Genomic DNA, 108198 nt, shown 5'->3' on the forward strand with positions numbered 1-108198 from the left:
CGCCTCCGGCGAGACCGTCTCCGCGATCGCGCAGCGCTACGGCACCACGGTCGCCGCGGTCACCTCCGCGAACGGCCTGGACGCCCGGGCGTTCATCCGCGTCGGGCAGGTCCTGACGATCCCCGGCGCGTCCGGCGCGACCGCGGCCCCGGCCCCGGCCGCCGCGGCCGGCGGCACGCACACGGTCGCCTCCGGCGAGACCGTGTCCGCGATCGCGCAGCGCCACGGCACCACCGTCGCGGCGATCGTGTCCGCCAACGGCCTCGACGCCCGCGCGTTCATCCGCGTCGGCCAGAGCCTGACGATCCCCGGCGCCTCCGTCGCCCCGGCCGCGACCGGCGCGCCGACGGCCGGCGGCACGCACACCGTCGCCTCCGGCGAGACCGTCTCCGCGATCGCGCAGCGCTACGGCACCACCGTCGCGGCCGTCGTCTCCGCCAACGGCCTGGACGCCCGCGCGTTCGTCCGCGTCGGCCAGACGCTGACGATCCCCGGCGCCTCCGCGACCCCGGCCGTCGCGACGACCGCGGCACCCGCCGGCGGCGCCCAGCTGGTCGGCAACACGTTCCTCGGCCGCACCTACGCGCCGAGCGTCGTCGCCTCCGCCAACGCGAACAAGGCGACGCTGCTCGCCATGGGCGTGCCGTCGCGCGCCGAGATGCAGGCCAAGGTCGCCGCCACCGCCCGCGCGATGGGCGTCGACCCCGCCCTGGCCCAGGCCATCGCCTTCCAGGAGTCCGGCTTCAACCACACCTCGGTGTCCCCGGCCAACGCCATCGGCACGATGCAGGTGATCCCCTCCTCGGGCGACTGGGCCTCGGACCTGGTCGGCCGGGACCTCAACCTGATCGACCCCGACGACAACGTCGTGGCCGGCGTCGCCATCCTGCGGCAGCTGGTGAAGTCGTCCCCCGACCTGTCGACGGCCATCGCCTCGTACTACCAGGGCTCCGGCTCGGTGAAGCGGAACGGCATGTTCAGCGACACGCGGCGGTACGTCGCGAACATCCAGACGCACATGGCGCGCTACTGAGCGCCTCCGGGGCCGGGACGGTCGGCGCCCGTAGACTGCGGCCCGTGGGAGCCACCGTCACCGATCCGCTCGTCGGCCGCCTGGTCGACGGGCGCTACGAGGTCGTCCAGCGCATCGCGCGCGGCGGCATGGCGACGGTGTACCTCGCGGTCGACCGCCGCCTGGACCGCGACGTCGCCCTCAAGGTGATGCACGCCCACCTGGCCGAGGGCCGGGCCGGCGCCGACTTCGTCGCCCGGTTCCGCCGCGAGGCGCGGGCCGCCGCACGGCTGACCCACCCGGGGCTCGTCGGCGTGTACGACCAGGGCGTCGACGGCGAGACGTCGTACCTGACGATGGAGTACGTCGACGGCGTCAACCTGCGCCGGCACCTGTCCGAGCGGGGCTCGCTCACCGTCGGCGAGGCGCTCGGCGTCGCGGAGCAGGTGCTCGACGCGCTCGCCGCCGCGCACCGCGCCGGCCTCGTGCACCGGGACGTCAAGCCCGAGAACGTGCTGATGGCGACGGACGGCCGCATCAAGGTCGCCGACTTCGGCCTCGCGCGCGCCGTCACCGAGGTCACCTCGACCACGACGGGCACGGTGTTCGGCACGGTCGCGTACCTGTCCCCCGAGCTCGTCGTCCGCGGCGAGAGCGACGCGCGCACCGACGTGTACGCCACCGGCGTGCTGCTCTACGAGATGCTCACCGGCGCGCAGCCGTTCACCGGCGAGACGCCGATCCAGATCGCGTTCCAGCACGTCAACAACGACGTCCCGGCGCCGTCCGACGCGCCGGACGCGTCCTGGCTTCCCGCCGAGGTCGACGAGCTGGTGGCCGCGCTGGCCGCGCGGGAGCCCGACGACCGCCCCGGCGACGCGGGCGCCGCGCTCGCCCTGCTGCGCCGCACCCGGACCTCCCTCGACCCCGCCACGCTGGCCCGCCGGGTCGACCGCGACCCGGTCGTCGCGCTCCCCCAGGCCACCGACCCCGAGCAGGACGGCACCGGGTCGCTCGACCGCGTGCCCGTGCAGGACGACCAGCCGGCGGAGCCCGGCGACGCGACCACCCGGCTCGAGACCCCCGGCCGCACGGTCGCGCTGCCGATCGGCGCCGTCGCGGTGTCCGGGGCCGGCGCCACGGCCGACGCCCCCGCCCGCCGACGGCCGTGGCGCTGGGTCGCCGCGGTCCTGCTGCTGCTGGCTGTCGCCGGCGGCGGCACCTGGTGGTACCTGCAGGTCGGCCCGGGCGCCTACACGACGGTCCCGACCGTGTCGGCGCTGGCCGAGGACGAGGCGGTCGACGTGCTCACCGACGCCGGGCTCGGGTCCGACGTGGTCGAGGCGTTCGACGACGAGGTGCCCGCGGGCGACGTCGTGTCCGCCGACCCGGGCGACGGCGAGCGGGTCCGCAAGGACGGCACCGTGACCCTGACCGTGTCGAAGGGCGTCGACGTCGTGACGCTGCCCGAGCAGCCCCTGACCGGGATGATGCAGGCGGACGCCGCGGCGGCGCTCGCCGGGATCGACCTCGTCGCCGCGTACCCCGAGGGCGACCACTGGCACGACGAGGCTCCGGCCGGGTCGGTGCTGGCGGCGACCGCCGAGGACGGCACCCCGCTCGAGCCGAGCCAGGCCCTCAAGCGCGGGTCGACCGTGCTGCTGACGATCTCCGACGGCCCCGAGCCGGTGCGGGTCGTGTCGGTCGTCGGCGCCTCGCTGGACGAGGCCACGGCCCAGCTCGAGGGACAGGGCCTCGTGGTCGCCGCCGAGGAGGCGTTCAGCGACACCGTCGCCGCGGGGCGGGTCATCTCGCAGAGCCCCGAGGGCGGCGCCGCAGGCAACCGCACCGACACGGTGACCCTGCAGGTGTCGAAGGGCCCGGAGACGGTCGCGATGCCGAACCTGGTCGGCCAGCAGTACGACCAGGCCGCAGCGGCGCTCGAGGCGCTCGGCCTGAAGGCGGAGAGGCAGAACGTGCTCGGCGGCCTGTTCGGCACCGTGCGTGACCAGAGCGTCGCCCGGGACCAGCAGGTCCCCAAGGGCTCGACGATCACGCTGACGGTCGTCTAGGCCGACGCGGCCGCGGGGTCGCGGCCGACCACCCCGAGGAGGCGCGCCGTGCCCACGCTGGACGACCTGGTCCGCCTGCGCCGCGCGCGCGACCGGATGGACCGCGACTACGCGCAGCCGCTCGACGTGCCGACGCTCGCCCGCGAGGCGCTCATGTCCGCGGGGCACTTCTCGCGGTCCTTCCGCGCGGCGTACGGCGAGACGCCCTACGGCTACCTGATGACCCGGCGGATCGAGCGGGCCAAGGCCCTCCTCCGCCGCGGCGACCTCAGCGTCACCGAGGTGTGCGTCGAGGTCGGCTGCACCTCCCTCGGGTCGTTCAGCTCCCGGTTCACCGAGCTCGTCGGCGTCAGCCCGTCGGCCTACCGCGCCCAGGACCACGGCGCCGGGGCGGTCGTCCCGGCGTGCGTCGCCAAGGTCCGCACGCGACCCGTCAGGAACGGAGAAGCCCCGGCACGACCGCCGGCCCTAGCGTGACGGTCATGGACATCACGCTCTCGCAGTGCTTCATCGCCGTGCACGACCACGACCAGGCGCTCGCGTTCTACCGCGACGTGCTCGGGCTCGAGGTCCGGAACGACGTCGGGTTCGAGGGGATGCGGTGGGTGACCGTCGGGTCCCCTGCGCAGCCCGACGTCCACATCGTGCTCGAGCCGCCGCTGGCGGACCCGGGCGCGTCGGCCGCCGACCAGCAGGCCATGGCGGAGCTGCTCGCCAAGGGGCTGCTGCGGGGGGTCATCTTCGCGGTCGACGACTGCGACGCGACGTTCGAGCGCATCCGCGCGGCGGGCGGCGACGTGCTGCAGGAGCCCATCGACCAGCCGTACGGGGTGCGGGACTGCGCGTTCCGGGACCCGTCGGGCAACCAGCTGCGGTTCAGCCAGCGCAAGCGGGCCTGACGACCCCGCCACCCGCACGCACGACGACGCCCGCCGACCCCGAGGGTCGGCGGGCGTCGTCGTGCGCGGGTCGTCAGGAGCGGCGGAGCAGCTCCACCACCTGGAAGGCCAGCTCCAGCGACTGCTGGTGGTTCAGGCGCGGGTCGACGAGCGTCTCGTACCGGCGCGCCAGGCCGGCGTCGTCGATCTCCTCGGCGCCGCCGAGCACCTCGGTGACGTCGTCGCCGGTGAGCTCCATGTGCAGGCCGCCGGGCACGGTCCCCAGGGCGCGGTGCACCTCGAAGAACCCGGCGACCTCGTCCATGACGTCGGAGAACCGGCGGGTCTTGTACCCCGACGCGGACGTGATGCCGTTGCCGTGCATCGGGTCGCACACCCAGGTGACCGGGCGGCCGTCGGCCGTGACCTTCTCCACCAGGCTCGGCAGCAGGTCGCGGATCTTGCCGGCGCCCATCCGGGTGATGAACGTGATCCGGCCCGGCTCCGCGCTCGGGTTGAGCTTGTCGATCAGGCGCAGCGCGTCGTCCGCGGTGGACGTCGGGCCGAGCTTGATGCCGAGCGGGTTGTGCACGCGGCTGAAGTAGTCGACGTGCGCGCCGTCGAGCTGCCGGGTGCGCTCCCCGATCCACAGGAAGTGCGCCGAGCAGTCGTACGGCAGGCCGGTCCGCGAGTCGATCCGGGTGAGCGGCCGCTCGTAGTCGAGCAGCAGGCCCTCGTGGCTCGAGTAGAAGTCCACGGTGCGCAGGGCGTCGAAGTCGGCGCCGCACGCGGCCATGAACCGGATGGCGCGGTCGATCTCGGCCGCGATCTCCTCGTACCGCGCGTACGCGGGGTTGGCGGTGAACCCGCGGTTCCACTCGTGCACCCGCAGCAGGGACGCGAAGCCCCCGGTGGTGAACGCGCGGATGAGGTTCAACGTCGACGCGGACGTGTGGTACGCGTCGAGCAGCCGCTCCGGGTCGGGCGTGCGAGCCTCGGGCGTGAACTCGAAGCCGTTGATGATGTCGCCCCGGAACGCGGGCAGCGTGACGCCGTCACGGGTCTCGGTGTCCGAGGACCGCGGCTTGGCGTACTGCCCGGCCATCCGCCCCATCTTGATGACGGGCAGGCTCGCGCCGTAGGTGAGCACGACCGCCATCTGCAGGACGGTCATGATCTTGCCGCGGATGTTGTCGGCCGTGGCCTCCGCGAACGTCTCGGCGCAGTCACCGCCCTGCAGCAGGAACGCCTCCCCGCGCCCGGCGGCTGCGAGCTGGCCGCGCAGCGCGTCGGCCTCCCCCGCGAACACCAGCGGCGGCAGACCGGCGAGCCGGTCCGTCACGCGCTGGAGCGCGGCGGCGTCCGGCCACGCCGGCTGCTGCGTGACCGGCAGGTCCCGCCAGGCCTCGAGCCCGGCGAGCACCTGCGGGTCCGCCTCGACGCTCATCAGTGGGCCGCTGCGGGCACCAGCTGCTGGCCGATGCCCTCCAGGAGCGCGCCGAACCACGGCTGCGAGACGTCGAACGCCTTGCCGCCGGCGATCCGCGGGAACGCGATGGCCTTGAGGCGGTCGCCGTCCTCCTCGTCGTGGCCGATGACGCCCGACTCGCCGCGCAGCGCGCACTCGACGGCCAGGTCGGTCATCGACTTGATGAGGCGGAGGTCCTCGGCGTTCGCGGCAGCGGCGCGCGAGTAGTAGCCCGACTTCTGGACCATGACCTTCTCGGCGCCGAGCTTCTCCGCGAACTGCTTCGCGAACCACTGGCCCGGGTTGATCGTGTCGAGCTTGACGTGGCCGAACGGGTCGCGCGGCACCTCGGCGCCGGACGCCTCGAGCTGCTCGACGATCTCGTGCATGCCCGCACCCTCGGACAGGAAGATGTTGACATTGCCCTGGGAGTCCATGATCGCCTTGAGGCGCGCGGCCTCGGCGTCGATGTCGAGCGCCAGCTCCGGCAGGAACACGGCGTGGATGTCCCAGCGCTCGCGCGTCAGGCCGAGGGCCGGGGCCCACTCCTGGGTGTCGAGCCACTTGCGGTACTCGGCGGCCGCGGCGGCGGTCAGCCACCCGCAGTGCCGGCCCATGACCTCGTGCACGATCAGCATGCGCGGGCCGGAGCGGTGCTCGCCGATGATGTTCGCGGCGAAGCCGGCGGCCTCCTCGGCGGCGGTCCACGCGCCGAGCGACTGCTTGATCGGCACCACGTCGTTGTCGATGGTCTTCGGCAGGCCGACGACGGTCAGGCCGTAGTCGTTGTCCGCCAGGTACGCGGCGAGGTCGGCCGCGGTGGTGTTGGTGTCGTCGCCGCCGATCGTGTGCAGCACGTCGACGCCGTCGGCCTTGAGCTGCTCGGCCGCCACCTGCAGCGGGTCCTGGCCCTCCTGGACGAGCCCCCGCTTCACGCAGTCCGCCGCGTTGGTGAGCTTCACGCGCGAGTTGCCGATCGGCGAGCCGCCGAACTTGTGGAGCAGGTGCGCCTGCGCGCGACCCTCGGCGTCGATCACGATCTTGTCGCCGCGCAGGAGGCCGTGGTAGCCGTGCTGGTAGGCGATGATCTCGACCTCGGGGGCGATCTCGGTGTAGCGCTCGATGAGACCACCGACGGCCGAGGACAGGCACGGAGCGAAGCCACCCGCGGTCAGGAGCGCGACGCGACGAACCGACATGAGACACACCTCTCGATAGAACAGCACAGCTGGGTCTGCCCAGCCCCCGGGCCACTGAAGGGCACCCCGCGGGTCCGGACCCGGGACCGAGGTCCTCGGGTGGCGCCGCGCGGAGCGCGACGGACGCGGCTCATCCTACTGAGCCGCGGCGCCCTCCTCCGGGGGGACCGGAGGCTGGACATCGGGCACGGCGCGGCCGCCGGGTGCCGACGGCTCGGGGGCCGCCGGGCCGGTCGCCGCGGGGTGCCCGGTGGCGATGCGCGCCTTCTGCGTGGCGGCGTAGATGTCCACGTACTCCTGGCCCGACAGGGACATGAGCGCGTACATGATCTCGTCGGTCACCGAGCGCAGGATGAACCGGTCGTTCTCCATGCCCTTGTACCGGGAGAAGTCGAGCGGCTCGCCGATGACGACGCCGATCCGGCGCGGGCGCGGCAGGCGCTGGCCGAGCGGCTGCGCCTTGTCCGTGTCGATCATCGCGACCGGGATGACCGGGGCGCCCGACTCCAGGGCCATGCGCGCCACGCCGGTCTTGCCGCGGTAGAGGCGGCCGTCGGGGCTGCGGGTGCCCTCGGGGTAGATGCCGAACAGCTTGCCCTCGGCCAGCCGGTTCAGGCCGGTGCGCAGGGCCGCCTCGGACGCCTTGCCGCCGGAGCGGTCGACCGGGATGGTGCCGACGCCGCGCATGAAGCCCGCGGTGAGCCGGCCCTTGAGCCCGCGGCCGGTGAAGTACTCGTTCTTCCCGATGAACACGATCTCGCGGTCCAGCACGAGCGGCAGGAAGAACGAGTCGACGACGGCCAGGTGGTTGCTCGCGAGGATCGCGGCGCCGCTGCTCGGCACGTGCTCCGCGCCCCGCACCCACGGGCGGAACAGCAGGTGCAGCAGCGGGCCCACGAGGACCCGCTTCATGAACCAGTAGAACAACCTGCCACCTCTCGCCCTCGCCACCCGGGCCGCTTCCGCGCACCGGCGAGTGCCGTGCGCTCGTCCGACTCTAGAGTGCTGCCATGGCTCCGCGTCCCGATCCCAGCCCGTCGCCCGACGGCGACGAGCCCGACGGCCCGCGCGCCGACCGCCCGCGCGACCCGTCCGGCGACCGCGTCACCGACGAGCAGTGGGCCGCGATCGTCGCGGACCTGCGCGGCGACGCGGACCCGACCGGGCCGACGGATCCGCCGGCGGCCGCCGCCGCAGGCCAGGACGACCCGCGGACGTCGTCCGGTCCCGCCGTAACCTACCCCGTCGCGCCGTGGGTGGCCGACCGCCGCGTCGTGCGCCCCGCGCGCGGGGACGGCGCCGGCGGCCCGGGCGCGGACGACGCCGGGGCACCCCGGGCACCGGGTCCACCCGCCGCGCCGGGCGCGCCGTCGTCCGGCCGGGACTGGGACGCGACGGCGCAGATGGACGAGGCCGAGCGCCGCGTCGACGCCGACGAGCACTTCCGCCCGCCGGACCCGGGCCCGGTGCTGGGCGGCGACCCGCTGCTGACCATGGCCTGGCTGGCGGTCGCGCTGATGCCGGTCGTGTGGCTGGTCGTGCTCATCTTCTGGCGGGACGCGCCGCCGGTCGTCATGCAGGCGTCCGTGGTGACGTTCGTGCTGGGCCTGGTCGTCCTGCTGTGGCGGATGCCGCACCGGCGCGACCCCGACCGCGACGACTCGGACGGAGCGGTCGTCTGACGCCCGGGCGACGCGCGGCGGGCGCGCCGCGCGTCCGGCGACCACGCACGACGGGCGCGCCGCGGGCCGCCGGGATGCTCCCCCGGTCCGGCCCGCGACGCGCCCGTCGTGGCGTGTCGAGCGGGTGGGCTCAGCGGCGCGCGAGATCCGCGGCGCCGACGATGCCCGCGTCGTTGCCCATCGAGGCGAGCGCGAACGTCGCCTCGGGGCGGTGGCCGCGCGCGGACAGCTGGTCCAGGAACGCACGGCGGGCCGGGGCCAGCAGCAGGTCGCCCGCGGCGCTGACGCCGCCGCCGATCACGACGATCGACGGGTCGAGCAGCGCCGCGACGGACGCGGAGCCCTCGCCGATCCACCGGCCGAGCTCGGCGAGCAGCTCGACGGCCAGCGGGTCGCCCTCCTGGGCGGCCTGGGTGACGTGCGGGCCGGTCAGCGCGTCGGCGTCGCCGCCGGCGAGCTCCAGCAGGCGGGAGCCGCGGGCCGGCTCGGTGATGAGCGCCGACTGCGCGTCGCGCACCAGGGCGCTGCCCGAGGCGTACTGCTCCCAGCAGCCCTCGTGGCCGCAGCCGCAGTAGTGGCCGCCGGGCACGACGCGCATGTGGCCGACCTCGGCCGCGACGCCCCAGGCGCCGAGCACGAGCTCGCCGTTGACGACGATCGCGCCGCCCAGCCCGGTGCCGATCGTGAGCAGCAGCATGTCCTGCTCGTCGCGCGCGGCGCCGAACCGGAACTCGGCCCAGCCGGCGGCGTTGGCGTCGTTCGCCACGACGATCCGCACGTCGTCGCCGAGCTCCTTGGCGACGATGTCGCGCAGCGGGTGCTCGCGCCACGGCAGGTTCGGGGTGAACAGCACGGTCGCCTGGTCGGTGCCGATGAACCCGGGGGCGGCGAGGCCGATGGCGCCGATCTCGTGGGCCGCGGCGAGCTCCTGGCACGCCTCGATGACGCCCCGGTCGACGCTCGCGGAGTCGCGGGGGTCGGTGTCGCGACGGGTCTTCGCGATGATCCGGCCGTCCTCGTCGACCACACCGGCGGCGATCTTCGTCCCGCCGATGTCCACACCGATGGCGTGCATGCTTCCCTGCTTCCGCGTGAGATCTCTGCGTGTCGCACCCGCGAGGGCCGCCGGGAGCCGGGACGCTGCACCGGTGCCGCGGCGGCGACACTGCGCGCGTGCGCCCCCACGCTAGCGTGCTGGGCGCGGTTCTCTGCACACGCTCCCAGCGCGCGGGCCCTACGCCGGGGCGCCGCGTCCCGCGCCACCCGGTCGGGCGACGTGTCGGGTGCCCGTCACCGGGACGAAAGTCCCTTATGCTGCGGACACCCTTCCGACGCCTGACAACGGAGCCAGCCATGGAGGAGTTCAGCACGCCCCTGCTCGTCGAGGCAGGACCGCGGGAGAACCTGCTCGACCTGCTCGCCGCGCGGGTGGCCGAGACGGGCGACGGCCCGCTGATGGAGTACAAGACCCCCGGGACGACGACGTGGCGCACCGTGAGCGCCGCGCAGTTCGACCGGCGGGTCCGCGACGTCGCCCGCGGGTTCGTCGCGCGCGGCGTCCGCCCGGGCGACCGGGTCGGGATCATGTCCCGCACCCGGTACGAGTGGACGGTGCTCGACTGGGCGCTGTGGAGCGCGGGTGCCGTGCCGGTGCCGGTCTACGAGACCTCGTCGGCCGAGCAGGTGCACTGGATCCTCACCGACGCGGCGGTGACGCTGCTGGTGGTCGAGACCGCCGGGCACGCCGCGACCGTCGCCGAGGTGCGGCCGGAGGCGCCGCTGCTGCAGGACGTGCTCGTGCTCGACGGCGGCGCGCTCGACGCGCTGGCCGCCGAGGGCGCGACGGTCCCGGACGCGGAGGTCGACCGGCTGCGCCGGCACGCCGGCCGGGACGACGTCGCGACGATCATCTACACATCGGGCACGACCGGGCGGCCCAAGGGCGTCGAGCTCACGCACGGCAACTTCGCGGTGCTCGCCCGCAACGCCGTCGAGGGGCTGCACGAGGTCGTGTCGACCCCCGGCGCCCGGACGCTGCTGTTCATGCCGCTGGCGCACGTGTTCGCCCGGTTCGTCGAGGTGCTGTGCATGCCCGCCGGCGCCGTCCTGGGCCACACCCCGGACACCAAGCAGCTGCTGCAGGACCTCGGCGAGTTCCGGCCGACGTTCATCCTGTCCGTGCCGCGCGTGTTCGAGAAGGTCTACAACTCGGCGGAGCAGAAGGCCGCGGCGGGCGGGAAGCTGAAGATCTTCCAGTGGGCGGCGCGGACCGCGATCGCCTACTCCCGGTCGCTGGACGCCGGCGGGCCGCCGCTCGGCCTGCGGCTGCAGCGGGCGGTCGCCGACCGGCTGGTGTTCCACAAGCTCCGGGACGCCATGGGCGGGCAGATCGAGTGGGCGATCTCCGGCGGCGCGCCCCTCGGTGAGCGGCTCGGGCACTTCTTCCGCGGGATCGGCGTGCGGGTGCTCGAGGGCTACGGCCTCACCGAGACCACCGCGCCGGCCACCGTGAACATGCCCGGCAAGACGCGGATCGGCACCGTCGGCCCGCCGCTGCCGGGCACGTCGGTCCGGATCGCCGCCGACGGCGAGGTCGAGGTGCGCGGGCACCAGGTGTTCGACCGGTACCACGGCAACCCCGTCGCGACCGCCGAGGCGTTCGACGACGGCTGGTTCCGCACCGGCGACCTCGGGTCCCTCGACGAGGACGGCTACCTGCGGATCACCGGCCGCAAGAAGGAGATCATCGTCACCGCCGGCGGCAAGAACGTCGCCCCCGCGGTGCTCGAGGACCGGCTGCGCGCGCACCCGCTGATCAGCCAGGTGATCGTCGTCGGCGACGGGCGGCCGTACATCGGCGCGCTGGTCACCCTCGACGCCGAGGGGCTCCCGGGCTGGTGCACGGCGCACGGGCTGCCCGAGCTGTCCGTCGCCGAGGCGGCGGTGCACCCGGACGTGCTGGCCTCGATCGACGAGGGCGTGGAGCGGGCCAACAAGGCCGTCTCCCGCGCGGAGTCGATCCGGCGGTACCGGATCCTCGACCGGGACCTGACGATCGCGGGCGGGTACCTGACGCCGAAGCTCAGCGTGCGGCGGACGCACGTGCTGAAGGACTTCGCGACGGACGTCGAGGCCATCTACGCCGGGGAGCACGCGGGCTGACCCGGGCGGCCGGCGAGCTCGCCGCCCGCGCGCGGGCTCGCCGGTTCCGCAGCCGGCCGGGCCGCGCGACCGGCGGGCTCGTCCGCGGGCGTGCCCCGTCAGACCCGGCCGAGGCGGGCCAGCAGCGTGGCCGACGGCAGCACGCGCGCGCCCGCGGCCTCGAGGTCCGCGCCGAGCGCGCGGTCGCTGGTCACCGCCACGACCACGCGGCCGGGCGGCTCGGCCCGCACCAGACGGCGGATCAGGTCGTCGGCGATCTCCCCCTGGGAGAACAGCACGCGCACGCCGCGGGGCCCGTTCGGGGCGCGGGTGCCCAGGTCGGCGTCGCGGCCGTCGAAGCAGCACGTCACCTCGGCGCCCGTCCGACCGGCGACGGTGGCCAGCCGCTCGGTCAGCCGGCGGCGCTGCTCGGCGAGCGACTGGTCCGGCCACGCGAGCTTCGAGACGTTGTACCCGTCGACGACCAGGTGCGCGCGCGGCATCGCCAGCAGGTCGTCGAGCAGCGCGGGGTCGTCGGCGAACCGGCCGCGGGAGGTGGGCCGGGCAGCGGGCCCCGCCGGGCCGGGGGTCGGCGGCGCGACGAGGTCGGCGGGCATCCGGGTGGCCGGCGGCAGCGCGAGCTCCTCGCGGAGCGCCGAGCCGGCCTCGACGAGCGTGTCGAGCAGCAGCCTGACCCGCACCTGGGCGAGCTCGCGGAGCGCGGCGGCGTCCTCGCGGGCGACCCGGGCGAGGTCCTCCGCGCGGCGGCGGTCGTCGTCGGCGGACGCGCGCACCTTCGCCGTCTCGGCGTGCACGCGCTCGGCGGCCGCGGCGACCTCGGCGGCGTGCTCGGCCGCGCGGCGGGCCTCCGACCGCGAGCGGTCGGCGTCGGAGCGCAGGCGGCGCAGCTCCCGACGCAGGGCCACCAGCTCGGCCTCGGCCGCGTCGGCGCGCTCGGTCTCGGCGGTCAGGCGGGCGGCGAGGCGGCGGAGCTCGGCCTCGGCGCGGTGCGCCCGGTGGGCGGGGTCGGCGTCAGGCCGCGCGGGGGCCTCGGCGCCGGCCGGGGGCGTCGTGACGGCGGACACGCGCGCCTGCCAGCCGTCCGGGCGCAGCAGCACGGCACCGACGGCCAGGTCCAGCCGGTCGGCGTCCTCCCCGGCCGCGGGCGGGTCGGCGAGCAGGTCCGCCGCCAGCCCCGGGTGGGCGTGCGACCACGCGCGCGCCACGCGGGCCCGGAACGCGTCGTCGCGCTCGACGGCGAGCCACAGCGGGCCCGCGCCGGCCGAGACCCGGCGGCGCGGGGCGAACCGGCGCACCGCGGCCAGGGAGGCCGGCACCGCGCCCGGGTCGAGCGCGCCGAGCACCTCCGCCGCGAGCGGCAGGACGGCGGCGCGCACGGCGTCGGGCACGGGCTCGGGCATGCGCGTCACCCTACGGGGCCGCAGGTGGCGGGGGCGACGGGGTCCGGGGCGCGGGGCCAAGCGCCGGGGGTGGGCGGCCGTGTCGGGGCCGCGTCGGGCGGCACGAGAGGGTGGGCGTGTCGGAGGGCGCCGTTAGCGTGCGGCGCATGGTCCACCGGTCCCCCGTCCCGCCCCGCGTCGACCTCGCGGCGCCGCAGACCGGCCGGCCGGTGCAGGTCACGCTCGACGAGATCGGCACCCCGCTGCACGAGGTCACGTTCGTCGTCGTCGACCTCGAGACCACCGGCGCGGCGCCGGGGTCGTCCGCGATCACCGAGGTCGGCGCCGTGAAGGTCCGCGGCGGCGAGGTGCTGGGCGAGTTCCAGACCCTGGTCGACCCGGGCGGCCCGGTGCCCGCGCAGATCCAGGTGCTCACCGGGATCACCACGGCGATGGTCATCGGCGCGCCGAGGATCGCCGAGGTGCTGCCGTCGTTCCTCGAGTTCGCACGCGGGTCCGTCCTCGTCGCGCACAACGCACCGTTCGACGTCGGGTTCCTCAAGGCCGCCGCCGCGGAGACGGGGCACGCCTGGCCCGGGTTCGCGGTCGTCGACACCGTGCGGCTCGCGCGCCGGGTCGTCACGCGCGACGAGGCGCCGAACCACAAGCTCAGCACCCTCGCCGGCCTGTTCCACGCCTCGACGACCCCCGAGCACCGGGCGCTGGCCGACGCCCGCGCCACCGTCGACGTGCTGCACGCGCTGCTGAGCCGGCTGGCCCCGCTCGGCATCACCCACCTCGAGGACCTCGCCACGGCCGCCGACCCCGTGCCGGCCGACGTGCGGCGCAAGCGCACCCTCGCCGACGGGCTGCCGGACCTGCCGGGCGTCTACCTGTTCCGCGGCCCGAAGGACGAGGTGCTGTACGTCGGCACGTCGACCTCGCTCCGCAAGCGCGTGCGCTCGTACTTCACGGCGGCCGAGAAGCGGTCCCGGATGCGCGAGATGGTGCGCGTCGCGCAGGCCGTCACCCCGGTCGTCTGCGCGACGCCGCTCGAGGCGCAGGTGCGCGAACTCCGGCTGATCGCCGAGCACAACCCGCGCTACAACCGGCGGTCCCGCTCCCCCGAGCGCATGCCGTGGGTGCGCCTCACGGCCGAGGCGTACCCCCGGCTGTCGATCGTGCGCGACGTCCGGGGCGACGCCACGCACATCGGGCCGTTCGCGTCGCAGTCGGCGGCGCAGTCCGCCGTCGAGGCGCTGCACGACGCGTTCGCGATCCGGCGGTGCACCGCGCGGCTCCCGCTCGTGCCCGCACCGGGGGCCAGCGCCTGCCACCTCGCCGAGATCGGCCGCTGCCCCGCGCCCTGCGTCCGCCCGGAGGCCGCCGAGGAGTACGCCCGCACCGTCAACGGCGTGCGCGGCGCGATGCTCGCCGACCCGGCCGCGGTCGTCGGGGCGCACACCGCCCGGATCGACGCGCTCGTCGGGCAGGAGCGGTTCGAGGAGGCCGTCACCGTGCGCGACCGGCTCGCGGCGTTCCTGCGCGGCTCCGCGCGGTCGCAGCGGCTCGCCCCGCTCGCCACCTGCGCCGAGCTCGTCGCGGCGCGGCGCACCGACACCGGCGGCTGGGAGGTCGTGCTCGTCCGGCACGGGCGGCTCGCCGGGACCGCGCTCGTGCCGCGCGGCAGCGACCCGATGGCGGCCGTCGAGTCGCTGCGCGTCACCGGCGAGCACGTCCCGCCGCCCGTCGCGCCCGCGCCCGCCGGGCACCCGGAGGAGGCGGACCTCGTGCTCGCGTGGCTCGGCCGGCCCGGCGTGCGGATCGTCGGCGTCAGCGAGCCGTGGGCGTACCCGGTGCGCTCCGCGCAGGCGCGGACCGACCCGGCGGACGCCGTCGCCGCCGGCCGCGCCGCGGCGGAGGCGCTCGGCGAGGCCGTGGACGCCGTCGACGGCGCGGGGGCCGGCGTGGCGGGCGACGAGGCGCGGGCGGAGCGCGACGCGCGGTTCGCGGCGGAGGCGGCGCGCGCGGGGGCCGGGTTCGGGCTCGGCGGGGCGTCGGGCCTGGGCGGGACGCCGGGGCTCGGCGGGGCGGCGTCGGGGCCGGGCAGGACGCCGGAGCGGGACGGGATGCCGTCAGGGCTGGGCAGGACGCCGGAGCTGGACGGGATGCCGGGGCAGGCCGCCGCGCCCGGTGCGGGCGCCACGCACCGGACCGGCGACCTCGGCGGCGCCGGGGTCGGGCTCGCCGGGCTGCCCGGCCTGCGCCGCGCGTCCGAGCTGGCCGGGCCGACCTCCCGCGCCGACGACGCCGCCGGGCCCGAGGACCCCGCCGCGGGGGCCGCCGGCGCGGCATGATGGCGTCATGCTGACCGCCATCGTGCACATCGACACCGAGGCCGACCGGATCCCCGAGGCCGCCGCCGCGATCGCCAACATCCCGGGCGTGAGCGAGGTCTACTCCGTCACCGGAGGCGTCGACCTCATCGCCATGGTGCGCGTGCGCGAGCACGAGGAGCTCGCCGACATCATCGCCGACAAGGTCAGCAAGGTGGACGGCGTCGTCCGCACGCAGACGTTCATCGCGTTCCGCACGTACTCGCAGCACGACCTCGAGCAGGCCTTCGCCCTCGGCATCGAGGACTGACCCGCCGCCGGCGCGGTGCCGCGCGCGGCGCGGCGCGGCGCGTTCGCGCACCGAGGGGGCACTGGACGCGTCGAGTGGGCATCCCGTGGTTGCCCACTCGACGCGTCCGATGCCCAGTGGGCGCTGCACGTCGCACGCGCGCCGGTCGCCGCGCCGGGCGTGGGGCCTCGCGCGGGCGCCCGCCGCGCCGAACGAGCACCCGACACGTCGAGCGAGCATCCACGGGGTACTCGCTCGACGTGTCGCGTACTCGTTGGCGGTCGGGAGCGCTCGCCCGCGGTCGGGCGCGTCGCGGCGCGCGACCGCGGGGGCCACGCTGCTCGCGGCGCCGAGACCCACTGATTCGATCGAGACGCGCGCACCCGGACGTGCGTCTCGACCGAATCAGTGGGTCTCGGCGACCTCGTGCCGGGCGACCACGCGCGCGTCGCGAGCGGGCGACCGCCACGTCGATCGAGGGTCCAGCGGATGCTCTCTCGACGTGTCGGTTGCCCAGCCGGCGCGGTGCCCAGGCGCCGCGACGCCACGGGACCGCCCCCGCGCGTCAGGCCGAGGCCGCCGCCCAACGCTCCAGCACGCCCGCGGCCGCGCCCGAGTCCACCGCCGTCGCCGCGTGCGACAGCCCGGCCCGCAGCCGCGCCACGAGGTCGCCCCCGGACGCCCCGGTCCCGGGCAGGCTGCCGTCGGCCACCAGCGCCGCCGCGGCGTTCAGCAGCACGGTCTCCCGCGACGCCACCGCCTCGCCCGCCAGCACGTCCCGCGCCACGCCCGCGTTGAACGCCGCGTCCGCGCCGCGCAGGTCCGCGACCGTCACCGGCGCGAGCCCGAGGTCCGCGACCGGGTCGAGCACGTGCTCGGTCACCGACCCGCCCTCGACGTGCCACACGTGCGAGGTCCCGGTCGGCGCGAGCTCGTCCAGCCCGTCGTCGCCCCGGAACACCAGCGCGTCGGTCCCGCGCCGGCCCAGCACCCCCGCCACGAGACCCGCCATCCGCGCGTCCGCCACGCCGATCGCGGCCGCGGCCGGCTGCGCCGGGTTGGTCAGCGGGCCGAGGAAGTTGAACACCGTCTTGATGCCGAGCTCGCGGCGCGCGACCGCCACGTGCCGCATCGCCGGGTGGAAGGTCAGGGCGAAGCAGAACGTGATGCCGACCTCGGACGCGAGCTGCGCGACGCGCTCGGGGGTCTGGTCGAGCCGGATGCCGAGCGCCTCGAGCACGTCCGCCGACCCCGAGGACGACGACGCGGCCCGGTTGCCGTGCTTGACGACCCGCACGCCCGTGCCGGCCACGACGACCGACGCCATCGTCGACACGTTGACGGTGTGCGCGCGGTCGCCGCCGGTGCCCACGATGTCGACGGCCCGCCCGGGCACCTCGAACCGCAGGGCGTGCGCCAGCATCGTGTCGGCCAGCGCGGTCAGCTCCGCGACCGTCTCCCCCTTGGCGCGCAGCGCGGTGAGGAAGCCGGCGACCCGGGCCGGCGACGCCGACCCGGACATGATCTCGTCCATCGCCCAGGCGGTCTGGGCCTCGCTCAGGTCCTGCCGCTCGACCAGCGTGGTGAGCAGGTCGGACCAGGTGACGCCCTCGGTCATGCCGCGGGGGTCCGCGCGAGCAGGCCGGCGACGGCGTCGTGCAGCTCGACCGGGTCGAGGGGCTGCGACACCACGGCGTCGGCGTCGGACCAGGCGGCGAGCCACGCGTCCTGCGGGCGGCCGGTCAGCACGAGCACGGGCGGGCAGCGGAACACCTCGTCCTTGACCTGGCGCGCGAGCGCCATGCCGCCGACCTTGGCCGCCTCGCCGTCGAGCACCAGCAGGTCGTACGTCCCGGTCCCGGCCTGCTCCAGCGCGGCCGCCGGCGTGGCGACCTCGGCCCACCGGATGTCCGGCTCGCCGCGGCCGAGCCGCCGGCCCACGCCGAGCCGCACCTGCGCGCGCGTGTCGACGTCGTCGCTGTAGAGCAGGATCCGCGGGCCCTCGGCGGGGGCGGCGGCGGGCGTGGCGTCAGCGGCCATGATGGTCCTTCGCTCGGGCGGGGGGACGTGTCGCGCGCGTCCCTGCCCTGCATCTTGGCACGACGCCCGACACGCCGGTCGCGACGCCCCGACCAGCCCGCGAACCCGCGGAACGAGGTGACGATGTGACAGAAACCTCGGCGACGCCCGGGGACCTAGGACCCACGCGCGGTCGTCATAAGCCATACTGACAGGCGTGACGACCGCAACGGCTGCCCCCGCCTCCGCTCCCCACGTGAGCGTCAACCGACCGAACCCCGTGTCGGTCGGGACGATCGTGTGGCTGGCCTCGGAGCTCATGTTCTTCGCGGGCCTCTTCGCCATGTACTTCACCCTCCGCGCGACGGTGCCGGAGGAGTGGGCGGTCCAGACGGAGAAGCTGAACATCACGTTCGCCGCGGTGAACACGACGATCCTGCTGCTGTCGTCCGTCACGTGCCAGATGGGCGTGTGGGCCGCCGAGCGGTTCCAGCCCGTGCGCTCCGGCTCGCTGCTCAACGTCCGCGGCTGGGGCATGAACGAGTGGATGACGCTCACCTACGTGATGGGCGCGATCTTCATCGGCGGTCAGGTCTTCGAGTACGCCGAGCTCGTGCACGAGGGCCTCACCATCTCCTCCAGCCCGTACGGCTCGGTGTTCTACCTGACCACCGGCTTCCACGGCCTGCACGTGGTCGGCGGCCTCATCGCCTTCCTGTTCCTGCTGGGCCGCTCGTTCACCGCGAAGCGGTTCGGCCACCACGAGGCGACCACCGCCATCGTGACGTCCTACTACTGGCACTTCGTCGACGTGGTGTGGATCGCGCTGTTCGCGACCATCTACCTCATCAAGTGACCAGCCGACCAGAAGCCCCCGAGCTCCCCCGTCACATCCCCCGAACGCCCGAGACGAGGATCCATCCGTGAAGGCACTCGCCGCCCGCAGGCACCACCGGTCAGCGCCGGTCGTGCTGCTCCTGCTGGCGCTGCTGCTGACCGGTGCGGTGTACGCGATCGCCCAGCCCGCCAGCGCCGACGCGGCGCAGGCAGCGGCCAGCGAGAGCGACATCGCCGCCGGCCAGAAGCTGTTCCAGGCCAACTGCGCCACCTGCCACGGCCCTGACGCCGAGGGCCGCGAGGCCGTCGACGGCGGCGCCGGCGGCCCCTCCCTCATCGGCGTGGGCGCCGCCGCGGTCGACTTCCAGGTCGGCACCGGCCGCATGCCCGCGCAGATGAACGGCGCGCAGATCCAGGCCAAGCCGGTCCAGTTCGACGACGAGCAGATCGCGCAGCTCGCGGCCTACGTCGCCTCCCTCGGCGCCGGCCCGGCGATCCCGACGGAGGACCAGGTCGACCCGGAGCAGGGCGACGCGGCGAACGGCATGGCCCTGTTCCGCACGAACTGCGCCATGTGCCACAACGCGGTCGGCGCCGGTGGCGCGCTGTCCCAGGGCAAGTGGGCGCCCGCGCTGGACGACACCACCCCCACGCACATCTACGAGGCGATGCTGACCGGCCCGCAGTCCATGCCGGTGTTCAACGACGCCAACATCACCCCGGACGAGAAGCGCGACATCATCGCCTACCTCGACGACCAGCGGGAGGGTTCGCCCGGCGGCCTCTCGCTCGGTTCGCTCGGCCCCGTCAGCGAGGGCCTGTGGGCCTGGGTGGTCGGCATCGGCCTGCTGATCGGCGCCTCGGTCTGGATCGGAGCCAAGTCCTCGTGAGCACGCACCACGACCCCTCGACGGACCTGACGACCCGCGACGGCGCCCCGCTGCCGGAGCGGTTCGAGGACCCGGGCCTGCACGAGCACCGCGCCCGCGTCGGCGACAGCGACCCGAAGGCGCAGAAGCGCGCCGAGCGGCAGGTCGTCGTCCTGTTCGCCATCTCGATCCTCGGCTCCATCGGCGCCGTCGTCGCGTACGCCCTGGTCCCCCCGGGCGAGACGGTCGGCAGCATGCGGATGTCGAACCTCCTGCTCGGCCTGGCCCTGTTCCTCGGCCTCGCCGGCATCGGCCTCGCCGCCGTGCACTGGGCCAAGGCGCTCATGAACGACCACGAGCGCGCGGAGGACCGCCACCCCACGGCGACGTCCGAGCCCGTCCGCGTCAAGGCCGTCGAGGCCCTGCGCGAGGGCGTCAAGGACTCGTCCATCGGCCGCCGCGGCGTGCTGAAGGGCGCGATGGTCACCTCGCTCGCGCTGTTCCCGCTGGGCATCGCGGTGCCGCTGGTCGGCAACCTCGGCGGCGACTGGGACGTCTCGGCGTCCAAGCGCACGCTGTGGCGCCGCGGCGTCCGCCTGACGATCGACCCGTCCGGCCGCCCGATCAAGGCGTCCGACGTCACCATCGGCTCCGCGTTCCACGTCATCCCCGAGAACCTCGAGGAGGCCGAGCACCCGCTGGACGAGAAGGCCAAGGCCGTCGTCCTCATGGTGCGCATGGACCCGCGGGACCTGAAGTCCGAGCAGGGCGAGGGCTGGAGCTACGACGGCATCGTCGCGTTCTCCAAGATCTGCACCCACGTCGGGTGCCCCGTCGCCCTCTACGAGCAGCAGACGCACCACATCCTGTGCCCGTGCCACCAGTCGACCTTCGACGCGTCCGACAGCGCCAAGGTGGTCTTCGGCCCCGCGCACCGCCCGCTGCCCCAGCTGCCGATCACCGTCGACGACGAGGGCTACCTCGTCGCCCAGGACGGCTTCGACACCCCCATCGGCCCGTCCTTCTGGGAGCGCCTCACGTGAGCACCGTCGACTCTCCCCCGGCCCCGGCCTCGCGCACCACGCGCGCGGCCGCGGCGACCGCGGACTACCTGGACCAGCGCACCGGTGTCGGCAACGCCGTCAAGGAGTTCGCGCGCAAGATCTTCCCCGACCACTGGTCGTTCCTGCTCGGTGAGATCGCGCTCTACTCGTTCGTGGTGCTGCTGATCTCCGGCACGTTCCTCACGATGTTCTTCGTGCCCTCGATGACCGAGGTGCACTACCACGGCCCCTGGGCCGCCATGGACGGCGTGCAGATGTCCGAGGCGTTCGCCTCGACCCTGCGCCTGTCGTTCGAGGTCCGCGGCGGCCTGCTCATGCGGCAGATCCACCACTGGGCCGCGCTCATCTTCATGGCGTCGATCGTCACGCACATGATGCGCGTGTTCTTCACCGGCGCGTTCCGCAAGCCCCGCGAGCTCAACTGGCTCGTCGGCTTCACGCTGATGATCCTCGGCCTGCTGGCCGGCTTCTCCGGCTACTCGCTCCCCGACGACGTGCTGTCCGGCAACGGCCTGCGCATCGCCGACGGCGTGGCCCGCGCGATCCCGATCGCCGGCTCGTACATCTCGTTCGGCCTGTTCGGCGGCGAGTTCCCCGGCATGGAGCTGATCCCCCGCCTGTTCACGGTGCACATCCTGCTGATCCCGGCGCTCATCCTGGCGCTGATCGGCCTGCACCTGCTCATGGTCGTGCTGCACAAGCACACGCAGTACCCGGGCTCGGGCCGCACCGACAAGAACGTCGTCGGCTACCCGCTGTTCCCCGTGTACGTCGCGAAGGCCGGCGGCTTCTTCTTCGTGGTGTTCGCGGTCATCGCCCTCATGGCGGCGACCATGACCATCAACCCGGTGTGGAACTACGGCCCGTTCGACCCGGGCGTGGTCGGCGCCGGCGCGCAGCCCGACTGGTACATGCTGTTCCTCGAGGGCGGCCTGCGGCTCATGCCGGGCTGGGAGTTCGTGATCGGGCAGTACACGATCTCGATGAACATCCTGATCCCCGGCGTGATCATCCCGGGCCTGCTGTTCACCGTGCTCGCGCTGTGGCCGTTCATCGAGGCCGCCGCGACCGGCGACAAGCGCGAGCACCACGTGCTCGACCGCCCGCGCAACGCGCCGTTCCGGACCGCGTTCGGCGTCGCCTACCTGACGTCGTTCTCGATCCTCGTCCTGGCCGGGTCGAACGACCTCATCGCCACGCACTTCCACCTGTCGATCAACGACATCACGTGGACGTTCCGGGTGCTGTTCTTCGTGGCCCCGCCGCTGGCGTTCTGGATCACCAAGCGCATCTGCCTCTCGCTGCAGCGCAAGGACCGCGAGCTGGTCCTGCACGGCCACGAGACGGGCCGGATCGTGCGGTTCGCGTCGGGCGAGTACATCGAGGTGCACAAGCCCCTCGACGCCCACGAGCGCTGGCTGCGCGTGCAGCACGAGCCGCGGCGCCCGATCGAGATCGAGCCGGCCGAGGACTCGCGCGGCGTGCGCCGCAAGGGCTACCGGCTCGACGCGGCCAAGCGCCGGCTGTCGAAGCTCTTCTACGAGGACCGGGTCGAGCCCGTCACCCCGGCCGAGCTGGTCGCCGCGCAGTCGCACGGCAGCCACGACGCCCTCCCTCTCGCGCCCGAGGAGCACCGCGAGGAGCTGACCGCCGGCGCGTCCGGCAGCCGGCACCTCGCCCCCGAGCCCGAGGACACCGAGGGCACCCAGCGCCACTGAAACCAGGCGCTGACCTGGGGAATCATCCCGTCGACCCGGTCGTTGCACCGGGTGGGCGAGGCGAAACCCTCCTGGACGACCCCGCCCGGGTCGCACCGGCACCACGCCGGAGCGGCCCGGGCGTCGTCGTCCCCGGGGGCCCGCCCCGCCGGTCGTCCCCTCCCCCGCCGCCCGCGGCCCGGGAGGCCGGGACCCGTCCCGGCGTGGTACGACAGAGGAGGTGCGTCCGTCCCCGGGGCGGGGCGCGCCTGCTGCGAAGAGGCCGTCGCGGCGACCCCGCCGCGACCTGAGCTCAGAGAGGCACTGATGGCTGACTACACCCTTCCGGACCTGCCCTACGACTACGCGGCGCTCGAGCCGCACATCTCCGGCCGCATCATGGAGCTGCACCACGACAAGCACCACGCGACGTACGTGGCCGGCGCCAACACGACGCTGGAGAAGCTGGCGGCGGCCCGGGAGTCCGGCGACTTCGACGCCGTGGCGGGTCTGGAGAAGACCCTCGCCTTCAACCTCGGCGGCCACGTGAACCACTCGGTGTTCTGGGCCAACCTCTCCCCGGACGGCGGCGACAAGCCGGTCGGCGAGCTGGCCGCGGCGATCGACGAGTTCTTCGGCTCGTTCGACAAGTTCCAGGCGCACTTCACCGCCAACGCGACGACGATCATGGGCTCCGGCTGGTCGATCCTGGCCTGGGACTCGATCGGCCAGAAGCTCGTCATCGTGCAGCTGTACGACCAGCAGGGCAACATCCCCGTCGGCATCGTGCCGATCGTCATGCTCGACATGTGGGAGCACGCGTTCTACCTCGACTACGTCAACGTCAAGGCGGACTACGTCAAGGCGTGGTGGAACATCGTCAACTGGGCGGACGCCGGCGAGCGCTTCACCCGCGCGCGCACGCAGACCGCGGGTCTGATCGTCCCGTCGCTCTGAGCGCCGTCTGACGGCTGCGAGAGGCCGGCCCGCCCTTCGGGGGCGGGCCGGCCTCTTCCATCCCCTCAGCGGGCCGTGCACGGCCGCGTGGCGGCGCGCGTCCGTGCCCGGGACGGTCGGGCACCGGCACGCCGAGGTAGGGCCTCCACGCCGAGGTAGGGCCGCAGGGGGACCTACCTCGGCGAGACGGCCCTATCTCGGCGAGACGGCCCTATCTCGGCGAGACGGGCGGGTCACGTGCGTCCCGCTCCTCCGGGGAACGGCGACGGGCCGGGCACCCCGTGGGGTACCCGGCCCGTCGTGCCGTGCGGTGCGGTGCGTCAGTGCGCGTGCTGGCCGCGGGAGAACTCGAAGATCCAGCCGACCAGGCCGATGATGCCGAGCGCGACGCCGACGTACAGCAGCCACCAGCCGATGGCCATGCCGAGGAACGCCAGCGCGCCGGCGAAGGCGATCGTGATGGGCCACCAGCTCCAGGGGCTGAACACGCCCTGGTCGCCGGCACCCTCCGCGATGAGCGCCTCCGGGTCGTCCTCCGGGCGGGCGTCGATGCGGCGGGAGAGCAGCAGCAGGTAGCCGCCGATCATGCCGACCAGGCCTCCGACCAGGGGGATGCCCACGGTGCCGACGGGCTCGCCGTCGCTCCACCAGGCGTACACCAGGCCGATCGGGACGAAGAACAGCACCCCGCCCAGGAAGAGCCAGGGCTCGACCTTCATGGCGTGCTTGGGACGGACGCCGCTGCCGGTCTCCGACGGGCGCGCGCCGGGCTCGTTGAGGCTGGTCACTTGTCGCGGCCCTCCTGGTCGTCGGTGTCACGCGGGCGGTCGTCCACGATGGTGGCCGAGGACTGCTCCTCCTGGCCGCCGCCGTTCTCGACCCGGTCGCGGGCCACGCCCTGCTCGCCGGTCCGCTCGGACTCCCAGTCGAAGAAGCCGGGCTCGGGCTCGACGTGGTCCATGGCCGCGACCTCGGGGTGGTGCAGGTCGAACGCGGGGCGCTCCGACCGGATGCGCGGCAGCGACGTGAAGTTGTGCCGCGGCGGCGGGCAGGAGGTCGCCCACTCCAGCGACTGGCCGTAGCCCCACGGGTCGTCGACCGTGACCTTGGGCGCGTTGCGCCAGGTGATGTAGACGTTCCACAGGAAGGGCAGGGTCGAGATCGCGAGGATCATCGAGCCGATCGTGGAGAGCTGGTTCATCCAGGTGAACCCGTCCTCCGGCGAGTAGTCCGCGTACCGGCGCGGCATGCCGACCACGCCCAGCCAGTGCTGGATGAGGAACGTCATGTGGAAGCCGACGAACAGCAGCCAGAAGTGCAGCTTGCCGAGGCGCTCGTTGAGCATGCGGCCGGTGAACTTCGGCCACCAGTAGTACATGCCGCCGAACATCATGAACACGACCGTGCCGAACACCACGTAGTGGAAGTGCGCGACCACGAAGTACGTGTCGGAGACGTGGAAGTCGAGGGCCGGGCTGGACAGGATGATGCCCGTCAGGCCGCCGAACAGGAACGTCGTCAGGAAGCCGATCGTCCAGAGCATCGGCGTCTCGAACGTGAGCTTGCCGCGCCACATCGTGCCGATCCAGTTGAAGAACTTCACGCCGGTCGGGACCGCGATGAGCATCGTCATCAGCGCGAAGAACGGCAGCAGGACGGCGCCGGTGACGTACATGTGGTGCGCCCACACGGTGACGGACAGGGCCGCGATCGCGATCGTCGCGTAGACGAGGCCCTTGTAGCCGAACACCGGCTTGCGGCTGAACACCGGGAGGATCTCGGTCGCGATGCCGAAGAACGGCAGGGCGATGATGTAGACCTCGGGGTGGCCGAAGAACCAGAACAGGTGCTGCCAGAGGATGGCGCCGCCGTTCTCCGGGTTGAACACCTGCGCGCCGAGCCGGCGGTCGGCGCCGAGCGCGAACAGCGCGGCGGCCAGCGGCGGGAACGCCATCAGCACCAGCAGGCTGGTGACGAGCGTGTTCCAGGTGAAGATCGGCATCCGGAACATCGTCATGCCGGGCGCCCGCATCGTGACGATCGTCGTGATGAAGTTGACCGCACCGAGGATCGTGCCGAAACCGGTCAGCGCGAGGCCGAAGACCCAGAGGTCGCCGCCCGCTCCCGGCGAGTACACGGAGTTCGACAGCGGGGCGTACGCGAACCAGCCGAACGACGCCGCGCCCTGCGGGGTCAGGAACCCGCCCGCGGCGATGAGGCCGCCGAACAGGTACAGCCAGTACGAGAAGGCGTTGAGCCGCGGGAACGCGACGTCGGGGGCGCCGATCTGCAGCGGCATGATGATGTTCGCGAAGGCCGCGAACAGCGGCGTCGCGAACAGCAGCAGCATGATCGTGCCGTGCATCGTGAAGAGCTGGTTGTACTGCTCCTTGCTCTGCACGATCTGGATGCCGGGCTCGAACAGCTCGGCACGGATCAGCAGCGCCATGATGCCGCCGATCGCGAACCACACGAACGCGGTGATCAGGTACATGTAGCCGATCGTCTTGTGGTCGGTCGACGTGACCCACTTGACGATCGTGCGGCCCAGGGTCTGGCGGCGGGGGGCGAGCCCCGGCACGGCCTCGACGGTGGCGGCCATCAGTTCGCTCCCTCTTCGCCCTCGGCGTCCTCGGCACCGTCACCGGTGACGCGGACGTCCTGCAGGCGGCTGTAGTCGAGACCCAGCTGACCGTCCTGGCCGGCGTCCCGCAGGTCCTCGATGTGCGCGTCGTACTCGTCGCGCGACACGACCTTCACGTTGAACAGCATCGACGAGTGCTCCTCGCCGCAGAGCTCGGCGCACTTGCCGACGTACTCGCCCTCGACCTCCGGGACGACCTGGAACGTGTTGGTGCGCCCCGGGATCATGTCCTGCTTGTAGAGGAAGGCCGGCACCCAGAACGAGTGGATGACGTCGCGGGAGTCGAGCACGAACTCGACGCGCTCGCCCACGGGCAGGTACAGCGTCGGCTGGTCCGCGAGGACGCCGGTCGCGCCGACCTCCTGCGCGTGCTGGCCGGTGTCGTACACGTCGTCGTCGACGTAGTTGAAGTCCCAGCTCCACTGCTTGCCGATGACCTGGACGGTCATGTCGGGCTCGGCGGAGGTGTCCTGGATCTCGGTCATGTCGCGCGCCGTGTAGTAGAACAGCACGCCGACCATGATGATCGGCAGGATCACGTACATGATCTCCAGCGGCACGTGGTAGCGGAGCTGCACGGGGAGCTGGTCGTCGTCCTTGCGCTTCCGGTACACCGTGACGCACCAGAGGATCAGGCCCCAGGTCAGGATGCCGACCAGCAGGGCGGCCACCCAGGAGCCGACCCACAGGTCGGTGATCCGTCCGGTCTGGTTCGTGATCTCGTTGTCGGAGTCGCCGGGCATCCAGCCGCGCTGGGCCTCGGGCGAGCATCCGGCGAGCGCCAGGGCGACGGTCGTCGCGGCTCCCGCGACGGCCAGTCGGGTCCGCCAGGGGCGGCGGGGGGTCTGCGAGCGCACCGGGGGCCTTCCACGTCGGTCCCCGGCGTCCATGACACCGCAACGTGCGCCGTCCGACGGGGAAAGTCACTAGGACCTATGTCCTCGATCCCGTGCAGCGTAGCGCGCTGGTCGCCGTGCCGTGGTCTCAGAATCGCCCGCGGACGCCCGTTTGTGACGCAGTGTCAGATGGATCACGTCCCGGAGCGGGCTGTGCGCGTGCCGCGGGTCCGCGCGCCGGCGCCGCTACCGTGCCGGGGTGACCGACTCCCCCGCCGGCCCGCGCCGGGCCGCACCCGCCGCGCGCCGCGTCGTGCTCGACGCGGGCGGCCGCGCGCCCGTGCTGCCCGCCGCCCGCGAGGCGTTCCTCGCCGCCCTCGACGAGGGCTGGTCGGACCCGCGGCGGCTGCACACCGAGGGCCGCCGGGCCCGCGCGCTGCTCGACGGCGCGCGGGAGGCGGTGGCGGCGCTCGTCGGTGCCCGGACGGAGGAGGTCGACCTGGCGCCGTCGCGCACGGCGGCCCTGCACGGCGCGGTGCTGACCGTGGCCCGGGGGCGGCGGCGGGTCGGGTCGGTGCTGGTGGCGTCGGCCGTGGAGCGGCGTGCCGTGCTGGACGCGGGGGCGGCGCTCGGTGCCGGGGCCGCGGGTGCCGGGGCCGCGGCCGCGGGTGCCGGGACTCCGGGTCCCGGGGTCCCGGGCGCCGGACTCGTCGAGGTCGCCGTGGACCGCGACGGCCGGATCGACGTCGACGCGTTCGCGGAGGCCGTCGCGCGCCCGGGCGTGGCGCTGGCCGCGGTGCAGCACGCGAACGGCGAGGTCGGCACGCTGCAGCCCGTCGCCGCCGCGCTCGAGGCCGCCCGCGCCGCACAGGTCCCGCTGCTGGTCGACGCGGGGTCGTCGTTCGGGCACGCACCGGTCGGGCCGGAGTGGGACGTGCTCGCCCTCGACCCCGGCGACGTCGGCGCCCTCCCGGGGGTCGCCGTGCTCGTGACCCGGGCGGGGGTGCGCCGCTCCCCCGCCCCGCCGGCCGGCTCGGGGGACGACGACCGCTGGTTCCCCGGCGGCGTCTCCGTGCCGGCGGCGCTGGCCGCCGCCGTCGCGCTGCAGGCCGCCGCCGCGCGCGTCGCCACCGGGCCGGACCCGCGGCACGCGCTGGTCGACCGGCTGCGCGCGCGGGTCGCGGCGGAGGTGCCGGAGGTCGACGTCGCCGGGCCGGCCACCGGCCGGCTGCCGCACGTGCTGACGTTCTCCTGCCTCTACGTCGACGGGGAGGCCGTGGTCACGGCGCTCGACCGGGCGGGGTTCGCCGTGGCGTCGGGCTCCGCGTGCACGTCGGCCACCGAGGAGCCGAGCCACGTGCTCGCCGCCATGGGCGCGCTGACGCAGGGCAACGTCCGGCTGTCGCTCCCGCTCGGCACCACGCCGGCGGACGTCGACCGGTTCGCCGACGCGCTCCCGGACGTGGTGGCGGCGATCCGGCGCGACGCGGGGCTGACGGAGTACTGACCGACTGCTGCCCGGCTGCTGCCCGGCTCCTGCCCGGCTGCTGTCGGGCGTCGGGTGGATCCACCGGGCGCGACCCGCCGGGCGTGTCGGGCCGGGTGGATCCACCCGGCCCTCCCGGGACCCGGCACGCACGAGGGCCCCGGACCGTGCGGTCCGGGGCCCTCGGGGCGTCAGGCGGGGCGGGTCAGCTGAACGAGCCGCCGCACGCGCAGGACGAGCCCGCGTTCGGGTTGTCGATCGTGAAGCCCTGCTTCTCGATGGTGTCCGCGAAGTCGATGGTCGCGCCCTCGAGGTAGGGGACGCTCATCCGGTCCACGACGACCTCGACGCCGTCGAAGTCGACCAGCGCGTCGCCGTCGAGCACGCGCTCGTCGAAGTAGAGCTGGTAGATGAGGCCCGAGCAGCCGCCCGGCTGCACCGCGATGCGCAGGCGCAGGTCGTCGCGCCCCTCCTGCTCGAGCAGGCTGCGCACCTTGCCGGCCGCGATGTCGGTGAGCTGGACGCCGTGCGTCGCGGTCTCGGTGGTCTCGCTCATGGTGTCTCCTGACGGTGTCTCGGATCGGTCGCGGGCGCGCACCCGTGCGTGCGCCGCGGGACGGTCACGTCGAGCACAACCGCGCTCCCGCGTGATCTGTTCCCAATGTACGCCCGCCCGCGCCCCCCGCAGCGGGACGCGCACAGGACCTGCACGGGCCGGCGGGTCAGCGGGACCAGGTGCGCGCGATCCGCGGGAGGCGGGCGCGCAGCGCGGCGGCCGGGTCGCGGCGCCAGGCGCCCTCGTCCTCGGGGCGCTCGACGACGCCGAACCCGGCCGCCAGCCCCGCCGCTCCCCAGTCCCGGCGCCCGGTGCGCAGGTGCGCGGCGACCGCCACGGCCGGCACCCCGAGCGGCAGCGCGGCCCGGGCCACCGCGCCCACGACGCCGTGCTCCAGCGCGGTGCCGTCGAGCACGGCGGTGCCCGTCAGCACGAGGTCGGCGTCCGCCGCCCGACCCGCGAGGTCGACCGCGTCCGCGACCCACGCCGCGCCGTCGACCAGCCGCGCGCCCAGCAGCCCGAGCGCGAACGCCGCGCCGCCGCCCGCGCCCGACCCCGGGGCGAGCGCCGCGCGCGACCCGGGCGCCCGCGCGCCGATGCCCGCGCCCGCCGACGCCGCGGGCCTCCCGGCCCTGCCGAGCGCACCCGACCCGGCCAGCAGGTCCCGGCGCCCGCCGTCGCCCGCCGAGGCCGCCGCCTCCCCCGCCGCCCGCACGAAGGCGGCGACGGCGCGCTCCGCCTCCTGCGCCGCCGCCGCGTCGACGCGCCCTGCCTCCGCGAGGTCCGCGGACACCCCGCCGAGCCCGAGCAGCGGCAGCTCGTGCGCGTGCAGCGCCACCAGGTCGCGCCCGCGCAGCGCCGCCCGCAGCTCCCCGACCGCCGCGAGGTCCGCCGCGGGCAGCCCGGCGGCCGACGCCACGCCGCGCCCCGCGGCCCCCGGCGCCGCCCCGAGCGCCGCGAGCAGCCCGGCCCCGGCGTCGTGCGCCACGGTGCGCCGGCCGCCCAGCCCGACGACGACCCGCCCCGCGCCGGTGTCCAGCGCCGCGGCGAGCAGCGTCCCGAGCCCGGCGGACGTCGTGGCGGTCACCGGCACCGACCCGGGGTCGCCCGCGCCGAGCGCCAGCGCGCCGTCGACGTACGCGGTCCGCCCGCCGCCCGGCTCCGCCACGACCAGCACCGCCCCGGGCACGACGGCCCCGTGGGCGTCGGTCGTCGTCACGGACAGCAGCTCGCCGCCGCGCGCCGCCCGGACCGCGTCGACCAGGCCCGCCCCGCCGTCGGACAGCGGCAGCGGCGTCAGCTCGTCGCCCGGCGCGGCGTCGCGCCAGCCCGCCGTGAGCGCGGCGACGGCCTCGGCCGCGGTCAGCACCGGCCACGGGTCGGCTCCGGGAGCGACGGACGGGCCTGCCACCCCGCGCACGGCCGAGGCCGCCGCACCGGGTCCGTCCCCGGGGCGTGCGTCGAACCGGCCGGGGGCCACGAGCACGTGCACGGCGCGATCCTCGCACGCCCTCCCCGCCCCGACCGGGTGCCGGTCCTGGTCAGCGCCCCGGACCGCTGTGGGATGATCCTGCGCGTGACTCTCCTCGCCCCCGGGACCACGTTCGCCGAGCCCGCGTCGTCCGCGCTGCTGCTGCTCGGCCAGGGCCGCGACCTCGCGTCCGAGCGCGGCGTCGAGTGCGTCGGCGGCCTGCCCGCCGCGTCCGACCCCGACCTGGTGGAGCGCGCCCGCGCGGCCCGGGCCGCGCTCGGCGACCGCGCCTTCGTGCTCGGCCACCACTACCAGCGCGACGAGGTCATCGACTTCGCCGACGTCACCGGCGACTCGTTCAAGCTCGCGCGCGAGGCGGCGGCCCGCCCCGACGCCGAGTTCATCCTGTTCTGCGGCGTGCACTTCATGGCGGAGTCGGCCGACATCCTCACGTCGGACGCCCAGCAGGTCGTGCTGCCCGACATGGCGGCCGGCTGCTCGATGGCCGACATGGCGGCGATCGACCAGGTCGAGGACGCCTGGGACGTGCTGGTGGAGGCCGGGATCGCCGCGGACACCGTCCCGGTGACCTACATGAACTCGACGGCCGCCATCAAGGCGTTCACCGGCCGGCACGGCGGCACCGTCTGCACGTCGTCGAACGCCCACGTCGCGCTCCGCTGGGCGTTCGACCAGGTCGGCGGCGTCGACGGCACCGGCAAGGTGCTGTTCATGCCCGACCAGCACCTCGGCCGGAACACCGCGGTGCTCGCGCTCGGCATCCCGCTCGAGCAGTGCGTCGTGTTCGACCCCCGGAAGCCGAACGGCGGACTCACCGTCGCCGAGCTGCGCGACGCCCGGATGATCCTGTGGCGCGGGCACTGCTCGGTGCACGGCCGGTTCAGCGCGCAGAACCTCGTCGACGTCCGCGCGGCCGTCCCGGACGTCACGGTGCTGGTGCACCCGGAGTGCAAGCACGAGGTCGTCACCGGAGCCGACATGGTCGGGTCGACGGAGTACATCATCCAGGCCCTCGACGCGGCGCCCGCGGGCTCGGCGTGGGCCATCGGCACCGAGCTGAACCTGGTCCGCCGGCTCGCGGCCGCGCACCCGGACAAGCGGATCTCGTACCTCGACTCGACGGTCTGCTTCTGCTCGACCATGAACCGGATCGACCTGCCGCACCTGGTGTGGGCGATGGAGTCGCTCGTCGCCGGCCGGGTGCCGAACCGCATCGTCGTGGACGCCGACGACGCGCACTGGGCGCGGGTCGCGCTCGACCAGATGCTGGCGCTGCCGGGGTACTGACACCCTGGGGGTCGGGCCTGCCGTGTCGGGCGGGCCACCGCCGTCGGGAGGGGACGCTCGTGGGGACCGGGCTGCTGCGGGTGGGCATCGTCGTGTTCGACGACGCCGAGGAGCTCGACGTGGTCGGGCCGTACGACGTCCTCGCGTCCTGGGCGGCGCACTCCGCGCTGCGCCCCGAGGTGGTGACGTTCTCCGCCGACGGCTCGGGCGTGCGGTGCGCCAAGGGTCTGCGGCTGGTGCCGGACGCGTCCCGGGACGACGTCGGGCCGCTGCACGTGATCGTGCACCCCGGCGGCCGCGGCACCCGCGCGCTCGCGCGGGACCCCGAGCACCTGGCGTGGGTGCGCGAGGCGCGCCGGGAGACCGCGCTGATGACGTCGGTGTGCACCGGCGCCCTGGTCTACGCCGCCGCGGGGCTGCTCGCCGGGCGGCCGGCGACCACGCACTGGGCCGCCGTCGACGAGCTGGCGGAGCTCGACCCGAGCGTGCTGGTCGACACCGAGGCGCGGTTCGTCGACGACGGCGACGTCGTCACGAGCGCCGGGGTGTCCGCGGGGATCGACATGGCGCTGCACCTGGTCGCGCGGCTGGAGTCGCCGGACGCGGCCCGCGCCGTGCGCCGGGGCATCCAGTACGACCCGGCCCCGCCGGTCTGACGGGCGCCCGCGCCCCGGACGCCCGCTCGGGTGGGGTCGGGTGGAGCGTCCTGCCCGACACGCGCCGGCGTGTCGGGCTGAACGCTCCACCCGAGGTGGGATCCCGTGGTCAGCCCGCCAGGCGCGCGAGCAGCAGGGCCTCGGCCAGCACCACGCGCTCCAGCTCGCCCAGGTGCACGGACTCGTTCGCCCCGTGCGCGCGGGAGTCCGGGTCCTCGACGCCGGTCACGAGGATCGCGGCGTCCGGGTAGACCTCGAGCAGGTCGGCGATGAACGGGATCGACCCGCCGATGCCGATGTCGACCGGCTCGGTCCCCCACGCGTCGGCGAAGGCGGCGCGCGCGGCCTGCATCGCGGCGGAGTCGGCGGGCGCCTGGAACGGCTTGCCGAGCTCGCCGTCGCGGACGGTCACGCGGGCGCCGAACGGCGCGTGCCCCTCGAGGTGCGCGCGCAGCGCGGCCAGCGCGGCCGCCGGGTCCTGCCCGGGGGCGATCCGCATCGACAGCTTGGCGGTGGCCTTCGGCGCGATCGTGTTCGACGCGGTGGCGACGCGCGGGGCGTCCAGACCGATCACGGCGATCGTGGGCCTGGCCCACAGCCGCGCGGTGAGCGGGCCGGTGCCGGCCAGGGTCACGCCGTCGAGCACGCTCGCGTCCGCGCGGAACGCGGCCTCGTCGTAGTCGACGGTCGGGTCGGCGGCGGACACCAGGCCCTCGACGGCCACGTCGCCCGCGTCGTCGTGCAGCGTGGCGATCAGCCGGGACAGCAGGGTCACGGCGTCGAGCACCGGGCCGCCGAACATGCCGGAGTGCACCGCGTGGTCGAGCACGGCGACCTCGACCTCGAGGTCCACCAGCCCGCGCAGCGACGTCGTGAGGCCGGGGACGCCGATCTTCCAGTTCGACGAGTCGGCGACCACGATGACGTCGGCGCGCAGCAGGTCGGCGTACGTGTGCAGGAACCGGGTGAAGGACGGCGAGCCGACCTCCTCCTCCCCCTCGACGAACACGGTGACGCCGACGCCGAGCTCGTCCCCGAGCACGCGCAGGGCGCCGAGGTGCGCGACGACCCCGGCCTTGTCGTCCGCGGAGCCGCGCCCGTAGAGGCGGCCGTCGCGCTCGGTCGGCTCGAACGGCTCGGTGTCCCAGTCCTCGCGGGCGCCCGGGGGCTGCACGTCGTGGTGCGCGTACAGGAGCACCGTCGGCGCGCCGGCCGGCGCGGGGCGGCGGGCGACGACCGCGGGGGCGCCGGGCGTGCCGTCGGGGCGCTCGACCGACAGGATCTGCACCTCGGGCAGGCCGGCCGCGCCGAGCAGCCGGGCGACGTGCTCGGCGCTGGCGGCGACGTGCGCCTGGTCGAAGTCCGCGTTCGACACGGACGGCACCCGGACGAGCGCCTCGAGGTCGGCGCGGACGCCCGGGAAGGCGGCGGCGACGCGGGCGCGCAGGTCGGCGACGGCCGCGGCGTCGGCGGGCGTGGGGACGGCGGGGGTGGCGGTGGGCTCTGTCACGGATCGCCACGCTACTCGACTACCCTGGAGGGGTGTTCGGACGCAGCAAGGACAGCACCGCCCCCGCCGACCAGGCCCCGGCCCTGACCGAGGAGCCGCTCGGCACCGTCGAGCTGCCCGGTGGCAAGGGCCGTCCGACGCCCAAGCGGAAGACGGCCGAGGCCGCCAACCGCCGGCCGCTGGTGCCCCAGGACCGCAAGGCCGCGGCCAAGGAGGCGCGCGCCGCGCAGCGCGCCGAGCGCGACCGGCAGTACGCCGCCATGCAGACCGGCGACGAGAAGTACATGCCGGCCAAGGACAAGGGCCCCGTGCGCCGGTACATCCGGCAGTACGTCGACGCCCGGTGGAGCCTCGGCGAGCTGTTCCTGCCCGTCGCGATCGTCATGCTGCTGCTCAACATGCTGCTGACGTCGGTCAGCCCGGAGCTCGCGTTCCTGGGCCTGGTCGTGCTCTACCTGTTCATCATCGCGATGGTCGTCGACGTGGTGATCATGTGGCGGCGGCTGCGCAAGAAGCTCGCCGCGAAGTTCGGCGACGCCGGCCAGCAGCGCGGCCTGATGATGTACGCGGTCACCCGGGTGTTCCAGATCCGCCGCGCGCGCCTGCCGAAGCCGCAGGTCAAGCACGGCGACTACCCCGAGTGAGCCGGTCCTCCTAGACCGTCCTAGGGTGGTGGCATGGTCAACTACCGCCACCTGGGCCGCTCCGGCCTCAAGATCTCCGAGATCACCTACGGCAACTGGCTGACGCACGGCTCGCAGGTCGAGAACGACGCCGCGACCGCCTGCGTCCGCGCCGCGCTCGACGCCGGCATCAGCTCCTTCGACACCGCGGACGTCTACGCGAACACGGTCGCCGAGGAGGTGCTCGGCGAGGCCCTCAAGGGCGAGCGCCGGCAGTCACTGGAGATCTTCACGAAGGTCTACTGGCCGACCGGCCCCAAGGGCCCGAACGACACCGGCCTGTCCCGCAAGCACATCATGGAGTCGATCGACGGCTCCCTGCAGCGCCTCCAGACCGACTACGTCGACCTGTACCAGGCGCACCGCTACGACCACGCGACGCCGCTCGAGGAGACGATGCAGGCGTTCGCCGACGTCGTGCGCTCGGGCAAGGCGCTCTACATCGGCGTCTCCGAGTGGACCGCCGACCAGATCCGCGCCGGGCACGCGCTGGCGCAGGACCTGGGCTTCCAGCTGATCTCGAACCAGCCGCAGTACTCCGCGCTGTGGCGGGTCATCGAGGGCGAGGTCGTCCCCGCCTCCGAGGAGCTCGGCGTCTCGCAGATCGTCTGGTCCCCCGTCGCGCAGGGCGTGCTCACCGGCAAGTACAAGCCGGGCGCCCCGCTGCCCGAGGGCTCGCGCGCGACGGACGAGAAGGGCGGCGCGACGATGATCAAGCGCTTCCTGGACCAGCCGGACGTGCTCCAGCGGGTGCAGGACCTCACGCCGGTCGCGCAGGAGCTCGGGCTGTCGCTCGCGCAGCTCGCGGTCGCGTGGGTGCTGCAGAACCAGAACGTCGCCGCGGCGATCATCGGCGCCTCGCGCCCCGAGCAGGTCACCGAGAACGTCAAGGCCTCGGGGGTCGAGATCCCGGCCGAGCTCATGACGCGGATCGACGAGATCCTGGGCGACTCGGTCATCACCGACCCGGCGGAGACGGCGAAGAACTCGCCCGCCTCGCGCTGACGCCTCCCGCACGGCCGCAGGGCCGGCACCCCCGCCGCGGGGTGCCGGCCCTGCGTCGTCGTCGGGCCTATCGGCCCTCCCCCGGCTCGGCGGGCTCCGCCGCGGCGACGGCCGGCGGCACGGGCACCGTCAGCCGTGGCAGCAGCCAGTGGATCAGCGGGCCGATGCCCAGCGCGTAGGCCAGCGTGGCGAACCCGACCGTGCCGCCGAGCAGCCAGCCGACCGCGACGACGGTCACCTCGATCGCGATCCGCACCGGCCCGACCGGCCAGCCGGTGCGCGCGACCAGCCCGGTCATCAGGCCGTCGCGCGGGCCCGGGCCGAGCCGGGCGCCGATGTAGAGCGCGCTGGCGACGCCGTTGACGACGATGCCGAGCACCACCATCGCGATCCGCGCGGCCAGCGGCAGCTCCTCGGGCAGCAGGTCGAGCAGCGCCAGGAACGGGTCGATCAGCACGCCGATCACGACGACGTTCGCGACCGTGCCGATGCCGGGCCGCTGCCGCAGCGGCCACCACGCCAGCAGGATCAGCACGCTGTACGCCACGGTGACGGTGCCCAGCGACCAGCCGATCTGCCGGGCGGTGCCCTGGTTGAGCACGTCCCAGGGCATGTTGCCGAGCCCGGAGTGCACGAGCAGGGCGATCGACACGGCGTACAGGACCAGGCCGACGACGAGCTGCGCGGCGCGTCGGCCGGCGTGCGTGGCGGTGGCGGGCGTGGACACCGGCGCGGCGGTGGCATCGGGATGTGCGGTCACCACGTCATCGTGGCCTGCGACCGGCCTTCCGTTCGATAGCCACTTGCGCAAGAGTGGCCTCATGTCCACGCTCCTCGTCTCCGACCGCCGGATCGGCGGCACCGGGCTGGCCACCGTGCTCGGCAGCTGGCGCCGCCCGGGCCCCGCGTACGCCGCGCTCGCCGACGCCGTGCGTCGCGCCGTCCTGGCCGGCGACCTGCCGCTCGCCACCCGCGTGCCCGGCGAGCGGGAGCTGGCGACCGCGCTCGGGGTGTCCCGCACGACGACCTCGGGAGCGTACGGGCTGCTGCGGGACGAGGGGTACCTGGTGAGCCGCCAGGGCTCCGGCACGGTCACCGCGCTGCCCGAGGACCGCGCCCGGGCCGGCGACGCGCTGCCGCTGCACCGGCCGCTCGCCGCCGACGGGGTCGTCGACCTGACGATCGCCGCCTGCCCCGCGCCGCGGGAGCTGCACGACGCCGCCCGCCGGGCCGTCGACGCCCTGCCCCGGCACGCCGGCCACGGGTACGCCCCGCTGGGCCTCGACGTGCTCCGCGCGGCGATCGCCGACCGGTACACCGCCCGCGGCACCCCGACGACGCCGGACCAGGTCCTCGTGACGACCGGCGCCCAGCACGCGATCGCGCTGCTCGTGCGGACGCACGCGGGACCGGGCGACCGCGTCGTCGTCGAGCAGCCGACCTACCCGCACGCCATCGACGCGGCCCGGGCGGCCGGCGCGCGCCCCGTGCCCGTGCCGACCGGGCGGGACGGGACCGACCTCGACCTGCTGGAGTCGACCGTGCGCCAGGTCGCGCCCCGCCTCGTCTACCTCGTCCCCGACCACCACAACCCGACCGGGGCGACGATGTCCGCCGAGGGCCGGGAGCGGGTGCGCGCGCTGGCGCGGCGGACCGGGACGGTCGTCGCCGGCGACGAGGTGCTGACCGACCTCACGCTGGCAGGGCCCGAGCCCGCGTCCTGGTCGGGCGACGGCCGCGCCGCCCGGGTCGTGGCGATCGGGTCGATGTCGAAGAGCCACTGGGGCGGGCTGCGGGTCGGCTGGCTGCGCGGCCCGGCGGACCTCGTGGCCCGGCTGGCGCTGGCCCGGCGCAGCGCCGACCTGGGCACGGCGGTGCTGGACCAGCTGGTCGCGGTCGAGCTGCTGCGGCTCGGCGACGGACCGCTCGCCGACCGCCGCGACCGGCTGCGCGCCGGCCGGGACCTGCTCGCGCGGCTGCTCGCGGAGCGGCTGCCGGCGTGGCGGTTCGCCGTGCCGCGCGGCGGGCAGGCGCTGTGGGTGGACCTGGGCGCGCCGGTGTCGTCCGCGCTCAGCGCGCTGGCGCTGGCCCACGGGGTGCGGGTGGCGCCCGGGCCGGCGTTCGGGGTCGACGGCGGGCTCGAGGACCGGCTGCGGCTGCCGTTCACGGTCGAGCCGGACGAGCTGCGCCGGGCGGTCGACGGGCTGGCGCTGGCGTGGGCGGCGCTGGGCGCGCCGGGGCAGGGGGACGCGGCGCCGGTCGCGGGCGGGCTCCCCGGGGCGACGGCGGGGCTGGTCTAGGTGCACCGACCCAGATCCGCGCACCAGCGCGTGGCGACGGTGGCGCGCGGTGCCGCGCTGCGCCGGCGTACCGGGGCCACCGGTCTTGGTCTGGCCGTGCTCGTCGCGGCCGCGTGCACCCCGGGCGGCGTCGACGTGCGGGGACAGCTGCCTCCGTGCCCCGAGGCGAAGAAGCTCCCGGTCGAGGAGCTCGCTGCGCACACCGACTGCAGCCTGGAGGGCTCGACTCTCCTGTTCCCCGATGGTCGCAAGTTCGAGGTCGGGTCGGCCAACGGGTCCGCGAGCACCTCTGAGGAACCCGGGCTGGAGTGGGGCGCCACCAGCTGGGGCGGCGACGGGACGGTCGCCTGGCGTCGCACCGAAGAAGGCCTGTCCTTCTGGGGGCCCCGCGCGGCCGTGGAGCAGGAGATCCTGCTGTGGTCGCTCGACCGCGACTGACGTCTCGCAGGGCCGGCCGGCGGCCACCTGCTGCGAGGCCTGGCACCCGCGGCCCGGCGGCGCGCCGGCGTGTCGTCCGCGGTCAGTCCCGCGGCCGCACCGTCATCTGCTCGGGCACCGACCCGAGGTCGTACCGCGGCGGCACCGCGGCGCCGTCGTTCCGCAGCACCACCGACGCGACGCCCTGGTCGCGCAGCGACCGCCAGTGCGCACCGAACCACTCCTCCGCGTCGTACCGGGTGCCGAACACGGGCGACAGCGGGCGGTCGAGGACCCCGCCGGACGCGTCGGCCAGCTCCCAGGCCCACTGCGGGTGCAGGGCGGTCACGCGGGCGCACCCGGGGTGCGGGCGGGTGCGGCGCCGCGGCGCGCCGACCCGTCGCGCCCGAGGGCCCGCCCGATCCGCGCGGCCCAGAACGGGCCCTCGTAGATGAACCCGGTGTACCCCTGCACGAGGTCCGCGCCCGCCTCGAGGTAGGCGCGCGCGTCCGCGGGCGTCGTGATGCCGCCGACGCCGATGACGACCCGGTCGGCGCCGAGCCGCTCGCGGAGCCGGGCGACGACCGCGAGGCCGCGGTCGAGCAGCGGCGGCCCGGACAGGCCACCGGGGCCGAGGTCGTGCGCGATCGTCGTGTTCACCGCGACCACGCCGTCCAGGCCGAGCTCGGCGGCCAGGTCGGCGACCGCGTCCACGTCGGCGTCCGCGAGGTCGGGGGCGATCTTGACCAGCAGCGGCACCCGCGGGCGCCCCGCGATCGCGGCCGACTCGTCCGCCGCGGCGCGCGCCGCCTGCAGGATCGGGCGCAGGGCGTCGACGGACTGCAGGTCGCGCAGGCCGGGCGTGTTCGGCGAGGACACGTTCACGACGAGGTAGTCGGCGTACGGCGCGAGCAGGCCGGCGCTCGTCGCGTAGTCGTCGGGCGCGTCCTCGGCCGGGGTCACCTTCGTCTTGCCGATGTTCACGCCGACGACGAGCGCCCGGCCCGACGCGGTCGACCGCAGGCGGCGCAGGCGCTCGGCGACGGCCGCGGCGCCCTCGTTGTTGAAGCCCATCCGGTTGCGCAGGCCCCGGCGGTCGAGCACGCGCCACAGCCGCGGCGCCTCGTTCCCGGGCTGCCCGTGGGCGGTGACCGTGCCGACCTCGACGAACCCGAAGCCGAGCATCGTCAGGCCCGGCACCCCGACCGCGTTCTTGTCGAAGCCCGCCGCGAGGCCGAACGGCGACGGGAAGGTGCGGCCGAGCACCCGCACCGCCGCGGACGGCGGCGGGGCGAGCGCGGCGCGCAGGACGCCGCTGACGACGGGGACGCGGGAGGCGACGCGGATGGCGCGGAACGCCAGGTGGTGCGCCTGCTCGGGGTCGATGCGGGCGAAGACCTGGCGGAAGAGGAGGCCGTACACGACAGCCAACCTACTGGTCCGGCGAGCCGGCCGGCCGGGACCGTCCGACGGCCGGAGCGCGGCCGGCCCGCGGGCGGGTGCGCCACAGCCACGCGACGCCGAGGAACGGCAGCACGAGCGGCACGTAGCCGTACCCCTCGCCGAACCCGGACCACACCGTCGCGTCCGGCAGGTCGCCCGGGTCGAGCAGCGACAGCGTGCCGACCGCGAGCACGCCGACCAGCTCGACGCCGACGGCCGCCCACGCGGCGGTCCGCCGGTCGCGCGCCAGGGCGAGGGTGGCGACGACGTAGACGAGCGCCGCCAGGGCGGACAGCAGGTACGCGAGCGGGGCCTCGTCGAACTTGGCGACCAGCTGGTAGCCGGCGCGGGCGGTCGCGGCGAGCGCGAACACGCCGTAGACGGCGACGAGCACGCGGCCGGGGCCGGAGGCGGTGCTCTCGGGTGCGCCGGTGCCGGGGGCGGCGGGGCCCGGGGCGGCGGGGCCCGGGGCGGCGGGCCCCGGGGCGGCCGGGTCGGGGGTGGTCACGCGCCGGCCCAGGTCTGGTCGAGCCGCAGCTGCAGGAACGCCACCGCGACGGCCGCGACCAGCAGCACGACCGACGACCACCGGGTGCGCTCGGCGAACGCCCACAGCGCGGCGGCCGGCAGCAGGATCAGCTGGGTGACGACGTAGCCCCAGAACACGACGGGCTCCGCGACCTCGGTCCCGGTCGCCTGCTGGATCCCCGCGACGACCGCCTGGACGAGCATGAGCCCCTCGACGACCGCCGCGCCCCACAGCTGCCGGAGCACCACGGCGCGGTCGCGGACCGCGAACACCAGGGCCCAGGCGGCGAGCGCGAGGGCCGCCGCGGCGACGGCGTAGAGCAGGACCGGGATCACGGGGCCCCACGGTACCCGGCGGCGGCGCTAGCATCGGCGGGTGCCCCGAGTGACGCTGACCTCCGCGAACCCCGCCCGCCAGACCGCCGACGCCCTCGTCGTCGCGGTCGCCAGCAGCCCCGCCGGGCCCCGCCTCGTCGGCGCCGACTGGCTGCCGTCCGAGACCGTGCGCCAGGTCGCCGACCTCGCCGGCGTGCTCGGCATCACCGGCGCCGCGGACGAGGTCCGCCGCCTGCCCGCCGCGGGCAAGCTCGCCGCGAAGGCCGTCGTGCTGACCGGCGTCGGCGCGCTCGAGGGCGCGGTGCCCGAGGCCGAGACCCTGCGCCGCGCCGCGGGCGCCGCCCTGCGCGAGCTGACCGGTGCGACGGCCGTGGCGGTCGCGCTGCCGGCCGAGGACGCCGAGCAGGTCGCCGCGGTCGCCGAGGGCGCGCTGCTCGGCGCCTACGCGTACACCCGGTACCGCTCCGCCGACGCGGACGCCGCCGCCCCGGCCGCCGAGATCACCGTGCTGACCCCGCGCGCCCGCGACAAGGCCGTCACCAAGGCCGTCGCCCGCGCCGAGGTGCTCGCCGCCGCCGTGCACGGCGTGCGCGACCTGGTGAACGCCGCGCCGAACGACCTGTTCCCGGCCGCGTTCGCCGACGCCGCCAAGGCCGCGGTCAAGGAGACCGGCGCCAAGGTCAAGGTCACCGTCCTCGACGAGAAGGCGCTGGCCGCCGGCGGCTACGGCGGCATCCTCGGCGTCGGCCAGGGCTCGGCCCGCCCGCCGCGCCTGGTCAAGGTCGCCTACACGCCGTCCCGCCCGGCCGCGAAGGTCGCGCTCGTCGGCAAGGGCATCACGTTCGACTCCGGCGGCATCTCGATCAAGCCCGCCGCGGGCATGGACGCGATGAAGTCCGACATGGCCGGCGCCGCCGCCGTGCTGCACACGGTGCTCGCCGCCGCGCGGCTCGAGCTCCCGGTCGCCGTCACCGGCTGGCTCTGCCTCGCCGAGAACATGCCGTCCGGCACCGCGCAGCGCCCGTCCGACGTGCTGACCATCCGCGGCGGCAAGACCGTCGAGGTGCTGAACACCGACGCCGAGGGCCGCCTGGTCATGGCGGACGGCCTGGTCGCCGCCGTCGAGGAGAAGCCGGACGTCGTGCTCGACATCGCGACGCTCACCGGCGCGCAGCTCGTCGCGCTCGGCCCGCGCGTCTCCGCCGTCATGGGCGACGACTCCACCCGCACCGAGGTCGTCGACGCGGCGGGCGCGGCGGGCGAGGCGTTCTGGCCGATGCCGCTGCCCGCCGACCTGCGCGCCGGGCTCAAGTCGAAGGTCGCGGACATCGCCAACATCGGCGACCGGTTCGGCGGCATGCTCACCGCCGGGCTGTTCCTGCAGGAGTTCGTCGGCTCGACGCCGTGGGCGCACCTCGACATCGCCGGCCCGGCGTTCAACGAGAAGGCCGCGTTCGGCTACACGCCCGTCGGCGGCACCGGCGTGGGCGTCCGCACGCTCCTCGCGCTGATCGAGGCCCGCGCGGTCCGCTGACGCCCGCCGCGCACGCCCGAGCGCCCGGCGTTCCCCTCGGGGACGCCGGGCGTCGGCGTCTCCGGGCGCGCGCTCGACCCGACGCCCACGGCACCCCGGCGCGCACCCGGCGAGCCGGCGCTCACGCGGCGCCCCAGCGTCCCAGCGCGCACGCGGCGCACGGGGCGCCCCGGCGCGCACCCAGCGAGATAGGGCCAGCGCGCACGGCTGCTCGCGCCGACGTGGGTCGCTCGCGTCAGCGCGGGTCGGCCGCCCGGCGCGCGCCCACGTCGGTGGTTCCCGCCGAGTCCGGTGGGTGCAGGGTCCGACGTCGGTGCGAGGCACCGAAGTCCGCGCCCGCCGTCGGCGCCCGAAGTCGGCGCCCGCCGCGCCGCCCGCCGTCAGCGCCGCGCCGCCCGGGTCAGCGGGGGTCGGCCGCCCGGCGCGCCGCGCGCTCGCGCTGGGCGCGCTGGCGCTCGATGCGCTGCCGGCTGTTCCAGTCGCGCATCCGCTGGGGGTACCCCGTGCGCTGCACGTCGTAGAACGGCAGGCCGAGCTGCTGCGCGATGTCCCACCCGGCGCGCCCGTCCGGCACGCGGCGGCGGGTCCACTCCCCGTCGGTCGCGATGAGCATGAGGGTGGTCTGGGTGACGTTCGTCTGCGGCTCGAGGTACGCCTCGACGCCGACCCGGGTGCGCGCGAACTCGCGGAAGTGCTCGACGGTCTCCTCGCGCGCGGCGCGGCCCGCGGGCGGCGCGTCCGGCGCGGTCGCGGCCTGGCGGCGGAGGCGGGAGAACAGACCCATGCGGGGAGCCTAACGGCGGACCCTGCGAGCAGGCTGGGATTCACCCGGGCGCCGGACCTGCGCCGGCGGTGCGCGCGCGGGCCGGCGCCCCTCCGTGGCCAAGACATGGGATGACTGTTCCGAGAATCACACGGGGGCACCGGTCATCTGGGTCGTCCGGCCTACGCGGGGATGACAAGATGAGCCGGGAACAACCGCGTTCCCCTATGTCTGCGCCGGAGGAGTCTTCACGTGTCCGACACGACCGGATCCGCTTTCGACATCGTCGTCCTGGGCGGAGGGAGTGGCGGCTACGCGGCTGCGCTCCGCGGTGCCCAGCTCGGCCTCAGCGTCGCCCTGATCGAGGGCGACAAGGTCGGCGGCACCTGCCTGCACAACGGCTGCATCCCCACCAAGGCCCTGCTCCACGCGGCGGAGCTCGCCGACAACGCCCGCGACGGCGCGCACTTCGGCGTGCAGACGCAGCTCACGGGCATCGACATGAACGGCGTGAACGCCTACAAGGACTCGGTCATCGGCCGGCTCTACAAGGGCCTGCAGGGCCTGATCAAGTCCCGCAAGATCACCGTGTTCGAGGGCTACGGCAAGCTCGTGGGCCAGGACACCGTCGAGGTCAACGGCGAGCGCGTCACCGGCCGCCACGTCATCCTCGGCACCGGCTCGTACGCCCGGTCGCTGCCCGGCCTGGAGATCGCCGGCCGCGTCATCACCTCGGACCAGGCGCTCAAGCTCGACTACGTCCCGAAGTCCGCGATCATCCTCGGCGGCGGCGTCATCGGCTCCGAGTTCGCGAGCGTGTGGAAGTCGTTCGGCGTGGACGTCACGATCATCGAGGCGCTCCCCCACCTGGTCCCGAACGAGGACGAGGCGCTGTCCAAGGCGTTCGAGCGCCAGTTCCGCAAGCGCGGCATCAACTTCAACCTGGGCGTCCGGTTCTCCGGCGTGACCCAGGACGACGACGGCGTGCACGTGTCGCTCGAGGACGGCAAGACGTTCGACGCCGACCTCCTGCTCGTCGCCGTCGGCCGCGGCCCTCGCACCGCCGACCTGGGCTACGAGGAGCAGGGCCTCACGCTGGACCGCGGCTTCGTCATCACGAACGAGCGCCTGCACACCGGCGTCGGCAACATCTACGCGGTCGGCGACATCGTCCCGGGCCTGCAGCTCGCGCACCGCGGCTTCGCCCAGGGCATCTTCGTCGCCGAGGAGATCGCGGGCCTCAACCCGCAGCCGATCGTCGAGTCGGGCATCCCGCGCGTCACCTACTCCGACCCGGAGGTCGCGTCCGTCGGCCTGACCGAGGCGAAGGCCAAGGAGGTGCACGGGGCCGACGCGATCGAGACCCTGGAGTACAACCTGGGCGGCAACGGCAAGAGCCAGATCCTCGCGACGCAGGGCTTCATCAAGCTCGTGCGCCAGAAGGACGGGCCGGTCGTCGGCGTCCACATGATCGGCGCGCGCGTCGGCGAGCTCATCGGCGAGGGCCAGCTCATCGTGAACTGGGAGGCCTACCCCGAGGACGTCGCGGCGCTCGTGCACGCCCACCCGACGCAGAACGAGGCTCTCGGCGAGGCGCACCTGGCGCTCGCCGGCAAGCCGCTGCACGCCCACAACTGACCACACGAACTTCGAAGGAGACACGAGCGGTCATGTCCGACAACGTGCAGCTTCCCGCTCTCGGCGAGTCCGTCACCGAGGGCACCGTCACCCGCTGGCTCAAGAACGTGGGCGACCGCGTCGAGGTCGACGAGCCCCTGCTCGAGATCTCGACCGACAAGGTCGACACCGAGGTCCCGTCGCCGTTCGCCGGCACGCTCGAGCAGATCCTGGTCCAGGAGGACGAGACCGCCGAGGTCGGCGCCGTCCTGGCCGTGATCGGCGACGGCTCCGGCGCGGGCGGCGACTCCGCCCCGGCCCAGGAGGCCCCGGCGGAGCAGCCCGCCGAGCAGCAGCAGGAGGCCCCGGCCCAGACCGGCGCCACCACGCAGGGCGAGGGCTACGGCTCCCCGTCCCCCGAGGCCGAGTCCGCCTCCCCCGCCACCGAGCAGCCCGCCCCCGCGCCGGCCGCCGAGGCGCAGGACTCCGGCGACGGCCAGCAGGTCACCCTGCCGGCGCTCGGCGAGTCCGTCACCGAGGGCACCGTCACCCGCTGGCTGAAGCAGGTCGGCGACACCGTCGAGGTCGACGAGCCGCTGCTCGAGATCTCCACGGACAAGGTCGACACCGAGGTCCCGTCGCCGTTCGCCGGCACGCTGCAGCAGATCCTGGTCGGCGAGGACGAGACCGCCGAGGTCGGCGCCCCGCTCGCCGTGATCGGCTCGGGCTCCGCGCCCGCCGCGTCGGGCCAGTCGCAGGACGGCGCCGCCCAGGCCGCCGCACCGGCGGTGACCGAGGCCGCGCCGCAGGCCGCCGCCCCGGAGGAGGCCCCCGCCCCGACCCCGGCGCCGGTGCCCGCCCCGACGCAGCAGCAGTCGACCCCGGCCCCGCAGCAGGAGTCGGCCCCGGCCCCGCAGCAGCAGGCCGCCCCGGCGCAGGCCCAGGGCTCGTACCTCACGCCGCTGGTCCGCAAGCTGGCCGCCGAGAAGGGCGTCGACACGTCGACCCTGACCGGCACCGGCGTGGGCGGCCGCATCCGCAAGGAGGACGTGCTCGAGGCCGCCGCGAAGGCGGAGGAGGCCGCCAAGGCCGCCGCCGCCCAGCAGGCCCCGGCCGCTTCCCCGTCGGCGCCGTCGGCCCCGGCCGCCGGCAAGCCGGCCGAGCCGTCGCCGCTGCGCGGCACGACCGAGAAGGCCAGCCGCCTGCGCCAGGTCATCGCCGAGCGCATGGTCGACGCCCTGCACAGCCAGGCGCAGCTGACCTCCGTGGTCGAGGTCGACGTCACCAAGGTCGCGAAGCTCCGCGCCAGGGCGAAGGACTCCTTCAAGGCCCGCGAGGGCGTCAACCTCACGTTCCTGCCGTTCTTCGTGCAGGCCGCGGTCGAGGCGCTCAAGGTCCACCCGAAGATCAACGGCGTGCTCGAGGGCAAGGAGATCACCTACCACGGGACCGAGAACATCGGCATCGCGGTGGACACCGAGCGCGGCCTGGTCGTGCCGGTCATCCGCGACGCCGGCGACCTCAACCTGGCGGGCATCGGCCGCAAGATCGCCGACCTCGCCGGCCGCACCCGCGCCAACAAGGTCACCCCGGACGAGCTGTCCGGCGCGACCTTCACGGTGACCAACACCGGCTCGGGCGGCGCGCTGTTCGACACGCCGATCGTCCCCGGCGGCACCTCCGCGATCCTCGGCACCGGCGCGATCGTCAAGCGCCCGGTCGTCGTCAAGGGCGCGGACGGCGAGGAGGTCATCGCGATCCGGTCGATGTGCTACCTGGCCCTGTCGTACGACCACCGCCTGGTGGACGGCGCGGACGCCTCCCGGTACCTCATGACCGTGAAGCAGCGGATCGAGGAGGGCGCGTTCGAGGCCGAGGTCGGCCTCTGAGCACCGTCTGACGCGCGCACCGACGCCCCGGCGACCCACGCGGTCGCCGGGGCGTCGGCGTTCCCGGACCCGTTGACCCGGTCGCGGGGGCCGACTACCGTGCTGGCGCTCTTTCGACAACGGGTGTCGAAATTTCGGCACCCCGGACCACGAGGACGTGACCCGATGCGAGCAGCACCCCGCGCCGTCGACCGGCGCCGGCCCGACTCCCCCGAACCGCCCGCCCGGCCCCGACGGCGCCGGGCCCTCGCCGCGGGGCTGGCCGCCCTGCTGGCCGGGGCGGGCGCAGTGCTCGCGCCGACCGCCGCGTCCGCCGCGCCGCAGCAGCCGACGGACCTGGCCCGCGGCGGCGGGCACGGCGGCGGCCACGGCGGCGGGCGCGACGTGCGCCAGCTCCGCACCTGGCTCGCCGACACGTACGACTCGCTCGACGCGATGACCGACCCGGACACGGGCCTGGTCGCCGACAACATCGGCGGCGACCTCGACCCGGCCACCGCCAGCGCGTACACCTCGCCGACGAACATCGGCGGCTACCTGTGGTCGACCGTCGTCGCCCGCGACCTCGGGCTGATGAGCCGGCACGAGGCCCGCGCCCGGATGACGACCACCCTCGAGACGCTCGAGGGCCTGGACCGGCACGACGAATCCGGGATGTTCTACAACTGGTACGACCCGGCCACCGGCGACCGCGTCGACACCTGGCCGGACAGCGGCGACCCGGTCGAGCACTTCCTGTCGTCCGTCGACAACGGCTGGCTCGCGGCGGCGCTGCGGGTCGTCGCGTCCGCGGAGCCGAGGCTCGCGGACGAGGCCACCGCGCTCTACGACTCCATGCATTTCGGCGTCTACTACAACCCGGAGGGCCGCCCCGACCTGGGCGTCGGGCTGATCCGCGGCGGATTCTGGGACGAGGAGCCCTCCGGCTGCTCGGTCCCCGGGAACTACACCGGCGGCGCGACCGTCTACTACACCTGCCACCACTACGACACGACGGTCTCCGAGACCCGGATCGCGCTGTACCTCGGCATCACGGACGGCGAGATCCCCGCAGAGGCCTACTGGGGCACGTACCGGACCTTCCCGTCGACCTGCGACTGGTCGTGGCAGGAGCAGCGCCCGAGCGGCGTGACCCGCTCCTACGACGGCGTCCCCGTCTACGAGGGCGTCTACCACTACGACGAGCTGGCGCTGGTGCCCGGCTGGGGCGGCTCGATGTTCGAGGCGCTCATGCCCGACATGCTGGTGCCCGAGTCGGAGTGGGCGCCGCGGTCCTGGGGCGTCAACCACCCGCTGGTCGTCGAGGCGCAGAAGCGGCACGGCCTCGACGAGGCCGGCTACGGCTACTGGGGCTTCTCCCCCGCGAGCAACCCGCACGGCGGCTACGCGGAGTACGGCGTGGACGTGCTCGGCATGCGGTCCGACGGCTACCTGTCGGACGGCACGACCGACGTCGACCTCGGCTTCGCGGGCTGCCGCGAGGCGACCAACCCGGACCCGGAGTTCGGCGACGGCGTCGTGACGCCGCACGCCGCGTTCCTCGGACTGGAGTACGACACGCGCGGCGTGATCGACAACCTGAAGAACATCGCGCGGGACCTCGACGGGTACGGGGCCGGCGGGTTCTACGACTCCGTGGCCGTGCGGTCCGGCGTCGTCGCCGAGCGCTACCTGTCGCTCGACCAGTCGATGATCGTCGCGGCGATCGGCAACCACCTGCGCGACGGGCTGGTGCGCGACTACGTCGTCGGCCCCGACATGGAGCAGAACCTCAGGCCGGTGCTGGCGCAGGAGGTGTTCTCGTCCGCGGCCACGCCCGTCGCGCCCGTGCTGACCGAGCCGGCGCCCGGGTCGACGGTCGACGCGGTGACCCGGCTGGCCGGCACCGGCGAGCCCGGCGCGCACCTGACCGTCACCGGCGCCGACGGCGTGGTCTGGTGCACGGCGGACGTCGACGCCGACGGCGCGTGGGCGTGCGACGTCGCGACCCCGCCGGGCGCCGGGGTGCACGCGCTGACGCTGTCGACGACCAACGACGCCGGCGTCACGGTGCCGGGCGGGGCGGTCACGGTGACGGTGCGCGACGCGGGCGGCCCGGGCGACCCCGGCGGCTCCGCGCCGGGCGACGTCGACCCGGGGGTGGTCCAGCCCGGGGCGGACGACCCGGCGGCTGGCGCCGCGGCCCCCGCGGGCGACGAGCGGCGGCGGGCGGGGCGGCCGGCGGTCCGCTGGCGGTGACCGGCGCGCACGCGGCGCTGGCGCTGCTGGCGGCGCTCGGCGCCCTGGCGGCCGGCGGCGGCCTGCTCGCGGCGCGCCGCCGCGGCGCGGCGCGGTGACGCCGCCGAGGCGCCGAGGCGCCGACGCGCCGCCCTGACGCCCTGACGCCCTGACGCCCTGACGCCGAGTCTCCGGAGTCCGACTGCCCTGCACCCGCGCACCGCAGTCCGACATCGGAGACTCGGCGCCGGTGCGCGCGGGGTGCGCGGGGTGTGCGGTGCGCGCGGCGCGCGGTGCGCGCGGCGCGCGCGGCACGGGGTGGGCGTGGCGAGGGGTGGGCGCGGCACGGGGTGGGCGTGGCGAGGGGTGGGCGTGGCGAAGAAGCGGTCAGCCGCGCGGCGGTGGGGCGGTGGAGGCGCGGACGACCAGGCGGGTCGCCAGCTCGAGGTGCGCGTGCGCCCCGCCGCCCTCCCGGGCCCGGTGCACGAGCGTCACCGCGGCGTCGCCCATCTCGTCGAGCGGCTGCCGCACGGTCGTCAGCGCCGGGTCGAGCCACGCGGCCACGGGCTGGTCGTCGAACCCGACCACCGACAGGTCCTCGGGCACCCGGACCCCGTACTCGCGGGCGGCCCGCAGCACCCCGATCGCCGTGTCGTCCGACGCGGCGAACACCGCGGTGGGCGGGTCGTCGGCGCGCAGCAGCACCTCGGCGGCGCGGAAGCCCGCGTCCACCCCGTACGCGCCGCCGCGGACGAGCCCCTCGTCGACGGCGAGCCCGGCCTGGATCAGCGCCGTCCGGTACCCGGCGAGCCGCGCCACCGCGTTGTCCTGGTCCTGCGGCCCGGTGATCGTCGCGACCCGCCGGTGCCCGAGCCCGACCAGGTGCGCGGTCGCGTCGAGCCCGCCGCGGAAGTTCGTGGCCGCGACGGCGAGCAGCTCGGGGTCGGGCCGGGTCCGCGGGTCGACGACCACCAGCGGCACGCCCGCCCGCGCGAGGTCGGTGCGCGCGCCCTCGTCCGGGACGCCGACGACGCTCACCAGCCCGTCGGTCCCCCGGCGCAGGGCGTGCCGGACCCACGTGCCGCCCGACCCGGACCCGGGGTCGGAGTCGACGGTGACGACGAGGTCGGCGCCGAGCCGCGCCGCCGCCCGCGCCGCTCCGCGCACGACGGCCTCCGCCCACGTGCTGTCCAGGTCGACCACCCGCAGGTCGACGAACCCGGTGCGCCGGCTGCCCGACGGCCGCACCGCGTACCCGTGCCTGGCCAGCACCGCCGTCACGCGCTCCCGGGTCGCCGCGGCGACGTCCGGGCGGGAGTTCAGCACCTTCGACACCGTGGGCACGGACACGCCCGCCTCGGCGGCCACGACCGCGAGGGGCTGCTGCGGCCCGGCGGAGACCGGCTGCTCGGCGTCCATGCCGACCCACCCTAGGGCCCCGCGCGGCACCGTCCGCGCACGTCACGGCCACCCCCCCACCGCGCCCCGCCGCCCGTGCGGCCGTAGGGTCGGCCGCATGATCGTGGTGGTGGCGGGGTCGAGCGGACTCATCGGGACGGCGCTGGTCGCGCGGCTGCGCGCGGAGGGCCACGAGGTGCGGCGGCTCGTCCGTCGCGCGCCGCGGAACCCCGACGAGCGCACCTGGGACCCCGACGCCGGCGTGCTCGACCCGGCGGTGCTCGCGGGCTCGGACGCGGTGGTGAACCTCGCCGGCGCGGGCGTCGGCGACAAGCGGCTGACGCCCGCGCGCAAGCAGGTCGTGCTGCAGTCGCGCACCCGGACGACCGGGCTGATCGCGCGCACGATCGCGGCGCTCGACGACCCGCCGCGCGTGCTGCTGCAGGGCTCGGCGACCGGCGCGTACGGCTACCGCGGGGACACCCGGGTCACCGAGGAGGAGCCGTACGGCACGTCCTACCTCGCCGAGGTCGTGCGGCAGTGGGAGGCCGCCGCGGCGCCCGCCGTCGCCGACCCGCGCGTCCGGGTCGCGTTCCTGCGCACGGGGATCGTGCTCGCGCCGTCGGGCGGGGCGCTCGGGCGGCTGCTCCCGCTGATCGAGCTGGGGCTCGGCGGGCCGCTCGGCAGCGGGCGGCAGTACTGGTCCTGGATCAGCCTGGAGGACGAGGTGCGCGCGATCCTGCACCTGCTGGAGGCGCCGGTGAGCGGGCCGGTGAACCTCACGGCCGAGCCGGCGACCGAGCTGGAGATCGTCCGCGCGCTCGCCGCCCGCGCGCACCGACCCGCGATGCTCCCGGTCCCGGGGTTCGCGCTGCGGATCGCGCTGGGCCAGTTCTCCGAGGAGATCCTCGGCAGCCTGCGCGTGGTCCCGGCCGCGCTGACGGCCTCGGGCTTCGCGCACGCCCACCCCACCCCGGAGGCTGCCGCGCAGTACGTCCTGGGCTGACCGCGCCCGCCCGCGCCCGCGACAACGCCGGCGCCGGCGCCGGCGCCGCGATTGCAGCAGACGCGGGGTTCAGCGCCGCGAAGCCGGCATCTTCTGCGATCTCGACGTCGAGGGCCGGCGACTCGGGCGCTACGCGTCCAGGCGCACCACGCGCTGCTCGCGGGCGGAGACCCGCGCCGCGTCCAGGACCCGGGCCGTGACCACCGCGTCCGCCGGGTCGACCGGGACGGGCCCGGCTCCCCGGACCCAGGCCTCGACCGCCCGGTAGAAGTCCTCGTGCCCGCCCGGGGCGCGCCGCACGGGCGCCCGCTCGTCGCCGCGCACCAGCCAGCCCTCGCGCCCGTCGTCGCCGGCGTCGAGGACCGAGAACGGCGACGCCTCGCCCTCGAAGCTCGTCACCAGGTACGCGCCCCGGTCGCCGAGCACGCGCGTCCGCGGCCCGGGCGCGCCGACCAGCCCGCCGGCCTGCAGGTGGCTGATCACCGCCGGCCCGTCCGGGCCCCCGGCGTGCGTGAGCGCGAGGAACACGTCGTCCTCGGCGGGGGTCGTGAGGCTCCGGAGCTCGGCGTGCACCGAGGCGACCGGACCGAACAGCTGCACCGCGGAGTCGACCAGGTGCGCCCCGAGGTCGAGCAGCAGGCCGCCGGCCCGGGTGTCGTTCTCCTTCCACCGGTCCTGCGGCACGGGACGCCAGCGCTCCCAGCGGCGCTCGAACCGGTGCACGGCGCCGAGCTCGCCGGCCGCCAGCAGGGCCCGCAGCGTGAGCTGCTCGGGGTCCCAGCGCCGGTTCTGGAACACCGTGAGCCGCCCGCCGGCCTCGGCACCCAGCCGGGCGAGCGCCTCGGCCTCGTCGGCGGTCGTCGCCAACGGCTTGTCGACCACGACGAACGCCCCGGCGGCGAGCGCCCGCGTCACGTGCTCGACGTGGTCGCCGGTCGGGCTGGCGATCACCACCGCGTCGAGCTCGCCGGCGTGCGCGAGCAGCGCGTCCACGTCCGGGTCGACCGCCACGCCCGGCCACTCGCGGCCGGCCGTGGCGGCGCGCTCCGGGTTCCGGGTCACGACCCGGACGACCTGGGCGCCCACCTCGCGGAGCAGCCGGGCGTGGATGCCCCGCCCCGCGGACCCGTAGCCGACCAGTCCCACCCGCAGCGCGTCCGTCATGGCCGCCACCCTAGGCCCGGCGCGGCCGGTCCTCCGCGCGGGCGAGCCGGCTCGGCCACCAGGTGCGCGGGCCGACATCGTGCACGAGCGCCGGCACGAGCAGGCTGCGCACCACCAGCGTGTCGAGCAGCACGCCGAACGCCACGATGAACGCCAGCTGCGCGAGGAAGAGCAGCGGGATCACGCCGAGCGCCGCGAACGTGGCTGCGAGCACGACGCCCGCCGACGTGATGACGCCGCCGGTGACCGCCAGCCCGCGCAGCACGCCGTCGCGGGTGCCGATCCGGGCGCTCTCCTCCCGCACCCGGGTCATGAGGAAGATCGAGTAGTCGACCCCCAGCGCGACCAGGAACGTGAACGCGTACAGCGGCACCGCGGGGTCGGCGCCCGGGAAGTCGAGCACGTGCTCGAACACCAGCGCCGCGACGCCGAGCGCCGCCGCGAACGACAGCACGTTGGCGAGCATCAGGAGCACGGCCGCGACCACCGACCGCAGCAGCACCATGAGGATGAGCAGGATCACGACGAGCACGACCGGCACGATCACCCGCAGGTCGCGCGTGCCGGCGTCCTGGGCGTCCAGCGTCTCCGCGGCCGCGCCGCCGACCAGCGCGTCGGGGGCGACCTCGTGCACCGCGTCCCGCAGCCGCTCCACCGTGTCGACGCCCTCGGTGGTGTCCGCGGCGGCCTCCGTGGCCACGTCGACGCGCACGTTCCCGTCGATGACCACCGGCTCCTCGGCCTCGGCCGGCGCGCCCTCCGCGCCGCCCGACGCCGGGCCCCCGGTCGGCACGCCCGCCGACGCCCCCGTGTACGGCGCCGCCGACACGACGCCGTCGACCCCGAGCGCGGCCTCGACGACCGCCTCGGCCTCGTCCTGGGCCACGATCACGTTCGCCGGCTGCACGGTGCCCGCCGGGAAGTGGTCGGCCAGCACCTCCTCGCCCGCCACCGCGTCGACTTCGGTCAGGAACACGTCGGCCTGGCTGGTGCCGGAGGCCTGGAACGTCGGCAGGAACGCCGCGCAGCCGAGCAGGACGACCGTCGTCACGACCCAGGTCAGGCGGTCGCGGCGGCCGACCCCGCGGGCCAGCCGGCCCCAGAGCCCCTGCGCGGGCGCCGGGTGGCCGGCGGGCGCGTGGGCGCCGTGGTGCTCGTGCGCCGGGGCCGCCACACCGGCGGCCTCCCCCGCCACTGCGGGCTCGTCGTGCGCCCGCCCGACGGCGTGGGCGCCCGGCTCGGCGACGCGCGGCACCCGCGGCCAGAACAGCACCCGCGACCGGCGGCCGGCGACCAGCAGCAGCAGCGGGAGCAGCGTGAACGCCGCGAGGTACGCGGCGAGGATGCCGAGCGCGCCGACCGGGCCGAGCGAGCGGTTCGAAGCCAGGTCGGAGAGCAGCAGGCAGAGCAGGCCGGCGACCACCGTCCCGGCGCTGGCCGTGATCGGCTCGACGCTGCGGCGCAGCGCGCGGCGCATGGCGGCGGACGGCGCCTCGACCGTCCGGAGCTCCTCGCGGTACCGGGCGACGATCAGCAGCGCGTAGTCGACCGACGCCCCGACCACGAGGATCGACAGGATGCCCTGGGCCTGGCCGTTGAGGGTCAGCGCCCCCGCGTCGGCCAGGTGGTAGACGGCCAGCGCGGCCGCGCACAGCGCGAACACCGCGGTGAGGATGACCGCGAGCGGCAGGAACGGCGACCGGTAGACCAGCACCAGGATCACGAGCACGGCGCCCAGCGCGACGAGCAGCAGCACGCCGTCGATCCCGCCGAACGCGTTGGTCAGGTCGGCGACGAACCCGCCCGGCCCGGTGACCCAGGCGAGCAGCCCGGCCTCGCCCGCCGAGTCGGCGGTCGCGCCGAGCTCGTCGGCGAGCGCGTCCCGCACCGCCTGGACGACGGCGCCGACGACGCTCTCGTCGTCCGCCAGCGTCGCGTCGGCCGCCTCTGCGTCGAGCGACAGCGGCACGAGCAGCGCCTCGCCGTCCTCGGACGGCACGACGACCGGGTCGGCGGTGAGCACGTCGCCCAGCGTGGCGGGGTCGCCCTCGGCCGGGTCCGCGCCGGGGATCGCCAGGTCGGCGAGCCCGTCGACCACCGGCTGCACGTCGCCGATCGCCGACGGCTCGAGCGCGCCGCCGTCCTCGGCCTCGAGCACCACCAGCACCGGCAGCGCCTCCGACTCGGTGAACGCCGCGGACGCCTCCGCCGCCCGGGTGGACTCCGCCGACGACGGCAGGAACGCCGCCGAGTCGTTGGTCTGCACCTGGGACAGCTGTCCCTGGGCCATCCCCCCGAAGGCCGCCACCGCGAGCCACGCGGCCGCGACCGCGAGCACCACCAGACCTCGCCCGATCCCCCGGACCCCATTCCTCAGCATGCTGAGCACTATGCGGGACGGGCGCGGATCCGGCAACATGAGCCCGGGGCAACCGCCCGCGAGGAGGAGGACGAGTGGATCGCGAAGGGTCGCACGGGCACCCGCGCTGGGACGCCATGGCGGCTCGCGAGCCCAGCGGCTGGCCCGTCGGGCGCCTGCTCTCGGCCGCGTCCCGCCGGGTCGAGCGCGACTGGAACGCGCACCTCGCGTCCTGGGACCTCAACCACGCGAGCCAGCCCGTGCTGGTCATCCTGCTCGGCGGCCCGCGCACGCAGGCCGAGCTGGCCGCGCGGTGCGAGGTCACCGAGCAGACCATGAGCCGGGTGATCGCCCGCCTGGAGCGGTCCGGCTACGTCGAGCGCACCGCGCACGCCACCGACCGGCGCAAGCAGCAGATCTCCGTCACCGACGCCGGACGCGCGGCCGTGCTCGCCGCGTCCGACCCCGAGGCCGCCGAGGCGATGGTCACCGAGGGGCTGACGCCGGCGCAGGTCGACCAGCTCCGGGAGCTGCTGCTGATCGTCGCGCGGCGCTGAGGGCCCCGGGGCGCCGGAGGACTCAGGCCAGCGGCGCCCGCCCCACCCGCTCGATCTTCCCGAGGTCCGCCGCGACCCGCGCCGCCCACGCGTCCACCTCGTCGAAGTCCCGGAAGTCGCCGGGCTGCGCCTCGATCATCGCGACGAGCGCGCGCTCGGCCAGCCCGAGCCCGTCGCGCTCCAGCCGGCCGCCGAAGGCCACCACGTCGCGCGCACCGACCCGCCGGGCGACGACCCGCACGTCGTCCGGCTCGCCGGCCGGCAGCGGCGGCTCCCCCACGCGGCCCGACCAGAACAGCCAGGTCGGCCGGGCGGCGAGCCGCGCGCCCTGCCGGTCGACCAGGTCGCGCAGCGCCGCGGCGAGCCGGCCGACGTAGACCGCCGAGCCGAGCACCACCGCGTCGTACCCGTCGAGCGTCTCGACGTCGTCGGGCTCGACCTCCGCCACGTCGTGCCCGGCCGCGCGGAGCACCTCCGCGACCTCGGCGCCGATCTCCCGCGTGCCGCCGTGCCGCGACGCCACCGTCACCAGGACCCGCATGGCCGCCTCCCCCGCGTCCCGGGCGCCGCACCGGCGCCGCGCCCTGACGACCAGCCTCGCCCCGAGCGCGCGGCACCCGCCAGGGACCTCGGTCCCGCGCGGCGGCGCCGGCGCGCCGTCCCTCCGGGACCGCCGCCCGCCGGGCGACGGCGCGGCCCCGGGCGCCGGTAGACTCCCGGGTCATGGCCCGTGAGAAGAACCCCACCGCCGGCGCGGCCGCGAAGCCCGCGAAGGTGAAGAAGACCCGGTGGTACCACCAGGTCTGGCAGGCGTACCAGATGACCCGCCAGCAGGACCCGTCGGTCACCTGGCTGATCCTCGGGGTGTTCGTCGGCGTCATCGCGCTGGGCCAGGTCCTGGCGCTGTTCTTCCTCACGTGGTGGTACCTGCTGCTGCTGAGCCTGCCGTTCGCGCTGCTCGGCGCCATGTTCATGCTGACCCGCCGCGCCGAGCGCGCGGCGTACTCCCGCATCGAGGGCCAGCCGGGCGCCGCGCTGTCCGCCCTCGGCACCATCCGCCGCGGCTGGACGTTCGCGCAGGAGCCGGTCGCCGTCGCCCCGCGCACGCAGGACCTCGTCTACCGCGGCGTCGGCCGACCGGGCATCGTGCTCGTCGGCGAGGGCCCGGCGCACCGCATCGGCAAGCTGCTCGAGTCCGAGCGCAAGCGCACCGCTCGCGTCCTGCCCGGCGTGCCGATCACGCTCATGGAGGTCGGCCGCGAGGAGGATCAGGTCCCGCTGCCGCAGCTCGCCCGCAAGGTGCAGCGCCTCAAGCCGCAGCTGACCAAGGCCGAGGTCGGGGAGGTCGTCAAGCGGCTCCAGGCGCTCGGCGCCGTGCGGATGCCCGTGCCGAAGGGCGTCGACCCGATGCGCGTCCGCCCGGACCGCAAGGGCATGCGCGGCCGCTGAGCCCGCACGCGCGACGCGCCCGCACCCCTCGGGGGTGCGGGCGCGTCCTGCTTCCCGGGCCCCTACGCCGAGATGGCAGCTCTCGGCTGTGCCCGCCCACCGCGTCGCAGCCGAGAGTTGCCGTCTCGGCGGACCGGGCGCGAGGCGAGGCGGCGAGGGCGCGCGGGTCAGCGGCGGACGATCGCCGTGCCCGCGGAGCGGTCGTGCAGGCCGCGGCCGTCGGCGTCCCACACCACGGCCGGGATCACCAGGCACAGCAGCACGGTGCGCACGAGCGCGAGCAGCAGGTTCGGCGGCGCGTCCGGGCCGGGGTCCGGCGCCGGCGCCCCGGCGCGCTGCACGAGCAGCTGCGGCGGCCGCACCCGGCGGACCCGGATGCCGAGCAGCCGGTGCCCGAGCGTGCCGCCGACCGTGCCGACCAGGAGCACGTTCTCGACGGCGAAGATCGCCAGCGTCCCCAGCTGCTGCGCGTCGGCCGGCAGGAAGACGTTCGCGATCGCGAGGCAGGCGAACCAGTCGACCAGCAGCGCGATCAGCCGGCGCCCGAGGGGCGCGAGCGAGCCGCTCCCCGACGCGGGCAGCCCCAGGCGGGTGCCGCTCGGCTCCCCGCCGCGCCCCACCGGCGGCCCCTCGAGCCACGAACCGACGTCCTCGCGATCGACCATGCGTCAACGGTAACCGGCGGCGGTGCGCCCGCCGTCCCGGGCCGTCACCTGCCCGCAACACCGATCGGGGGTCGCGTAACACGGCCGAAACAATCGGTACACCGCAGGGAAACTGGGCACCCCTAGCCTCGACGGAGCCCGGCAAGGGCACGTCAACCCGAGGAGCAGCGGATGTTCAGCACGCCAGAGGAAGTCCTGGCCTTCATCAAGAACGAGGACGTCAAGTTCGTCGACGTCCGGTTCTGCGACCTGCCCGGCGTGATGCAGCACTTCAACGTGCCGGCCGCGACCGTGGACGAGAACTTCTTCGTCGAGGGCCAGATGTTCGACGGGTCGTCGATCCGCGGCTTCCAGGCGATCAACGAGTCGGACATGAAGCTGCTCCCGGACGTGACGACGGCGTTCGTCGACCCGTTCCGCGCGGAGAAGACGCTCTGCCTGAACTTCCACATCGTCGACCCGTACACCGACGAGCCCTACACGCGCGACCCCCGCCAGGTCGCCGCGAAGGCCGAGGCGTACCTGCGGTCGACCGGCATCGCGGACACGGCGTTCTTCGCCCCCGAGGCCGAGTTCTACATCTTCGACGACGTGCGCTTCGAGACGAAGCAGAACACCTCGTTCTACTCGATCGACTCCATCGAGGCCGCCTGGAACACTGCGCGCGTCGAGGAGGGCGGCAACCTCGGCCACAAGACCCCCTACAAGGGCGGCTACTTCCCCGTCCCGCCGGTCGACCACTTCGCCGACCTGCGCGACAAGATCTCGCTGCAGCTGGACGCCCTCGACTTCCAGATCGAGCGCGCGCACCACGAGGTCGGCACCGCCGGCCAGGCCGAGATCAACTACCGCTTCGACACGCTCGCCAAGTCGGCCGACAAGGTGCAGCTGTTCAAGTACGTCGTGAAGAACGTCGCGCACGCCGACGGCCGCACCGCGACCTTCATGCCGAAGCCGCTGTTCGGCGACAACGGCTCGGGCATGCACGTGCACCAGTCCCTGTGGAAGGACGGCAAGCCGCTGTTCTTCGACGAGAAGGGCTACGGCGGCCTGTCCGACATCGCCCGCTGGTACATCGGCGGCCTGCTGAAGCACGCGCCGGCGCTGCTGGCCTTCACCAACCCGACGGTGAACTCCTACCACCGCCTGGTGCCGGGCTTCGAGGCGCCGGTCAACCTGGTCTACTCGGCCCGCAACCGCTCCGCGTGCATCCGCATCCCGGTGACCGGCTCGAACCCGAAGGCCAAGCGCATCGAGTTCCGCGTGCCGGACCCGTCGTCCAACCCGTACCTGGCGTTCGCCGCCATGCTGATGGCGGGCCTCGACGGCATCCAGAACCGGATCGAGCCGCCGGAGCCGGTCGACAAGGACCTGTACGAGCTGCCCCCGGAGGAGCACGCGCAGATCGCGCAGGTCCCCGGCTCGCTCGGCGAGGTGCTCGACAACCTCGAGGCCGACCACGACTGGCTGACCGCCGGCAACGTGTTCACCCCGGACCTCATCCAGACCTGGATCGACTACAAGCGGTCCGCGGAGATCGACCCGATCCGGCTGCGCCCGCACCCGCACGAGTTCGAGCTCTACTACGACGTGTGATCGTCAGGTGTCACGGCTGCTCCCGTAGCGCCTGACCCGCACGACCGGCGCCCCCGGCACCCTCGCGGTGCCGGGGGCGTCGTGCGTCGTCCGAGGCCGGGATCAGCGCGGCGCGTCCTCGATCGCCGGCTGCGGCGCGTCCACCACCCCGTCCTCGTTCTCGTCCGCGGACCGCGCGCGCCTCGCGTCGACCCGCAGGAGCACGGCGGCCGCCGTCGCCGACAGCACCGTCCCCGCCAGCACGGCGATCTTCGCGGCGCCGACCATCCCCTCGTCGCCCTCGAACGCGAGCTCGGCGATCAGGAGCGAGACCGTGAACCCGATCCCCGCGAGCAGCCCGACCGGCGCGAGGTCCCGGATGCCGACGCCCTCGGGCAGCCGCAGGCCGGACCCGCGCGTGACCAGGGTGACCGCGCCGAGGATGCCGAGCACCTTGCCCAGCACCAGGCCGAGCACCACGGCGAGCACGACGGGCTCGCCGAGCACCCCGCCGACGCCGTCGCCGTCCACCAGCGTGACGCCCGCGGCGAAGAACGCGAACAGCGGCAGCGCCAGCGCGGCGGACCACGGCCGGACGGCGTGTTCGTAGCGCCGCGCCCGGGACCCGGGCGCCCCGGCGCGGGCGCGCGCCGGCACCGTCAGGCCGAGCAGCACGCCGGCGATGGTGGCGTGCACGCCGGACGCGTGCATGAAGCCCCACGCCACGAGGCCGAGCGGCCACAGCAGCCAGGGGTGCACGTACGGCGACCGCACCAGCAGCGCGAACAGCGCCACGGCCGCGACCGACACCGCCAGGGCGCCGAGAGCGACGCCGTCGGAGTAGAAGACCGCGATCACGATGATGGCGAGCAGGTCGTCCACGACTGCCAGGGTGAGCAGGAACGTGCGGATCGCGACCGGCAGCCCGCGCCCGAAGATCGCGAGCACGGCGAGCGCGAACGCGATGTCCGTGGCGGTGGGCACCGCCCAGCCCTGCGCGGCACCCGCGTCGCCCGCCGCGGTGACCACGGCGAGGTAGATCGCCGCAGGCACGACCATCCCGCCGACCGCCGCGATCACCGGCACGGCGGCCCGCCGGGGGTCGCGCAGGCTGCCGGCGACGATCTCGTGCTTCAGCTCGAGGCCGACGGTGAAGAAGAAGATCGCGAGCAGGCCGTCGGCGGCCCAGTGCGCGAGGTCGAGGTCGAGGTGCCAGGCCTCGGGCCCGACCGTCCAGGAGGACACGTCGTGGTACGCGTCCCGCCACGGCGAGTTGGCCCACACCAGGGCGAGCGCGGCGGCGGCGATGAGCAGGGCCCCGCCGGTGGTCTCCCGGGACGCCCAGGCGCGGAGCGAGCGTGCGGGCGTGGGGGTGGGCGTGTCGTGGTGCGGCATGGGTCTCCCCGGGTCGCGGCTGAACCCCCGCGCGGAGGGTCGCCGAGCGGGGAGCCGACCAGACTTCCCGGCACACCAGCGGACCACGGTACGGGGCGGCCCCCGACCCCGCACACCGGGTCCCACGAGCCGGACGCCGGCCCCGGCGCGCCGACCTGCGGGAGCGGGCCCCGAGCGGGTGAAACCGTCCGCTCGATGTGACAGGGTCAAGCGCTTCCCTCAGGATGGTCAGGTTTTGCGATCAGCCCGACGACCCCGACGCACCTGTGGAGACCCGTGAGCCAGCACGGCACCGGCAACGCCCGCACCTCGTCCGAACCGACCCCGCCCGTCCCGTCCGGTACCGGCTCCGGCGCCCAGCGCACACGCGCCGCGCGGGTCATCCGCGAGGTCACCTCCCCGGAGACGACCGGCACACCGCACCCGGCGCTGCTGCCCGGCCTCGGCGTGGAGCAGACGCGCACGACGTTCGGCGTCGACCGGGTCGTGTTCTCGGTCGCCGCCGTCCTGACCGCCGCGGTGATCGCGTGGGGCGTCGTCGACCCGGGGTCGCTGTCCCGCGTCGCGAACGCCGGCTACACCGTCGTGACCGAGGACTTCGGCTGGTTCTTCGGCGTGCTCGCGATCGCGGTGTTCGCGTTCATGCTGTGGCTCGGCTTCGGCCGGCACCGCGGGGTGACGCTCGGCCAGGACGACGAGAAGCCCGAGTTCTCCACCGTGTCCTGGGTCGCGATGCTGTTCTCCGCGGGCATGGGCATCGGCCTGCTGTTCTACGGCCCGCTCGAGCCGATGACGTTCTTCCTCGACCTGCCGCCCGCGTTCGAGGACGTGGCCGCGGGCTCCGACGAGGCGCGGCACGCCGCGCTCTCGCAGACCCTGTTCCACTGGGGCCCGGTCGCCTGGGCCTTCTACGCCCTGGTGGGCGGCGCCGTCGCGTACGCCACCTACCGCAAGGGCCGCTCACCCCTGATGTCGGCCCTGCTGGAGCCGATCTTCGGCCGGCGCACCGAGGGCCCGCTCGGCAAGGTCGTCGACGTGTTCGCGATCGTCGTGACGCTGTTCGGCACCGCGGTCACGCTCGGCATCGGCGCCCTGCAGATCGGCCGCGGCGTCGAGCTCGTGGGCGGGGTCGGCCCGGTCGGCAACGGCCTCGTCCTCGGCATCATCGCCGTGCTCACCGTCGCGTTCATCTTCTCGGCCGTCTCGGGGCTCAAGCGCGGCATCCGCGCGCTGTCGAACATCAACATGGTCCTGGCCGGGCTCATCGGCGTGTTCGTCCTGGTGGTCGGCCCGACCGTCCTGCTGCTCAACCTGATCCCGGGCGTCCTCATGACGTTCCTCGGCGACCTGCCGGCCCTGATGGCGCAGTCCCCCGCCACGTCGGACGACGCCCAGGGCTTCATGAGCGCGTGGACCACCTACTACTGGGCCTGGTGGGTGTCCTGGACGCCGTTCGTCGGCCTGTTCATCGCCAAGATCAGCCGCGGCCGGACGCTGCGCGAGTTCGTCACCACCGTGATGGTCATGCCCAGCCTCGTGTGCCTCGTGTGGTTCACCGTGGTCGGCGGCACCGCGACCTGGCTCGAGCAGCAGGGCGCGGGCCTGAGCAGCGCGGAGTCGGGCGAGGACATGCTGTTCCTCATGCTCGACCAGCTGCCGCTGAGCACCGTGATGTCGGTCCTCGCGATGCTGTCCATCGTGATCTTCTTCGTCACCAGCGCCGACTCGGCGTCCATCGTGATGGCGAGCATGTCCGAGCGCGGCAACCCGGCGCCCCGGCGCGCGACGATCATCGCGTGGGGCCTGGCGCTGTCCGCGATCGCCGCCGTGCTGCTGGTCGGCGGCGGCCAGACGGCCCTGTCCGGGCTGCAGAACCTCATGATGGTGGCGGCGCTGCCGTTCACCGCCGTCGTGGTGCTCATCATGGTCGCCTGGGCCAAGGACCTCGCCCGCGACCCCCTGACGCTGCGCCGCCGGTACGCCCGCGAGGCGCTCGACCAGGGCGTGCGCGCCGGGATCGAGGAGCACGGCGACGACTTCGTGCTCGGCGTGGTCGCGACGAAGCCCGACGAGGGCGCCGGCGCGTGGCTCGACACCGACGACCCGGCGCTCACCGAGTGGTACCAGCCGGAGGACGCCGCCGACGAGGCGGGGCCGGCGGAGCCGGGCGCGGCGGAGGCCGCTCCCGACCCCGGGCCGGGCCCCGCCCCCGAGCCGGCGACCGCCGACCGCTGAACCACGAGGGGACCCGGGCCGGCCCACCAGGCCCGGGTCCCCCGCTCAGCGCACCTCGAGCGCGTACAGCGAGTACCCGAACGCGCCCGAGCGCTGCACGCTGCGCACGCGCACCTCGCGGACCGTGCCGTCGACCGCCACGACGTCCGTCCCGCCGTCGCCGTCCGCGACCGTCGCGAGCGGCTCCCAGCCCGCGGCCCCCGCGGCGCGGCCCTCGACCACGTAGCCGACCGCGTACGCGTCCTCCCACGCGAGAGTCACCTCGCGCACCCGCTCGGTGCGCCCCAGGTCCACCGCGAGCCAGGCCTCGTCGGTCCACGCGCTGGCCCACCGGGTGCCGGGGTCGCCGTCGACGGCGTTCGCCGGGCCGAACCCGGACCACTCGTCGGAGGACGACGTCGCGGCCGCGCCCCGCGCCAGGTCGGGGGTCGGGCGGCCCTCGGCGGACCAGACCTCGAGCGCGTGCAGCGAGACGCCGTACCCGGTGGTCCGGCCGCCCGCGAGCACGCGCACGTACCGGGCGCGGACGTCGTCCGCCGGGTGCACGGCGCGGCCCTCGCCGCCGTCCGCCACCTCGGCCACCGTGGTCCACGCCTCGCCCTCGGCGGCCCGTGCCTGGACGCGGTAGTCGGCGGCCGCGGCGCGCTCCCAGTCGAGCTCCACGCGGTCGACCCGCACCACCTCGCCCAGGTCGACCTCGAGCCACTCGCCGTCGGCGGCGGCGCTGGACCAGCGGGTCGACGGGTCGCCGTCGACGGCGTTGCCGGCCCGGAGCCCGGCGCTCTCCTCGGAGGACGCGGTCACCGGCTTGCCGACGGCGACGTCGCGGACCTCGCCCGTGCCGGACGTGCCGCCGCCGTTCGCGACGACCGTCACCGTCGTGGCGGCGGACACGCCGGCCACCGCCGCGGTGACCGCCGCGGTCCCGGGCTCGGCGCCCGCCGTGAACCGCCCGTCGGCGCCGACCACCCCCGCGCCCCCGGCGGACCACGTCGCGTCGACCGGTCCACCGGCGCCGGTGGCGTCGAACGCGTACGCGGTCAGCACCGCGTCCGCGCCGGTCCGCACCGTGGTGCCGTGGGGCGCCAGCAGCAGCCGGGTCGGCGCGATCTCGGTGGCGGCCCGGGTGCCGGTGAGCTCGACCTCGTAGAGGGAGTAGCCGTACGTCGTGAGCCGGCCGAGGCCGTGCACGCGCAGGTACCGCGCGGTCGCGTCGAGCACCAGGTCGTCCGCGGCGGCGTCGGTCTTCGTCACCGTTCGCGCCGTCGACCAGGGGCCGTCGGCCGACGGCGCCGTCTGCAGCGCGTAGGACGACGCCGCGGCGCCCTCCCAGACCAGCCGCGCCCCGGTCAGGTCGTAGGTGCCGCCCAGGTCGAGCACCAGGTCGACGTCGTCGACGCCGTGCGCGCTCTCCCACCGGGTGCCGGGGTCCCCGTCGACGGCGAGAGCGGCGGTGTTGCCACCGAGCTCCGACGACGCCGTCGCGGTCGCCGCGAGCCGCCGGTCCGCCGCCGGGCCGACGACCGCGACCACGGCCGTGCCCCGCGCGCCGCCGAGCGCCGCCGTCACGGCCGCGGAGCCCGGCGCCGCCACCGTGAGCGTGCCGGCGGCGTCGATCGCGCCGTCGGTCGTCGACCAGGCGACCTCGCCGCCGAGCGGGGCCGGGTCGCCGTACTGGTCGAGCCCGGTCGCGGTGAACGTCGTCGGCGACCCGGCCTCGACCCGGGCGAACCCGGGCGTCACGGACAGCGCGGTGAGCCGCGGCGCGGTGCCGACCCGGATCGCGGCGGTCGCGACGACGTCGCCGCTGCGCGCCGTCACCGTCGCCCGCTCGGTGACGGTCGTGGCCGTCAGCTCTCCGCCGGCGTCGATCGTGCCGCCGGCGTCGACCGACCACGCCAGGCCGGGCAGCGGGACGACCGCGCCGTACTGGTCGTACCCGGTGGCGGTGAAGGTGGTGGTCGAGCCGGGGGCGACGGTGGTCGCCTCCTGGCCGACCACGATGCGCGCCAGCGCGGCGTCCCCGCGGTGCACGAGCTGCGTCCGGGCCGGCACGTCGATCGTGCCGACCCGCTCCGCGCCCTCGTACACGTCGTAGGCCTGCTGCGCGTCGGTCGGGTTCGCGACGACGTAGGCGTAGGCGCCGTCGGCGTCCCGGTACACCTGCGCCAGCGGGGCGTCGACGTGCCGGTCGAGCGCCTCGGTGCCGAGCGCCCGGTTGGCCGCCCCCGTGGCGTGCACCAGGCCGGCCATCGACACCGACGTCGCGACGGCGTCGCCGCGCGACCGCAGCTCGGCGAACACGTCGGCGTACACGTCCGGGTGCGACTGGGCGAGCATGCCGAGCACCACGTTGCCCAGGGCGTCGCCCATGGCGGAGAACACGTCGGCGGCGCGGTCGGTGTCCCGGCCCGGCTCGTAGTCCGCGACCGAGAACGCGTACAGCGCGTCGTTCACCGCGGGGTCGACGGTGAAGTCCGTGGACAGGAACGGCAGCAGCGGCGACGCCGGCTGCCACTCGGCGGGCTGCCGGTCGACCATCTGCTCGGAGTACCGCTCGGGGACCAGCGCCGCCGGGAACGTCTCCGGCGTCCAGTACTCCTCCGGGAACACCAGCGCGCCGTCGGCGCCCGCCGTGACGTACCGGGCGCCGGTGGCGGCGTCGTAGAACGGGTTCGCGGCGGTGCGCGCGGTGGCGTAGCCGGGGTGGTGCTTCTCGACCTCGCGCAGCGCGGCCTTCAGCTCCTCCAGGGCGGCGGCCCGGTCCTGGGCGATGTCGATGTCGCCGTAGGTCCCGACACCCCACCACTTCTTGGCGAACATCTGCACCCGTGCCCCGTTCCCCCCGCGGGTGCCCTCCTCGCCGACGACGCGCGGCCGGTCCGCGAGCATCTCGTCGAGCAGCGCGGTCGCGTGCTCCCGGTCCCAGCCGAGGTAGTTCAGCCACGGCCCGGTGGGCATCCACTGGATGCCGTAGATCCACGCCGGGTCGCCGGAGAAGTACGTCGCGTAGGCCTGCCCGCTGTCGTACAGGATCCCGGTCGTCGCGTGGTCGTAGCCCTCGTCGAACGTCGTCCCGGTCACGTCGAGCCAGTACTCCCGCACGGCGGCGCGCTCCGTGACGTAGCCCATCGCGCCGGTCGCCTGCATCTCGGCGTCGCCCAGCGCGACGCCCAGCAGGTACAGGCCGGCCCAGGACTGGATCGCCTCGCTGCTCGACTCCTGGTTGTTGCCCCCGGGCGACGAGAAGCCGCCGGCGTACGAGTGCCCCGCCCACACGTCGAACGTGCGCAGGTACGGGTAGTCCGGGTTCGACCGGTCCCCGTTGCCGTACTGGTCGGCGACCATCCCGGCGATCTCGCCGTACCCCGCGGCCCACTCCGGGTCCTCCATGGCGAGCATCGCGGCCGCCGCGGTGAAGTAGCCGTAGTGGAAGTGGTTGTCGGTGAACTGCGAGGACCCGTAGGACTCGGCGAACCCGATGAGCGCCTGCCAGGTGTCGTACCGCGCGAAGAAGTGCTCCGACTCCCCCGCGGTGTAGGTGAACCAGTCGGTGAGCGCCGTGCGCAGCGACGCCTTGAGCGCCTCGTACGGACCGGTCGCCCCGACCTGCTTCGCCACGAGCATGTACTCGGCGAGCTGGAGGACGTCCTTGCCACCCCAGTAGGTGTCGCCGCCGTAGCCGGTCTTCGCCGCGTAGTCCGTGACGAAGTCGGTCGTCGTCGCGAGCAGCCCGGGGTCGTCGGCCAGCGCGCCCGAGACGCCCGGGACCGGCGTCAGCCCGGTGAACGCGTAGGTCGTGGTCCACCCGCTGTGCCCGACGGTGGTCCGCAGCACGCCGCGGGGCACCCGGTACTCGGCGCCGGTGAACGCCAGGTCGTGGTCGGCCTGCCGGTACTGGTGCGGCAGCCAGCCCTGCACCGTGTCCCGGTTCGTGCCCTCGAGCGGCTCGGTGTCCAGGCTCCAGGTCTCGGTGACGGTGCCCGCGGCGGTGTCGAGCGCGTAGTCCATCCGCGTGTCCCGCGGCACCGCGAACGCGGTCGCGTGCAGCGCGTCGAGGTCGGCGCCGCCGTCGGGCAGGGCGCTCAGCACCAGGTGCGGCGTGCCGGTGGCGGCCGCGACCACGTCGCCGTGCCGCTCGAACGTCGTCCCGGCGGGCGCGTGCACCCCGAGGCGCCGGCCGCCCTGCTCCACGACGAACCGGTCGGTGGCGGCCGGGAAGGCCAGCGGCGCGCCGTCGGCGCCCGTGACCCTCGCACCGGCCTCGAGCGTGAGCGTCGGGGTGACGCCGTCGAACTCGAACCACAGGTACGGCACGCCCCGCGCCGCGGTGACGTCGACGTGCGGGGCGGTCGGGTCCGCCTCGGTGCCGAGCCGCCAGCTCACGTCCCAGTCGCCCCACCCGGTCACCACGGCGCTGTCCGCGGCGAAAGCGGGGTCGAACCGGTCGGCGACGCCGTCGGGCACGTCGGTCAGCACGACGTGGTCCACGAGCACGTGCGCCCACCCGGCCGTCAACGCGTCGACGACCTCGAGGTGGGCGGTGCGGCCCTGCCAGGGCGTGAGGTCCCAGGTGACCCAGCGCAGCGCCTCCGAGTCCTGGCCGGTCGCGGACAGCACCACCTCGCCGTCGACGACGAGGCGCAGCTCCTCGTGCCCCGGACGGTTCCCGCCGCCGACCAGCGCCGCCAGCGCCGCGCGGTCCACGGTGAACTCCGGGGAGGTCAGCGTGCCGGTCGCGGCGTCGCCCGCGCCGGGCGTGTACGAGTTGAGCAGCCCGCGGCCGAGGAACCCGGAGACGGGCGACTGCCCGGGCGACGTGCCCTCGGACACGCCGGCGAAGGCGTCGCCCGTCGCGGTCCAGCCGTCCGGCAGCCCCTCCTCGAAGTCGGCGAGCAGCACGTCGCTCGGGTCCGGCCGCGGCACCGCGAGGCCACCCACGACGACGGGGTGGTCGAGCACCATGGCCGTGCCGTCGGCGGTGAACTCCGTCGGGTACCGCACGACCGCGCCGCGGGCGTCGTTCGCCACGACGAACGGGTCGGCCCACAGGTCGCCGGAGAACCGGCTGACCAGGAGGTCGGTCCACCAGGCGTTGGTCGGGACGGGCACGCCCGCGAGGGACGGGTCGACGAACAGGTGCCGGTCCAGCGTGTCCTGCACCCCCTGGCCGACCTCCGGGGGCGGGGACGCGGCGACGGAGCCGGCCCCGACGGGGACGCCGTCCCGGCCGGGCGCGAGCTGCGCCGCCGGCTCCTCCGGCGCGGGCGCCGCCACCGCCGGGCCCGTGCCGAGCGCGAGGCCTGCCAGCACGGCGGCCACCACGACCCCGCGTACTCGTCCGTGCCCTGCTCGGCGTGCCCCTGCCTGCTGCCCGGCCATCTCGCTCCCACCTCGTCGGCGGGGCGACGCGCGCACCCGCGTCGTCGCAGGCCACCCCGCGTCCGTGCGTGGACGGGACGGTCCCGTCGGGCGGCCCCAGGAGTATGTGCGCCGGGCGCGGCGCGGGAAACCCCTTGCCTGACCCGCCCCGGGCGGCGACCGGGTGCGCCGGGCGCGATTTCACCCGTCCGGCGCACCGCCGGCGGACGCCGTCGCCGCCGCGGTCAGGCCGGCCGGCGCGCCACGGACAGCACGTGCGTGTCCGGCCACGGCAGCGGCGCCCCGGTCGTCGCGTCCGCGAGCGCCGCCCCGCGCCCGAGCCGGTGCTCGACCAGCCAGTCGTTCCGCCACGGCCCGCTCGCCGGCTCGATCTCGAACCCCGCCGCCGTCAGCAGCTCCGCCCAGTCCGGCCAGGTCAGGTCGCAGAACCGCTCGTGGCACTCGCTCAGCCAGTTGTCCGTGTAGTCGCGGGTGTAGAGGAACTCCATCGCCGCGCGCCGGGTGAGCCGGGCGACGGAGCGGGCGCCCGGGGCGGGGTCGGCCCACTCGACCTTCCAGTCCGCGCCGGACAGCGCCGGGAAGTCGCGCGCGAACTGCACCAGCCGCGCCGCGGGACTGAGCGCCTCCAGGTGCGCGCGCACCTGCGCCGGGGACCACGACCCCATGTCGACGGCCGGGTGCTCGTCGGGCGAGCCGTCGAGGTGCAGCTCGACCACGGTGTCCGGGTCCTCGGGCCCGAGCACGTCCGAGTTGATCCACACGCCGCCGGGCGCGGTGTGCGCGAAGATCCGTGCGGCCAGCGTCTCGAGGTCCGCGCGCCCGGCGCCGTACGACGCGATCTCGTGGGTCAGCGCGAGCGTCGTCGTGGTGTTCACGCTGCCCGCCGGGAAGACGTCGCCGCGCAGCAGGTTGCGCTGCGCGAAGAACACGTTCGGGTTGGCGAACACGCCCTGCGCCTGGCGGTGCTGCGCCTCCGCGATGAGGTGCCGGGACACGTCGACGCCGTACAGGTCGGACTCGACCAGCCGTGGGTCCCGCGCCGCCCGCTCGAGCAGGCCGCCCGCCGCGCAGCCGAGGTCGACGACCCGCCCGGGCCGCACGAACGGCGCCACCTGCGCCCACTTGCGGTCGGAGGCGTCGTCGAACGCCGCCGTGTAGGTCGCGTAGTCGCGCGTCTCGGTGAGGTCGCCCTCGGACGAGACGGTCGGGTCCGTGTGCGCCTCGCGCACCAGCCGCTCCAGGTCGTAGCGGACGTAGTACCGCAGCGCGGCGGGGTGCACGAGCCGGTGCCAGGCGTCGTCGCCCGCCACGAGCAGCTCCAGCACGTCCCACGGGCGGCGCGGGGCGTCCGGGTGGTCGCGCTCGACGGCGGCGACGCGGAACCCGAGCGCGGCGTACTGCGCGGCGACCTCGGGCGTCGAGCACGCCACCACGGTGGTCGCCGGGTCGACCCGCGCGTCGAGGGTGAGCTCCACGCTCCGCACGACCGTGGTGGCGAACCGGTCGCTGGGCGCGACGTCGGGCACCGGCGCGACCAGGGACGGGAGCCGCTCGGCGTCGGCCACGAGCTCGATCATCGCCTCGCGGCGGTGCGCGGGCACCGGGTTGCGGCGGGTGCCGGAGTGGGTCGCCGAGGTCAGCGCCCACACCACCCGGGCGTCGGGGGCGCACCGGACGGGCCGGCCGTCGGTGTCGACGACCTCGCCTCGCAGGAGCGCCTGCAGGTACGTGACCTGGAAGGAGGTGATCAGGTGGTGGCGCCCCGGGAACAGGACGAACGCGACGTCGTGCACGCCCCCATCGTGCCCGACCCGCGAGGGCCGGCGACCCACACGCGGCGCACAGGGACGGCACAGCGCCCGCCTCGGCCGCGTCCGTAGCGTCCTCGCCATGACGAGCACCCGACCGACCGACCCCGCACCCGCGCGCCGCCGCGTCCGCCGCGCCGCGCTCCGGCTCACCTCGCTGGCCCTGCTCGGCGGGCTGGCCCTGACCGGCTGCGCCGCCGGGACGAGCGCGACCACCGCCGAGGACGCGACGACCTCGACCGCGACCATCTCGGAGGCCGCGGCCGGCGCCACGACGTCCACGTCGTCGACCACCGCCGAGACCGTCTCCGCCACGGCCGAGGCCGCCGAGGCGTTCCTCGCCACGCTGTCGGACGAGCAGCGCGAGGCCGTCCTGTACGACTACGACGACGAGACCAAGACGACCTCGTGGTCGAACTTCCCGGTGACGTTCGTCGAGCGGGCCGGCCTCAACCTGACCGACCTGACCGAGGCGCAGCAGACGGCCGCGATGGCGGTGCTCGAGGCGCTGCTCAGCGACGAGGGCTACGCCACCGTCACCGGCATCATCGGCGGCGACGAGTTCCTGCTCGAGAACAGCAGCAGCACCGAGGACTCCCTCGGCCAGTACTACCTCGCCTTCTTCGGCGACCCGTCGGACACCGACGCCTGGGAGGTCCAGCTCGGCGGCCACCACCTCGGCATCAACGCGACCCTGGAAGGCACCGCGGACTCCGTGACCTTCGCACCGACCCACCTCGGCTCCCAGCCCGCCGTCTACACCGACGGGAACGGCGAGGAGGTCCAGCCGCTGGCCGGGATGTACACCACGGCGTTCGCGTTCTACGACTCCCTGACCGACGAGCAGCGGGCCCAGCTCTACCAGGGCGAGGAGGTCAGCAACCTCGTCTGCGCGCCCGGCGACACCTGCGACTACCCCACCGGCACCGGCATCTCCGGCGCCGACCTGACCGACGAGCAGCAGGACCTGCTGCTCGGCGTCATCGCGAACTGGGTCGGGCTGTCCGACGACGAGACCACCGCCACGGCGCTGGCCGAGATCGAGGCGACGCTCGACGAGACGTACGTCAGCTGGTCCGGGGCCACGGTCTACGACATGACCCAGGGCGACGGCATCTCCTTCCAGATCTCCGGCCCGGACGTCTACATCGAGTTCTCCAACCAGCAGGGCTCGGCCGGCGCCGACGTCGACGGCTACGTCACCGGCGGGTGGGGCCACATCCACACGATCTACCGCGACCCCTCGGACGACTACGCCGGCAGCGTCACGCAGCAGGCCGGGTCGGGGATCGGCGGCGGCGGCGCGCCGGGCGGGGACGGCGGGATGCCGCCCGGCCGGCCGGACGACGCGGGCACCGAGGCGGAGGCCGGCGCGGAGGCCGACGCCTGACCGGCGCGTCCTCGACCCGCACGACCGCGTGGGGTCCTCCGACCGGGAGGGCCCCACGCGGCCCGTGGCCGTCAGGCGAACAGCACCAGCCCGTACACCGCGAACACCACCAGGTGCACCGCCCCGTGCACCGCGGTCACCCGCCGGGACGAGAACGTCGTCACCGACAGCAGCAGCGTGATCCCGAGCATCAGCACGTTCGCCGGCGACTCGGCGAGCAGCACCGTCTGCCCCGTCCCCAGCCCGATGACCAGCACCGCCGGGATCGTCAGGCCCACCGTCGACACCAGCGCCCCGTGGCACAGGTTGCTGACCCGCTGCACCTCGCCCGCCAGGGCCGCGCGCACGGCCGTGATCGACTCGGGCAGGAACACGATCATCGCGATCAGCACGCCCGCGAGCGCCACCGGCGCGCCCAGCCGGCCCAGGCCGTCGTCGAGCAGCGTCGCCATGTCGTGGGACAGCAGCACGATCGGCAGGACGGTGACGACGAGCAGGCCGACGCGGACCAGGACCTCGGTGCGGTGCCGGCGCAGGACGGCCGCGACGGGCTCGGCGCTCCCGCCGACCTTCCCGGCGCGCGGCCGCGGGGCGACCCGCTCGTCGACCTCCCGGAAGTCGCCGGCCTGCGCGCCGGTCTGCCGCAAGAGGAAGAACCCGTAGAGCGCGAGGGTCAGCACGACGACCGGGACGGCCTGGCCGGCGGTGTACGCCCCGTCCGACCCGATCACCGCCGGCAGCCCGAACGCCAGCCCCGCGAGCACGACCAGCATCGCCAGGTACGCGGACGTCCCGGTGCGGTTGTGCGCGAGGCCGCCGTGCCGCAGCCCGCCGACCAGCAGGCACAGCCCGATCACCAGGTTGAGGATGATCATCGACACGGCCATGACCGAGTCGCGGGCGATGGTCCCGTGCTCCCCCGGCCCGAGCATGACGGCGGCGATCAGCACCACCTCGATGAGGACGATCGACAGCGTGAGCACCAGGGAGCCGTAGGGGTCGCCGAGCCGGTGCGCCAGGGCCTCGGCCTGCTTGACCACGCCGAACGCGCAGACGGTGATGACGGCCACGACCACGACCAGCGCCGAGACGAGCCCGACGGCCGGGACCGGCGGCTCGAGGACGGGGCCGAGCAGCAGGAGCGCGGCGACCGCGCCCCAGCCGAGGACGATGCGGACGACGTCGGACGGCGCGACGAAGCGGACGGCGGTGCGTGCCATGAGGGGGACCTCGCGAGCGGGGTCGTCCCCGGCGGCCGGTCGTCCGGCCCGGGGTCGTCCCCGGGCGGGTGCGCCGGATCCGGCGCTCCGTCCCGAGTCTAGGCGACCCGCAGCGCCAGCAGGTCCTCGACCGTCGCCGGCTCGACCAGCCCGCGGGCGCGCGCGGCGAGGTCCGGATCGAGGGCGACCAGGACGTCGGCCTGCAGCCGCGCCACCGCGACGTACTCGGCGGGCGCGACGTCGTCCCAGCCCTGCTCGGTCGCGATCCGCCACGCGACGGCGCGCGACACGCGGTCGCCGAGCAGCCGCACCTTCAGCGTGGTGAGCGCCTCCAGGAGCTCCGCGGCGCGGGCCGGGTCGAGCGTCCCGGCCCGGACGTCCCGGTAGAGCAGGCCCATCGCCTGCGACCGCAGCAGGTTCGGCGCCACGAGCTGGTGCCCGTCCGGCACGGCGAACCCCTCCTCGGCCAGCCGCAATGCGGCGTGGGCGTCGATCGCGATGCGGGTCATGCTCGGTCCCTCCCCCGGGCCCGACCGCCGTCGGCGGGGCCGTGTCCGCCCATCGTGCACCCGGGCGGCCCGGCGCCGGCGCCCCGGGTGCCGGAGCACGCCGCGCGACCCCGTACGATCCGTGTATGCGAACGATTCTCATTCCCGCAGTCGCAGGCGGCGCGGCGCTCGCGGTCGCCCTCGCCGGCTGCTCCACCGCGGCTCCCGCGGCTGAGGCACCCGGGCCCGCCGACGCCGTCACCCTGACCAGCTGCGGCCTGGACCTCACGGTCAGCGCCCCGCCGGAGCGCGCCGTCACCCTCGAGCAGGGCGCCACCGAGCTGCTGCTCGCGCTCGGCCTCGGCGACCGGATGGCCGGCACCGCCTACCTCACGGACGCGGTGGCCCCCGAGTACGCCGACGCGTACGCAGCGGTGCCCGTGCTCGCCGACCAGTACCCCACCGCCGAGCAGCTGCGCGAGGCGGCCCCGGACTTCGTCTACTCGATGCGCGCGTCGGCGTTCGCCGCGGACGCGGTCGGCGAGCGCGCGGAGCTCGCGGACCTCGGCGTCCCGGCGTACCTCTCCGCCAACGACTGCGAGGACCCCGCGCTGCTCCCCGACGAGGCGGGCTTCGACACGCTGTTCGCGGAGATCACCGACCTCGCGGCCGTGTTCGGCGTCGAGGACCGCGGCGCGGAGCTCGTGGCCGAGCAGCAGGCGGTGCTGGACGAGGTGGCCGCCGCCGCGCCCGACGCCGACCTCGACGTCGCGTGGATCTACTCCACGATCAACGGCGCGCCCATCGTCGCCGGGAACGCCGGCCTGCCGCAGACGCTGACCGAGCTCGCCGGCGCGGGCAACGCGTTCGACGACCTCGACGCGCAGTGGACGGAGACGAGCTGGGACGCGATCGCCCAGCGCGACCCCGACGTCCTCGTGCTCGCCGACCTGTCCCGCGGGCTCGCGGGCGACAGCGCCGCGGACAAGGAGGCGACGCTGCGCGCCGACGCCGTCACCGCCGAGCTGTCCGCCGTGCGCGCCGACCGGCTCGTCGCGATCCCGGCCACCGAGATGGACCCCTCGGTGCGCAGCATCGACGCCCTGGCGACGCTCTCGGGCGCGCTGGTCGAGTTCGCGGGGGCGGACGCGTGAGCGCCGTCGCCGACTGGTCCCGCGCGCACCTCGCCGCCTGGGACCGGCAGCAGGCCGCGTACATCAACCGCCGCGAGGACCGGTTCGCCGTCATGCTCGACGTGCTCGCCGAGGCGGTGCCCGCGGGCGCCCTCGTGGTCGACCTCGCGTGCGGCCCTGGCTCGGTCTCGGCGCGGGTGCTGGACCGGTTCCCCGGGATGACCTGCGTCGCCGTCGACCTCGACCCGATGCTGGTCGAGCTCGGGCGGCAGGCCCTGGCCGGCCACGGCGACCGGGTGGAGTTCCACGAGGCCGACCTGTGGGACCCGACCTGGACGCGCGTGCTCGGCGGCCGCCGCCCGCACGCCGTGCTGTCGTCGACCGCGCTGCACTGGCTGCCGGCGGACGTGCTCACCCGCGTCTACCGCGACGTGGCCGACGTGCTGGAGCCCGGCGGCGTGCTGCTCAACGCCGACCACCTGCGGCAGCCCGCGGGCCGGCCCCTGTTCGAGGAGCTGAGCCGGCGGGACGACGCCGCGACCCAGGCCCGGGACCACGCCGCCGGGGCACTGACCTGGGGCGCCTGGTTCGCGGAGATCGCCGCGCACCCGCACTTCGCGCCGCTCGCCGAGGAGCGGGAGCGGCGGTACGCCGAACGGCCGCCGAACCCCGACCTCGGGCTCGACTTCCACGTCGCGGCCCTGCGCGCGGCGCAGTTCCGCGAGGCGGGACCGGTGTGGCAGCACCTCGATGACTACGTCGTCCTCGCGCAGCGCTGAGCGCGCGGGAGCGGACGTCGCGCCGGCGCGCGCAGCGGACGTCGCGCCGGCGCGGGCCGGGCGGGCACCCGCCCGGCGCGCGGCCGCGGCCGCCGCGGCGGCCCTGGTGCTCGCGGCCGTCGCGTTCGCCGCGATCGGCGTCGGCGGCGGGGACATCACCTGGGCGGAGACGGCGCGGTCGCTCGGCCACCACCTCGGCCTCCCGGTCGCGCCGCTCCCCCGGCTGACCGACTCGGTGGTCTGGGAGCTGCGCGCCCCGCGGGTGCTGCTCGCCGCCGTGGCCGGGGCCGGGCTGGCGACCTGCGGTGCCGTGCTGCAGGCGGTCACCCGCAACGCGCTCGCCGAGCCGTACCTGCTCGGCATCTCGTCGGGCGCCTCGACGGGCGCCGTGCTGGTGCTCGTCGCCGGGCTCGGCTCGGGGGCGGTGTCGCTCGCGGGCGGCGCGCTGGTCGGCGGGCTGGTCGCGTTCGCCCTGGTGCTGCTCCTGCTCGGCCGGAACCCGTCGAGCGCCGGCCGGCTCGTGCTCACGGGCGTCGTCGTGGGCCAGCTGTTCGCCGCCGTGACCTCGCTGGTGCTGCTCGGCTGGGGCGACGCCGACGCGGCGCGCGGCCTCACCTACTGGCTGACCGGGTCGCTCGCGGCGGCCCGGTGGCCCGCCGTGGTGCTGTGCGCGGTGGTGACCGGGGCCGCGCTGGTCGCGCTGCGGCTGATCGCGGCCGACCTCGACGCGTTCGCGTTCGGCGCGCGCAGCGCCGCGTCGCTGGGCGTCCCGGTCGCCGCGGTGCGCACGACGGCCCTGGTGGCGACCGCCGCCGTGACCGCCGTCGTGGTCGCGAGCGTCGGGGCGATCGGGTTCGTCGGGCTGATCGTCCCGCACGCCGTCCGGGCGCTCGCCGGCCCGCTGCACGCCCGCCTGCTGCCGCTCAGCGCGGTCGGCGGCGCGGCGTTCCTCATGCTCGCCGACGCGGTGGCACGCACCGCGCTCGCACCTCGGCAGCTGCCCGCCGGCGTGGTCACCGCCCTGATCGGCGTCCCGGCGTTCCTGCTCGTGCTGCAGCGGCGGGAGCGCGCGTGACCGGGGCACGCGCGGTGGGCGTCGAGGCGTCCGGGATCACGGTGCGGGTCCGCGGGCGCGCCGCCCCGGTGCTGGCCGACGTCGCCCTGTCCGCCCCGCCCGGCGCGGTCACCGGGCTGCTCGGGCCGAACGGGTCCGGCAAGTCGACGCTGCTGCACGCGCTGGCCGGGTCGACCACGCCGGACGCCGGCGAGGTGCGGCTCGGCGGGCGGCCGCTCGGCGCCGTGCCGCGGCTGGAGCGCGCCCGCACGGTCGCCGTCATGGAGCAGGACGCGGACTCGGACACCGACCTCGCGGTCGCCGACGTCGTCGCGCTCGGCCGGCTCCCGCACCGGCGGCGGCTCACCCCGCCGGGACCGGACGACGCGGCGGCCTGCGCCCGGGCGCTCGACCTGGTCGGCATGGCCGGGACGGAGCGGCGCCGGTGGCGCACGCTGTCCGGCGGGGAGCGGCAGCGGGTCCACGCCGCGCGGGCGCTCGCGCAGGAGCCGGCGGTGCTGCTGCTCGACGAGCCGACGAACCACCTCGACGTCCGGCACCAGCACGAGCTGCTCGGGCTGCTGAGGGCGACCGAGCTGACGGTCGTCGTCGTGCTGCACGACCTCGCCCTCGCCGCGCGGTACTGCGACCGGCTGGTCGTGCTGCGCGACGGGCGCGTGCACGCCGCGGGCCCGACGGCGGGCGTGCTGACGCCCCCGACGCTGCGCGAGGCGTTCGGGGTGGACGCGGTCGTGACGCAGGACGGCGGCGGCGTGCGGGTGGAGGTGACGGGGGCGGCCGACCGGTGACCGGGGCGGGCGCGCCGGTGACCGGGGCGGGCGCGCCGGCTACCCGTCGAACCGGGTCCACTCCCCCTCGGACACCACCTCGACCCGCCCGTCGACGACCGCGATCGCCGTCTGCTCGTCGATCGCGTAGGCCGGCCCGCCGATCCCCGCGGCCCACCGCTCGGCCGCCTCGGGGGTGTGCGTCGCGAAGGCGTTCAGGTGCGGGAAGATCGCGAAGTCGACGAGTCCGAGGGTGCGGTCGTCGGGCGCGCCGGCCCACTCGACGAACAGCTCCCCGATCCGCGGGGTCAGCACCATGCTGCCGGCGCTCACGCCGACCCAGACCAGATCGGGCAGCGTCGGCAGCAGGTCGGCCAGCCCGGACTCCCGCAGCCAGTGCGCGAGGTAGGTCGCGTCCCCGCCGTCGACGAGCAGCACGTCGGCCTCCCGGACCCACGGCACCCAGCGGTCCGCGCCGATCGTGGGCAGCGCGGTGAGCTCGAGCGCACCGAGCGACCCCCAGCCGAGGCCGGTGAGGTGCCGGAAGTCCGGGTCCGCCGCGATCAGGCCGCGCACCGACGCCGGGCCGCACAGCGGGTGGCCCCACTGCGCGGTCGGGACGCACAGCGCGCGGGCCTCGGCGACGGGCCTGTCGAGCATCCGCTCGAGCGCGGCGTGGATGCTCGCGTTGGTCACGCCGCCGGACGTCAGCAGGAGCTGCACGGGCCCTCCCCGGGGTGCGGGCGCCGCCGGTCGGACGCCGCCGGTCGCGCGCCCATCGTGCACCCGTCGCGGCGGCCGTGGGCGGCGTGGGGCAGCATGGCCCGGTGAGCAGCGAGGTGACGGCCCCGCGCATGCGGCCCGACCCGAGCATCGCGCACCTGGACGCGGACGCCTTCTTCGCCTCCGTGGAGCAGGCGCAGCGCCCGTCCCTGCGCGGCCGACCCGTCCTGGTCGGGGGCACCGGCCCGCGGGGGGTGGTCGCCGCGGCGTCCTACGAGGCCCGGGCGCTGGGCGTGCGGTCGGCGATGTCGATGGCGAGCGCCCGGCGCGCGTGCCCGCAGGCGACGGTCGTCGTCCCGCGGTTCGACGCCTACAGCGCGTTCTCCGCGCGGATCATGGCGGCGCTGCGCGAGCGGACCGACGCGGTGGAGCCGCTCAGCATCGACGAGGCGTTCGCCGACCTCGGCGCGGTCGACCCCGGCGCGGACGGCTGGCCGGGCGTGGCGCGCGCGCTCCGGGAGCGCGCGGTCGAGCTGGCGGGGGTCCCGGTGTCCGTCGGGATGGGCCGGTCGAAGCTCGTCGCGAAGCTGGCGTCGGCGGCCGCGAAGCCCGCCGGCGTCGTGGTGGTCGCGCCGGACGACGAGGACGCGTTCCTCCTCCCGATGCCGGTGCGCTCGCTGTGGGGCGTCGGCCCGGTGTCCGCGGAGCGGCTGGAGAAGATCGGCGTGCGGACGGTCGAGGACCTGCGCGGCCAGCCGCTCGACACGCTCACGATGGTGCTCGGCGAGGCCGCGGGGACGAACCTGTTCCGGGTCGCGCGCGGCTGGGACGACCGGCCGGTGGCCGAGACCCGCGAGCGCAAGTCCGCGGGCGCCGAGCACACCTTCGAGCGCGACCTGCACGGCCGGGCCGAGGTGGCGGCGCAGCTGCCGGCGGTGACGGACCAGGCGTTCGACCGGCTGGAGCGGCACGGCGGCGCGGCGCGCACGGTGACCGTGAAGGTGCGGTTCGCGGGGTTCAGCACGGTGACCCGCGCGGTGTCGCTGCCCTCGCCCGCCGCCGACCGGGCCGCGCTGCTCGACGCCGCCGGGCGGGCGCTCGACCTCGTCGAGCTGACGGAGCCGGTCCGGCTGCTCGGGGTCGCGTTCAGCGCGCTGTCGGAGCACGCGCAGCTGATGCTCGACCTCGCGGGGTCCGTCGCCACCGGCGCCGCGGCGCCGGTGGCGTCCGGCGCACCCGACGACGACCCCGATGCCCTGCGCCCCGTCGCGCGCCGCCGGCGCGGGCGGCTGCGCCTCGAGGACGCCGCGCCCGGCCTCGACGTCGTGCACCCCCGGCACGGGCGGGGCTGGGTCGTGAAGGCGCGCGACGACGGCCGGGTCGCCGTCCGGTTCGAGACGGCCGCGACCGGGCCGGGCGTGCAGCGCGTGCTCGACCCGGCGACGGAGGAGATCGAGCTGGTCGGCGCCCTCGGGCCCGACGGCGAGGAGCTCCCGGAGCCGGACGCGCAGGAGCCGCGCCCCGAGGAGTGACGCCGCGTCAGGCGCGCGGACCCAGGCGCCGCTCCAGCCGGTCCAGCAGCGCCGTCGCCTCGGCGACCCCGCCGGCGTCGTCGCCCAGCGCGCCCGCCAGCCGGTCGGCCCACTGCCGGCGCAGCCGCGCGATGTCGTCCGCCGCCTGCGCCGTCGGCCGGAGCACCACGGCGCGCCGGTCGTGCTCGTCGTGCGTGCGCTCGACGAGCCCCTTGCCCTCGAGGGACCGCAGCGTCGTGCTGAGGTTGCTGCGCTGCAGCCCGGTCGCGTCCGCGACGGCGCTCGGCGACGCGCCGGGGTGCCCGTGCAGGTACCGGATGACCGCGGTCTCGGTCGGCGTGAGCGTCGGCACGCCGTCGGCCCGCGCGCGCGGGCTCTGCAGGTCGCGCGCGACCGCCAGGACCAGCTCGGCGAGGTCGGCGAGGTCGCGGTCGGTCGGCGTCGGGGGCACGGCCCCATCCTACGGGTAGTTATGTGGTTATAGTTATTTCCTCATAGCGTTCGTCGCGACCGGTCACCCGTGACCGAGGTCCCGGACGCGACCCACCCCGCACTCCCCAGGAGCCCTCCCGTGCCCACGCACCCCTCGCCGGCCGCGCCCGGCGCCCGGCCCTCGCGCCGCGGCGCGCCCGGCCCGACGCTCGCCGCCGTCTGCTTCGGCCTGTTCATGGTCGGCCTCGACGGCACGGTCGTGTCCGTCGCCAACCCCGCGATCTCCGCGTCGCTCGGCACCTCGTTCGCCGAGCTGCAGTGGATCACCAACGCGTACCTGCTCGGGCTCGCGGTGTTCCTCATCCTCGGCGGCAAGCTGGGCGACCGGTTCGGCCGCCGCCGGATGTACCTGGTCGGCGTCGCCGCGTTCGCCGTGACGTCGGTCGCGATCGGCCTCGTCGGCACGACCGGCGGCGTGATCGCGTTCCGCGCGCTGCAGGGGCTGAGCGCCGCGCTGCTCATGCCGCAGACGCTCGCGCTGCTGCGCGCGACGTTCCCGAAGGAGAAGTTCGGCACCGCCGTCGGCATCTGGGGCGGGGTGTCCTCCGTCGCGATCGCCGCGGGGCCGATCGTCGGCGGGCTGCTGGTGGAGCAGGCCGGCTGGGAGTGGGTGTTCTACATCAACGCGCCCATCGCGGTGATCGGCCTGGTGCTCGGCAGCCGCGTGCTCGAGGAGAGCACCGCCCCCGCGCGCACCCGGATCGACGTGCCCGGTGTCGTGCTGCTCGCCCTCGGCCTGCTGGCCGTCGTCCTGGCCGTCGTGCAGTCGGAGTCCTGGGGCTGGACCAGCCCGCTGACCCTCGGCGCCCTGGTGGTCGGCCTGGCCCTGCTGGTCGCGTTCGGGCTCGTCGAGCAGCGCGTCGCGCACCCGCTGCTCCCCCTGCAGCTGTTCCGGAACCCGACGCTGACCGTCGGCGCGGTCGCGGTGGCGGTGAACTTCTTCGCGCTGTTCGGCGTGACGTTCTTCCTGTCGCTGTTCCTGCTCAACCTGCGCGGCGCCGACGGGCTCACCGCGGGCCTGATGCTGCTGCCCCTGAGCGGCGTCTCGATCGTCGCGTCCCCGATCGGGGCGGCGCTGGTGGCCCGGTTCGGCATCCGGGTCCCGATGGCCACCGGGCTCGTGCTCATCGCCGCGGCGCTGCTCGCGCTCACCGGGATCGACGTCGACTCGCCGTACCTCGGCATGGCGGTCCCGTTCGTGGTCCTGGCGCTCGGCGTCGGCATGGTGATGACCGCCGGCGCGGACGCCATCGTCGGCAGCGCACCCGTGCAGCTCGCCGGCGTGGCGGGCGGCCTGCAGGCGACGTCCCTGCAGCTCGGCGGCGCGCTCGGCACCGCGGTGCTCGCCGCGGTGGTGTCCGCGGGCACGGCCGCCCGGCTCGACGGCACCGCGCTGGCGGGCACCGAGGGCGTCGCGCAGGGCCTGGTGCCCGACGGGCTCGACGCCGCGACCACCGCGCTGGCGCAGGACGCGTTCGCCGGCGGGCTGCACACGGCGTTCGTCGTGGCGGCGGTCGTCGCGCTGCTCGCGGGCGTCGCGGCGGCGGTGTTCGCCCGCACCCCGCGCGCGCACCACGAGGCGCCGGAGGTGCTGGCCGAGACCGAGGCGGCCCTGGCGGCCGGTCCCGCGCTGCGCTGACCCGGCGCCCGCGCCCGGTTCGCGCGCCCGGCGCCCGCGCCCGGCTCGCGCGCCGAGTGCCCAGAACCCCGGGGACGAACCCGTCCGAACCGGGCAGGTTCCTGGACACTCGGCGCCGGCCGTGCCGGGCGCCGGACCAGCCGGACGGCCAGCGGTCACGCCCCGCGCGCGAACCGGACGTGCTCGCGGGTCGCCAGGTGGTCCGCGACCGCGTCCGGGTCCGTCCGCGCGGCCAGGTAGCCGAGGTACCCGTCGGGGCGGACCAGCGCGGCGCCGTCGTGCCCGATGCCGTACCGGTCCGCGACGTGCCCGCCCGGGTCGACCAGCACCGGCCCCGGCACGCCGTCCGCCCGCGGGACGACCGGCACCACCGTGCCCAGCCCGCCGAGCACCGCTCGCAGGCGCTCGTGCGACGTGCGGGACAGGCAGGTGGTCAGCAGCAGGTGCCCGGGCCGGCGCAGCAGGTCGCCGACCCACGTCTCCGCGCCCGCCGCGTCCGTCAGCCCAGCCGGGTCCGGCGCGTGGTCGCCGGGGCACGCGCCGCGCACGCCCGCGCCGCCGCCGACCGCGGGACTCCCCCGGTACCGGACGCGCACCTCCGCCAGGCTCGACGCCACCGCCTCGCCGACCGCCGGCAGGTGGCCGAGCAGGAGCAGGCCCACGTCCCGCAAGTGCGCCCGGGCCCCGGCCGACGCGACCGCGTGCGTGAGGCGCGTGGTCTGCCGGACCACCGCCGCGCCGACCGGGCGCCGCTCGGCGTGGTAGCTGTCGAGCAGCTCCTCGCCCGCGCGGCCCGTGCTCACCAGCGCCAGCTTCCACGCCAGGTTCACCGCGTCCTGCATCCCCGTGTTCATTCCCTGGCCGCCGGCCGGGCTGTGCACGTGCGCGGCGTCCCCGGCCAGCAGCACCCTCCCCCGCCGGTACCGCTCGACCTGGCCGTGGTGCACCTCGAACCACACGAGCCACCGGGGGTCGGACAGCCGCCAGTGCTCGCCCATCCGGTCGTCGACGAGCCGCTGCGTCTGGTCGAGCGTCGGCTCCGCGCCGGGGCCGGGCGCCGGCACCTGCACGAGGAACCGGGTCCGGCCGTCCGGCATGGGGAACGCCCCCGAGACGCCGTCCGGGCCCGCGAACAGCCGGATCGTGTCCGGGCTCAGCGTGGTCCGGGCGGCGACGTCGGCGAACAGGAAGTGCTCGCCGTGGAACACGCCCTCGATCCGCTCGCCCACCGCCGCCCGCACCCGGCTGTGCCCGCCGTCGGCGCCGACGACCCAGGCGAACCGCTCGCGGCCGGTCCCGGCGCCGGACGACAGCGCCACGTCGACCCCGCCCGCGTCCTGGCTCAGGTCCGTGAGCTCGACCCCGCGCTCCACGACCACCCCGAGCCGCGCGGCCAGCTCCGCCAGCACGTGCTCGGTCACCGGCTGCGGGGCGTCGAGCGCGCGCGGGTACCGCGAGTCGATCCCGGCGGTCGACGCCCGCAGCCGCAGCGTGCCCGCGGCGCCCGAGCGCACCTCGACGGCCGTGATGGCCACCGCACGCGCCGCGAGCTCGTCGAGCACCCCCATCGCCGCCAGGTGCTCCTGGGTCCGCGCGTGCACCGTGACGGCGCGGGACTGGGTGGTGGGCTCGGGCGCCGCGTCGACCAGCCGCACCCGCGCGCCCTGGCGGGCGAGCTCGCACGCCGCGGTCAGACCGACGGGACCCGCGCCGACGACCAGCACGGGCGCGCCACCGCCTGCACCGACCATCCGCACCCTCCCCACGGCGGGGCGCCGGTGGTGGCGTCACGCCTGCGCCCACCGTGACCGCGCCGCGGCCGGCCGGCCTCACCCGCGGCGGATGAGCCGGGCGCGGGCGGTCAGCCGCGCCGCGCCGGCTGCCGCGCCGCCACGGCGGACCGCAGCAGCGGGGCCCCGTCGCCCGCCAGGCGGTCGGCGGCGACGGGCCTGCCGGCCATCGCCATGACGAGGTCCAGCGTCGAGCCGGTCACCTCGGGGCCCTCGCCGGCGCGGAACGGGCTGTCGTCCGCCACGAGCCGGACGCCCCGCGCGACGGTCCGCGACGCGACCGCGAAGTCCTTGCGCGCGAATCCCTCGGCGACGACGACCACGGCGTCGGGCGCCGCAGCACCCGGCAGCCCGAGCGGCTCGCGGACGTCCGCCCCGTGCACGACCACCTCGCCCAGCCACGCCCACAGGTCGCCGGTCGGCGCGACGCGGGAGTCGACCGTGCACCGGAGGGCAGCCAACGTGTCCGCGGGGGTCGGGCCCCGGTGCTCCGCCAGCCGGCGCGCGTTGTGCCGGTCGGCGTCGAACCGCGCGCCGACGATGCTGCGCAACCACGCCCAGCGGCCGGTGCTCGCGCCCGCCGCGAGGTGGGCGACGACGTCCTCGACCGACCATGCCCCGCACAGCGTCGGGGCCGACCAGGCCTCGGGCGGCAGCTCCTCCAGCTCCGCCACCAGCCGGGCGCGCTCGGCCCGGATCGCCGTCCAGTACCGCTCGGGGTCCCACGTCTGCACGGGTCGCTCCTCGTCGCCGTCCGGGCGAGGTCAGGCCGGGGTGGCCAGCTCGCCGCGGACGATGCTGTCACCCGAGTGCGCGGGGTCGCCGTCGAACGCCTCCGCCGACACGTCGACGACCGGGAACTCCGCCAGGTCCAGACCCGGCGGGAGCGCGAACCGGCCCTCGTCGCCGTCGAGCACGCCCAGGGACACGAGGCGCGTCGCACCCGCGTCGAGGAGCCACACCTCCCGGAACCCGTCGGCGTCCGCGTCGGCGACGCGCACCACCAGGGTCCGGCGGCCGGCGGCGTCCTCCTCGACGGCGGCGTCACCCGAGGCGGACCAGCCGGGCAGGGCGTCGAGCCGGCCCTCGGCGACGACCGTCTCGGCGGGCGGGCGCAGCGCGGCGCCCACGGCGAGCCCGCCGGCGACACCACCGACGACGAGGCCGGCGGCAGCGGCGGCGAGCCACCGGCCGCGGCGGAGGGGCGCGACGGGCCGGGCGGGCGTGGCGGGCCCGGCGGGCACCGCGGCGGGCGCTCCCGGCCCGGGCCCCGCCGCGACCGCGCGCGGCCCCGCACCCGCGCTGCCGTCCGGCAGCACGTCGTCGGCCAGCCCGAGCTCGTCCCGCACCCGGTCCCACACCCCGGCCGGCGGAGACACGGGCGCGTCGCCGGACCCGTCCCGCGCGACCGCGGCGACGGCGGCCAGGGACGCGACCTCGCGCGCGCAGTCCGCGCACCCGGCGAGGTGCGCGCGCTCCTGCGCGTCGAGCGGCTCCCCGAGCGCGGCCAGCGCGACGGCGTCAGGGTCGATGTGCGGCACCGTCCACCTCCAACCGGTCGCGCAGCCGTAGCAGGCTACGACGGATGTGGCTCTTCACGGTGCCGAGCGGCAGGTCGAGCCGCCGGGCGATCTGGTCGTGGGTGAGGTCGTCGTAGAACGCGAGCGCCAGGATGGTGCGCTGCGGCTCGCCGAGCCGGTGCAGCTCGTCGACGACCACGACGTGGTCCGCGACCCGGGCGGCCTCCGGCTCGGGCTCCCGACCCGCGCGGGCGGCGACGGCGCGCAGGTCGCGCGCGTCGCGGGTGCGCCGGGCGAGCGCGTCGGCGACCGCGTTCCGGGTGATGCCGGTCAGCCACGCGCGCAGCGGGCCGCGGTCCGCCCGGTACCCCGACCGGCCGCGCCATGCCGCGACGAACACCTGCTGGGTGACGTCCTCGGCGTCGGCCGCCGACCCGACCGCCCGCAGCGCCACCGTGTGCACGAACGCCGACCACCGCCGGTACGCCTCGGCCAGCGCCAGCTCGTCCCCCGCCTCGAACGCGCGCGCCAGGGCGTCGTCGTCCCACTCGGGCGGCGGGCGCAGGTGCGCGACGGGCCTGGACAGGGCGCGCCTCCTCGCGGGCCGGGTCCCGCCGCGGGGTGCGGGGGTCGCGGAGGCCATCATGCGCCGACCGGGGTCGCCGTGACCAGGACGTTGTCGACGTAGTGCCGCGAGGCGCGGTCGAACTCCCCGCCGCACGTCACCAGCGCGAGCCGCGGCGGGCCGTCCCGGGTGAACACGTCCGGCCAGCGGGCCTCGTCCTTGGGGAACCGCGTCACGGCGTCGACGGCGTAGGCCCGGGTGCTGCCGTCGGCCAGCGTGACCTCGACCGAGTCGCCGGGCCGCACGTCGACCAGCCGGGCGAACGGCCCCGCGCCGCCCGACGCGATCGAGTCGACGTGCGCGGCGACGACCGTGGTCCCGGCGTCGTCACCGGGGTCGGCGCCGAACCGGTACCAGCCGCCGCGCTCGGCCAGGGGCGGGATCTCCATCTGGCCGTCGGGGGCGACGCCGACCGGGTCGACGGGCACCTCGACGTCGCGGCCGGCGATCGCGACGCGCACCGGCGCGGTCGGCGAGGGTGCGGCGGCGGGCGGGGGCGTCGCGGGGGCGACGGGCACGGCGGGCGCTGCGGCCGCCGGCGGCGGGTCCGTCGGCGACGGGGTGGCGGACGGCGTGGGCGGGGACGAGACGACCTCGACGGCGTCCTGCCGCGCCGAGCCGGTGAGCAGCCCCGCGACCCCCGCCGCCGCCAGCCCCAGCACGACGACGGCGAGGGTCAGGAGCCCGGCAGCGCCGAGGGGGCGGCGGCGTGACCGGGGGTCGGGGACGGTGCTCGGCACGGTGCCTCCGCGAGATCGTCGCGACGAGATCGAGGGTCCCGACCGGGACCGGGGCCCGGAGCCCTCGATCCCGGTCGGACCCGTCGACCTCCCGGGCCGCGCGCGGCGCCGGTGCGGGCGGCGACGCGCGCGGGGTGGACCGGGGCGCGGGCGGCGGGGACGACGCACCCGCGCCCCGGCGTCCTCAGCGGCGGTCGTCCGCGGTGGCGCGGGCGACCCGGCGGCGTGCCGGCCCGACCGCACCCGCCACGGCGACGACCGTCAGCAGCGCGGCGGCCGCGACCCACGGGACCGGCGACCCGCCCTCGGCGGCGGTGCCCAGCTCGCCGGACGGCACGCCGCCCGGCGCGGAGTGCAGGCCGTCGATGGTCTGCACGGCGAGCGCCAGGTTGCCCGCCTCGAGCGAGCCCCAGGCGTAGACGATCGTGGCCGCGCCCTCGGCGACGTCCAGGTCGGTCGGGCCGAGCACCGGCTCGGTGGTCCCGGTCGCCGCGACCGCCGCGGACACCGTCCCCGCCGGCACGGTGAGCGCCTGCTCGTCCGGGTTGGCCAGGTTCGTCACGACCGGGCTGCCGCCGGCGAGGACGTCCACCGCGGGCGCCGCGGCGACGTGCCGGACGACGAGGCGACCCTGCCCCGCCGGCACCTGCGACGTGTCGTTGGTGAACAGGGTCGCGGTCGGGTCGCCCGCCTCGGTGAGGTGGGCGGCGGCCGTGTAGCTGGCCCCGGCCTCCAGGGTGACCTCGACCGGGCCGATCGCCGGCTGGCTGTCGTCGGCGGCGTCCGCGGCGGTGATCGCGATCGTGTGCGCGCCGGCCGGCACGTCCAGCGGCCCGGCGAGCGTGCCGGGCGTGAAGTCGTCGAGCGTGCGCGTGCCGTCGACCCAGACGTCGACGGTGAGGTCGGGGACGCCGTGCAGGACGGCGAGCGACGCCGTCCCGCCGGTGGCGGCGGAGGCGGGCAGCGCGGCGGCGGCCACCAGGAGCGCCGAGCCGATGCCGGCGGCGACGAAGGTGACGGACGGACGATGACGCATGGGGTGCTCCCTCGGTCCGTGCCCCCGGGACGACCCCGGGGACGGGGCGTGCTGACACCCCCTCTACGGACCGCGGGTCGCGCGCGGATGCACCGAGTGCCCAGAAACTTCTCCGGTTCGCCCCGGTTCGTCCCCCGGGTTCTGGGCACTCGGCGCCGCGGCCGGCCGCGCGGCCGGCGCGCGCTCAGGCCGCGGCGGTCGCGGTGGCCGCCTCGCGGTCGCGCGCGGCCACGCCCTCGCGGACCAGCGGGATGACGTACCGGCCGAAGTCGACCGCGTCGTCCAGCAGGTCGTAGCCGCGGGCGGACATGATCCGGACGCCGCGGTCGTAGTACGCGAGCAGCGCCTCGGCGACCTGCTCGGGCGTGCCGACCAGCGCGTTCGAGTTGCCCGCCCCGCCGGTGGCCTTCGCGGTCGCGGTCCACAGCACCGAGTCGAACCGGTCGCCCTGCGCCGCGATCTCCAGCAGCCGCTGCGAGCCGGCGTTCTGCGGGGCGTCGATGGGGTGCCGCTTGCTCAGCACGCCGCCGAGCGCGGCCTTGCGGGCCTCGATCGCGTCCAGCACGCGGTGCGCCTTCTCCCAGGCCAGCTCCTCGGTCGGCGCGATGATCGGCCGGAACGCGGCGTGGATGCGCGGCGGGGTGGCGCGGCCCGCGGCGGCGGCCTCGGCGTGCACCCGGTCGATCTGCTCCTGGGTGCGGTCGAGCGGCTCGCCCCAGACGGCGTAGATGTCCGCCTCGGCGGCGCCGACCTTGAAGGCCGCGTCCGAGGACCCGCCGAACGAGATGGTCGGCACGTGGCCGTCGACCGGCTTGGTGTCGAGGTGGAAGTCGGCGAAGTCGTAGAACCGGCCGTGGTGGTCGAACGGCTCGCTGGACGTCCACGCCCGCCGGACGATCTGGATGTACTCCTGCGTGCGGGCGTACCGCTCGTCCTTGGTCAGGGTGTCGCCCTCGCGGCCCTGCTCGTGGTCGTTGCCGCCCGTGATGAAGTGGACGGAGAGGCGGCCGCCCGAGAGCTGGTCCAGCGTCGCGAACGTCTTGGCGGCGTAGGTCGGGTACGAGACGTTCGGCCGGTGCGCGAGCAGCAGCTCGATGGACGGCAGGCGCGCGGCGACGTAGGCCGCGAGCGCCGCCGGCTCCGGGCCGGACGAGCCGTACGCGAACAGGACGCGGGTCCAACCGGTGTCCTCGTGCGCCCGGACGATCCGCTCCAGGTAGCCGGGGTCGAACGGGCGGGTGGTGGCGGCGCGGGTCTCGGAGGCGTCGTTGGTGGTGGCGATGCCGAGGAACTCGACGGGCATGGGTGTGGCTCCTTCGTCTTCTTCCCGCCGAGATAGGGCGTCCGCGTCGAGATAGGGCCGTGCGCGGTCCTATCTCGGGCGGGGGGCCCTACCTCGGCGGCTGCTGGGCGGGCGGGGCGGTCGGGGCGGGCGGGCGGTCCGGGGGTGAGCGGGCGGCGGGGCGGGCGGTCGGGTGGGGCAGGCGGGTCAGGCGGGGGCGTCGGCCGGGGCCTCGGCCGGGGGCTCCGCCGGGAGGCCGGCGGCCTTCCAGGCCGGGAAGCCGCCGTCGACGTGGGACACGGTGTAGCCGCGGGCCGCGAGGGCCTCGGCGACCGGGCGGGAGCCGTTCTCCGACCCGCACACCACGACGACCGGGGTGTCGATCGAGATGACCGGCGCGTGCGCCGGGCCGAACAGGGCGTCGAGGTCGGTGCGGTCGAGCGGGGTCGACCCGGGGATCTCGCCGTGCGAGGCGCGGCCGCCGGCGGAGCGGACGTCGACGAGCAGCGCGCCGTGCGCCACCTCTGCGGCGGCCTCGGTGGGCGGACGCAGGGCGGGCGCGGCGTCGGCAAGCGCGGCGTCGGGGGCGGGGGCGTCAGGGACCAGGGCCTCGGGGGTCGCGGCCTCGGCGGTGGCGGGGGTCGTGCCGGTGGTGCTGGTCATGGCGGGCTCCTTCAGACGAGGGTCAGGTGCGGGTCGCCGGCGGTCGCGGCGCCCGCGTCGGCGCCGGGCGCGACGCCCCATGCCCCGGCGAGCAGCGCGAACGACCGCCGGGCGTCGGCCGGGTCGTGCGTGGCGGTGGTGATCAGCAGCTCGTCCGCGCCGGTGACGCGCTGGAGCGTCTCCAGCCGGGCGACGACGTCCGCGGGGGCGCCGACGACCCGGGTGTCGACCCGGTCGGCGACGACGGCGCGCTCGTCGGCGGCCCGCTCCTCCCACGGCACGGCGTCGTCGGGGTGCGGGTACGCGACGGCCCCGGCGGCGCCGCGCCGGATCGACAGCACCCAGTCGGCGAACGGCGTCGCGAGGGCGCGGGCCTCGGCGGTGGTCTCCGCGACCAGCACGTCGGCCGACACGACGACGTACGGCCGGTCGAGCACGCCGGGGCGGAACGCCGCCCGGTAGGCGGCGATCGTGTCGAGCGTGGTGGCCGGGCTGACGTGGAAGTTCGCCGCGATCGGCAGGCCGAGCTCCCCGGCGACCCGGGCGCTCTCCCCCGCGGACGAGGCGAGCACCCACAGGTCGAAGTCGGCGCCCTCGACCGGCGGCGCCACGTGCCGGGTGCCGTCGGCCTCGGCGTAGTCGCCGGCGCGCAGGCCGAGGACCAGGCCGAGCTCGTCGCGGAACGCCGCCGGGGTGCGGGACGCGCCGACGACCCGCTTCTGCGCGCGCAGCCGCTCGCGCAGGACGGAGTCGGAGCCGTCGATCGGCGGGGCGCCGGGGACGTAGAGGCCGTCGACGACGCGGGGGCCGAGGGCAGGGCGCGGGGCGGGTGCGGCCGGGGCGTCGGCAGGCGCGGCCGGGGCGGCGGCGACGGGCACGGTGTCGCCCGGCGCCGTGCCCCCCGGCGCGCCGTCCTTCGGCCCGCCCGGCGGCGCGAACGCCCGCCCCAGCCCGAGGTCGACGCGCCCCGGGTGCAGCGCGGCGATCGTGCCGAACTGCTCCGCCGCGACCAGCGGGCTGGTGGTGCTGAGCAGCACCGCCCCCGAGCCGACGCGGATCCGCTCGGTGCGGGCGGCGACGGCGGCGGCGAGCACCGCGGGCGACGCCGAGCCGACGCCCGGCGACAGGTGGTGCTCCGCGTACCAGACCCGGTGGTAGCCGAGCCGGTCGAGGTCGACGGCCAGGTCGACGGCCGCCCGCACGGCCTGGGCGCCCGTGCCGCCGGCGGGCACGACCGCGAGGTCGAGCACGGACAGCGGGACGCGAGGGTTCTCGGACATGGTTCTCCTCCGGGGTGGGGTGCGGGCGGCCGACGGCGGTCAGGACGTCTTCGGCAGGCCCGGCGGGTTGGTCTCGGGCGCGTCGATCGCCTCGTCCTCCAGGCCCCAGCGCTCGAGGACCTGCTGGTACGAGCCGTCGTCGAACGCGCCCTGCAGCGCGGCGGTGACGGCGTCGGCCCAGCCGCTGCCCTTGAGCGTGGTGACGGCGATCTGCGCGGTGTCCGGCCAGCCGCCGTTCAGCGTGCCGACGACGGTGAAGTCCTGCGGCGAGACCTTGGCCTTGTACGCGGCGGTGGCGTTCGGGCCGAACGAGGCGTCGATCCGCCCGGACTGCAGCGCGAGGATGGTGTCGCCGTCGTTCTCGAAGTACTCGACCTGGACCGGGTCGAGGCCGGCGGCCTGGTTCTCCTCGTCCCAGGCGAGCAGGATCTTCTCCTGGTTGGTGCCCGAGCCGACGGCCACCGTGAGGCCGGCGATGTCCGCGGGCTCGTCGATCGCGGTGATGTCGCTGCCGGCCTCGACCAGCCAGCCGAGCTCGTCGTTCCGGTAGGACGAGAAGTCGAACAGCTCCTTGCGCTCCTCGGTCACCGTGACGTTGGAGATGGTGGCGTCGACGTCGCCGGACTGGACCGCCAGCGGCCAGTCGGCCCAGGCCTTGACCTGGAGGTCGAGGTCCTTGCCGAGTGCGTCGGCGACGAGCTGCGCGATGTCGGTCTCGTGGCCGATCGGGGTCTGGTCGTCGTCGGCGAGGAACGCCAGCGGCGCGACGTACGCGCTGACCGCGACGGTGAACGTGTCCTGCTCGGCGAGCTCCGGCGGGAGCAGGGCGATCGCGTCCGGGTTCTCCGCGGTGTGCACGCGGTCCTGGTCCGGGCTGGTGTTCACCTCGAGGCCGGCGGCCTCGGCGGCGTCCTGGAGCTCGCTGCCGCCGGGCTCGGCCGCGTCGGAGGCCCCGCCGCAGGCGGCGAGCAGGGCGAGCACGGGCACGAGCGCCAGGGCGGCGTGCGGGCGGCGACGGGAGCCGGGCGGGCGGGTGCGGGTCGTGCGCATGGCGGGACTGCCTCTCGGGGACGGGTGGCGCGGCCGGGCGGCGCGCGCCGGGCGGGGACGGGGGTCAGCGGACCTTGTCGAGGAACGCGCGGGTGCGCGGGTGCGCGGGGCTGCCGAGCACCTGGGCCGCGGGGCCCTTCTCGACGACGCGGCCGTCGTCCATGAACACGACGGTGTCGGCCACGTCGCGGGCGAACCCGATCTCGTGCGTGACGACGACGAGGGTGGTGCCGTCGTGGGCCAGGTCCCGGATCACGCCGAGCACCTCCCCCACGAGCTCGGGGTCGAGCGCGGACGTCGGCTCGTCGAACAGCAGCAGGGCCGGCTTCACGGCGAGCGCCCGGGCGATCGCGACGCGCTGCTGCTGCCCGCCGGACAGCTGGCGGGGGCGGGCGTCGGCCTTGTCGGCGAGCCCGACCCGGGCCAGCAGGGCGCGGGCCTCGGCCTCCACCTCGGCCCGCGGGCGGCCCTGAGCCGAGACCGGGGCCTCGACGACGTTCTCCAGGGCGGTCAGGTGCGGGAACAGGTGGAAGTTCTGGAACACGAACCCGATCCGGGTGCGCTGCCGCAGCACGTCGCGCTCGGTCAGCTCGCGCAGCACCTCGCGGCGGCGCGCTCCCCAGCCGGCGCGGCGCCGGGCGTAGCCGATCACCTCGCCGTCGAGGGCGGCGAACCCGTGGTCGGGTCGCTCCAGGTGGTTCACGAGCCGCAGCAGGGTCGACTTGCCGGAGCCGGACGGGCCGAGGATCACCGTGACCTCGCCCGGGCGGACCTCGAGGTCGACGCCGCGCAGCACCTCGAGGGTGCCGTACGACTTCGACAGGCCCCGGACCCGGAGGTGGCCGCCGGCGGGGGCCGCGGGTGTCGCGGGCGTGGGCGCGGCGGCGGGGGCCGCGGCGGGTGCGTGCAGCACGCTGGTCATCGGTTGCCTCCGGTGCGCTCGGTGGTGCGGGCGGCGGTGCTGGGTGCGGTGCGGTCGGTGCGGTCGGTGCGAGTGAGGTGGCCGCGCCGCGCGCCGGCCAGGAACGTCGGCGGCAGGTCCGCGGGCAGCGGGCGCCCGGCGACGCGGGCCGCGGCGACGGCGACCGTCCAGCGCACCCGCTGCAGCGGGGTCGGCGGCAGGGTGCGCAGCGCGCCGCGGGCGTAGTAGCGCTCCAGGTAGTACTGGGCGACGGTGAGCACGGTGGTCAGGAGCAGGTACCAGATCGCCGCGACGAGCAGCAGCGGGACCACGCGCTGGTTCCGGCCGTAGATGACGCCGACCGTGTAGAACAGCTCGCCGTACGCCAGCACGTAGACCACCGACGTGCCCTTGAGCAGGCCGATGATCTCGTTCACCGACGTCGGGACGACCGTGCGCATGGCCTGGGGCAGCACGATCCGCCACTGCTGCCGGCCGCGCGGAATGCCGAGCGCCGCCGCGGCCTCGTGCTGGCCCTGGTCGACGCCGAGGATCCCGGCCCGGACGATCTCGGCGGAGTACGCGGCCTGCGACAGCCCGAGCCCGAGCACCGCGGCGCCGAACTTGTCGACGACGTCGAGCGTGTCGACCGTGAGCCACTCCGGCCCGAACGGGATGCCGAGCGACAGCTGCGGGTAGAGGTAGGCGAGGTTGTACCAGAGCAGCAGCTGCAGGATCAGCGGCACCGACCGGAACACCCAGGAGTACGCCCAGGACACCGACTGCAGCAGCGGCGACCGGGACAGCCGCATCAGCGCGAGCACCGTGCCGAGCCCGAAGCCGATCACCGCGGCGACCGCGGTCAGGCGCACGGTCGCCCACACGCCCTCCAGCACGGACGGCCAGGTGAGGTACTCCGAGACGACGTCCCACTCCCACTGCGGGTTGGTGAGCAGCGAGCTGGCGACCATGGCCAGCAGCACGGCGACGGCGGCGGTCGCGACCCAGCGACCGGGGTGCCGGGCGGGCACGACGGGCAGGTCGGCGAGGGCGTGGCGGTCGGCGCCGGCACCGGGCTCCCCGGGCGCGGGCGCCGGCGCGGGCGCCGTGGTCGCGGCGCTCACCGGGCGAGCCACTTCTCGAAGGCGTGCGGCACGGCGGCGCCCGGGTAGGCCGACGGCTCGAACAGCGGCGTGTAGCCCGCCGCGAGGTACAGGCCGACCGCCTCCGGCTGCTTCGGCCCGGTGGTGAGGTACAGCCGCGGGTAGCCGGCCGCGGCTGCGCGCGCCTCCAGCTCGGCCAGCACCACCCGCGCCAGGCCGCGGCGGCGGTGCGCCGCGTGGGTCCAGATCCGCTTGAGCTCCGCGGTCGGCACGGCGGGCGCGCCCTCGGCGTCCCGGACCGACGGGTCGGCGAGCCGCGCGGCGTCGCCGTGCTCGGGCTCGGTGCGGCGGCGGAAGGCACCCCCCGCGACCGGGTCGCCGTCCTCGAGCACCAGCACCAGGGCACCGTGCGGCGGGGCGAACTCGTCGGCCCCGAAGAGCGCCAGCTCGTCGCGCAGCTGCGCCGGCGTGAGCAGGCCGGTGTACCGGGCGCTGTACTCGCGCGCCAGGCCGTCGAGCAGCGGCCCGACCTGCGGGTCGTGCAGCCGCGCGTCGCGGACGGCGAGCCGCGCCGGGTCGAGCGGAGCCGGGTCGAAGGGAGCCGGGTCGGGCGGGGCCGGGTCGAGCACGGGCACCCGCAGCGGGGTCGTGGTCATCGGGGTCACCTCGGGGTCGGTCGGAGGGGTCGGGTGCGGGGTCGTGCGGAGTGCGGTGCGGCGCCGTCAGGTCAGCGCGAACGGCGCGGCGGACCAGGGGCCGTCGGCCGGAGCGGACCAGCGGGGCGCGGGCGGCAGCCAGGACGGCCCGGCGGTGACCGGTGCACCGGCGGCCGGCGTCGCGTCGTCGTCCCCCTCGCCCGGCCGGAGCCGGAACGCGCCGGCCTGCTGCAGCGCGGGCACGGTCCGCTCGACGAGCGTCGCGAGGTCCGCCTCGGCCGAGGTCGGCCGGACGACGAACCCGTCGACCGCCCCGTCCCGGACGGCGTCCGCGAGCACGGTCGCCAGGTCCGCGCCGGTGCCCGCGACGACGGCGCCGGCGACGCCGAGGTCGGGCCGGTCCACCGAGCGCACCAGGTCCAGGCGCGCCAGGGCGGCGTCCCGGTCGTCCGCCAGGGCGACGTCGACGTCCAGCAGCACCTCGACGGCGTCGGCCGGGCGCCCGGCCGCGACGGCGGCGGCCCGCACCCGGGCCCGGGCCGCGGCGGCGGCAGCCAGGTCGGGCGCGGTCAGCCGGGCGACGTCCGCGTACCGGCCGGCGAGCGCCTCGGCCTCCGGGCCGGCCACGGGGACGACCACGAGCGGCCGCGCCGGGGCCGACGCGCCGCCGGCACCGCCCGCAGCCGCCGCGCGGGCCGACGAGCGCCCCCGCACCGCGAACCGGACGCCGTCGTGGTCGACGCGGAACCGGCCGTCGCCGGCGCGCCGCACCGGGGCGAGCGCGCCAGCGTCCCAGGCCGCCAGCACCGCCTCGACCGCCGCGGCGGCGCCGCGGGCCCACGCCCGCTCGTCGGCCGGGTCGGCCGGGTCGGCCCGGTCGTCGCCCGGCCCGGTCAGCTGCCAGCCCGCGGGACCGCCGGCCGCGCCCTGCACCCCGCGGACCGCGCCCGCCAGGTGCCCGGCCTCCACCCCGTCGTGCGGGACTCCCGCGACCAGCGCCGCGGTGCGGACCAGCGGGGCGACCCGGGCGGCGGCGACCGCGGCGTCCAGCCGGCCCGCGACCCGGCCGCGGCCGGGGTGCAGCAGCAGGCCGCCGCCCAGCGCGACCAGGTCGAGCAGGCCGCGGTCGGCGCGGTGCACGAGCCGGGCGAGCCGCTCGCCGTCGAAGGGGCGGGCGGCCACGGACCCGAGGGCGCCGTGCGCGCCGGGGCGGGCGCCGACGGCGGTGAGGTCGACGCCCAGCCGGGCGCGGCGGTCGGCGCGGGGGGACGAGAAGGGCATGACGGCTCCGATCGAGGGCGGCGCGGGCGCGCGGAGGCGGCCGGCGGCGCCGGGGACGGCGACGGACGACGAGGGGTGGCGGGTACGCGGCGGCGGCCCGGGTCCGGGCGCGCGGGCGTCCTGCGGGTGCGGGCCGGTGCCGGCTCGTGGCCGGGACCCGGTGGCAGCGGCCGGGCTCAGGCGTCCGCGGGAGGGACGCGAGGAGGCAGGGCGCCGTCAGCGACGACAGCGACAGCGCTCGCCGGGCGTGGCGGCGGCGCGGGGCAGGGCGGGCGCCGAGAGCGCCCAGGGCGCCTGCACGGTCCGGCTCATGCGATCTCCTCGGTTGCACCCGCCCGGGACGGACGGGTCCGCGTGTTGTCCACCACCGGCGGCGGTGGACCTGGTCCTCACCCGGGGCACCCACCCGCGCGGGGGGTTGCCGTCCGACCAGCCGGGGCTACGCGTCGGAGCTCATGACCACCCGGTCCGCCCCCGGGGACCCGCGCTGCGGCGTGCCCCGGTGGCGATCCGGTGCCGCGGAACCTACGAACCCGCGCCGCCGGGCGTCAACGGCCGACAGCCCGCGTCTCGCATGCCGGAGCGTTGTCACGGGACGGACGTCCCGGCCGGTCGCACGGTCCCGGATCGTGAGAACTCCCGGCCGGGTGCGCGCGGCCGGGCCGGTCCGGTGCTAGACCTCCGCCCCGAGGTCACGAGTCCCAGCGTCAAGCCCCGGCTGGCTGGGCAGCAACCCCACGTCACGGCGGGTGCTCCGGGAGATGACCTGGCCGTCGGCCGGCTCGCGCCGCTCCGCCGCACGGCAACCGTGATCGACCCCCTAGCGAGGCCACCATGTCGTCCCCGTCCGTCGTCGCCGTCTCCGGGAACCCGCGCGCCGGGTCCCGCACCCTGGCCGCCGCACGCGCCGCCGCCGAGCGCCTCGCCGCGCTCGCCGTCGACCCCGCCCCCGTCGAGGTCGTCGACCTGGCGACCCTCGCCGGCGAGCTGCTCACCTCGCCGCACCCCGCCGCCGACGCCGCGCTGGCGCGGGTCGCGGCCGCGGACGTCGCGGTGGTCGCGACGCCCGTCTACAAGGCCTCCTACACGGGCCTGCTCAAGGCGTTCCTCGACCTGTACGGCCCGGACGGGCTGGCCGGCGTCGTCGCCGTGCCGCTCGTCGTCTCCGGCAGCCCCGCGCACGCGCTCGCCGGCGAGGTGCACCTGCGCCCGGTGCTCGTCGAGCTGGGTGCCGTCGTGCCCGCCCGCTCGCTGACCCTCACCGAGGCGCAGCTCGGCGACCTCGACGCGGAGCTGGACGCGTGGCTCGCCCGGGCGGCGGCTCCGCTGCGCCGGGCGCTCGGCCTGCCGGCCGAGGAGCTCGCGGTGGTGGCCCGGTGACCGCGGAGCGCACCGACCTCGGACCGCTGGAGCGCCTGCTCGCCGAGCAGGACGAGCCCCAGCTCGCGCCGCACGAGTTCAAGCAGGTGTTCCGCCGGCACCCCGCGGGCGTCGCCGTCGTCGCGCTGCGGCACCGCGGCCGGCCGGTCGGCTTCACCGCCACCTCGGTGATCTCGGTGTCGGCCGCGCCGCCGTTGCTGGCGTTCTCCCTGGCCTCGACGTCCTCGTCCTGGCCGGCGGTGTCGGCGGCGCCGACGGTGGCGGTGAACTTCCTCGCGGACGACCAGGACGACGTGTCCGCGCGGTTCGCCACCAGCGGGCTCGACCGGTTCGCCGCGGGCGGCTGGACGTCGCTGGCCACCGGCGAGCCCGTGATCGACGGCGCGGTGTCCTGGGTGCGCGCCCGCGTGGTGCAGCGGACCCCCGTCGGCGACTCCTACCTGGTGTCGCTGCGGGCGCTGCAGGCGAGCGCTCCGGACGGCCCGGCCGCCGCCCGGGTCGCCGAGCCGTCGCCGCTGGTCTACCACGACCGCACGTACCACCGGATCGGCGCGCACTCGGCGCTCTGAGCCCGGCGCGGTCCCGCACCCCGCGACCACCGGACCCCGCCCCGGAGGGCTGCGCGCGCCCCCGACGCGGCGGGGTGCAGCGGGCGGCGTCCGCGAGCCGATGCTCGTCTGACGGCCGGGCTCAGACCAGCTCGAGGATCGAGTCCAGCCCCGTCACCTGCAGCGTCATCAGCGGGGCCCCGCTCGCGCCGCGCACCCGCAGCCGCTCGGGCCGGCGGTGCGGGGCGATCGACACCAGCAGCGCGATGGCCGACGAGTCGATGAAGGTCGCCCGGCTCAGGTCGACCTCCTGCACGCCGGCGGCGGCGAGCGCGCGGCCGGCGCCGATCTCGTCGACGCCGAGCGACTCGGCGAACGTGTGCACCACGTCGATGTCGACCTCGCCCTCGACGTGCAGCACGGCGGGGTCGGCGGGGTCGACGCGCAGGCGACCGCCCGGCGGCAGCGCGCCCGCGGGCGTCCGGTCGGTGGTCACGGGGTCAGTATGCGGGCCGGGCCGTCCCCCGTCGCGCCGAACGACACCCACCCGGGTGCCGGGTGCGGCGCCGCGGGGGCCGGGCGCATCGGGGTGGGTCCGGGTGCAGAACGGCCGCCTCGGCCGTGTCGGCGGGACGTCGGCGCCGCGGTTGGGTACGGTCGCCTGGTGCACGGGACGGGTCGCGGTGAGGAGCGCGCGTTCCCGTCGTCGGCGTCGTCGCTCTCCCGCGCCCGGACCTGGTCCATGGACCGGGCCGCCGACGCCGGCGCCCCGGGCGAGGTCGTGGACGCCGTCCAGCTCGCGATGAGCGAGGCGTTCACCAACGCCCTGCGCCACGCGCCCGGGACGAAGACGATCACGATCCGCGCCGTCGGCGCCCGCCGCGAGGTCACGTTCGAGGTCGGCGACGCCGCGGCGGCCGTCCTCCCCCGCCGCCGCGCCGGGCGGGAGGGCCTGCCGGGGGGCCACGGCCTGCACATCCTCGACGCGGTCACCTCCGCGTGGGGCTGGCGCCCCGCGCCCGACGGCGGCAAGGTCGTCTGGTTCACGCTGCGCTGGTGACCGCGCGGGCCGTGCCGGACGCCCTAGCCTGCTGAGCATGCCCGCGACGACCCAGGCCCACCCGCTCGACGTGCTCCGCCGCCGCGGGAGCGAGAAGTGGACGGCCCACCCGGCCGACGTGCTGCCCCTGTTCGTCGCCGAGATGGACTACCCGCTCGCACCGGCGGTCGTCGCGGCGCTGCACGAGGCGGTCGACCGCGGGGACGCCGGCTACGCGGAGGCGTCGGGCGGCGGCGCGAAGGAGGCGTTCGCCGCGTACGCCGAGCGCGCCTGGGGCTGGTCGCCGGACCCGGCCGGGATGCGCACGGCCACCGACGTCAGCGTGGTGATCGTCGAGGCGCTGCGCCGGCTGACCGCGCCCGGCGACGGCGTCGTCATCACGCCGCCGGTGTACCCGCCGTTCTTCGAGCTGGTCCCGGAGGCCGGCGCCGCGGTGGTGGAGGTGCCGCTGCTCGACGACGGCACCACCTACCGGCTCGACCTCGACGGCATCGAGGCGGCCCTCGCGTCGGGCGCGGCGCGCGGCGTCCTGCTCTGCCACCCGCACAACCCGCTCGGGCTCGTGCACGACCGCGCGGACCTGGTCGCGCTGTCCGAGGTCGTCGCTCGGCACGGCGGCTTCGTGGTGAGCGACGAGATCCACGCGCCGCTGACCCACACGGGCCGCACGTTCACGCCGTACCTCACCGTGTCCGACGCGGCCCGCGCGCACGGGGTCGCCGCCGAGTCCGGCAGCAAGGCGTTCAACCTGGCCGGCCTGAAGTGCGCGCTGGTCGTGACCGCGGACGGCCCGATGGCCGACCTGGTGCGCGGCCTGCCGGAGGAGATGACCGGCCGGACCGGCCACCTCGGCGTCATCGCCACCCGCGAGGGGTTCGCGCACGGCCTCGACTGGCTCGACGGCACGGTCGCCGCGATCGAGCACAACGCCGACCTGCTGGGCGCGCTGCTGGCGGACCGGCTGCCGCAGGTCGGGTACCGGCGGCCCGGCGCGAGCTACCTGGCGTGGCTCGACCTGTCGGCGCTCGGCTGGGGCGACGACCCGGCCGCCCGGATCCTGGCCGAGGCCCGGGTCGCGCTGACCAGCGGCCCGGACTTCGGCCGGCAGGGCGCGGGCTTCGCGCGGCTCAACCTCGCGTGCGCGCCGGAGGTGCTGACGGAGGCCGTCGACCGGATCGCCCGGCTCGCGGCCCGAGGCTGAGCCGCTCCGCCCGGCCCTCACACGCCGAGTGTCCACAACCCCGCGGACGAACTGGGACGACCCGGGCGGAGTTCTGGACACTCGGCGCGCCCGTCAGCCCACCGCGACCGGCTCCGGGCCCGCGACGGCCGCGGTCAGGCGGTGCGCACCGGCCCCGAGCGTCCGGTCCGGCTCCCCCGGCAGCCGCACGACGGCCTCGACCCCCTCGGGCACCTCGACGTCCACCGCGAGCTCCCCGTCCTCGTGCCGCCACGCCACGACCACACGTCCGCGCCGGGTGTCCAGCGTCGTGCGCGCCCAGGTCAGACCGCCGCCGGGCACCGGCGCGACCAGCACCCGCGCGTAGCCCGGCTCCAGCGGGGCGAGCCCGCCGACCACGCGGTGCAGCCAGTCGGCGACCGCGCCGAGCGCGTAGTGGTTGAACGAGGTCATCTCGCCCGGGTTGATCGAGCCGTCGGGCAGCATCGAGTCCCAGCGCTCCCAGATCGTGGTCGCGCCCATCGTCACGGAGTACAGCCAGGACGGGACCTCGCGCTGCAGCAGCAGCCGGTAGGCCGTGCCCGCGTGCCCGGTCGAGGTGAGCGCGTCGGTGACGAACGGCGTCCCCGCGAACCCGGTGGCGATCCGGTGCCCGGCGGCGGCGACCAGCTCGGCCAGCCGGTCCCCCGCCCAACCGAGCTCGTCGTCGTCGAGCAGCCCGAACACGATGGCCAGCGCGTACACCGTGGGCGCGTCCGACTCGACCCGCTCGCCGGCGACGTACGCGGACCGGAACGCCGCCCGCACCCGCGCCGCGTGCGCCGCGAGCTCGGCCGCGTCGTCGTCCCGCCCGAGCACCGCCGCCACCCGCGCCGCCAGGTCCGCCGTCCGGTACGCGCACGCGGTCGCGACCACGGACTTGTCGGCCTTGGCGGCGTCGGGGCGGTCCGGCGGGGCGTCCGGGTCGAGCCAGTCGGCGAACTGGAACCCCGTGTCCCACAGCCCGCTCGGGGACAGCAGCCCGGCCACGTGCCGGACGTGGTCGACGATCGAGTCGTACTGCCGCTCGAGCACCGCGCGGTCGCCGTACGCCTGCCACAGCGCCCACGGGACCCAGACGGCCGCGTCCGCCCAGACGGCGGTCGCGTCGGCGGGCTCGAACTCGGCGGGCCCCTGCGTCATCCGGCGGATCACGTCCGGCACCACGTAGGGCACGTAGCCGTCGGCGCGCTGCTCGGCCCACAGGTCCACGAGCCAGTCGCCGAGGAACCCGGACGCGTCGGCCAGGAACGCCGCCGTGGGCGCGAACGCCGCGATGTCGCCGGTCCAGCCGAGCCGCTCGTCGCGCTGCGGGCAGTCGGTGGGCACGTCGACGAAGTTGCCGCGCATGCCCCACACCACGTTCTCGTGCAGCCGGTTCAGCAGCGGGTCGGACGTCTCGAACCACCCGGTCCGCGTGAGGTCCGAGCCGACGACCACCGCCGTCAGGTCGCCCTCGCCGATCGCGTCCGGCCCGCCCGGCCAGCCGTCGACCTCCGCGTACCGGAAGCCGTGGAACGTGAAGGTCGGCTCGAACACGTCGTCGTCCCCGGACAGCGTGAACCGGTCCGTGGCCTTCGCCGCGCGCAGCGGCCGGGTGCCGAGCTCGCCGTGCTCGAGGACCTCGGCGTGCCGGAGCGTCACCACGTCGCCGGCCGCCCCGCGGACGCGGACCCGCACCCAGCCGACCAGGTTCTGCCCGAAGTCGACGAGCACCTTCCCGGACGGGCTGCGCCAGACGCGCTCGGGCGCGCGCTCGGCCAGGCGCCGCACGGGCGGGGCGAGGTAGGGCTCCAGCCGGTCGAGGTCGTGGGCCACCTCGTGCACGCCGCCCCACCGCGGGTCCACGGGCACGTCGCCGTCGAACGGCCCCGCCCAGCCGGGGTCGACGCGCCGGGCGTCGACCTCCTGCCCGTCGTAGAGCGAGTCCGCGGTCACGGCGCCGGCCGCCGCGGACCAGGTCGTGTCCGTGCCGACCACCTGGGTCGACCCGTCGCGGTAGGTGACCCGCAGCTCGGCGAACCCGGCGACCTCCTCCCCGTACGGCCGCGCCCCGTCGCCCCAGCCGAGCCGCCCGCGCCACCAGCCGTCGCCGAGAGCCAGCCCGATCGTCGGCGTGCGCCGGGTGAGCAGCGCCGCCACGTCGTGCCGGGCGAACCGGAGCCGCGACTCGTACGCCGTCCAGCCGGGCGTGAGCAGGTCGCCGGACACGGGGACCCCGTCGACCGACGCCTCGACGACGCCGAGCGCCGTGACCAGCAGCTCGGCGGACGCGACCTGGTCGGGGTCCTGGTCGAGCCGGACCGTGCGCCGCAGCAGCGGCGCCGCGTCCAGCTCGGCGTCCGGGGCGATGAACCGGGCGTGCCACGTGGTCATGGGGGTCCTCTCGTCGACGTCGTCGTCGGCCGGCGCCACCCGCTCCCGAGTGAATCGCTTCAACCAGCCCGCGCAGCATCGTCGCCGCGCCGCGGCCCAGCCGTCAAGCGCCGTGACGGCGCGGGTCCCTGCGTTGCCGACTCGTGACCTAGGACTATTGACCCACACCCCGCGATGCCCCTAGCCTCGCCGCAGCAGTGAATCGGTTCAAGCACTGTCGGGGCAACGACGCCCGGCGCCTACGAGGAGGTACGCGTGAACAGGACCCGAACCCTGACGGCCGGGGCGGCGACGCTCGCCGCCGCGCTGGCCCTGACCGCCTGCGCGGGTGGCGGCGACGAGGGCGGCGGCGACGGCGAGGCCACCTCGCTGTCGGTGTACATCGACAGCTCGCCGGCCTCGGTCGCGCTCTGGGAGGGCCTCAAGGCCGCCTACGCCGAGGAGAACCCCGACGTCACCATCGAGGTCGAGACGCACCCCGCGGGCTCCGAGGGCGACAACCTCATCAAGACCCGCCTCGCGACCGGCGAGATGAACGACCTGTTCTGGTACAACTCGGGCTCGCTGTTCCAGGCGCTCAACCCCGACCAGAACCTCGTGCCGCTCGACGACGAGGAGTGGGTCGGCTCGATCGACGACAACTTCGCGACCGTCGTGTCGACGGACACCGCGCTGTACGGCGCCCCCGTGGGCGCGTCCTTCGCCGGGGCGGTCATCTACAACAAGACCATCTACGAGGACCTGGGCCTCGAGGTCCCCACGACGTGGGACGACTACATGGCCAACAACCAGGCGATCAAGGACGCCGGCCTGGTGGCGGTGGCGCAGACCTACGGCGACACCTGGACCTCGCAGGTGCCGGTGCTCGGCGACTTCTACAACGTCGAGGCCGCCGACCCGGGCTGGGCCGAGGCCTACACCGAGGGCGAGAAGAAGTACGCCGACGAGCCCGCGCTGGCCGGGTTCGAGCACCTCCAGGAGGTGTACGACGCCGGCTTCCTCAACGAGGACTTCGCCTCGGCCGTGTACGACGACGCCGTGCGGATGCTCGCCGAGGGCGAGGCGGCGCACTACCCGATGCTGACCGGCAACGTGGCGTCGTCGATCGGCGAGAACTACCCCGACGCGGCCGACACCCTCGGCGTGTTCCCGCTGCCGAGCTCCGTGAGCGACGACAACGGCCTGACGGTGTGGATGCCGAACGGCATGTACATCCCGAAGTCGACCGAGGGCGCCCAGCTCGAGGCCGCGAAGGAGTTCATCGCCTGGCTGGTCACCCCCGACAGCTGCGCCGTGCAGGCCGAGACCACCGACGTCGGCGGCCCGTTCGTCGTCGACGGCTGCGAGCTGCCCGACGACGTGCCCGCCCTCGTGTCCGACATGCAGCCGTACTTCGACTCCGGGGACACCGGCCTGGCGCTCGAGTTCCTGTCGCCGATCAAGGGCCCGGCCCTCGAGCAGATCACCGTCGAGGTCGGCTCCGGCATCCGGAGCGCCGAGGACGGCGCCGCCCTGTACGACGAGGACGTCGTGAAGCAGGCGCAGCAGCTCGGCCTGGACTGGTAGCTCCATGACCCTCGTGCGCCCCGCCCTCGAGGGGGCGACCGAGCGCCCGGCCCGGCGGCAGACCCGCCGGGCCGGGGCCCGGAGCCCCTACCCGACCTGGTTCTTCCTGCCGGCCGGCGTGTTCTACCTCGTGCTGTTCGTGGTCCCGACCGGCGCGTCGTTCTGGTTCGCGCTGACCCGGTGGAACCTGTTCTCGGCCGAGTTCGTCGGCCTGGCGAACTTCCAGCAGTTCTTCCGCGAGCCGGCCCTGGTCAAGGGCTTCGTCAACACGTTCGTCTACGCGTTCCTCACCTCGGGGGCGAAGGTGGTGCTCGGCCTGGCCCTCGCCGTGCTGCTGACGTCGCAGATCATCGCGCGCGGCTGGCTGCGGTCCGTCGTGTTCTTCCCCGTCCTGGTGAGCACGATCGGCGTCGGGGTCATGTTCAAGGTGCTGCTCGACCCGTTCGACGGCGCGGTGAACACCGTCCTGTCCTGGGTCGGCGTCACCGGGCCCGGCTGGCTGACCGACCCGAGCCTCGCGCTGTTCTCGGTCGCGCTCGTCGACGTCTGGAAGGGCGTCGGGCTCGCGACGCTGATCTACATCGCCGGCCTGGTGGCGATCCCGCAGGAGTACTACGAGGCGGCCCGGGTGGACGGCGCGAACGCGTGGCAGAACTTCCGGAGCATCACGCTCCCCCTCGTCCGGCCCGCCACGGTCACGGTGGTGCTGCTGTCGCTGATCGGCGGCCTGCGGTCGTTCGACCTGATCTGGACGATGACCCGCGGCGGCCCCGGCTTCAGCAGCGACGTCATCGGGTCCGTGATCTACAAGCAGTACCAGGCCGGGTTCTACGGGCTGTCGACCGCGGGGAACGTCGTGCTGTTCGTCGTCATCGCGCTCATCATCTTCCCGCTGTCCCGGTGGCTGAACCGCAAGGAGGTCACGCTGTGAGGCGCCGCGGCGTCGCGCTCGGGTCGGTGGCGATCCTGGCGACCACCGTGGTGTTCGTGGTGCCGTTCGTGTTCGTCCTGCTCACGGCGTCGAAGACGCAGCAGGACGCGCTCGACCTCGACTTCTCCCTGCCCACCGAGTGGGCGCTGCTGGAGAACGTCCGGACCGTCCTGGCGACCAACGACGGGCAGCTCGTCCGGGCGTTCTGGAACTCGACCGTCCTGACCGTGGTGGCGGTGGCGATCATGACCGTGCTGGCCGCGATGGTCGGCTACGTCGTGCAGCGCCGGCGCAGCCGGTGGAACCCGGTCGTCGACGCGCTCGTGCTGGCCGGGCTCATCATCCCGCCGGCCGTCGTCCCGACGATCTGGGTGCTGCAGGGCATCGGGCTGTTCAAGACCATGGCCGGGCTGATCGCGGTGCACGTCGCGTTCGGGCTGTCGTTCTGCATCCTGCTGTTCCGGGCCTTCGTCGCGACGATCCCGCGGGAGCTCGACGAGGCGGCGCTGATCGACGGCGCCGGGCCGAGCCGGCTGTTCTTCTCGGTGATCTTCCCGCTGCTGCGCGCCGTGATCGTCACGGTCGTGGTCGTGCAGGCCGTCACGGTGTTCAACGACTTCACCTACGCGCTGTACTTCCTGCCCGGCGCGGAGAACGCCACCGTGCAGCTCACGCTGTACAACTACCAGTCGCAGGGCCTCAACCAGTGGAACCTGCTCTTCGCCGACGTCCTGCTCATCACGATCCCGCCGTTGATCATGTACGTGTTCTTCAACCGGCAGATCGTCGCGGGCATGACCTCGGGCGCGGTCAAGGGCTGACCGGTGCGACCCCGCGGATCAGGCCGGGACGCTGGACGACCGGACCACCAGCTCCGGCTGGAACACCTGGTGCTCGGCGACCGGGGCGTCGGCGGCCGCGCGCGCCAGCAGGATCTCGGCGGCGCGGTAGCCGAGGGCGTGCGCGGGCTGGCGCACCGACGTCAGGGGGGTGGCCAGCTCGGCGGCGATCTCGATGTCGTCGTAGCCGACGATCGCGATGCTGCCGATCAGGTCGGGGCGCCGCCGGCGGATCTCCCGCTGCACGCCGATCGCCACCAGGTCGTTCACGCAGAACACGGCCGTCGGGACGCGGTCGCCCTCCAGCAGCGGCGCGAACGCCGCCGCGGCGCCGCCGGCGTCCAGGGTCGGCACCGGCACCTCGCGCACGACGGCGTCCGGGTCCAGCCCGCGGCGCTCGACCGCGCGGCGCAGGCCGGTGAGCCGGTCGCGGCACGGGCGGATCGCGTGCGGGCCGTTGAGCATGAGGATCGAGCGGTGCCCCAGGCCGAGCAGGTGCTCCCCCGCCTGCAGGCCGCCCGCGACGTCGTCGACCGCGACCGAGGACAGCGCGTCGGTGGGCGACGGCCGGTCCAGCAGCACCGTGTGCACGCCGCGGGCCGCGAGGCCGAGCAGCGGGCCGAGGTCGTCGCCGGTGGGCACCACGAGCAGCCCGGACACGCCGTGCTCCTCGAACAGCCGCAGGTAGCGCGCCTCGCGCTCGCGGTCGTCGTCGGAGCTCGCCAGCATGAGCGTGTGGTCGGCGGCCGCGAGCCGGTCCTCGATGCCGCGGGCGACCTCGGTGAAGAACGGGTTGCGGATGTCCAGCACGATCGCGCCCACCGTGGTGATCGTGCCCGCGCGCAGCTGCCGCGCGGAGGCGTTCGGCACGAAGGCCAGCCGGCGGATCGCCTCGAGCACGCGCTCGCGGGTGCTCTCCGCGACCCGGTCGGGGCGGTTGAGCACGTTCGACACCGTGCCGACCGACACGCCCGCGAGGCGCGCGACGTCGCCGATCGAGCTGCGGCGCGTCGCCGGAGTCGACACCGCCCACCTCCGCTCCGGTCCTCGCGCGGGTCCCGTCCGCCGCGGGGCCGTCCCGGCGCAGCATAGCCGCGCGGACGCCGCGCGACGCCCCCGACCCACCCGCCGTCATGAACCGTTTCAGCACGCTTGTCGAAGGAGACACCATGTCGCTCACCCCCGCGGCCGCCGCCGCGCTCGACCGCCAGGCGATCGAGCTCCCGTCGTGGGCGTTCGGCAACGCCGGCACCCGGTTCAAGGTCTTCACCACCCCGGGCACGCCCCGCACCGTCGAGGAGAAGCTCGCCGACGCCGCCCAGGTGCAGGCGCTCACCGGCCTCGCGCCGTCCGTCGCGCTGCACATCCCCTGGGACCTCGTCGACGACTTCGGCAAGCTGGCCGCCTACGCCGACGACCTCGGGCTGCGGCTCGGGACCATCAACTCGAACACGTTCCAGGACGACGACTACCGGCTCGGCTCGCTCACCCACGTCGACCCCGCCGTGCGCCGGAAGGCCGTCGACCACCACTTCCGGTGCATCGACGTCATGCACGCGACCGGGTCGCGGGACCTGAAGATCTGGCTGCCCGACGGCACCAACTACCCCGGGCAGGGCGACATCCGGGGCCGGCAGGACCGGCTCGCGGAGTCGCTGCGGACCATCTACGACCGGCTCGGGCCCGACCAGCGGCTCGTGCTCGAGTACAAGATCTTCGAGCCGTTCTTCTACACGATGGACGTCCCCGACTGGGGCACCGCGTACGCGCACGCCACCGCGCTCGGCGACCGCGCCGTCGTCTGCCTCGACACCGGGCACCACGCCCCGTCGACCAACGTGGAGTTCATCGTCGCGCAGCTGCTCCGGCTCGGGCGGCTCGGGGCGTTCGACTTCAACTCCCGGTTCTACGCCGACGACGACCTCATCGTCGGCGCGGCGGACCCGTTCCAGCTGTTCCGGATCCTCGCCGAGGTCGTGCGCGGCGGCGGGATGGACGCCGGGTCGGGCGTGCAGTTCATGCTCGACCAGTGCCACAACATCGAGGACAAGATCGCCGGGCAGATCCGCTCGGTGCTCAACGTCGAGGAGATGACGGCGCGCGCCCTGCTGATCGACCGCGACGCCCTGACCGCCGCGCAGGAGGCCGGCGACGTGCTCGGCGCGAACGCCGTGTACATGGACGCGTTCTGGACCGACGTCCGGCCGTGGCTGGCCGACCGGCGCGAGGAGCGGGGCCTGCCGCGCGACCCCGTCGCCGCCTACGCCGCCTCCGGGTACGCCGAGCAGATCGCCGCCGAGCGGGTCGGCGGTCGCCAGGCCGGCTGGGGCGCCTGACCCGTGCGCGCCGACGCCACGCTCGCCGCCGTCGACCTCGGGGCCTCCGGCGGGCGCGTGCTCGCCGGGCGGCTCGAGGGCGGGCGGCTCGTCGCGCGCGAGGCCGCCCGGTTCCCGAACCGGCCCGTGCGCGCTGCCGGGCGGCTGCACTGGGACGTGCTCGCGCTGTGGGCGGACGCCCAGGAGGGCCTGCGGGCCGCCGCGCGGTCGTCCGGGCGCATCGCGTCGGTCGGGATCGACACCTGGGCGGTCGACTACGGCCTGCTCGACGCCCGCGGCGAGCTGCTCGGCAACCCGGTGCACTACCGGGACGGGCGCACCGCCGGGGCGACGGAGGCCTTCGCCCGGTTGCTCGCCCCGGAGGAGCACTACGCCGCCACCGGCAGCCAGGTGCAGCCGTTCACCACCGTGTTCCAGCTGGTCGCCGCGCGGGGGTCGGCGGCGCTCGGGGCAGCCGACCGGCTGCTGCTCGTGCCCGACCTCCTCGGGCGGTGGCTGTCCGGCGCCGACGTGACCGAGGTGACCAACGCGTCGACCACGGGGATGCTCGACCCGGCGACGCGGCGGTGGAGCGGGGCGGTGCTGGACGCGCTGGCGGCGGCGGGGGCCGGGGACGTGCGCGGGGCCGGGGACGTGCGCGTGGCCGGCGACGTGCGGCGGCTGCTGGCGCCGCTGGTGGAGCCCGGCACGGTGCTCGGGCCGGTGCTGCCGGACGTGGCGGGGCCGCTCGGGCTCGGCGGCGACACGCTGCACGTGGCGGTCGGGTCGCACGACACCGCCTCCGCGGTGGTCGCCGCTCCCCTGGGCGACGCGCCCGCCGCGTGGATCTCGTCGGGCACCTGGTCCCTCGTCGGCGTCGAGCTCGACGCCCCCGTGCTGACCGAGGCGAGCCGGGCGGCCAACTTCACGAACGAGCTCGGCGTGGCCGGCACCGTCCGCTACCTGCGCAACGTCGCCGGGCTGTGGCTGGTGCAGGAGTCGCTGCGCGCCTGGGCCGACGCGGGCGACCCGCAGGACCTGGAGACGCTGCTCGCCGCCGCGGCGGACGTGCCGGGGCTGCGCACGGTGGTCGACGTCGACGACCCCGCGTTCACCCCACCCGGCGACATGCCGGCGCGGCTGCGCGACGCCGCACGCCGGACCGGCCAGCCGGTGCCGGAGCGCCCCGCGGAGGTGGTGCGCTGCGTGCTCGACTCGCTCGCGCTCGCCTACCGTCGCGCCGTCCGGCAGGCGGCGACGCTCTCCGGGCGCGACGTCGAGGTCGTGCACGTGGTCGGCGGCGGGTCGCGGAACGCGCTGCTCTGCCGGCTCACGGCGGACGCCACCGGGCTGCCCGTGGTCGCCGGGCCCGCCGAGGGCACCGCCGTGGGGAACCTGCTGACCCAGGCGCTGGCGACGGGGCTGCTGGACGGCGGGCTCCCCGCGGCGCGGGCCGTCGTGCGGGCGTCCGCGGACCTCGTGCGGTGGGTGCCGCGGGGGCCCGACGCGGCGTGGCGGCGGGCGGAGGAGCGGCTGCGGGAGGTGGTGGGCGCGCGCGGGTGAGCCGTGGGTGCGGGGCGGACCTGCGGGGTACCGCTTCACGGCTGGTCACCGAGCCGACCACAGGCGCGGGTGGTGTGCGTGGTCCACAGGCGCGGGGGTGCGGGGCGGGTCGTGTGGGTGGTCG

94 protein-coding genes and 2 riboswitches are annotated in these 108198 nt (G+C 75.8%); of the genes, 46 read left to right on the forward strand and 48 right to left on the reverse strand.

Annotated elements, in window-relative coordinates:
- The 4 genes from Cpa01nite_RS10240 to Cpa01nite_RS10255 form a co-directional block, all read left to right on the forward strand.
- A partial coding sequence (locus Cpa01nite_RS10240; protein WP_203668666.1) for a LysM peptidoglycan-binding domain-containing protein occupies positions 1 to 1033 on the forward strand: 1033 nt, incomplete at its 5' end.
- A 44-nt stretch (positions 1034 to 1077) separates the two neighbouring features.
- A complete protein-coding gene (pknB, locus tag Cpa01nite_RS10245) occupies positions 1078 to 3084 on the forward strand; it encodes a Stk1 family PASTA domain-containing Ser/Thr kinase (protein ID WP_203668667.1) in 2007 nt (668 codons plus the stop codon).
- A gap of 96 nt (positions 3085 to 3180) precedes the next feature.
- Positions 3181 to 3561: a helix-turn-helix transcriptional regulator gene (locus tag Cpa01nite_RS10250; RefSeq protein WP_203668749.1), complete on the forward strand. Its 381-nt coding sequence runs from the start codon at positions 3181 to 3183 to the stop codon at positions 3559 to 3561.
- A gap of 5 nt (positions 3562 to 3566) precedes the next feature.
- Positions 3567 to 3983 carry a VOC family protein gene (locus Cpa01nite_RS10255; protein WP_203668668.1) on the forward strand — a complete coding sequence of 139 codons (417 nt, stop codon included), beginning with the start codon at positions 3567 to 3569 and terminating at the stop codon, positions 3981 to 3983.
- Between the two features lie 73 nt (positions 3984 to 4056).
- Here Cpa01nite_RS10255 and Cpa01nite_RS10260 read toward each other — a convergent pair whose 3' ends face one another.
- The 3 genes from Cpa01nite_RS10260 to Cpa01nite_RS10270 form a co-directional block, all read right to left on the reverse strand.
- On the reverse strand, positions 4057 to 5409 hold the full coding sequence (locus Cpa01nite_RS10260) for a class II 3-deoxy-7-phosphoheptulonate synthase (protein WP_203668669.1): 1353 nt from the start codon (positions 5407 to 5409) through the stop codon (positions 4057 to 4059).
- Positions 5409 to 6629: a pyrophosphate--fructose-6-phosphate 1-phosphotransferase gene (locus tag Cpa01nite_RS10265; RefSeq protein ID WP_203668670.1), complete on the reverse strand. Its 1221-nt coding sequence runs from the start codon at positions 6627 to 6629 to the stop codon at positions 5409 to 5411. Before Cpa01nite_RS10265 ends, Cpa01nite_RS10260 begins: the two co-directional genes overlap by 1 nt.
- A gap of 135 nt (positions 6630 to 6764) precedes the next feature.
- Entirely contained in the window at positions 6765 to 7556 is a 792-nt protein-coding gene (locus Cpa01nite_RS10270; protein WP_239068693.1) for a lysophospholipid acyltransferase family protein, read from the reverse strand.
- An 83-nt stretch (positions 7557 to 7639) separates the two neighbouring features.
- On the opposite strand from Cpa01nite_RS10270, the gene Cpa01nite_RS10275 reads away from it, so the two are divergent.
- Positions 7640 to 8311, forward strand: coding sequence for a hypothetical protein (locus tag Cpa01nite_RS10275; RefSeq protein WP_203668671.1), 672 nt, complete (start codon positions 7640 to 7642; stop codon positions 8309 to 8311).
- A gap of 130 nt (positions 8312 to 8441) precedes the next feature.
- On the opposite strand, the gene Cpa01nite_RS10280 is transcribed toward Cpa01nite_RS10275, so the two are convergent.
- Positions 8442 to 9386 (reverse strand): ROK family glucokinase, encoded by a 945-nt coding sequence (locus Cpa01nite_RS10280; RefSeq protein WP_203668672.1) that lies wholly within the window; start codon positions 9384 to 9386, stop codon positions 8442 to 8444.
- Between the two features lie 278 nt (positions 9387 to 9664).
- Here Cpa01nite_RS10280 and Cpa01nite_RS10285 point away from each other — a divergent pair, with 278 nt between their 5' ends.
- Positions 9665 to 11473: an AMP-dependent synthetase/ligase gene (locus tag Cpa01nite_RS10285; RefSeq protein WP_203668673.1), complete on the forward strand. Its 1809-nt coding sequence runs from the start codon at positions 9665 to 9667 to the stop codon at positions 11471 to 11473.
- Between the two features lie 98 nt (positions 11474 to 11571).
- On the opposite strand, the gene Cpa01nite_RS10290 is transcribed toward Cpa01nite_RS10285, so the two are convergent.
- A complete protein-coding gene (locus tag Cpa01nite_RS10290) occupies positions 11572 to 12873 on the reverse strand; it encodes an NYN domain-containing protein (RefSeq protein WP_203668674.1) in 1302 nt (433 codons plus the stop codon).
- A gap of 146 nt (positions 12874 to 13019) precedes the next feature.
- Here Cpa01nite_RS10290 and Cpa01nite_RS10295 point away from each other — a divergent pair, with 146 nt between their 5' ends.
- Together Cpa01nite_RS10295 and Cpa01nite_RS10300 are read left to right on the forward strand one after the other, a co-directional pair.
- On the forward strand, positions 13020 to 15209 hold the full coding sequence (locus tag Cpa01nite_RS10295; protein WP_203668675.1) for a DEDD exonuclease domain-containing protein: 2190 nt from the start codon (positions 13020 to 13022) through the stop codon (positions 15207 to 15209).
- A gap of 7 nt (positions 15210 to 15216) precedes the next feature.
- Entirely contained in the window at positions 15217 to 15498 is a 282-nt protein-coding gene (locus Cpa01nite_RS10300) for an Lrp/AsnC family transcriptional regulator (protein WP_203668676.1), read from the forward strand.
- Positions 15499 to 16042: 544 nt separating this feature from the next.
- On the opposite strand, the gene trpD is transcribed toward Cpa01nite_RS10300, so the two are convergent.
- Positions 16043 to 17095 (reverse strand): anthranilate phosphoribosyltransferase, encoded by a 1053-nt coding sequence (trpD, locus tag Cpa01nite_RS10305; RefSeq protein ID WP_203668677.1) that lies wholly within the window; start codon positions 17093 to 17095, stop codon positions 16043 to 16045.
- Positions 17092 to 17517 (reverse strand): response regulator, encoded by a 426-nt coding sequence (locus Cpa01nite_RS10310; RefSeq protein ID WP_203668678.1) that lies wholly within the window; start codon positions 17515 to 17517, stop codon positions 17092 to 17094. The genes trpD and Cpa01nite_RS10310 overlap by 4 nt, the downstream gene beginning before the upstream one ends.
- Before the next feature lie 196 nt (positions 17518 to 17713).
- Here Cpa01nite_RS10310 and ctaE point away from each other — a divergent pair, with 196 nt between their 5' ends.
- The 5 genes from ctaE (at position 17714) to Cpa01nite_RS10335 (ending at position 22920) form a co-directional block, all read left to right on the forward strand.
- Positions 17714 to 18352 carry an aa3-type cytochrome oxidase subunit III gene (gene ctaE, locus Cpa01nite_RS10315; protein ID WP_444542263.1) on the forward strand — a complete coding sequence of 213 codons (639 nt, stop codon included), beginning with the start codon at positions 17714 to 17716 and terminating at the stop codon, positions 18350 to 18352.
- Positions 18353 to 18419: 67 nt separating this feature from the next.
- A complete protein-coding gene (gene qcrC, locus Cpa01nite_RS10320; protein WP_203668679.1) occupies positions 18420 to 19223 on the forward strand; it encodes a cytochrome bc1 complex diheme cytochrome c subunit in 804 nt (267 codons plus the stop codon).
- A complete protein-coding gene (gene qcrA / locus Cpa01nite_RS10325; protein WP_203668680.1) occupies positions 19220 to 20245 on the forward strand; it encodes a cytochrome bc1 complex Rieske iron-sulfur subunit in 1026 nt (341 codons plus the stop codon). Before qcrC ends, qcrA begins: the two co-directional genes overlap by 4 nt.
- Entirely contained in the window at positions 20242 to 21984 is a 1743-nt protein-coding gene (gene qcrB / locus Cpa01nite_RS10330; RefSeq protein WP_203668681.1) for a cytochrome bc1 complex cytochrome b subunit, read from the forward strand. The genes qcrA and qcrB overlap by 4 nt, the downstream gene beginning before the upstream one ends.
- 306 nt (positions 21985 to 22290) lie before the next feature.
- Positions 22291 to 22920 (forward strand): superoxide dismutase, encoded by a 630-nt coding sequence (locus Cpa01nite_RS10335; protein WP_203668682.1) that lies wholly within the window; start codon positions 22291 to 22293, stop codon positions 22918 to 22920.
- Between the two features lie 320 nt (positions 22921 to 23240).
- Here Cpa01nite_RS10335 and Cpa01nite_RS10340 read toward each other — a convergent pair whose 3' ends face one another.
- From Cpa01nite_RS10340 to ctaC, 3 genes are all read right to left on the reverse strand, one after another.
- Positions 23241 to 23639 (reverse strand): cytochrome c oxidase subunit 4, encoded by a 399-nt coding sequence (locus Cpa01nite_RS10340; protein ID WP_203668752.1) that lies wholly within the window; start codon positions 23637 to 23639, stop codon positions 23241 to 23243.
- Between the two features lie 65 nt (positions 23640 to 23704).
- The gene (gene ctaD / locus Cpa01nite_RS10345; RefSeq protein ID WP_203668683.1) at positions 23705 to 25522 is read right to left on the reverse strand and encodes an aa3-type cytochrome oxidase subunit I; all 1818 of its coding nucleotides are present in this window, start codon (positions 25520 to 25522) and stop codon (positions 23705 to 23707) included.
- Positions 25522 to 26421, reverse strand: coding sequence for an aa3-type cytochrome oxidase subunit II (gene ctaC, locus Cpa01nite_RS10350; protein ID WP_239068694.1), 900 nt, complete (start codon positions 26419 to 26421; stop codon positions 25522 to 25524). Before ctaC ends, ctaD begins: the two co-directional genes overlap by 1 nt.
- A 238-nt stretch (positions 26422 to 26659) precedes the next feature.
- Between ctaC and Cpa01nite_RS10355 the strand changes: the two genes are divergently transcribed.
- Complete coding sequence (locus tag Cpa01nite_RS10355; RefSeq protein ID WP_239068695.1) at positions 26660 to 27907, forward strand: cysteine desulfurase family protein; 1248 nt, start codon at positions 26660 to 26662, stop codon at positions 27905 to 27907.
- Positions 27908 to 28091: 184 nt separating this feature from the next.
- Here Cpa01nite_RS10355 and erpA read toward each other — a convergent pair whose 3' ends face one another.
- Positions 28092 to 28442 (reverse strand): iron-sulfur cluster insertion protein ErpA, encoded by a 351-nt coding sequence (erpA, locus tag Cpa01nite_RS10360; protein WP_166941480.1) that lies wholly within the window; start codon positions 28440 to 28442, stop codon positions 28092 to 28094.
- A 166-nt stretch (positions 28443 to 28608) separates the two neighbouring features.
- Positions 28609 to 29934, reverse strand: a complete 1326-nt coding sequence (locus tag Cpa01nite_RS10365; protein WP_203668685.1) for a glycerate kinase — start codon at positions 29932 to 29934, stop codon at positions 28609 to 28611.
- A 72-nt stretch (positions 29935 to 30006) separates the two neighbouring features.
- Between Cpa01nite_RS10365 and nadA the strand changes: the two genes are divergently transcribed.
- Positions 30007 to 31221 (forward strand): quinolinate synthase NadA, encoded by a 1215-nt coding sequence (nadA, locus tag Cpa01nite_RS10370; RefSeq protein ID WP_203668686.1) that lies wholly within the window; start codon positions 30007 to 30009, stop codon positions 31219 to 31221.
- Positions 31222 to 31280: 59 nt separating this feature from the next.
- Positions 31281 to 31877, forward strand: coding sequence for a DJ-1/PfpI family protein (locus Cpa01nite_RS10375; protein WP_203668687.1), 597 nt, complete (start codon positions 31281 to 31283; stop codon positions 31875 to 31877).
- 109 nt (positions 31878 to 31986) lie between these two features.
- Here Cpa01nite_RS10375 and Cpa01nite_RS10380 read toward each other — a convergent pair whose 3' ends face one another.
- Positions 31987 to 33387 (reverse strand): dipeptidase, encoded by a 1401-nt coding sequence (locus Cpa01nite_RS10380; protein ID WP_203668688.1) that lies wholly within the window; start codon positions 33385 to 33387, stop codon positions 31987 to 31989.
- 32 nt (positions 33388 to 33419) lie between these two features.
- On the opposite strand from Cpa01nite_RS10380, the gene Cpa01nite_RS10385 reads away from it, so the two are divergent.
- Positions 33420 to 34031, forward strand: coding sequence for a DUF3043 domain-containing protein (locus Cpa01nite_RS10385; protein ID WP_203668689.1), 612 nt, complete (start codon positions 33420 to 33422; stop codon positions 34029 to 34031).
- 33 nt (positions 34032 to 34064) lie between these two features.
- Positions 34065 to 35075, forward strand: coding sequence for an aldo/keto reductase family protein (locus Cpa01nite_RS10390; protein WP_203668690.1), 1011 nt, complete (start codon positions 34065 to 34067; stop codon positions 35073 to 35075).
- A 67-nt stretch (positions 35076 to 35142) separates the two neighbouring features.
- On the opposite strand, the gene yczE is transcribed toward Cpa01nite_RS10390, so the two are convergent.
- Complete coding sequence (gene yczE, locus Cpa01nite_RS10395) at positions 35143 to 35835, reverse strand: membrane protein YczE (RefSeq protein WP_239068697.1); 693 nt, start codon at positions 35833 to 35835, stop codon at positions 35143 to 35145.
- A 61-nt stretch (positions 35836 to 35896) separates the two neighbouring features.
- On the opposite strand from yczE, the gene yczR reads away from it, so the two are divergent.
- Positions 35897 to 37375: a MocR-like transcription factor YczR gene (gene yczR, locus Cpa01nite_RS10400; RefSeq protein WP_203668691.1), complete on the forward strand. Its 1479-nt coding sequence runs from the start codon at positions 35897 to 35899 to the stop codon at positions 37373 to 37375.
- Positions 37376 to 37813: a hypothetical protein gene (locus Cpa01nite_RS10405; protein ID WP_203668692.1), complete on the forward strand. Its 438-nt coding sequence runs from the start codon at positions 37376 to 37378 to the stop codon at positions 37811 to 37813. It abuts the gene before it with no gap.
- An 82-nt stretch (positions 37814 to 37895) separates the two neighbouring features.
- Here the strand turns inward: Cpa01nite_RS10405 and Cpa01nite_RS10410 are convergent, their stop codons facing one another.
- Genes Cpa01nite_RS10410 through Cpa01nite_RS10425 form a run of 4 tightly spaced genes read right to left on the reverse strand, consistent with a single transcriptional unit; the run spans position 37896 to position 40099 of the window.
- The gene (locus tag Cpa01nite_RS10410; protein WP_203668693.1) at positions 37896 to 38141 is read right to left on the reverse strand and encodes a hypothetical protein; all 246 of its coding nucleotides are present in this window, start codon (positions 38139 to 38141) and stop codon (positions 37896 to 37898) included.
- On the reverse strand, positions 38138 to 39214 hold the full coding sequence (locus Cpa01nite_RS10415; RefSeq protein ID WP_203668694.1) for a quinone-dependent dihydroorotate dehydrogenase: 1077 nt from the start codon (positions 39212 to 39214) through the stop codon (positions 38138 to 38140). Before Cpa01nite_RS10415 ends, Cpa01nite_RS10410 begins: the two co-directional genes overlap by 4 nt.
- Positions 39215 to 39224: 10 nt before the next feature.
- Positions 39225 to 39743 carry a hypothetical protein gene (locus Cpa01nite_RS10420; RefSeq protein WP_373307387.1) on the reverse strand — a complete coding sequence of 173 codons (519 nt, stop codon included), beginning with the start codon at positions 39741 to 39743 and terminating at the stop codon, positions 39225 to 39227.
- On the reverse strand, positions 39740 to 40099 hold the full coding sequence (locus tag Cpa01nite_RS10425) for a hypothetical protein (RefSeq protein WP_203668695.1): 360 nt from the start codon (positions 40097 to 40099) through the stop codon (positions 39740 to 39742). The genes Cpa01nite_RS10420 and Cpa01nite_RS10425 overlap by 4 nt, the downstream gene beginning before the upstream one ends.
- 40 nt (positions 40100 to 40139) lie before the next feature.
- Here Cpa01nite_RS10425 and Cpa01nite_RS10430 point away from each other — a divergent pair, with 40 nt between their 5' ends.
- Positions 40140 to 41633, forward strand: coding sequence for a leucyl aminopeptidase (locus Cpa01nite_RS10430; protein ID WP_203668696.1), 1494 nt, complete (start codon positions 40140 to 40142; stop codon positions 41631 to 41633).
- Positions 41634 to 42033: 400 nt separating this feature from the next.
- Here the strand turns inward: Cpa01nite_RS10430 and Cpa01nite_RS10435 are convergent, their stop codons facing one another.
- The gene (locus tag Cpa01nite_RS10435) at positions 42034 to 42417 is read right to left on the reverse strand and encodes an oxidoreductase (protein WP_203668697.1); all 384 of its coding nucleotides are present in this window, start codon (positions 42415 to 42417) and stop codon (positions 42034 to 42036) included.
- A 231-nt stretch (positions 42418 to 42648) separates the two neighbouring features.
- Between Cpa01nite_RS10435 and lpdA the strand changes: the two genes are divergently transcribed.
- The 4 genes from lpdA to Cpa01nite_RS10455 all read left to right on the forward strand — a co-directional run bounded on the left by lpdA (position 42649) and on the right by Cpa01nite_RS10455 (position 48238).
- A complete protein-coding gene (gene lpdA / locus Cpa01nite_RS10440) occupies positions 42649 to 44034 on the forward strand; it encodes a dihydrolipoyl dehydrogenase (RefSeq protein ID WP_203668698.1) in 1386 nt (461 codons plus the stop codon).
- Between the two features lie 32 nt (positions 44035 to 44066).
- Positions 44067 to 45902 (forward strand): 2-oxoglutarate dehydrogenase, E2 component, dihydrolipoamide succinyltransferase, encoded by a 1836-nt coding sequence (gene sucB / locus Cpa01nite_RS10445; RefSeq protein ID WP_203668699.1) that lies wholly within the window; start codon positions 44067 to 44069, stop codon positions 45900 to 45902.
- A 165-nt stretch (positions 45903 to 46067) separates the two neighbouring features.
- On the forward strand, positions 46068 to 48140 hold the full coding sequence (locus Cpa01nite_RS10450; protein WP_203668700.1) for a glucoamylase family protein: 2073 nt from the start codon (positions 46068 to 46070) through the stop codon (positions 48138 to 48140).
- Complete coding sequence (locus Cpa01nite_RS10455) at positions 48137 to 48238, forward strand: LPXTG cell wall anchor domain-containing protein (RefSeq protein WP_203668701.1); 102 nt, start codon at positions 48137 to 48139, stop codon at positions 48236 to 48238. The genes Cpa01nite_RS10450 and Cpa01nite_RS10455 overlap by 4 nt, the downstream gene beginning before the upstream one ends.
- A 268-nt stretch (positions 48239 to 48506) precedes the next feature.
- On the opposite strand, the gene Cpa01nite_RS10460 is transcribed toward Cpa01nite_RS10455, so the two are convergent.
- Positions 48507 to 49538 carry a LacI family DNA-binding transcriptional regulator gene (locus tag Cpa01nite_RS10460; RefSeq protein ID WP_203668702.1) on the reverse strand — a complete coding sequence of 344 codons (1032 nt, stop codon included), beginning with the start codon at positions 49536 to 49538 and terminating at the stop codon, positions 48507 to 48509.
- A gap of 97 nt (positions 49539 to 49635) precedes the next feature.
- Between Cpa01nite_RS10460 and Cpa01nite_RS10465 the strand changes: the two genes are divergently transcribed.
- Positions 49636 to 50523: a TIGR01777 family oxidoreductase gene (locus tag Cpa01nite_RS10465; RefSeq protein ID WP_203668703.1), complete on the forward strand. Its 888-nt coding sequence runs from the start codon at positions 49636 to 49638 to the stop codon at positions 50521 to 50523.
- 129 nt (positions 50524 to 50652) lie between these two features.
- On the opposite strand, the gene Cpa01nite_RS10470 is transcribed toward Cpa01nite_RS10465, so the two are convergent.
- Both Cpa01nite_RS10470 and Cpa01nite_RS10475 read right to left on the reverse strand, forming a co-directional pair.
- The gene (locus tag Cpa01nite_RS10470; RefSeq protein WP_203668704.1) at positions 50653 to 51687 is read right to left on the reverse strand and encodes a Gfo/Idh/MocA family protein; all 1035 of its coding nucleotides are present in this window, start codon (positions 51685 to 51687) and stop codon (positions 50653 to 50655) included.
- Between the two features lie 10 nt (positions 51688 to 51697).
- The gene (locus Cpa01nite_RS10475) at positions 51698 to 54067 is read right to left on the reverse strand and encodes an MMPL family transporter (protein ID WP_239068698.1); all 2370 of its coding nucleotides are present in this window, start codon (positions 54065 to 54067) and stop codon (positions 51698 to 51700) included.
- A gap of 74 nt (positions 54068 to 54141) precedes the next feature.
- On the opposite strand from Cpa01nite_RS10475, the gene Cpa01nite_RS10480 reads away from it, so the two are divergent.
- Positions 54142 to 54603: a MarR family winged helix-turn-helix transcriptional regulator gene (locus Cpa01nite_RS10480; RefSeq protein WP_239068699.1), complete on the forward strand. Its 462-nt coding sequence runs from the start codon at positions 54142 to 54144 to the stop codon at positions 54601 to 54603.
- A 22-nt stretch (positions 54604 to 54625) separates the two neighbouring features.
- On the opposite strand, the gene Cpa01nite_RS10485 is transcribed toward Cpa01nite_RS10480, so the two are convergent.
- A complete protein-coding gene (locus Cpa01nite_RS10485) occupies positions 54626 to 55144 on the reverse strand; it encodes a flavodoxin domain-containing protein (RefSeq protein ID WP_203668706.1) in 519 nt (172 codons plus the stop codon).
- A gap of 182 nt (positions 55145 to 55326) precedes the next feature.
- On the opposite strand from Cpa01nite_RS10485, the gene Cpa01nite_RS10490 reads away from it, so the two are divergent.
- A complete protein-coding gene (locus Cpa01nite_RS10490; protein WP_203668707.1) occupies positions 55327 to 56052 on the forward strand; it encodes a DUF4191 domain-containing protein in 726 nt (241 codons plus the stop codon).
- A gap of 167 nt (positions 56053 to 56219) precedes the next feature.
- On the opposite strand, the gene Cpa01nite_RS10495 is transcribed toward Cpa01nite_RS10490, so the two are convergent.
- Positions 56220 to 56717 carry an RDD family protein gene (locus Cpa01nite_RS10495; RefSeq protein WP_203668708.1) on the reverse strand — a complete coding sequence of 166 codons (498 nt, stop codon included), beginning with the start codon at positions 56715 to 56717 and terminating at the stop codon, positions 56220 to 56222.
- 171 nt (positions 56718 to 56888) lie between these two features.
- Here Cpa01nite_RS10495 and glnA point away from each other — a divergent pair, with 171 nt between their 5' ends.
- Entirely contained in the window at positions 56889 to 58313 is a 1425-nt protein-coding gene (gene glnA, locus Cpa01nite_RS10500; protein WP_203668709.1) for a type I glutamate--ammonia ligase, read from the forward strand.
- A 102-nt stretch (positions 58314 to 58415) separates the two neighbouring features.
- Here the strand turns inward: glnA and nhaA are convergent, their stop codons facing one another.
- Positions 58416 to 59687: a Na+/H+ antiporter NhaA gene (nhaA, locus tag Cpa01nite_RS10505; protein ID WP_203668710.1), complete on the reverse strand. Its 1272-nt coding sequence runs from the start codon at positions 59685 to 59687 to the stop codon at positions 58416 to 58418.
- A gap of 276 nt (positions 59688 to 59963) precedes the next feature.
- On the opposite strand from nhaA, the gene Cpa01nite_RS10510 reads away from it, so the two are divergent.
- On the forward strand, positions 59964 to 61922 hold the full coding sequence (locus Cpa01nite_RS10510; protein WP_203668711.1) for a BCCT family transporter: 1959 nt from the start codon (positions 59964 to 59966) through the stop codon (positions 61920 to 61922).
- A 45-nt stretch (positions 61923 to 61967) separates the two neighbouring features.
- Here the strand turns inward: Cpa01nite_RS10510 and Cpa01nite_RS10515 are convergent, their stop codons facing one another.
- Together Cpa01nite_RS10515 and Cpa01nite_RS10520 are read right to left on the reverse strand one after the other, a co-directional pair.
- On the reverse strand, positions 61968 to 67235 hold the full coding sequence (locus Cpa01nite_RS10515; RefSeq protein WP_203668712.1) for a discoidin domain-containing protein: 5268 nt from the start codon (positions 67233 to 67235) through the stop codon (positions 61968 to 61970).
- Between the two features lie 293 nt (positions 67236 to 67528).
- Complete coding sequence (locus tag Cpa01nite_RS10520; protein ID WP_239068700.1) at positions 67529 to 69097, reverse strand: class I SAM-dependent methyltransferase; 1569 nt, start codon at positions 69095 to 69097, stop codon at positions 67529 to 67531.
- Positions 69098 to 69194: 97 nt separating this feature from the next.
- On the opposite strand from Cpa01nite_RS10520, the gene Cpa01nite_RS10525 reads away from it, so the two are divergent.
- Entirely contained in the window at positions 69195 to 70502 is a 1308-nt protein-coding gene (locus Cpa01nite_RS10525) for a DUF3500 domain-containing protein (RefSeq protein WP_203668714.1), read from the forward strand.
- 71 nt (positions 70503 to 70573) lie between these two features.
- On the opposite strand, the gene Cpa01nite_RS10530 is transcribed toward Cpa01nite_RS10525, so the two are convergent.
- Positions 70574 to 71722: a calcium:cation antiporter gene (locus Cpa01nite_RS10530; RefSeq protein WP_203668715.1), complete on the reverse strand. Its 1149-nt coding sequence runs from the start codon at positions 71720 to 71722 to the stop codon at positions 70574 to 70576.
- A gap of 98 nt (positions 71723 to 71820) precedes the next feature.
- Entirely contained in the window at positions 71821 to 72231 is a 411-nt protein-coding gene (locus tag Cpa01nite_RS10535; RefSeq protein WP_203668716.1) for a PIN domain-containing protein, read from the reverse strand.
- A gap of 125 nt (positions 72232 to 72356) precedes the next feature.
- On the opposite strand from Cpa01nite_RS10535, the gene Cpa01nite_RS10540 reads away from it, so the two are divergent.
- Genes Cpa01nite_RS10540 through Cpa01nite_RS10555 form a run of 4 tightly spaced genes read left to right on the forward strand, consistent with a single transcriptional unit; the run spans position 72357 to position 75985 of the window.
- A complete protein-coding gene (locus tag Cpa01nite_RS10540) occupies positions 72357 to 73364 on the forward strand; it encodes an ABC transporter substrate-binding protein (protein WP_203668717.1) in 1008 nt (335 codons plus the stop codon).
- Positions 73361 to 74122 (forward strand): class I SAM-dependent methyltransferase, encoded by a 762-nt coding sequence (locus tag Cpa01nite_RS10545; RefSeq protein ID WP_203668718.1) that lies wholly within the window; start codon positions 73361 to 73363, stop codon positions 74120 to 74122. Before Cpa01nite_RS10540 ends, Cpa01nite_RS10545 begins: the two co-directional genes overlap by 4 nt.
- A complete protein-coding gene (locus Cpa01nite_RS10550; RefSeq protein ID WP_203668719.1) occupies positions 74094 to 75197 on the forward strand; it encodes a FecCD family ABC transporter permease in 1104 nt (367 codons plus the stop codon). The genes Cpa01nite_RS10545 and Cpa01nite_RS10550 overlap by 29 nt, the downstream gene beginning before the upstream one ends.
- The gene (locus Cpa01nite_RS10555) at positions 75194 to 75985 is read left to right on the forward strand and encodes an ABC transporter ATP-binding protein (protein ID WP_239068701.1); all 792 of its coding nucleotides are present in this window, start codon (positions 75194 to 75196) and stop codon (positions 75983 to 75985) included. Before Cpa01nite_RS10550 ends, Cpa01nite_RS10555 begins: the two co-directional genes overlap by 4 nt.
- A gap of 39 nt (positions 75986 to 76024) precedes the next feature.
- Here the strand turns inward: Cpa01nite_RS10555 and Cpa01nite_RS10560 are convergent, their stop codons facing one another.
- Positions 76025 to 76687, reverse strand: a complete 663-nt coding sequence (locus Cpa01nite_RS10560) for a Type 1 glutamine amidotransferase-like domain-containing protein (protein WP_203668720.1) — start codon at positions 76685 to 76687, stop codon at positions 76025 to 76027.
- Between the two features lie 104 nt (positions 76688 to 76791).
- On the opposite strand from Cpa01nite_RS10560, the gene Cpa01nite_RS10565 reads away from it, so the two are divergent.
- The gene (locus tag Cpa01nite_RS10565; protein WP_203668721.1) at positions 76792 to 78219 is read left to right on the forward strand and encodes a DNA polymerase IV; all 1428 of its coding nucleotides are present in this window, start codon (positions 76792 to 76794) and stop codon (positions 78217 to 78219) included.
- 7 nt (positions 78220 to 78226) lie between these two features.
- Here the strand turns inward: Cpa01nite_RS10565 and Cpa01nite_RS10570 are convergent, their stop codons facing one another.
- Positions 78227 to 78670: a MarR family winged helix-turn-helix transcriptional regulator gene (locus Cpa01nite_RS10570; protein WP_203668722.1), complete on the reverse strand. Its 444-nt coding sequence runs from the start codon at positions 78668 to 78670 to the stop codon at positions 78227 to 78229.
- A gap of 120 nt (positions 78671 to 78790) precedes the next feature.
- Here Cpa01nite_RS10570 and Cpa01nite_RS10575 point away from each other — a divergent pair, with 120 nt between their 5' ends.
- Positions 78791 to 80350 carry an MFS transporter gene (locus Cpa01nite_RS10575; protein ID WP_203668723.1) on the forward strand — a complete coding sequence of 520 codons (1560 nt, stop codon included), beginning with the start codon at positions 78791 to 78793 and terminating at the stop codon, positions 80348 to 80350.
- Positions 80351 to 80505: 155 nt separating this feature from the next.
- Here the strand turns inward: Cpa01nite_RS10575 and Cpa01nite_RS10580 are convergent, their stop codons facing one another.
- The 14 genes from Cpa01nite_RS10580 to Cpa01nite_RS10645 all read right to left on the reverse strand — a co-directional run bounded on the left by Cpa01nite_RS10580 (position 80506) and on the right by Cpa01nite_RS10645 (position 94277).
- Entirely contained in the window at positions 80506 to 82101 is a 1596-nt protein-coding gene (locus Cpa01nite_RS10580) for an FAD-dependent oxidoreductase (RefSeq protein WP_203668724.1), read from the reverse strand.
- A 110-nt stretch (positions 82102 to 82211) separates the two neighbouring features.
- Entirely contained in the window at positions 82212 to 82874 is a 663-nt protein-coding gene (locus Cpa01nite_RS10585; RefSeq protein ID WP_203668725.1) for a maleylpyruvate isomerase family mycothiol-dependent enzyme, read from the reverse strand.
- 30 nt (positions 82875 to 82904) lie between these two features.
- Positions 82905 to 83681: an anti-sigma factor gene (locus Cpa01nite_RS10590; RefSeq protein ID WP_203668726.1), complete on the reverse strand. Its 777-nt coding sequence runs from the start codon at positions 83679 to 83681 to the stop codon at positions 82905 to 82907.
- Positions 83662 to 84306, reverse strand: coding sequence for an RNA polymerase sigma factor (locus Cpa01nite_RS10595; RefSeq protein ID WP_239068702.1), 645 nt, complete (start codon positions 84304 to 84306; stop codon positions 83662 to 83664). Before Cpa01nite_RS10595 ends, Cpa01nite_RS10590 begins: the two co-directional genes overlap by 20 nt.
- Positions 84303 to 85025 (reverse strand): class F sortase, encoded by a 723-nt coding sequence (locus tag Cpa01nite_RS10600; protein WP_203668727.1) that lies wholly within the window; start codon positions 85023 to 85025, stop codon positions 84303 to 84305. Before Cpa01nite_RS10600 ends, Cpa01nite_RS10595 begins: the two co-directional genes overlap by 4 nt.
- A gap of 184 nt (positions 85026 to 85209) precedes the next feature.
- Positions 85210 to 86061 (reverse strand): DUF4397 domain-containing protein, encoded by an 852-nt coding sequence (locus Cpa01nite_RS10605; protein WP_203668728.1) that lies wholly within the window; start codon positions 86059 to 86061, stop codon positions 85210 to 85212.
- 184 nt (positions 86062 to 86245) lie between these two features.
- A complete protein-coding gene (locus Cpa01nite_RS10610; RefSeq protein ID WP_203668729.1) occupies positions 86246 to 87364 on the reverse strand; it encodes an LLM class flavin-dependent oxidoreductase in 1119 nt (372 codons plus the stop codon).
- Between the two features lie 186 nt (positions 87365 to 87550).
- Positions 87551 to 88006 (reverse strand): rhodanese-like domain-containing protein, encoded by a 456-nt coding sequence (locus Cpa01nite_RS10615; protein ID WP_203668730.1) that lies wholly within the window; start codon positions 88004 to 88006, stop codon positions 87551 to 87553.
- A gap of 11 nt (positions 88007 to 88017) precedes the next feature.
- On the reverse strand, positions 88018 to 89286 hold the full coding sequence (locus Cpa01nite_RS10620) for an LLM class flavin-dependent oxidoreductase (protein WP_203668731.1): 1269 nt from the start codon (positions 89284 to 89286) through the stop codon (positions 88018 to 88020).
- 39 nt (positions 89287 to 89325) lie between these two features.
- A complete protein-coding gene (locus tag Cpa01nite_RS10625; protein ID WP_203668732.1) occupies positions 89326 to 90336 on the reverse strand; it encodes an ABC transporter substrate-binding protein in 1011 nt (336 codons plus the stop codon).
- Positions 90337 to 90400: 64 nt separating this feature from the next.
- Positions 90401 to 91258 carry an amino acid ABC transporter ATP-binding protein gene (locus Cpa01nite_RS10630; protein ID WP_203668733.1) on the reverse strand — a complete coding sequence of 286 codons (858 nt, stop codon included), beginning with the start codon at positions 91256 to 91258 and terminating at the stop codon, positions 90401 to 90403.
- Positions 91255 to 92361, reverse strand: a complete 1107-nt coding sequence (locus tag Cpa01nite_RS10635; RefSeq protein WP_239068703.1) for an amino acid ABC transporter permease — start codon at positions 92359 to 92361, stop codon at positions 91255 to 91257. Before Cpa01nite_RS10635 ends, Cpa01nite_RS10630 begins: the two co-directional genes overlap by 4 nt.
- Positions 92358 to 92996, reverse strand: coding sequence for a GNAT family N-acetyltransferase (locus tag Cpa01nite_RS10640; RefSeq protein ID WP_203668735.1), 639 nt, complete (start codon positions 92994 to 92996; stop codon positions 92358 to 92360). Before Cpa01nite_RS10640 ends, Cpa01nite_RS10635 begins: the two co-directional genes overlap by 4 nt.
- A gap of 66 nt (positions 92997 to 93062) precedes the next feature.
- Positions 93063 to 94277 carry an LLM class flavin-dependent oxidoreductase gene (locus Cpa01nite_RS10645; RefSeq protein WP_203668736.1) on the reverse strand — a complete coding sequence of 405 codons (1215 nt, stop codon included), beginning with the start codon at positions 94275 to 94277 and terminating at the stop codon, positions 93063 to 93065.
- A gap of 347 nt (positions 94278 to 94624) precedes the next feature.
- Positions 94625 to 94738: riboswitch (SAM riboswitch) on the reverse strand.
- A gap of 229 nt (positions 94739 to 94967) precedes the next feature.
- Positions 94968 to 95070: riboswitch (SAM riboswitch) on the forward strand.
- A 41-nt stretch (positions 95071 to 95111) separates the two neighbouring features.
- On the opposite strand from Cpa01nite_RS10645, the gene Cpa01nite_RS10650 reads away from it, so the two are divergent.
- On the forward strand, positions 95112 to 95657 hold the full coding sequence (locus tag Cpa01nite_RS10650; protein ID WP_203668737.1) for an NAD(P)H-dependent oxidoreductase: 546 nt from the start codon (positions 95112 to 95114) through the stop codon (positions 95655 to 95657).
- Positions 95654 to 96226 (forward strand): flavin reductase family protein, encoded by a 573-nt coding sequence (locus Cpa01nite_RS10655; protein WP_203668738.1) that lies wholly within the window; start codon positions 95654 to 95656, stop codon positions 96224 to 96226. Before Cpa01nite_RS10650 ends, Cpa01nite_RS10655 begins: the two co-directional genes overlap by 4 nt.
- Positions 96227 to 96347: 121 nt before the next feature.
- Here the strand turns inward: Cpa01nite_RS10655 and Cpa01nite_RS10660 are convergent, their stop codons facing one another.
- Complete coding sequence (locus Cpa01nite_RS10660) at positions 96348 to 96701, reverse strand: STAS domain-containing protein (protein WP_203668739.1); 354 nt, start codon at positions 96699 to 96701, stop codon at positions 96348 to 96350.
- Positions 96702 to 96869: 168 nt separating this feature from the next.
- Here Cpa01nite_RS10660 and Cpa01nite_RS10665 point away from each other — a divergent pair, with 168 nt between their 5' ends.
- Together Cpa01nite_RS10665 and Cpa01nite_RS10670 are read left to right on the forward strand one after the other, a co-directional pair.
- Positions 96870 to 97265: an ATP-binding protein gene (locus Cpa01nite_RS10665; RefSeq protein WP_203668740.1), complete on the forward strand. Its 396-nt coding sequence runs from the start codon at positions 96870 to 96872 to the stop codon at positions 97263 to 97265.
- 37 nt (positions 97266 to 97302) lie between these two features.
- On the forward strand, positions 97303 to 98466 hold the full coding sequence (locus Cpa01nite_RS10670; protein WP_203668741.1) for a MalY/PatB family protein: 1164 nt from the start codon (positions 97303 to 97305) through the stop codon (positions 98464 to 98466).
- 93 nt (positions 98467 to 98559) lie between these two features.
- On the opposite strand, the gene Cpa01nite_RS10675 is transcribed toward Cpa01nite_RS10670, so the two are convergent.
- Complete coding sequence (locus Cpa01nite_RS10675; protein ID WP_203668742.1) at positions 98560 to 100860, reverse strand: alpha-L-rhamnosidase; 2301 nt, start codon at positions 100858 to 100860, stop codon at positions 98560 to 98562.
- A 255-nt stretch (positions 100861 to 101115) separates the two neighbouring features.
- Between Cpa01nite_RS10675 and Cpa01nite_RS10680 the strand changes: the two genes are divergently transcribed.
- From Cpa01nite_RS10680 to Cpa01nite_RS10690, 3 genes are read left to right on the forward strand one after another with little or no spacing between them, the layout of a single operon-like run.
- Positions 101116 to 102426 carry an ABC transporter substrate-binding protein gene (locus Cpa01nite_RS10680; RefSeq protein WP_203668743.1) on the forward strand — a complete coding sequence of 437 codons (1311 nt, stop codon included), beginning with the start codon at positions 101116 to 101118 and terminating at the stop codon, positions 102424 to 102426.
- A gap of 4 nt (positions 102427 to 102430) precedes the next feature.
- Positions 102431 to 103357 carry a carbohydrate ABC transporter permease gene (locus tag Cpa01nite_RS10685; RefSeq protein WP_203668744.1) on the forward strand — a complete coding sequence of 309 codons (927 nt, stop codon included), beginning with the start codon at positions 102431 to 102433 and terminating at the stop codon, positions 103355 to 103357.
- The gene (locus tag Cpa01nite_RS10690) at positions 103354 to 104178 is read left to right on the forward strand and encodes a carbohydrate ABC transporter permease (RefSeq protein ID WP_203668745.1); all 825 of its coding nucleotides are present in this window, start codon (positions 103354 to 103356) and stop codon (positions 104176 to 104178) included. Before Cpa01nite_RS10685 ends, Cpa01nite_RS10690 begins: the two co-directional genes overlap by 4 nt.
- Before the next feature lie 18 nt (positions 104179 to 104196).
- On the opposite strand, the gene Cpa01nite_RS10695 is transcribed toward Cpa01nite_RS10690, so the two are convergent.
- Positions 104197 to 105222 (reverse strand): LacI family DNA-binding transcriptional regulator, encoded by a 1026-nt coding sequence (locus Cpa01nite_RS10695; RefSeq protein ID WP_203668746.1) that lies wholly within the window; start codon positions 105220 to 105222, stop codon positions 104197 to 104199.
- Between the two features lie 143 nt (positions 105223 to 105365).
- Here Cpa01nite_RS10695 and rhaI point away from each other — a divergent pair, with 143 nt between their 5' ends.
- Together rhaI and Cpa01nite_RS10705 are read left to right on the forward strand one after the other, a co-directional pair.
- The gene (gene rhaI, locus Cpa01nite_RS10700; RefSeq protein WP_203668747.1) at positions 105366 to 106532 is read left to right on the forward strand and encodes an L-rhamnose isomerase; all 1167 of its coding nucleotides are present in this window, start codon (positions 105366 to 105368) and stop codon (positions 106530 to 106532) included.
- A 3-nt stretch (positions 106533 to 106535) separates the two neighbouring features.
- Complete coding sequence (locus Cpa01nite_RS10705) at positions 106536 to 108074, forward strand: rhamnulokinase (protein ID WP_203668748.1); 1539 nt, start codon at positions 106536 to 106538, stop codon at positions 108072 to 108074.
- Positions 108075 to 108198 lie beyond the last annotated feature (124 nt).

This window comes from Cellulomonas pakistanensis (genome assembly GCF_016862755.1).
Classification (GTDB): domain Bacteria; phylum Actinomycetota; class Actinomycetes; order Actinomycetales; family Cellulomonadaceae; genus Cellulomonas; species Cellulomonas pakistanensis.

Bases quoted from the DNA above. Each gene is read 5' to 3' on its own strand.
- Cpa01nite_RS10485 (WP_203668706.1), bottom strand. From the start codon at position 55,144: ATGCGGGTCCTGGTGACGGTGGCGTCGCGGCACGGCGGCACGCGGGAG.
- Cpa01nite_RS10280 (WP_203668672.1), bottom strand. From the start codon at position 9,386: ATGCACGCCATCGGTGTGGACATCGGCGGGACGAAGATCGCCGCCGGT.
- Cpa01nite_RS10580 (WP_203668724.1), bottom strand. From the start codon at position 82,101: ATGGTCGGTGCAGGCGGTGGCGCGCCCGTGCTGGTCGTCGGCGCGGGT.
- glnA (WP_203668709.1), top strand. From the start codon at position 56,889: ATGTTCAGCACGCCAGAGGAAGTCCTGGCCTTCATCAAGAACGAGGAC.
- Cpa01nite_RS10530 (WP_203668715.1), bottom strand. From the start codon at position 71,722: ATGGCACGCACCGCCGTCCGCTTCGTCGCGCCGTCCGACGTCGTCCGC.
- Cpa01nite_RS10610 (WP_203668729.1), bottom strand. From the start codon at position 87,364: ATGCCCGTCGAGTTCCTCGGCATCGCCACCACCAACGACGCCTCCGAG.
- ctaD (WP_203668683.1), bottom strand. From the start codon at position 25,522: ATGGCCGCCACCGTCGAGGCCGTGCCGGGGCTCGCCCCCCGCCGCCAG.
- Cpa01nite_RS10390 (WP_203668690.1), top strand. From the start codon at position 34,065: ATGGTCAACTACCGCCACCTGGGCCGCTCCGGCCTCAAGATCTCCGAG.
- Cpa01nite_RS10460 (WP_203668702.1), bottom strand. From the start codon at position 49,538: ATGGACGCCGAGCAGCCGGTCTCCGCCGGGCCGCAGCAGCCCCTCGCG.
- nhaA (WP_203668710.1), bottom strand. From the start codon at position 59,687: ATGCCGCACCACGACACGCCCACCCCCACGCCCGCACGCTCGCTCCGC.
- Cpa01nite_RS10255 (WP_203668668.1), top strand. From the start codon at position 3,567: ATGGACATCACGCTCTCGCAGTGCTTCATCGCCGTGCACGACCACGAC.
- Cpa01nite_RS10260 (WP_203668669.1), bottom strand. From the start codon at position 5,409: ATGAGCGTCGAGGCGGACCCGCAGGTGCTCGCCGGGCTCGAGGCCTGG.
- Cpa01nite_RS10265 (WP_203668670.1), bottom strand. From the start codon at position 6,629: ATGTCGGTTCGTCGCGTCGCGCTCCTGACCGCGGGTGGCTTCGCTCCG.
- trpD (WP_203668677.1), bottom strand. From the start codon at position 17,095: ATGACCGAGGGCGTCACCTGGTCCGACCTGCTCACCACGCTGGTCGAG.
- Cpa01nite_RS10450 (WP_203668700.1), top strand. From the start codon at position 46,068: ATGCGAGCAGCACCCCGCGCCGTCGACCGGCGCCGGCCCGACTCCCCC.
- Cpa01nite_RS10475 (WP_239068698.1), bottom strand. From the start codon at position 54,067: ATGCTGAGGAATGGGGTCCGGGGGATCGGGCGAGGTCTGGTGGTGCTC.
- Cpa01nite_RS10470 (WP_203668704.1), bottom strand. From the start codon at position 51,687: ATGACGGACGCGCTGCGGGTGGGACTGGTCGGCTACGGGTCCGCGGGG.
- Cpa01nite_RS10435 (WP_203668697.1), bottom strand. From the start codon at position 42,417: ATGGGTCTGTTCTCCCGCCTCCGCCGCCAGGCCGCGACCGCGCCGGAC.
- Cpa01nite_RS10300 (WP_203668676.1), top strand. From the start codon at position 15,217: ATGCTGACCGCCATCGTGCACATCGACACCGAGGCCGACCGGATCCCC.
- Cpa01nite_RS10490 (WP_203668707.1), top strand. From the start codon at position 55,327: ATGGCCCGTGAGAAGAACCCCACCGCCGGCGCGGCCGCGAAGCCCGCG.
- Cpa01nite_RS10290 (WP_203668674.1), bottom strand. From the start codon at position 12,873: ATGCCCGAGCCCGTGCCCGACGCCGTGCGCGCCGCCGTCCTGCCGCTC.
- Cpa01nite_RS10670 (WP_203668741.1), top strand. From the start codon at position 97,303: ATGCCCGCGACGACCCAGGCCCACCCGCTCGACGTGCTCCGCCGCCGC.
- Cpa01nite_RS10285 (WP_203668673.1), top strand. From the start codon at position 9,665: ATGGAGGAGTTCAGCACGCCCCTGCTCGTCGAGGCAGGACCGCGGGAG.
- Cpa01nite_RS10620 (WP_203668731.1), bottom strand. From the start codon at position 89,286: ATGTCCGAGAACCCTCGCGTCCCGCTGTCCGTGCTCGACCTCGCGGTC.
- rhaI (WP_203668747.1), top strand. From the start codon at position 105,366: ATGTCGCTCACCCCCGCGGCCGCCGCCGCGCTCGACCGCCAGGCGATC.
- Cpa01nite_RS10335 (WP_203668682.1), top strand. From the start codon at position 22,291: ATGGCTGACTACACCCTTCCGGACCTGCCCTACGACTACGCGGCGCTC.
- Cpa01nite_RS10650 (WP_203668737.1), top strand. From the start codon at position 95,112: ATGTCGTCCCCGTCCGTCGTCGCCGTCTCCGGGAACCCGCGCGCCGGG.
- Cpa01nite_RS10295 (WP_203668675.1), top strand. From the start codon at position 13,020: ATGGTCCACCGGTCCCCCGTCCCGCCCCGCGTCGACCTCGCGGCGCCG.
- Cpa01nite_RS10495 (WP_203668708.1), bottom strand. From the start codon at position 56,717: ATGGTCGATCGCGAGGACGTCGGTTCGTGGCTCGAGGGGCCGCCGGTG.
- Cpa01nite_RS10310 (WP_203668678.1), bottom strand. From the start codon at position 17,517: ATGGCCGCTGACGCCACGCCCGCCGCCGCCCCCGCCGAGGGCCCGCGG.
- Cpa01nite_RS10525 (WP_203668714.1), top strand. From the start codon at position 69,195: ATGACGAGCACCCGACCGACCGACCCCGCACCCGCGCGCCGCCGCGTC.
- sucB (WP_203668699.1), top strand. From the start codon at position 44,067: ATGTCCGACAACGTGCAGCTTCCCGCTCTCGGCGAGTCCGTCACCGAG.
- Cpa01nite_RS10645 (WP_203668736.1), bottom strand. From the start codon at position 94,277: ATGCCCTTCTCGTCCCCCCGCGCCGACCGCCGCGCCCGGCTGGGCGTC.
- Cpa01nite_RS10550 (WP_203668719.1), top strand. From the start codon at position 74,094: ATGACTACGTCGTCCTCGCGCAGCGCTGAGCGCGCGGGAGCGGACGTC.
- Cpa01nite_RS10640 (WP_203668735.1), bottom strand. From the start codon at position 92,996: ATGACCACGACCCCGCTGCGGGTGCCCGTGCTCGACCCGGCCCCGCCC.
- Cpa01nite_RS10615 (WP_203668730.1), bottom strand. From the start codon at position 88,006: ATGACCAGCACCACCGGCACGACCCCCGCCACCGCCGAGGCCGCGACC.
- Cpa01nite_RS10625 (WP_203668732.1), bottom strand. From the start codon at position 90,336: ATGCGCACGACCCGCACCCGCCCGCCCGGCTCCCGTCGCCGCCCGCAC.
- Cpa01nite_RS10465 (WP_203668703.1), top strand. From the start codon at position 49,636: ATGATCGTGGTGGTGGCGGGGTCGAGCGGACTCATCGGGACGGCGCTG.
- Cpa01nite_RS10630 (WP_203668733.1), bottom strand. From the start codon at position 91,258: ATGACCAGCGTGCTGCACGCACCCGCCGCGGCCCCCGCCGCCGCGCCC.
- Cpa01nite_RS10250 (WP_203668749.1), top strand. From the start codon at position 3,181: ATGGACCGCGACTACGCGCAGCCGCTCGACGTGCCGACGCTCGCCCGC.
- Cpa01nite_RS10605 (WP_203668728.1), bottom strand. From the start codon at position 86,061: ATGCGTCATCGTCCGTCCGTCACCTTCGTCGCCGCCGGCATCGGCTCG.
- nadA (WP_203668686.1), top strand. From the start codon at position 30,007: ATGATCCTGCGCGTGACTCTCCTCGCCCCCGGGACCACGTTCGCCGAG.
- Cpa01nite_RS10340 (WP_203668752.1), bottom strand. From the start codon at position 23,639: ATGAAGGTCGAGCCCTGGCTCTTCCTGGGCGGGGTGCTGTTCTTCGTC.
- erpA (WP_166941480.1), bottom strand. From the start codon at position 28,442: ATGAGCGAGACCACCGAGACCGCGACGCACGGCGTCCAGCTCACCGAC.
- Cpa01nite_RS10685 (WP_203668744.1), top strand. From the start codon at position 102,431: ATGACCCTCGTGCGCCCCGCCCTCGAGGGGGCGACCGAGCGCCCGGCC.
- Cpa01nite_RS10595 (WP_239068702.1), bottom strand. From the start codon at position 84,306: ATGATGGCCTCCGCGACCCCCGCACCCCGCGGCGGGACCCGGCCCGCG.
- Cpa01nite_RS10675 (WP_203668742.1), bottom strand. From the start codon at position 100,860: ATGACCACGTGGCACGCCCGGTTCATCGCCCCGGACGCCGAGCTGGAC.
- Cpa01nite_RS10275 (WP_203668671.1), top strand. From the start codon at position 7,640: ATGGCTCCGCGTCCCGATCCCAGCCCGTCGCCCGACGGCGACGAGCCC.
- Cpa01nite_RS10535 (WP_203668716.1), bottom strand. From the start codon at position 72,231: ATGACCCGCATCGCGATCGACGCCCACGCCGCATTGCGGCTGGCCGAG.
- yczR (WP_203668691.1), top strand. From the start codon at position 35,897: ATGTCCACGCTCCTCGTCTCCGACCGCCGGATCGGCGGCACCGGGCTG.
- Cpa01nite_RS10540 (WP_203668717.1), top strand. From the start codon at position 72,357: ATGCGAACGATTCTCATTCCCGCAGTCGCAGGCGGCGCGGCGCTCGCG.